At 58.5% G+C, this 100,087-nt stretch carries 84 protein-coding genes and 1 tRNA gene; 45 read left to right on the top strand and 40 right to left on the bottom strand.

The window, feature by feature from the left end; translation table 11 throughout:
- Positions 1-347 (top strand): P1 family peptidase (locus tag ACTJJ6_RS21295; protein ID WP_440827433.1); only part of this gene is annotated, 347 nt, incomplete at its 5' end.
- Positions 348-385: 38 nt separating this feature from the next.
- Here the strand turns inward: ACTJJ6_RS21295 and ACTJJ6_RS21300 are convergent.
- From ACTJJ6_RS21300 to ACTJJ6_RS21320, 5 genes are read right to left on the bottom strand one after another with little or no spacing between them, the layout of a single operon-like run.
- The gene (locus ACTJJ6_RS21300) at positions 386-1,636 is read right to left on the bottom strand and encodes a phospholipase D-like domain-containing protein (protein WP_143779201.1); all 1,251 of its coding nucleotides are present in this window, start codon (positions 1,634-1,636) and stop codon (positions 386-388) included.
- Positions 1,629-2,279, bottom strand: a complete 651-nt coding sequence (locus ACTJJ6_RS21305; protein WP_016929215.1) for a MotA/TolQ/ExbB proton channel family protein — start codon at positions 2,277-2,279, stop codon at positions 1,629-1,631. Before ACTJJ6_RS21305 ends, ACTJJ6_RS21300 begins: the two co-directional genes overlap by 8 nt.
- A gap of 46 nt (positions 2,280-2,325) precedes the next feature.
- Entirely contained in the window at positions 2,326-4,560 is a 2,235-nt protein-coding gene (locus tag ACTJJ6_RS21310) for a TonB-dependent receptor family protein (protein WP_016929216.1), read from the bottom strand.
- 39 nt (positions 4,561-4,599) lie between these two features.
- Positions 4,600-5,340, bottom strand: coding sequence for an energy transducer TonB family protein (locus ACTJJ6_RS21315; protein WP_440802788.1), 741 nt, complete (start codon positions 5,338-5,340; stop codon positions 4,600-4,602).
- A 1-nt stretch (position 5,341) separates the two neighbouring features.
- Positions 5,342-5,749, bottom strand: a complete 408-nt coding sequence (locus ACTJJ6_RS21320; protein WP_004933244.1) for an ExbD/TolR family protein — start codon at positions 5,747-5,749, stop codon at positions 5,342-5,344.
- Between the two features lie 653 nt (positions 5,750-6,402).
- Here ACTJJ6_RS21320 and ACTJJ6_RS21325 point away from each other — a divergent pair.
- On the top strand, positions 6,403-7,422 hold the full coding sequence (locus ACTJJ6_RS21325) for a hypothetical protein (protein WP_337055589.1): 1,020 nt from the start codon (positions 6,403-6,405) through the stop codon (positions 7,420-7,422).
- A gap of 12 nt (positions 7,423-7,434) precedes the next feature.
- The gene (locus tag ACTJJ6_RS21330) at positions 7,435-7,731 is read left to right on the top strand and encodes a hypothetical protein (RefSeq protein ID WP_016929218.1); all 297 of its coding nucleotides are present in this window, start codon (positions 7,435-7,437) and stop codon (positions 7,729-7,731) included.
- Positions 7,732-7,977: 246 nt separating this feature from the next.
- Here the strand turns inward: ACTJJ6_RS21330 and ACTJJ6_RS21335 are convergent, their stop codons facing one another.
- From ACTJJ6_RS21335 to ACTJJ6_RS21345, 3 genes are all read right to left on the bottom strand, one after another.
- The gene (locus ACTJJ6_RS21335; protein WP_033638819.1) at positions 7,978-8,898 is read right to left on the bottom strand and encodes a L,D-transpeptidase family protein; all 921 of its coding nucleotides are present in this window, start codon (positions 8,896-8,898) and stop codon (positions 7,978-7,980) included.
- Positions 8,899-9,127: 229 nt separating this feature from the next.
- Positions 9,128-10,003, bottom strand: coding sequence for a helix-turn-helix domain-containing protein (locus ACTJJ6_RS21340; protein WP_033638820.1), 876 nt, complete (start codon positions 10,001-10,003; stop codon positions 9,128-9,130).
- Between the two features lie 10 nt (positions 10,004-10,013).
- The gene (locus tag ACTJJ6_RS21345) at positions 10,014-10,391 is read right to left on the bottom strand and encodes a hypothetical protein (protein WP_161544375.1); all 378 of its coding nucleotides are present in this window, start codon (positions 10,389-10,391) and stop codon (positions 10,014-10,016) included.
- A 120-nt stretch (positions 10,392-10,511) separates the two neighbouring features.
- Between ACTJJ6_RS21345 and ACTJJ6_RS21350 the strand changes: the two genes are divergently transcribed.
- Positions 10,512-11,333, top strand: a complete 822-nt coding sequence (locus tag ACTJJ6_RS21350; protein WP_004933266.1) for an AraC family transcriptional regulator — start codon at positions 10,512-10,514, stop codon at positions 11,331-11,333.
- Positions 11,334-11,371: 38 nt separating this feature from the next.
- Here ACTJJ6_RS21350 and ACTJJ6_RS21355 read toward each other — a convergent pair whose 3' ends face one another.
- The 7 genes from ACTJJ6_RS21355 to ACTJJ6_RS21385 all read right to left on the bottom strand — a co-directional run bounded on the left by ACTJJ6_RS21355 (position 11,372) and on the right by ACTJJ6_RS21385 (position 18,601).
- Positions 11,372-12,508, bottom strand: a complete 1,137-nt coding sequence (locus ACTJJ6_RS21355) for a porin (protein WP_033638822.1) — start codon at positions 12,506-12,508, stop codon at positions 11,372-11,374.
- A 369-nt stretch (positions 12,509-12,877) separates the two neighbouring features.
- Positions 12,878-13,648 carry a 3-hydroxybutyrate dehydrogenase gene (locus tag ACTJJ6_RS21360; protein WP_033638823.1) on the bottom strand — a complete coding sequence of 257 codons (771 nt, stop codon included), beginning with the start codon at positions 13,646-13,648 and terminating at the stop codon, positions 12,878-12,880.
- A 12-nt stretch (positions 13,649-13,660) separates the two neighbouring features.
- Positions 13,661-15,052 carry a GntP family permease gene (locus tag ACTJJ6_RS21365; RefSeq protein WP_440802794.1) on the bottom strand — a complete coding sequence of 464 codons (1,392 nt, stop codon included), beginning with the start codon at positions 15,050-15,052 and terminating at the stop codon, positions 13,661-13,663.
- 45 nt (positions 15,053-15,097) lie between these two features.
- Positions 15,098-16,021: a 3-hydroxyacyl-CoA dehydrogenase family protein gene (locus ACTJJ6_RS21370; protein WP_280630969.1), complete on the bottom strand. Its 924-nt coding sequence runs from the start codon at positions 16,019-16,021 to the stop codon at positions 15,098-15,100.
- An 18-nt stretch (positions 16,022-16,039) separates the two neighbouring features.
- Positions 16,040-17,224 carry an acetyl-CoA C-acetyltransferase gene (locus ACTJJ6_RS21375; protein WP_016929226.1) on the bottom strand — a complete coding sequence of 395 codons (1,185 nt, stop codon included), beginning with the start codon at positions 17,222-17,224 and terminating at the stop codon, positions 16,040-16,042.
- Between the two features lie 14 nt (positions 17,225-17,238).
- Positions 17,239-17,892 (bottom strand): CoA transferase subunit B, encoded by a 654-nt coding sequence (locus tag ACTJJ6_RS21380; RefSeq protein ID WP_015376496.1) that lies wholly within the window; start codon positions 17,890-17,892, stop codon positions 17,239-17,241.
- Between the two features lie 10 nt (positions 17,893-17,902).
- Complete coding sequence (locus ACTJJ6_RS21385; RefSeq protein WP_004933280.1) at positions 17,903-18,601, bottom strand: CoA transferase subunit A; 699 nt, start codon at positions 18,599-18,601, stop codon at positions 17,903-17,905.
- A gap of 168 nt (positions 18,602-18,769) precedes the next feature.
- Between ACTJJ6_RS21385 and ACTJJ6_RS21390 the strand changes: the two genes are divergently transcribed.
- Positions 18,770-19,687, top strand: a complete 918-nt coding sequence (locus ACTJJ6_RS21390; RefSeq protein WP_197758609.1) for a LysR family transcriptional regulator — start codon at positions 18,770-18,772, stop codon at positions 19,685-19,687.
- On the opposite strand, the gene ACTJJ6_RS21395 is transcribed toward ACTJJ6_RS21390, so the two are convergent.
- Entirely contained in the window at positions 19,677-19,976 is a 300-nt protein-coding gene (locus ACTJJ6_RS21395) for a helix-turn-helix domain-containing protein (protein WP_049300769.1), read from the bottom strand. The two genes, ACTJJ6_RS21390 and ACTJJ6_RS21395, sit on opposite strands and share 11 nt — an antisense overlap.
- A 448-nt stretch (positions 19,977-20,424) precedes the next feature.
- On the opposite strand from ACTJJ6_RS21395, the gene ACTJJ6_RS21400 reads away from it, so the two are divergent.
- Together ACTJJ6_RS21400 and ACTJJ6_RS21405 are read left to right on the top strand one after the other, a co-directional pair.
- Entirely contained in the window at positions 20,425-20,964 is a 540-nt protein-coding gene (locus ACTJJ6_RS21400) for a hypothetical protein (protein ID WP_049300770.1), read from the top strand.
- The gene (locus tag ACTJJ6_RS21405) at positions 20,961-21,362 is read left to right on the top strand and encodes a putative T6SS immunity periplasmic lipoprotein (RefSeq protein WP_143779207.1); all 402 of its coding nucleotides are present in this window, start codon (positions 20,961-20,963) and stop codon (positions 21,360-21,362) included. Before ACTJJ6_RS21400 ends, ACTJJ6_RS21405 begins: the two co-directional genes overlap by 4 nt.
- 15 nt (positions 21,363-21,377) lie before the next feature.
- Here the strand turns inward: ACTJJ6_RS21405 and ACTJJ6_RS21410 are convergent, their stop codons facing one another.
- Positions 21,378-21,677: a hypothetical protein gene (locus ACTJJ6_RS21410; RefSeq protein WP_049300771.1), complete on the bottom strand. Its 300-nt coding sequence runs from the start codon at positions 21,675-21,677 to the stop codon at positions 21,378-21,380.
- Positions 21,678-21,913: 236 nt separating this feature from the next.
- On the opposite strand from ACTJJ6_RS21410, the gene ACTJJ6_RS21415 reads away from it, so the two are divergent.
- From ACTJJ6_RS21415 to ACTJJ6_RS21425, 3 genes are read left to right on the top strand one after another with little or no spacing between them, the layout of a single operon-like run.
- Positions 21,914-23,284, top strand: a complete 1,371-nt coding sequence (locus ACTJJ6_RS21415) for a glutamine synthetase family protein (RefSeq protein WP_440802801.1) — start codon at positions 21,914-21,916, stop codon at positions 23,282-23,284.
- A gap of 32 nt (positions 23,285-23,316) precedes the next feature.
- Positions 23,317-23,727, top strand: a complete 411-nt coding sequence (locus tag ACTJJ6_RS21420; RefSeq protein ID WP_015376489.1) for a GNAT family N-acetyltransferase — start codon at positions 23,317-23,319, stop codon at positions 23,725-23,727.
- Positions 23,728-23,740: 13 nt separating this feature from the next.
- Complete coding sequence (locus ACTJJ6_RS21425; RefSeq protein ID WP_164052210.1) at positions 23,741-24,430, top strand: trehalose-6-phosphate synthase; 690 nt, start codon at positions 23,741-23,743, stop codon at positions 24,428-24,430.
- 2 nt (positions 24,431-24,432) lie between these two features.
- Here the strand turns inward: ACTJJ6_RS21425 and sfnG are convergent, their stop codons facing one another.
- Positions 24,433-25,527 carry a dimethylsulfone monooxygenase SfnG gene (gene sfnG / locus ACTJJ6_RS21430; RefSeq protein ID WP_004933309.1) on the bottom strand — a complete coding sequence of 365 codons (1,095 nt, stop codon included), beginning with the start codon at positions 25,525-25,527 and terminating at the stop codon, positions 24,433-24,435.
- A gap of 436 nt (positions 25,528-25,963) precedes the next feature.
- On the opposite strand from sfnG, the gene ACTJJ6_RS21435 reads away from it, so the two are divergent.
- The 4 genes from ACTJJ6_RS21435 (at position 25,964) to ACTJJ6_RS21450 (ending at position 30,030) form a co-directional block, all read left to right on the top strand.
- Positions 25,964-28,144: a carbon starvation CstA family protein gene (locus tag ACTJJ6_RS21435; RefSeq protein WP_079450037.1), complete on the top strand. Its 2,181-nt coding sequence runs from the start codon at positions 25,964-25,966 to the stop codon at positions 28,142-28,144.
- Positions 28,145-28,362: 218 nt separating this feature from the next.
- On the top strand, positions 28,363-28,566 hold the full coding sequence (locus tag ACTJJ6_RS21440) for a YbdD/YjiX family protein (protein WP_004953088.1): 204 nt from the start codon (positions 28,363-28,365) through the stop codon (positions 28,564-28,566).
- 21 nt (positions 28,567-28,587) lie between these two features.
- Positions 28,588-29,556 (top strand): GTPase, encoded by a 969-nt coding sequence (gene yjiA, locus ACTJJ6_RS21445; RefSeq protein WP_440802805.1) that lies wholly within the window; start codon positions 28,588-28,590, stop codon positions 29,554-29,556.
- Positions 29,557-29,607: 51 nt separating this feature from the next.
- Positions 29,608-30,030 carry a hypothetical protein gene (locus ACTJJ6_RS21450; RefSeq protein ID WP_337055599.1) on the top strand — a complete coding sequence of 141 codons (423 nt, stop codon included), beginning with the start codon at positions 29,608-29,610 and terminating at the stop codon, positions 30,028-30,030.
- Positions 30,031-30,054: 24 nt separating this feature from the next.
- On the opposite strand, the gene ACTJJ6_RS21455 is transcribed toward ACTJJ6_RS21450, so the two are convergent.
- Complete coding sequence (locus ACTJJ6_RS21455; protein WP_282677102.1) at positions 30,055-31,077, bottom strand: LacI family DNA-binding transcriptional regulator; 1,023 nt, start codon at positions 31,075-31,077, stop codon at positions 30,055-30,057.
- Between the two features lie 284 nt (positions 31,078-31,361).
- Here ACTJJ6_RS21455 and ascF point away from each other — a divergent pair, with 284 nt between their 5' ends.
- Together ascF and ACTJJ6_RS21465 are read left to right on the top strand one after the other, a co-directional pair.
- Positions 31,362-32,804, top strand: a complete 1,443-nt coding sequence (gene ascF / locus ACTJJ6_RS21460; RefSeq protein ID WP_440802810.1) for a PTS cellobiose/arbutin/salicin transporter subunit IIBC — start codon at positions 31,362-31,364, stop codon at positions 32,802-32,804.
- Positions 32,805-32,948: 144 nt separating this feature from the next.
- Positions 32,949-34,379, top strand: coding sequence for a 6-phospho-beta-glucosidase (locus ACTJJ6_RS21465; RefSeq protein ID WP_337055601.1), 1,431 nt, complete (start codon positions 32,949-32,951; stop codon positions 34,377-34,379).
- A gap of 27 nt (positions 34,380-34,406) precedes the next feature.
- On the opposite strand, the gene ACTJJ6_RS21470 is transcribed toward ACTJJ6_RS21465, so the two are convergent.
- From ACTJJ6_RS21470 to ACTJJ6_RS21485, 4 genes are all read right to left on the bottom strand, one after another.
- Positions 34,407-34,739, bottom strand: a complete 333-nt coding sequence (locus ACTJJ6_RS21470; protein ID WP_440802812.1) for a contact-dependent growth inhibition system immunity protein — start codon at positions 34,737-34,739, stop codon at positions 34,407-34,409.
- Positions 34,724-35,023, bottom strand: coding sequence for a contact-dependent growth inhibition system immunity protein (locus ACTJJ6_RS21475; RefSeq protein ID WP_440802815.1), 300 nt, complete (start codon positions 35,021-35,023; stop codon positions 34,724-34,726). The genes ACTJJ6_RS21470 and ACTJJ6_RS21475 overlap by 16 nt, the downstream gene beginning before the upstream one ends.
- A 4-nt stretch (positions 35,024-35,027) precedes the next feature.
- Positions 35,028-35,855: an RNase A-like domain-containing protein gene (locus tag ACTJJ6_RS21480; protein ID WP_440802818.1), complete on the bottom strand. Its 828-nt coding sequence runs from the start codon at positions 35,853-35,855 to the stop codon at positions 35,028-35,030.
- A gap of 149 nt (positions 35,856-36,004) precedes the next feature.
- On the bottom strand, positions 36,005-36,517 hold the full coding sequence (locus ACTJJ6_RS21485) for a putative T6SS immunity periplasmic lipoprotein (protein ID WP_016929247.1): 513 nt from the start codon (positions 36,515-36,517) through the stop codon (positions 36,005-36,007).
- A gap of 307 nt (positions 36,518-36,824) precedes the next feature.
- Between ACTJJ6_RS21485 and ACTJJ6_RS21490 the strand changes: the two genes are divergently transcribed.
- Together ACTJJ6_RS21490 and ACTJJ6_RS21495 are read left to right on the top strand one after the other, a co-directional pair.
- Positions 36,825-37,133 carry a hypothetical protein gene (locus ACTJJ6_RS21490; RefSeq protein WP_129993842.1) on the top strand — a complete coding sequence of 103 codons (309 nt, stop codon included), beginning with the start codon at positions 36,825-36,827 and terminating at the stop codon, positions 37,131-37,133.
- 168 nt (positions 37,134-37,301) lie between these two features.
- Complete coding sequence (locus ACTJJ6_RS21495; RefSeq protein WP_440802822.1) at positions 37,302-38,063, top strand: HNH endonuclease; 762 nt, start codon at positions 37,302-37,304, stop codon at positions 38,061-38,063.
- Positions 38,064-38,282: 219 nt separating this feature from the next.
- Here the strand turns inward: ACTJJ6_RS21495 and ACTJJ6_RS21500 are convergent, their stop codons facing one another.
- From ACTJJ6_RS21500 to ACTJJ6_RS21515, 4 genes are read right to left on the bottom strand one after another with little or no spacing between them, the layout of a single operon-like run.
- Positions 38,283-44,126: a DEAD/DEAH box helicase gene (locus tag ACTJJ6_RS21500; RefSeq protein ID WP_440802824.1), complete on the bottom strand. Its 5,844-nt coding sequence runs from the start codon at positions 44,124-44,126 to the stop codon at positions 38,283-38,285.
- A 28-nt stretch (positions 44,127-44,154) separates the two neighbouring features.
- Entirely contained in the window at positions 44,155-46,236 is a 2,082-nt protein-coding gene (locus ACTJJ6_RS21505; protein WP_440802826.1) for a hypothetical protein, read from the bottom strand.
- 15 nt (positions 46,237-46,251) lie between these two features.
- Positions 46,252-48,810: a hypothetical protein gene (locus ACTJJ6_RS21510; protein ID WP_440802829.1), complete on the bottom strand. Its 2,559-nt coding sequence runs from the start codon at positions 48,808-48,810 to the stop codon at positions 46,252-46,254.
- Positions 48,807-50,042 (bottom strand): DNA cytosine methyltransferase, encoded by a 1,236-nt coding sequence (locus ACTJJ6_RS21515; protein WP_198635760.1) that lies wholly within the window; start codon positions 50,040-50,042, stop codon positions 48,807-48,809. The genes ACTJJ6_RS21510 and ACTJJ6_RS21515 overlap by 4 nt, the downstream gene beginning before the upstream one ends.
- A 278-nt stretch (positions 50,043-50,320) precedes the next feature.
- Between ACTJJ6_RS21515 and ACTJJ6_RS21520 the strand changes: the two genes are divergently transcribed.
- Positions 50,321-51,322, top strand: a complete 1,002-nt coding sequence (locus ACTJJ6_RS21520; RefSeq protein ID WP_182265210.1) for a DUF4917 family protein — start codon at positions 50,321-50,323, stop codon at positions 51,320-51,322.
- Between the two features lie 168 nt (positions 51,323-51,490).
- Here the strand turns inward: ACTJJ6_RS21520 and ACTJJ6_RS21525 are convergent, their stop codons facing one another.
- The 5 genes from ACTJJ6_RS21525 to lptF form a co-directional block, all read right to left on the bottom strand.
- On the bottom strand, positions 51,491-51,679 hold the full coding sequence (locus ACTJJ6_RS21525; RefSeq protein WP_440802833.1) for a hypothetical protein: 189 nt from the start codon (positions 51,677-51,679) through the stop codon (positions 51,491-51,493).
- A gap of 214 nt (positions 51,680-51,893) precedes the next feature.
- Positions 51,894-51,978, bottom strand: a tRNA-Leu gene (locus tag ACTJJ6_RS21530).
- Positions 51,979-53,040: 1,062 nt separating this feature from the next.
- Positions 53,041-53,757: a LuxR family transcriptional regulator gene (locus ACTJJ6_RS21535; protein WP_440802835.1), complete on the bottom strand. Its 717-nt coding sequence runs from the start codon at positions 53,755-53,757 to the stop codon at positions 53,041-53,043.
- 135 nt (positions 53,758-53,892) lie between these two features.
- Positions 53,893-54,963 carry an LPS export ABC transporter permease LptG gene (lptG, locus tag ACTJJ6_RS21540; protein ID WP_004933350.1) on the bottom strand — a complete coding sequence of 357 codons (1,071 nt, stop codon included), beginning with the start codon at positions 54,961-54,963 and terminating at the stop codon, positions 53,893-53,895.
- Positions 54,963-56,057 (bottom strand): LPS export ABC transporter permease LptF, encoded by a 1,095-nt coding sequence (gene lptF, locus ACTJJ6_RS21545; RefSeq protein ID WP_016929274.1) that lies wholly within the window; start codon positions 56,055-56,057, stop codon positions 54,963-54,965. Before lptF ends, lptG begins: the two co-directional genes overlap by 1 nt.
- A gap of 282 nt (positions 56,058-56,339) precedes the next feature.
- Here lptF and pepA point away from each other — a divergent pair, with 282 nt between their 5' ends.
- The 5 genes from pepA to ACTJJ6_RS21570 all read left to right on the top strand — a co-directional run bounded on the left by pepA (position 56,340) and on the right by ACTJJ6_RS21570 (position 63,959).
- Positions 56,340-57,851 (top strand): leucyl aminopeptidase, encoded by a 1,512-nt coding sequence (gene pepA / locus ACTJJ6_RS21550; RefSeq protein WP_004933352.1) that lies wholly within the window; start codon positions 56,340-56,342, stop codon positions 57,849-57,851.
- Positions 57,852-58,082: 231 nt separating this feature from the next.
- Positions 58,083-58,532 carry a DNA polymerase III subunit chi gene (locus tag ACTJJ6_RS21555; protein ID WP_016929275.1) on the top strand — a complete coding sequence of 150 codons (450 nt, stop codon included), beginning with the start codon at positions 58,083-58,085 and terminating at the stop codon, positions 58,530-58,532.
- 12 nt (positions 58,533-58,544) lie between these two features.
- Positions 58,545-61,421, top strand: coding sequence for a valine--tRNA ligase (locus tag ACTJJ6_RS21560; protein ID WP_110146647.1), 2,877 nt, complete (start codon positions 58,545-58,547; stop codon positions 61,419-61,421).
- A gap of 199 nt (positions 61,422-61,620) precedes the next feature.
- Complete coding sequence (locus tag ACTJJ6_RS21565; protein ID WP_176063752.1) at positions 61,621-62,124, top strand: GNAT family N-acetyltransferase; 504 nt, start codon at positions 61,621-61,623, stop codon at positions 62,122-62,124.
- Between the two features lie 227 nt (positions 62,125-62,351).
- Positions 62,352-63,959 (top strand): GMC family oxidoreductase, encoded by a 1,608-nt coding sequence (locus tag ACTJJ6_RS21570; protein ID WP_016929278.1) that lies wholly within the window; start codon positions 62,352-62,354, stop codon positions 63,957-63,959.
- Positions 63,960-63,974: 15 nt separating this feature from the next.
- On the opposite strand, the gene miaE is transcribed toward ACTJJ6_RS21570, so the two are convergent.
- Positions 63,975-64,739, bottom strand: coding sequence for a tRNA isopentenyl-2-thiomethyl-A-37 hydroxylase MiaE (gene miaE, locus ACTJJ6_RS21575; RefSeq protein WP_015376459.1), 765 nt, complete (start codon positions 64,737-64,739; stop codon positions 63,975-63,977).
- A gap of 178 nt (positions 64,740-64,917) precedes the next feature.
- On the bottom strand, positions 64,918-65,343 hold the full coding sequence (gene rraB / locus ACTJJ6_RS21580) for a ribonuclease E inhibitor RraB (RefSeq protein ID WP_004933365.1): 426 nt from the start codon (positions 65,341-65,343) through the stop codon (positions 64,918-64,920).
- A 162-nt stretch (positions 65,344-65,505) separates the two neighbouring features.
- Between rraB and argF the strand changes: the two genes are divergently transcribed.
- The 6 genes from argF (at position 65,506) to ACTJJ6_RS21610 (ending at position 73,659) form a co-directional block, all read left to right on the top strand.
- Positions 65,506-66,525 carry an ornithine carbamoyltransferase gene (gene argF, locus ACTJJ6_RS21585; RefSeq protein ID WP_115116296.1) on the top strand — a complete coding sequence of 340 codons (1,020 nt, stop codon included), beginning with the start codon at positions 65,506-65,508 and terminating at the stop codon, positions 66,523-66,525.
- Positions 66,526-66,721: 196 nt separating this feature from the next.
- A complete protein-coding gene (locus ACTJJ6_RS21590; RefSeq protein WP_440802845.1) occupies positions 66,722-68,290 on the top strand; it encodes an ABC transporter substrate-binding protein in 1,569 nt (522 codons plus the stop codon).
- 289 nt (positions 68,291-68,579) lie between these two features.
- A complete protein-coding gene (pyrB, locus tag ACTJJ6_RS21595; RefSeq protein ID WP_004933375.1) occupies positions 68,580-69,515 on the top strand; it encodes an aspartate carbamoyltransferase in 936 nt (311 codons plus the stop codon).
- Positions 69,516-69,527: 12 nt separating this feature from the next.
- Positions 69,528-69,992, top strand: coding sequence for an aspartate carbamoyltransferase regulatory subunit (gene pyrI / locus ACTJJ6_RS21600; RefSeq protein ID WP_004933377.1), 465 nt, complete (start codon positions 69,528-69,530; stop codon positions 69,990-69,992).
- A gap of 98 nt (positions 69,993-70,090) precedes the next feature.
- Entirely contained in the window at positions 70,091-70,477 is a 387-nt protein-coding gene (gene ridA, locus ACTJJ6_RS21605) for a 2-iminobutanoate/2-iminopropanoate deaminase (RefSeq protein ID WP_049300809.1), read from the top strand.
- 203 nt (positions 70,478-70,680) lie between these two features.
- Positions 70,681-73,659, top strand: a complete 2,979-nt coding sequence (locus ACTJJ6_RS21610) for an amino acid adenylation domain-containing protein (protein ID WP_440802850.1) — start codon at positions 70,681-70,683, stop codon at positions 73,657-73,659.
- A gap of 36 nt (positions 73,660-73,695) precedes the next feature.
- Here the strand turns inward: ACTJJ6_RS21610 and ACTJJ6_RS21615 are convergent, their stop codons facing one another.
- Both ACTJJ6_RS21615 and mgtA read right to left on the bottom strand, forming a co-directional pair.
- Complete coding sequence (locus ACTJJ6_RS21615) at positions 73,696-76,086, bottom strand: beta-N-acetylhexosaminidase (RefSeq protein ID WP_440802853.1); 2,391 nt, start codon at positions 76,084-76,086, stop codon at positions 73,696-73,698.
- A 267-nt stretch (positions 76,087-76,353) separates the two neighbouring features.
- Positions 76,354-79,062 carry a magnesium-translocating P-type ATPase gene (mgtA, locus tag ACTJJ6_RS21620; RefSeq protein ID WP_440802856.1) on the bottom strand — a complete coding sequence of 903 codons (2,709 nt, stop codon included), beginning with the start codon at positions 79,060-79,062 and terminating at the stop codon, positions 76,354-76,356.
- 424 nt (positions 79,063-79,486) lie between these two features.
- Between mgtA and treR the strand changes: the two genes are divergently transcribed.
- From treR to treC, 3 genes are all read left to right on the top strand, one after another.
- The gene (gene treR / locus ACTJJ6_RS21625) at positions 79,487-80,434 is read left to right on the top strand and encodes a trehalose operon repressor TreR (protein WP_016929286.1); all 948 of its coding nucleotides are present in this window, start codon (positions 79,487-79,489) and stop codon (positions 80,432-80,434) included.
- Positions 80,435-80,571: 137 nt separating this feature from the next.
- A complete protein-coding gene (gene treB, locus ACTJJ6_RS21630) occupies positions 80,572-81,987 on the top strand; it encodes a PTS trehalose transporter subunit IIBC (protein WP_033638875.1) in 1,416 nt (471 codons plus the stop codon).
- Between the two features lie 67 nt (positions 81,988-82,054).
- Positions 82,055-83,719 (top strand): alpha,alpha-phosphotrehalase, encoded by a 1,665-nt coding sequence (treC, locus tag ACTJJ6_RS21635; protein WP_176063766.1) that lies wholly within the window; start codon positions 82,055-82,057, stop codon positions 83,717-83,719.
- 28 nt (positions 83,720-83,747) lie between these two features.
- Here treC and ACTJJ6_RS21640 read toward each other — a convergent pair whose 3' ends face one another.
- A complete protein-coding gene (locus ACTJJ6_RS21640; RefSeq protein WP_115435457.1) occupies positions 83,748-84,272 on the bottom strand; it encodes an NAD(P)H-dependent oxidoreductase in 525 nt (174 codons plus the stop codon).
- A 105-nt stretch (positions 84,273-84,377) separates the two neighbouring features.
- Between ACTJJ6_RS21640 and ACTJJ6_RS21645 the strand changes: the two genes are divergently transcribed.
- From ACTJJ6_RS21645 to ACTJJ6_RS21660, 4 genes are all read left to right on the top strand, one after another.
- Entirely contained in the window at positions 84,378-85,292 is a 915-nt protein-coding gene (locus tag ACTJJ6_RS21645) for a LysR family transcriptional regulator (RefSeq protein WP_206195119.1), read from the top strand.
- Between the two features lie 244 nt (positions 85,293-85,536).
- A complete protein-coding gene (nrdD, locus tag ACTJJ6_RS21650) occupies positions 85,537-87,675 on the top strand; it encodes an anaerobic ribonucleoside-triphosphate reductase (protein ID WP_102985537.1) in 2,139 nt (712 codons plus the stop codon).
- Positions 87,676-87,843: 168 nt separating this feature from the next.
- Positions 87,844-88,308, top strand: coding sequence for an anaerobic ribonucleoside-triphosphate reductase-activating protein (gene nrdG, locus ACTJJ6_RS21655; RefSeq protein ID WP_164052157.1), 465 nt, complete (start codon positions 87,844-87,846; stop codon positions 88,306-88,308).
- 431 nt (positions 88,309-88,739) lie between these two features.
- Complete coding sequence (locus ACTJJ6_RS21660) at positions 88,740-89,657, top strand: hypothetical protein (RefSeq protein ID WP_440802865.1); 918 nt, start codon at positions 88,740-88,742, stop codon at positions 89,655-89,657.
- A gap of 502 nt (positions 89,658-90,159) precedes the next feature.
- On the opposite strand, the gene ACTJJ6_RS21665 is transcribed toward ACTJJ6_RS21660, so the two are convergent.
- The 3 genes from ACTJJ6_RS21665 to ACTJJ6_RS21675 form a co-directional block, all read right to left on the bottom strand.
- Positions 90,160-92,283 (bottom strand): hypothetical protein, encoded by a 2,124-nt coding sequence (locus ACTJJ6_RS21665; RefSeq protein WP_440802866.1) that lies wholly within the window; start codon positions 92,281-92,283, stop codon positions 90,160-90,162.
- 360 nt (positions 92,284-92,643) lie between these two features.
- On the bottom strand, positions 92,644-92,826 hold the full coding sequence (locus ACTJJ6_RS21670; protein WP_440802868.1) for a hypothetical protein: 183 nt from the start codon (positions 92,824-92,826) through the stop codon (positions 92,644-92,646).
- 40 nt (positions 92,827-92,866) lie between these two features.
- The gene (locus ACTJJ6_RS21675; RefSeq protein WP_123867827.1) at positions 92,867-93,922 is read right to left on the bottom strand and encodes a permease; all 1,056 of its coding nucleotides are present in this window, start codon (positions 93,920-93,922) and stop codon (positions 92,867-92,869) included.
- 227 nt (positions 93,923-94,149) lie between these two features.
- Here ACTJJ6_RS21675 and phnF point away from each other — a divergent pair, with 227 nt between their 5' ends.
- The 8 genes from phnF to phnM form a co-directional block, all read left to right on the top strand.
- A complete protein-coding gene (phnF, locus tag ACTJJ6_RS21680) occupies positions 94,150-94,878 on the top strand; it encodes a phosphonate metabolism transcriptional regulator PhnF (RefSeq protein ID WP_440802871.1) in 729 nt (242 codons plus the stop codon).
- Complete coding sequence (phnG, locus tag ACTJJ6_RS21685) at positions 94,879-95,322, top strand: phosphonate C-P lyase system protein PhnG (RefSeq protein ID WP_016929298.1); 444 nt, start codon at positions 94,879-94,881, stop codon at positions 95,320-95,322.
- A gap of 3 nt (positions 95,323-95,325) precedes the next feature.
- Positions 95,326-95,907, top strand: a complete 582-nt coding sequence (phnH, locus tag ACTJJ6_RS21690) for a phosphonate C-P lyase system protein PhnH (RefSeq protein ID WP_440802873.1) — start codon at positions 95,326-95,328, stop codon at positions 95,905-95,907.
- Positions 95,907-96,992 (top strand): carbon-phosphorus lyase complex subunit PhnI, encoded by a 1,086-nt coding sequence (locus ACTJJ6_RS21695; RefSeq protein ID WP_440802876.1) that lies wholly within the window; start codon positions 95,907-95,909, stop codon positions 96,990-96,992. Before phnH ends, ACTJJ6_RS21695 begins: the two co-directional genes overlap by 1 nt.
- Complete coding sequence (locus tag ACTJJ6_RS21700) at positions 96,985-97,845, top strand: alpha-D-ribose 1-methylphosphonate 5-phosphate C-P-lyase PhnJ (RefSeq protein WP_004933420.1); 861 nt, start codon at positions 96,985-96,987, stop codon at positions 97,843-97,845. Before ACTJJ6_RS21695 ends, ACTJJ6_RS21700 begins: the two co-directional genes overlap by 8 nt.
- Positions 97,845-98,633, top strand: coding sequence for a phosphonate C-P lyase system protein PhnK (gene phnK, locus ACTJJ6_RS21705; protein WP_079450005.1), 789 nt, complete (start codon positions 97,845-97,847; stop codon positions 98,631-98,633). The genes ACTJJ6_RS21700 and phnK overlap by 1 nt, the downstream gene beginning before the upstream one ends.
- Before the next feature lie 16 nt (positions 98,634-98,649).
- Positions 98,650-99,354, top strand: coding sequence for a phosphonate C-P lyase system protein PhnL (gene phnL / locus ACTJJ6_RS21710; protein ID WP_047729228.1), 705 nt, complete (start codon positions 98,650-98,652; stop codon positions 99,352-99,354).
- Positions 99,354-100,087: alpha-D-ribose 1-methylphosphonate 5-triphosphate diphosphatase (gene phnM, locus ACTJJ6_RS21715; RefSeq protein WP_440827435.1), on the top strand; the 734-nt coding region annotated here is incomplete at its 3' end. The genes phnL and phnM, both read left to right, overlap by 1 nt.

The raw sequence follows: 100,087 nt of genomic DNA on the forward strand, positions 1-100,087 counted from the left end.
TGCCGCACCAGTGCGCGCGGCTGGCGCAGCGCGCCAGCATCGGCATCGCCCGCACCGGCGGCGGCACCGAGGATTCGAGCGGCGACATTTTCATCGCCTTCGCCACCGGCAACGACGGCCTGCCGCCCGCCGACTACGCCAATAAAGGCGATTTCACCACGCCGCTGCGCATGGTGAACAACGACTACATTTCGGCGCTGTTCGCCGCGGCGGCGGAAGCGGTGGAAGAAGCGATCGTCAATGCGTTGCTGGCGGCCAATACCGTCAGCGGCAACGGCCATCGGGCGGAAGGGTTGAGCGCCGAACAGCTGGTGACGGCGCTGGAGAAAGCCGGCTGGCGGCGGTAAAAAAACACAGGGCGCGGGGGTTAACCGCGCCCTGATTATCAGGATTCGCCGCCCGGCTTGGGCGTCGGGTAGTCGTAATCCAGCCGCAACGGTTCGGCGTAGACGCTGTTCCACAGCTGTTGGTACAGCTGGTCCAACCGCCCGCTCATCGCCGCGCTGTGCAGCACCAGCTCCAGATTGCGCGAGTTGTCCAGATAGCCGCCGGTCCAGTTGCTGGTGCCCACCCAGGCGATCTCATCATCAATGGTCATCAGCTTGCTGTGGATCACCCGGGCAAACGGGATGAAGCCGCTGCTGGCCGGCGGAATGGTCACCACCTTGATCTGCACGTTCGGCACCAGCGCCAGGCTCTTCAGCCAGGCGATATCCGGCTTTTTGGTGTTCCAGTTTGCCACCATCAGCTCGATCTGCACGCCGCGCGCCGCCGCGCTGCGCAGCGCGTTGTCGATCACCGCATAGAAGGGACGGCTGCGTTCCGGGCCGAACGACAGCGGCGCGTAGTCCATCACCTGCACCCGCACCCGCCGTTTGGCGTCGGCCAGCAGGCGCGGCAGCTCGGCCTGCGAGTCGATCACCCTTGCCGGATTGTAGGCGCGCGGGCTGGCCACCAGATAGTTGCCCTGCGGGGGCGCGGTCGGCGGCGAGTCGGGCAGCGCCGGCACCGGCTTATCCTGCGCCAGCAGCGCCTGCGCCCGCCAGTCCTGTTCGAAGATCGCCTGGATCTGCCCCACCACCCTGGCGTCGCTGATGCGCAGCCCGGTTTCGTGAATGTGTTCCAGCGCGCGCCAGTCGAAGTTCTGGCTGCCGACGAACGCCTGCTCGCCGTCCACCAGCAGATACTTGGCGTGCAGGATGCCGCCGCTCAGCTTCTGGTAAGGAATGATGCGCAGCTCCAGATTGGGGATCGCCTTCAGCTGTTCCAGCGTTTCGGCGGTAGAAATGCGAAGGCCCTTCTCTTCGACCAAAAAGCGGATTTTCACCCCGCGCTCGCCGGCCGCCTTCAGGTGCTGCAGCACGCCGTCCAGCAGCGAACCGTCCTGATTCGCCACGTAGAACTGCCCCAGGTCGATGCGGGTTTTCGCCGCGTCGAACATCTCGCGCCACACCTCGGCGGTGTTGCGCAGGTCGTCGGCCTGCAGCGCGGTTTCCACCGGCGCGGTGTACACCAGCTCGTAACCGGGAATAGCAAAACGCGCCGCAGCGCTCTGGCTCAACATCAACAAACAACCGCTCCACAATGCCGTATAAAGGCGGCCTCTCGGCCGCCGTGCTGGATGGCCATTAGGCATAGCGCGGCGCTCCGCTGTCAACCCATTGTTCGCCGCTGCCGCTCTCCGGACGGCTGGCCGGTTGACCGGCGCGGATCAGCAGCACCTTCAGCAGTTCGTTGATGCGCTCCATGCGGCTCTGCAGAAAATTGTTGGCCACCAGGCACAGCAGCGCGATGGCGATGCCCAGCCCGGTGGCGTACAGCGCGGTGCCCATGCCGGCCGACACCAGACTCGGCTCGGACACCCCCGAGGCGGCCAGCGCCTTGAAGGTTTCGATGATCCCCATCACCGTGCCCAGCAGCCCCAGCAACGGCGCGGCGGTCACCACGGTTTCCAGCAGCCACAGGCCGCGCGCCATCGGCGGCTTGCTCAGCAGGTACTGGGCGTCGATCAGATCGCCGATCGCCTCGCGGTCGCCGGCGCGGTGTTTCTGCGCCAGCACCGGCGCGATCACCGCCATCGGCAGGCTGTTGCGCTGGGTCAGCGCGTCGGGCAAATCGGCGGCGCGGCGCACCTCCGGCGTCAGCGCCTGCTCCAGCCGGCGCGCCTGGCGCTGGGTATAGGCGAAGTACAGCGTGCGTTCGATGATGATCACCAGCGCAATCGCCAGCGCGGCGTACATCACGTAGAAAATAATGTCGTGCAACAGATTGGCGTCCATACAGGTTTCCTCTTCCCCGCCGCACGGCAGGCAGCGGGGTATTCAGTTAAAAGGTGGCTTCCAGCGAGACGCTGAAGGTGCGTTCTTCGCCGACGTTGTAATACGGCGTGCTGGCCTTCACACCGCCGTAGGGCGCCGCGTTGAAGGTGGTGGTGCGCACCGAGGTCAGGTATTCCTTGTCAAACAGGTTGCTGATGCCAAAGCGCAGCGCGGCGCTTTTGACGATTTTCTTGTCCACCGGCAGATGCACCCCCGCCGCCAGATCGAACACCGTGCGGCCGCCGATCTTCTCGTCGTTGGTCAGATCGCCGTAGAACGCGCTGACGTACTTGCCGCTGACGCTGCCGTAATACAGCCCGTCGTCATAACCCAACGTCATGTTCAGCAGGTTTTTCGGCACGTTCGGCACCTCTTTGCCGGAGGTCGGCAGCGGCTGCCCGCCATTGCTGACGATGTCGCTCTTCTGCTTCGATTGGGTATAGGTATAAGAGGTGTAGTAGTTGAAGTTATGCGGCAGTTGGCCGCTCCACTCCAGCTCCAGCCCTTTGTTCTCCACGTTGCCGATGTTCATCATCTCGTAGTCGCCGGCCGCGTTGGTGGTGGAGATTTGGCGATCGCTGTAGCGCATGTAGAACAGCGTGGCGCTCAGCAGCATGTCCTCTTGCTGGAAACGCCAGCCCAGCTCGTGGTTCCAGCTCAGTTCCGGCTTGGTGCTGAGCGAGTCGCCGACGTTGTACAGCACGTAGTTTGGCGGCGTGCGCATGTTGCGCGTCAGGTTGTAGAACACCTGGTTTTCCTGGTTCACCTTATAGCTGGCGCTGAAATTCGGCAGGAATTCGTGATAGGTGGCTTTGCGCTTCTCCGGCACGTTGTACAGGCTGCCGCGGTTGTCCCCTTTGCGCTCCACATACTGATAGGCCAGGCCGCCGACGAAGGTCCAGTCCGGCGTGGCGAACCAGGTGTCCTGCAGCCACACTTTCTGCGCCGGGGTGATGGTGTACTGGTTGCGTCCCTGCACGGTGTTGCCGTTGGCGTCCTTCACCTGATCGGAACCGCCAGGTTTCCCCCAAATCTGTGACGGGTTGCCGTCGCCCTTGATGCTGATGAACGGCTGAGTCTGCAACTGGCGCGCGCGCTCGTACCAATAACCGACGTCCAGGCTGTGCTGCTCGTTGATGTCCCACTTCAGCTTGGTGGTGATGCCCGGCCGCCAGGTTTGGGTCCACGACGGGCGGTAATAGGTGTTGGACTGCAGGTTGCTGAGGTCATACTGCCCGGCTCTGTCCGACGTGCTGGACAATACCGACGCCGTCTGGCCGTTGAAACTGCCGCCGTTGCCCCAGTAGTAATAGGGCTGCAGAGTCAGCGACAGGTTGTCGCGCAGCTGCAGTTTCTGGGTGAACGACAGCGTAAAGTTCTCGAACGGGTTGCGTTCAATCTTGTAATACTTGTTCAACTGCCCTTTGCTGTTGTACTCCGGCGAGGTGACATAATCGGTGTCACGACCGTCGTTTTGGAACTGCGCCTTGCTCAGGGTGTTGTAGTTGGTGTTGTTCTGGCGGTTGTACTTCATCACCAGATTGCTGCTGTTGCCGTTGCCGTCTTCATACAGCGAGTTCATCTCGAACTTGTCGGAGTACAGCCGCCCCTCGCCGCGCCATTTCTTCGCCTCGGTGTGCGAATAGGAGAGCCAGTTGCTGAAGCCGTTGTACTCGCCGGTTTCCAGGCGGGCGAAGGTTTTGCTCAGGCTGTTGCTGCCCAGCGTCTGCTTGACGAAACCGCCGAAGTCTTTCGCCGGGCGGCGCGTCACCAGGCCGATGTTGCCGCCGCTGGAGCCGATGTGCGGGCCGTCCGCTTCGGAAGACCCCTGGGTGACGAACACCTCTTCCAGGTTCTCCGCATCGCCGAGCAGGTTCGGGTAGACCGCGTAGTTGCCGGAGTCATTGATCGGGATGCCGTCCATCGACAGGCCGATCTGATCCGAGTTCATGCCGCGCATGGTGTAGTCCACGCCGCTCAGGCCGCTGGCGTCGTTGCTGTTGACGTTCAAGCCCGGCGTGTATTTCAGTTTATCGATGGCGTTGGCCGCCGACGGCATTTTGTCCATCGCTTCTTTGGTGACGGTGGAGCGCGCCTTGGCGCTGTCATCCTGCACCATCATGCCGCCGCCGAGCGACTGCCCCTTGACGCTGATGGTGCCGACATCGGTGGCGTCGGCCGCCAGCGCGGCGCCCGGCAGCATCACCGCCAGATAGATCCCAGAACGATTAAACGATTTCATTGTGTGCATCCCATAAAAATCAAACGATTAACCCTTGCGCTAAGGCGCCTGATAATTGAACGTCGCGGTAAATCTTTTGGTTGTTTGCCCGGCGAACGCCTCGCTCGGGAACGGCTTCACTGAACTGATGCTTTGCAGGCTGCTCATCGCCGCGCGATTCAGCAGCATGCTGGCGGCTTTGTTGGCGATGCCGGAAGAGAGCACCCGCCCGCTGCGATCGACCTCCAACCACACCTCGACGTTGCCCTGCGGGCGCTCGAGCGAGGCCTGCCGCCCGCTCGGGTAGCGCTTGCGCTGTTCCAACTCACGGCGCAAGGCCAGCAGGTAGCCGTTTTCTATCGCCTGCGCGTTCACCTTCGACGCCGCGGGGGCGGCCGGTGCAGGCTGCGCCGCCGGTTTGCTGGCCAGCGCGCGCGGTACGGCAGGCGCCGGCGTCGGTTTGGGTTTCTCTACCGGTTTGGCTTTCTCTTTCACCGGTTTGGGCTTCGGCTGTGGCTTCGGCACCGGCTTGGCTTCCACGATCGGTTCCGGCGCCGGCACCACAGGTTCGGGGATCGGCTCCGGCTCGGGCGGCGGCGGTTCGGGCTGAGGTTCCGGCGGCGTTTCCGGTTGGGGTTCCGGCGCCGGTTCAGGTTCCACCAGCGCCAGTTCAATGGCGTTTTCGTCGTAGCGCGGCTGGATCTTCAGCGCCGCCTGTTGGCTGGCGAACAGCAGGCAACCGGCGACAATCAGCGCCGGCAACCAGCTGAAAAGATGACGTGAGCGATAGAGCAAATACATGTCACAGCTTCCGTGTCGCGATGGAGACGGAGAAGAAGCCGCCCTGGCGCAGGTTGTCCATGACCGCCACCAGCCGCTCGACCGCCACGCCTTTATCGCTGTTGACGATGATGGTGGTGGTCTGGTTGGCCTGCTGCTGCTGTTTCAGCGTGTTGACCAACGCGTCGAGCGCGATCGGCTGGCCATCCAGCTGCAGCTGTTCGTCGGCCCCCAGCGTGATGATCGCTTTCTTCTGCGGTTTCAGCTGTTGCGCGCTGCCGGCGGACGGCAACTGCGTTTTCAGCCCGAGCGCCGGGATGACGTTCAGGCTGATCAAGACGAAAAACACCAATAAAAACATCATCACGTCGATCATCGGGATCAGTTCGATGTGCGCTTTGTTCTTTTTCGGTTCGTTCCAGTTACGCATGACACTCCCTCCAAAAGCGAAGCAGCCAATATAGGAGGGGTTTGTTTACCTTTTGTTACGCTTGTGTGATCTTATTTTCACAGTACGGATTTTTTGCGAGAATTTTTTCAATGGCAGGCGATAAGGGAGTAGATATAACTTATTAATTAGCGATAGTTTTTATTGGAATAATTGCAGAGTGACGTATAGACAAGGCTACCGGCATGCCGAAAATGTGAGAATAGTGACAATCAGGCCAACACAGCAGAATGCCACCACTTCAGGCAAAGGAGCCGTTACCCAATTATCCCATCAGCTTATCCTGCCAGCATCGCCACATCTGGAATAAAATATCGACAATAAAGATACCAGGACGATGAATGACACAATTTATTAGAACGCGCACAAGTCAGACATAAATCAACTGGAATAATGCAAGATAAGCAGTAGATTTAATAATAACACCATGAAAGCTTATCTTATCACGATAATGATTTGCAGACTATGAAGAAATAAAAATCACAATAACAACCTTGGAATACATCATTCTTATTAGCATTCCTTTGATGCGCGTTCCGTCTTTGAAGGTCAAAATTCCATTGCTATAACACTCGTCCTAAATGCCTTGAAAAATTGTTACTGTTAATAATTTAACGACCACAGCGAGAAAGGCCATGAAAACAAAAAAATCCATTTCCATGCTAGCCATCACATTATTGCTGGTTAGCTGCAGTTCCGGAAAACTCACTATCAACCATACTAAAGAAACAGTCTCTGCCGGGCATGAAGCTATAGGCGAATCAAAAAAATATTTTGACGTATTGTTGGCGCTTCAACAAAAACGGGCCGTTGTTGTCTACGCGACTCAACCTAATTGCAAATTTAATACAGACGGAAAGATAACAGTAAGAATTAACGAGTCATCTGTACCTAATCCAAACTCACCTCTTTGCGCCACGCCTCAGGACTTCAAAAATAATAATGTTATGCTACTTAACCTTATGCCATTGGATCTACAGATGTTCCAGCCGGACCTGGACATTCTCTCTGCTTTCTCCAGCTATCTCTCCGCCCTGACGGTGTACACAGCGGATCCGACATACCCGGTGGGCGATCTTGTGGACAAGGCATTGACCAAAGCCGAATCGGTAAAATCGCTGGCTAACCTCACCGATAACCAAAAAAAGTCCGTCAGTAACCTGGCGGGGTTCTTGCAAAGGCTCGCTGAAGAGGAAAAAAACGGACGCGACATTGCCAAATTGATTAAACAAGAAGGAAAAAACCAGACTGATAATATGGAGTTGGTTAAGCAAGATATCCATCAGCTAAAGACGCAATATGATGACGTAATGAAACAGGACATTTTCAACTTCACCGTCGACAATTTTAACAAAAGAACGCCCAAATCCCCTCAACCCTCTGACATGGAAAAGTCCGCTGTCTATATCGATAACATTATCACGCTCAATAACCTGACGCAAAAAAGTATCAAAAACCCCACCGCGGCCGAACAGGCGATTGAGGCCTTCCAGCGGTACCATGAAGGGTTAATCTCGATTATCGATGACAACATTATCGATAAAAAAATAAAAGAAGAAAAACTAAAAATCCAACAGGAAAATTTAAAGGAGGCCTTAGGATATATAAAAGACTTTGTCAAAGACTTCACACCGCTTCTGGTAGCGGCTCTTTAAGAGGACAATATCATGGCGACTAAAGAACAAAAAGATGAGCTTGTTAATGCTCTGCATATTCTTAAAAAAGAATGCGACAACATGATCACCACGCCCAATGGGAACGTATTTGTCTATATCAGTTTGAAACTGTCTGCTTTCATCGGAAAAGTATACAGTATCGATCCTTCAATATTGAGCCCCCTTGTTATCAGCGATTTACTGTACTGGACAGAAGGTGCAATAGAAGCCCTTCAAAGCAGCAACACCTCTGATGATATTCCCGCATTGAATATTGTCGTTGGAAAGTTGTACTACCAATTTCCCTGACATTAACGAAGCCGCTTGCCAAGCAAGCGGCGAACCAGTACTGGGGGACAGGCGGCATACACTATACAGCGTGTCGTTGTTGACAGTCCTCCAGCCTGGTTTACCTAAAACGCCTCATGCGCACTAGCACTGGATATCCTGCCCCACCGCGCGTCTGCATAAGCCCATGCAACGTTCGCAGGCCAAACACCACAAAAAAAGACGCCCGCAGGCGTCTTCTTGGCATTGTCACTGAGCCCGAGGCGATCAGTTCACTTTCACCGGCATACCGGAACGGGCCTTGATCGCCGCGTCCACTTCGCTCTGGTTGACGCCGGCGTCCATCAGCACTTTGCCGACCGGCGCGGAGATGGTCAACGGCACCGGATCTTTCGATTGCAGCTGCTCTTCGTTGGCCGACAGCGGGTTGTGCACTTCCACGTAGCGCGAGCCGTCCGGTTCGACGGAGGCTTTCATCGGTTCGTTGATGAACTGCACGCGGGTGCCGACCGGCACGTTTTCGAACAGATACTTGATGTCGTCGGCGCGCAGACGCACGCAGCCGTGGCTCACGCGCAGGCCGATGCCGAAGTTGGCGTTGGTGCCGTGGATGGCGTACAGGCGGCCGACATACAGCGCATACAGCCCCATCGGGTTGTCCGGGCCGGCCGGGAACACCGCAGGCAGGATCTCGCCGTCAGCCGCGTATTCGGCGCGCATCTTGGCGGTCGGCGTCCAGGTCGGGCCGTCTTTCTTGCGCTGCACGGTGGTGGTCCAGTTCAGCGGGGTGTCTTTACCCAGCTGGCCGATGCCGATCGGCAGCACCACCACGGTGTTGGAGCCTTTCGGGTAATAGTACAGACGCATTTCGGCGCTGTTGATGATGATGCCTTCACGCGGCGCGTCCGGCAGGATCAGCTGCTGCGGGATAGTCAGGGTGCTGCCGGCCTTCGGCAGGAACGGATCCACGCCCGGGTTGGCCTCCAGCATGTTGCTCAGCCCCATCTGATACTGGGCGGCGAAGCTCTCCAGCGGCAGTTTGCTGTCTTCCGGTACGGTGATTTGGATATTCTCGCCCACCAAACGGCTGTCTTTTGGCGGCAGCGGGTAAACGACGGCGAAGGCAGCCTGGCTGAATGCAACCAGTGCCGTAAACAGGGTTAATAACGCGCGAATGCTCATTTTCATCTTCGTGTTGGTCAAGGCCACTGGCGATTAGGGATATCGGTTTCTACGGCCACTTCGCCCCGATGAGTTTCAGCCGGCAGCCACTCGCTGCGGCCTGAAAAACAGGGGGATTGGACCGGATGCGCATTATATGTGCACATCAATCAAAGTGTGAACCATTACCGATGTAATATCGCAATTTTTTGTAACCTGACGCGCCACGAAGGCGATTTTTTGCGAGAACCGCCGCCTAGCTGGCGGCGGCCAACGCTTCCACCCGCCGTATCGGGATCAGGTATTCACAGCGGATCGCCGCGCCGCCGAGCGGGCAACTGCCCTCCTGCGCCGGGTAGAAACGCTCGATATCCTGCCCCGGCCGGCGGATGGCGTTCATCTGCGGCATGGCGGTGTCATACAGCCGGACAATAAAGTTTTGTAACCCTTCCGCCTGTCCCTGGTAGGTGAAGCGGGCATACTCGCCCTGCTCGATAGTCACCCGCTCTCCCGGCGCCCCTTCGTCCGGCAGAGCGGCGGTGTAGGCCATGCGCGGGCTGCCCCGGCGGCGCCGGTCAACTTCCAGACTGGTAAGGCCGTATACTACCTCCGGCAGCGCCTGCGGCTGCAGCAACTGCCGCCAGGCGTGGCGGCGCAGCTCACACTTGGAGGCCGCCAGTTGTCCCAGGGTAAAACTGCGGCGCTGGGTATGGCCCACCAACTGCATGGCGGGCAGCGTCACGATATCGGCCTGCGGCAATGGCGCTTCGGTCAGGCGCAGCGGCGGCTGCAGGCCATAGCTCGACCAATCCTGGCTGCGACGATAGCTGGCCGGCGGCAGACCGAATTGCTTGCGGAAGCAACGGGTGAAGGTCTGCTGCGAATCGAACTGGTAAGTATCGGCGATGCAGGCCACGCTGGTGCCGGTCAGGCGCAGTTCACGCGCGGCGGCGGTCAGCCTTCTGCGGCGCGCGTAGGTGCCGAGAATATGGCCGGTATGCTGCTTGAACATCCGCTGCAAATGCCATTTGGAGTAGCCGGACTTGGCGGCGATGTCGTCCAGCGTCAGCGGCTGATCCAGGCTCTGCTCGATCCAGGCCAGCAGCTGTTCAATCACCTGTTGCTGGTGCATGGTGTTCCCCTTATTTGATCAATAACGTCTGCGCCAATACCCGGCCTGCGGCTTCATTGGCGGCCACCAGCACCGGATAGCCCCAGAATTTGGCGCCGTATTCGGCGAATTCTTCCGCCGCCGCGCGTTTGGCGTCGTCCGGCTCCAGCATGATCATGCCTTTCACCCACCGCTTCAGCGCCTCGCGGTTATCGCGTTTCCACAGCGCCACCTGGGTGCGAGCATCGCGGTCATGTTCTTCTTCTTCATCGCCGACGCTGCGGTCGGTGATCAGAACAAAAGGTTCGGCGCGCGCCAGCAGCGCGCTGAATTCGGCCAGCTCGACCTGGGTATCGCGCCCGTTTCGGCGCATCCACACCAGCGGAAAATCGGCGGTATCCAATGACATAATCAGTTTCCTCGCGAAAGGGTTTAGGACTGGCGCTTACTTTATCGGCGCCGGCGCTAGACCGCATTGCGCAATCAGGACATAATACTTTTCAATTCCGCCAAATTGAGAACTATTCTCATGAAAGTACAGATCCCCCGCCACTGTCTGGATATCGATCAAGTGCCGCGCCCGCTGTTTGCCCTGCAGGGGTCGACCCTCGAACAGGATTGGGAAGTCGAGCCGCACCGCCACCGGAAGGCGCAACTGATCTACACCGTGCGCGGCATGATCCGCTGCGAAGTGGAAAACGGGCTGTGGCTGGTGCCGCCGCAGTGCGCGCTGTGGATGCCGGGCAACGTATTGCACAACGCCCAGGGCGCCGGCTCCACCGAGGCCTACTGCCTGTTCGTCGATCAACATGCCGCCGCCGGCCTGCCGCAAAGCTGCTGCACGCTGTCGGTCTCGCCGCTGCTGCGCGAGCTGCTGCTGCAGGCCAGCACCTTCGAGCCGCTTTACGACGAACAGGGTGCCGAAGGGCGTCTGACGGCGGTATTGCTGGATCAGCTGGCGGCCGCGCCGATCGAGAATCTGCATCTGCCGGTGTCCGACGACGCGCGCATCCGGCAGTTGACCGAAGGCATGCTGAGCAGCCCGGCGGACAAATCCACCCTCGGACAGTGGGCGCAGCGCATCGGCATGAGCGAACGCTCCCTCAGCCGCACGCTGCAACAGCAGATGGGCATGAGCTTCGGCCACTGGCGGCGCCAGTTGCACGTGATGCTGGCGCTGCAGCGCTTGACGCAGGGCGAGAGCGTACAGACGGTGGCGCTGGATCTGGGCTACGAGAGCGCCAGCGGCTTCGTCACCATGTTCAGAAAGGCGGTGGGCAAACCGCCGGCGCGCTACCTGGCGGAGCGCAACGCCTCTGGAGAGACCCTGGGCGGCGCAATTACCATGTGAAAAAGCCGGCGCAAGCGCCGGCTTGGAGCAGGTGAAAATCAGAAGTCGTAGAACACCGTTATCCAGGTGGAATCCGGCTCGTTGTCGCTGCTGTTGGCCAGCGTGCGCTCCACATACACCGACAGACCGTAACCGATGGTGGTGCCCGCGCCAAGATAGACGTGGTTGGCGTGATACGCCTCGTCTCCCTTCAGCCGCAGCGAGTCCGCCGCCACATAAGGCTGGACGGATTTGAGGAACGGCTTGTCGATATTGAAGGTGTAACCGACGAAGCCTTCCAGCCCGTAGCCGTCACCGGCGAAGAAGTGCGACAGCGTGCGCTGGCGGGTGCTCGGCACATAATCTTTGTAGTAGCTGGCGGTGCCGACGATATACCAGTTGTTCGGCTGCCAGGTTAACGCGGTGCCGGACAGCTGCTGGTGATAATCCTGTTCGTGGTACAGATTGTCTTTGATCTTCGCATCGGTATAACTGTAGGCCGCGCTGAAGGTGAAGTCTTTCGTCACCTTGTAATCAAAGCCCAGCCCGCCACCGCCCTTGCGGCGGTAAATCAGGTTATCCGCGGTGTGCAGATCGTCTTCCGGCAATAAATAGTTGGCGTACAGCGTGACCGGCCCGAAATCATTGGTGTATTTGATGCTGTTTTTCGGTTTATTGCCGCCGTCATAGTCGCCGGAAATGCCGATGCCGGTGCCGCCCGCATGGCCATCGTTATCCCAGACGTCGCTTTTAATGCCGACCACCGAATAATAGATGCCGTATTGATGGCCATAGGTCAGGGTGCCGTAACGATCGTCCTTGAAACCGGCGTACAGTTGGCGCTGATAGTCGCGCTTGCCGTCTTCGTTATAATGCCCGTCCCAGCTGAGCGCGTGCGCCAGATCGACGCCCCACTCGTAATAGCCGATGATCGAAGTGTCCTGCGTCAGCGCATAATCGCCGCTGAAGCGAAAACGCGTGCCGCCGTCGTGGCCGTTTTTGTCATAGCCCGGCTCCGGGCCGTTATTGAAGATCCACTCGGGGCGAATGCTGCCGCCCACCTTTAAACTGAGCGGCGCCAGCAACACATTGCTCTGCGGGTTTTTATCCAGAATGGTGATCTCGGCCTGTGCGCCGGCGGATAACGCCGACAGCAAGACGCCGCCAATGAATATTGGCGTTGTATTTTTTCTCATTATTACCCCTGCCCGAAAAAATTATTGTTATAAACGCGGTGGTCTTAAGCCACGCAGAAATAATTAACCGATGTGAACAGCGCACGCAAGATATAAAAATTCACGTCATAACCTGCCATTATTTCAGGTTGGATTTAATTTCAGCAAAAACATGTTCATCTGTAACACAAAGAAAAACAATGTAATAATCGCAGCACGAAATAAACCAATCCGCACGCTTCACCCAAAATAACCCTTCGTGATTATCTGGAAATAAAGATAGCAAATAACAAATAAATATTATTGCCGCAGGTAAACCGTCACGCAGGGGAATTAATTAAAGGCGGGAAATAACGACGGAGCGCGTTGCGCGCTCCGGGTAAAATCTCACTACTGCGCCAGCCAGCCACCGTCCATGTTCCAGGCGGCGCCGCGCACCTGCGCCGCCGCATCGCTGCACAGGAACAGCGCCAGCTCGCCGAGTTGCTCTGGCGTGACGAACGCTTGCGAAGGCTGCTTCTCCGCCAACAGCTCATCGCGCGCCTGCTGCGGATCGGTCCCGGCGGCAATGCGTTTGTCGATCTGCTGCTGCACCAGCGGCGTCAGCACCCAGCCGGGGCAGATGGCGTTGCAGGTGACGGGCGTGCGCGCGGTCTCCAGCGCCAGCGTCTTGGTCAGCCCCACCACGCCGTGCTTGGCCGCCACATAGGCCGACTTGTCTTTCGACGCCACCAGCCCGTGCACCGACGCCACGTTGATGATGCGCCCCCAGTTGCGCTCGCGCATCCCCGGCAGCGCCAATCGGCAGGTGTGGAATACCGCCGACAGGTTGATGGCGAGGATGGCGTTCCATTTCTCCACCGGGAACTGATCCAGCGGCGCCACATGCTGAATGCCGGCGTTGTTCACCAGAATGTCCACGCCGCCGAACTCACGCTCGGCATACTGCATCATGTCCGCTATCTGGGCCGCATCGCCGAGATCGGCGCCGTGATACCCCGGCGCGGCGCCCAGCCGCGCGACCTGCATTTGCGCCTGCTCCACGTCGCCGAAGCCGTTGAGGATCACGCGCGCGCCGGCGGCGGCCAGCGCGGACGCTATCCCGAGGCCGATGCCGCTGGTCGAGCCGGTCACCAGCGCGGTTTTGCCTTGTACACTCATGGTATCGCTCCTTTAAACAATGCCGGTCAGGTAGAACACGCCGATCACAAACAGCACCGCGGCGCTTTTGATCAGGGTGATGGCGAAGATGCCGCCATAGGCCTGCCGGTGGCTGAGGCCGGTGATCGCCAGCAGGGTGATCACCGCGCCGTTGTGCGGCAAGGTGTCCATGCCGCCGCTGGCCATCGAGGCCACCCGGTGCAGCACCTCCAGCGGAATGTGTGCCGCATGGGCGGCGGCCACGAAGTTATCGGCCATCGCCGCCAGCGCGATGCTCATGCCGCCGGAGGCCGAACCGGTGATGCCGGCCAGCAGGGTGACGCTGATCGCTTCGTTCAGCAGCGGGTTGGGGATCGCCGACAGCGCCTGCGACAGCACCAAAAAGCCCGGCAGCGCGGCGATCACCGCGCCGAAGCCGTATTCGGAGGCGGTGTTCATCGCCGCCAGGATCGCGCCGCCGACCGCCGTCTTGCTGCCTTCCGCCAGCCGGCCGCGAATATTGCGAAAGCCGAACACCACCACCAGCAGAATACCCGACACCAGCGCCGCTTCCACCGCCCAGATGGCGGTGATCTTCGCCACATTGGTGGTGATGGGCTTGGCCAGCCCCGGCAGCGTCAGATCGTGGCTGGCGCCGTACCACTGCGGGATCCAATGGGTGAAGCCAAGGTTGAATACCCCGACCAAAATCAACGGCAAGATGGCGATCAGCGGGTTAGGCAGGTTGATGTCGTCCGGGGTTTCCGGTTCGTTCAGCAGCTCGGTGCCGTAACCCTCCCCCTTCAACTGCGCGTTGCGCCGCTGGCGTTCAAGATACAGCAAACCGACCGCGATGATGAACAGCGAGCCGATCAGCCCCAGCCAGGGCGCGGCCCAGGCGTTGGTGCCGAAGAAGCTGGTCGGGATGATGTTTTGGATCTGCGGCGTGCCGGGCAAGGCGTCCATGGTGAAGGAGAAGGCGCCGAGCGCTACGGTGGCCGGGATCAGCCGCTTGGGGATGCCGCTCTGGCGGAACAGCTCGGCGGCGAACGGATAGACCGCGAACGCCACCACGAACAGCGACACCCCGCCGTAGGTCAGCAGCGCGCATACCAGCACAATCACCGGAATGGCGTGGCGTCGGCCGAGAATGCGGATCGCCGCCGCGACGATCGATCGGGAAAAGCCGGACAGCTCGATCAGTTTGCCGAATACCGCCCCCAGCAGGAACACCGGGAAGTAGAGCTTCACGAAGCCGACCATCTTCTCCATAAACAGCCCGGTGAAGGTCGGCGCCACCGCGCCGGGATCGGTCAACAGCACCGCGCCCAGCGCGGCGATCGGGGCGAACAAAATCACGCTGTAGCCGCGGTAGGCGGCCAGCATCAGTAATCCCAGTGCTGCCAGGGCAATTAAAACGCTCATCGGGCACCTCGCTATCGTTGTTATTGTCAGGTACGGCGTGCGAAATTACGGTTTCAGCGCAAAGCGCAGCTGATGCGCCCGTCGCCGTTGAATGCGTTCCCTGCGCGCTTCATCCCACAGATAAAATCCCCGGCCGCTGCGCTGGCCGCTATCGCCGCGCTGCAGCCGCTGCTCCACCAGCGCCATCATCTCGTCGCCGGTCGCCAGTTCCGGGAACAGGTGGCGGGCGATGTCCGCTACCGTCGCTAGCCCGGTCATGTCGGCGGCCTCCAGCGGGCCGACCATGGCGTAGCGCCGCCCCAGCGAGGCGCGCATCACCTGATCCACCACCTCGGCGCTGGCGATGCCGCTGTGGACGATATGCAGCGCCTCGCGCAGCACCGCAAACTGCAGCCGGTTGCCGACAAACCCCGGCGCGGCGCGCTCCAGCAGCACCGCCTCAAGATCCATCTCGCCGAGCAGCGCCTGCACCGCCGCCAGATGACGCGGTTCGGTGGCGCTGCCGGGCACGATCTCCACCAGCGGGATCAGGTGCGGCGGGTGCCAGAAATGGGCGATCAGCAGGCGCTGCGGATGGGTCATGCGCGCCGCCAGCTCGTCCGGCGGCAGGCCGCTGGTGTTGCTGGCGATCACCGCGTCGTCGGCGATCAGCCCTTCCAACTGCTCATACAGCGCATGCTTCAGCTCGAGCCGTTCCGGGATCGCCTCAATAAGCAGCCGGGCGCGCGCCACCGCGTTCAGATCGCCGGTCACGCGCAGCCGCGCCAGCGCCGCGTCGCGCTCATCGTTATCAAACTGCCCGACGTCGCTCAGCTCGGCCAGAATGCCGCTCGCCACCGCCGGCGCTTCCGCCAGGCGCTGCGGATCCGGGTCATACAGCAGCACCTCATGGCCGTGGCGAATAAAGTGGGTGGCGATGCCCACCCCCATCAGCCCGGCGCCCAGTACCGCATAGTCAGATGACTGCATGGTGCCCTCCTCGGTTGTTTACGGGCGCTCTACCGCCAGCGCCACCCCCTGCCCACCGCCGATGCACAGCATCGCCAGCCCCTTGTTCACCCCGCGGCGCTGCATTTCGAACAGCAGCGACACCAAAATGCGACAGCCGGAGGCGCCGATCGGATGCCCCAGCGCGATCGCTCCGCCGTTGACGTTGACCCGCTCCGCCTCCCAGCCCAGTTCTTTACCCACCGCCAGCGCCTGCGCGGCGAAGGCTTCGTTGGCTTCGATCAGATCGACTTCCTCCAGCCGCCAACCGGCTTTTTCCAGGCAGCGGCGCGCGGCCGGCACCGGGCCGATGCCCATGATCGCCGGATCGACGCCCGACGAGGCGTAACCGGCGATGCGCGCCAGCACCGGCAAGCGCAGCTCAGCGGCTTTTTCCGCGCTCATCAGCAGCACCACGGCGGCGCCGTCGTTGAGCGACGAGGCGTTGCCGGCGGTCACCGAACCCTCCTTGCGAAACGCCGGACGCAGCCGCGCCAGCGCCTCCAGGCTGGTGTCGCGCGGCTGTTGGTCGCGCTCAACTCTCAGCGCCTCCCCCTTCGGCTGCGGCACCGTCACCGGCGTGATCTCCTGCGCGAAACGCCCAGCCTGCTGCGCCGCCTGCGCCTTCTGCTGCGAACGCAGCGCAAAGCTGTCCTGCTCGGCGCGGCTGATGGCGTATTTCTCCGCCAGGTTCTCGGCGGTGATGCCCATGTGGTAGTCGTTGAACGCGTCCCACAGGCCGTCGTGGATCACGCTGTCCACCATCTGCGCGTGACCGAGGCGCAGACCGGCGCGCGCGCCGGCCATCAGGTAAGGCGACTGGCTCATGCTTTCCTGGCCGCCGGCGATCACCGCCTCGGCGTCGCCGCTGCGGATCGCCTGCACCGCCAGATGCACCGCCTTCAAACCGGAGCCGCACACCTTGTTGATGGTCAGCGCCGGCGTCGTAACGGGCAGCCCGGCGTTGAGCGCGGTCTGGCGCGCCGGATTCTGCCCGCAGCCGGCGGTCAGCACCTGGCCGAGGATCACTTCATCGATCTGCTGCGGCGGCACGCCGCTTTGCGCCAGCAGCCCCTGCACCGCCGCCGCGCCCAGTTCCACCGCCGTCAGCGGCGCCAGCGCGCCGTGAAAACTGCCGACCGGCGTGCGCGTCGCCGCCACGATCACCACTTCACGTTGTTGCACATTCACCTCCCGTCTCAGAAACGCATTTCCGGCACTTGCTCCGGCACGATCAGCCGGCCGGCGGTTTTGGCGACAATCTCCGCCACGCTGACGCCCGGCGCGCGTTCGCGCAGCACGAAGGCGCCGTCTTCAATTTCCAGGTAGGCCAGATCGGTCAATACCTTGCGGATGCAGCGGGCGCCGGTCAGCGGCAGCGTGCAGCGCGGCAGCAGCTTGGACTCGCCGCCCTTCGCGGCGTGGGTCATCACCACGATGATGTTCTCCGCCCCCGCCACCAGATCCATCGCGCCGCCCATGCCCTTGACCATCTTGCCGGGGATCATCCACGAGGCGATGTTGCCCTCGACGTCCACTTCAAACGCCCCCAGCACGGTCAGATCGACATGGCCGCCGCGGATCATGGCGAACGACTGCGCCGAATCGAAGATCGACGCGCCGAGGCGCGCGGTGACCGTCTGCTTGCCGGCGTTGATCATGTCGGCGTCCAGCTGCTGCTCGGTCGGGAACTCGCCCATCCCCAGCAGGCCGTTTTCCGACTGCAACATCACATCCATGCCCGCCGGCACGTAGTTGGCCACCAGCGTCGGGATGCCGATGCCCAGGTTGACGTAGTAACCGTCCCTCAACTCTTGCGCCACGCGCTGCGCCATTTGTTCACGGGTAAGCATGAGAATCTCCTTATGCCCGCAGGGTGCGTTGTTCGATACGCTTCTCGAAGGTGCCCTGGATCAGCCGATCGACGTAAATGCCGGGGGTGTGGATCGCCGCCGGATCCAGCTCGCCCGGCGCCACGATCTCTTCCACTTCCACCACCGTGATGCGCCCGGCGGTCGCCATCAGCGGATTGAAGTTCTGCGCGGTGTGGCGGTAGATGACGTTGCCGAAGTGATCGGCCTTCCAGCCTTTCACGATGGCGAAATCGCCGGTGATGGCGGTTTCCATGATGTAGGGGCGGCCGTTGAACTCGCGCACCTCTTTGCCTTCGGCGATCGGCGTGCCGTAACCGGTGGCGGTGAAGAACGCCGGGATGCCGGCGCCGCCGGCGCGGATCTTCTCCGCCAGCGTGCCCTGCGGCGTGAGATCCACCTCCAGCTCGCCGCTGAGCGCCTGCTGTTCGAACAGCGCGTTTTCACCGACGTAAGATCCCACCACCTTGCGGATCTGATGGGTTTCCAGCAGCCGCCCGAGGCCGAACCCGTCGACGCCGCAGTTGTTGGAAACCACCGTCAACCCGCGCACGCCGCGCCGGCGGATCTCTTCGATCAGATTTTCCGGGATGCCGCACAGGCCAAAGCCGCCCGCCAGCACCGTCATGTTGTCCGTCAGGCCTGCCAGCGCTTCCTGGTAGCTGCCGACGCGTTTGTCGAGCCCTGCCATATCGTTGCCCCTGCATGTTGCGGCGCAGGGCGAAATGCCCTGGCTTGCGTGAGGGCATCTTCAGGTCACAAAAATGATTTGTTAATTTTGTTTTTATGCCGCATTCATTTAGAATTTTTATTAATCAGTCGTTAACCGACAATTAACAAAGAGTTAACGCCAACCAAAATGAAAATGAGCATCAAACAGTTACGCGCGTTTTTAGCGGTAGCTCACACTCTGAATTTCGCCCAGGCCAGCGAGCGGCTGAATATTTCTCAGCCGGCGCTCAGCCTGGCGATCCGTGGGTTGGAAGACGCGTTGGGCGGGCCGCTGCTGCTGCGCACCACCCGCCGGGTGACGCTGACGCCGGAAGGAGAAACCTTCTTCCCGATGGCACGCCAGCTGCTGGCGGATTGGGACAACGCGGAAGAGGCGATGCGTCAGCGCTTCACCCTGCAGATGGGCAAGGTGGCGATCGCCGCTATGCCGTCGTTCGCCGGCAACCCGCTGCCGCCTATCCTTAAGGCGTTTCGCGATCGCTATGCCGGCATCAACGTGGCGGTGCACGACGTCATCAACGAACAGGTGTTTGAAATGATCCGCGAAGGCCGGGTGGAGATGGGCATCGCCTTCGAGCCGGAGCCGAGCGACACCCTGCACTTCACCCCGCTGTGCCGCGATCGCTTTCTGGCGGTGGTGCCGAAGGATTCGGCGCTGGCGCGCAAGGCACAGGTGAGCTGGAAGGAACTGCTGGCGCTGGATTTCATCACCCTGCAGCGGCCATCGGCGGTGCGGCTGCTGCTGGAGCAGGAACTGGCCCGCAGCGGGCGAACGCTGGAAGTGGCGTTTGAGAGCCACCAGTTGGTGACGGTCGGGCGCATGGTGGCCAACGGCCTCGGCGCCAGCGCGGTGCCGGCGCTGTGCGAGCAACAAATGGATGAGCTGGGGGCGGTGTGCGTGCCGCTGATCGGCCCGATCATCGAGCGGCGCGTGGGCCTGATCCGCCTGGCGCAGCACCAACTCTCTTCCGCCGCGCAGGCGCTGGCGACGGTGATCGAACGGGAGATGGCGGGGAGTGGCGCAGAACCTGCGCTTAAACCGTAAACCCGACGTGCTTGCCACCCGGCAGTTCAATGTCCAGACGCAGCGTGCCGCCCATCGCTTCCACGTAGCGTTTCAGGGTCGAAATCTTCAGCTCATTGCCGCGCCCTTCGATGGCCGCGACCGAAGGCTGGGAAATGCCCAGCGTTTTCGCCAGTTCCTGTTGGGAAATATTCAGCGCTTCCCGCAGCTGGTGCAGGTGCGCTTCAAACAGCATCTCTTCGGCCATTTCCTCGATGCGCCGGCGGCTCTCCGGGGTGCGGGAGGCCAGCAGTTGCTTTAGGGTGCTCATGGGTTACTCCTTGTAAACTCTTCCTTTGTCATTGCCTTCCACGGGGTATCGCCTGATTATAGATTACAGCCTATAAAAAACGATAGGCCGGAATATATAATTTTATCCAGAACGCCATTGGCGTTTTGCCTGGCAGCTCGAAAAAACAGTGGTGATTGCCTTGCGGCTTGAGCATGGAATGCGACGAGATACGGGAACAGCGGCATCAGTATCGGCCAGAGAAGAAAACATGCGGATTTGGCGAGGTAATAAAGCACGCAACCTGGTTTTTTATTTATGAATGAATATCAAAATAATAGAATCATTCTCCATATCAATCAATTAATTACACCAAATACTCCTTTGCCTTTCCGTCTTGTGAGCGAACGCAAAAGATTGTGACAAAGTGGGTTAATCATGTCTGAACTTTCGTTATGGTATTTTTTTCATGTTTTAACGGATTAAAACCATGGCCACAACTCAAGGAAACGCCAGAAAACTTACGGCCGGTGAAATCACATTGGCCAGACTGCTCTACAAAGATGCTGTCGATTACTCGCGCGTTCGCGTCCATAACGGCAGCTATTTCCCCTTCGGCTTACAGCATGAAGATACGGCCGTAACACCAAATGGCACGCTCTATTTTATGCCCAAACACTTCAAAGAAGACTTTGCCACGGCAAACGCCTACGATCAGCATTGGTTTATCCATGAAATGGCGCATGTCTGGCAATATCAATTAGGCATGAACGTACGCCTGCGCGGGTTGGCTAGTTGGGCGGTTTCCTATCAGTATTCCTTGCCCAATTATCATCTTCTATCCGATTATGGAATGGAGGCACAGGCAAGTATCATTGCAGACTATTTCTATCTCACTAAATTCGGACGCAATGGCTTTCAAGCAATCACCAACTACAGTGGCATTATTGGGCCAGACATCAAAAAACGCTATGAATGGGTATTGCGAGCTTTCCTGAACAATCCAAAGAACCGGAACACCTTGTCATGATAAGACTTTATCTCTCGTTACTGTGCGCACTGCTACTGAACGGCTGTCAATCCACTCAACCCTGGTACCATCCGTTGGATGTCTCGCTAAAAGACAACCAACCTTGCTTTGCAGTGCCTATCAACAGTGTTCGCAGCGGCGACAGCCTGCAAAACCGGGGAGTGATCGTCTCACGACAGGAACAACGGCAATGGCATATCGTCTGGACCTCACCAGCAGTCACTCCGTTGCCTGATCTGAAACCAGGGCAATGCGTCACTTATCCGCAGGTAAACTGGGCTGCGGGAGAATACTCGGTCTTGCTCGGCGTCTCGATGAATAACGATACGGAAAGGCGTAAATACATGAAAGAATTCAACTTAAGAATTAATCCCAAAGGAGAAATACAGCTACAGTAAGGAGACTGGGATTATTTATTCCCCCTCCACCGCCTGCACCGCCGCCTTCTGCGTGGCGCGCTGATATAAGCACAGCTCCCTGCCCGGCTGGTTTTTCATAAACGGCTGCGGGTAGCGCCCGCCGATAAACAGCGCCGAATAGCCGACGTCATCACCGTAGTGAACGATCGCCCCTTCCACCCTGGCGTTTTTTAGTCCGCTGGCTTTCAGGCAGGCGGAGCGCATCGCCCGTTCGCTCTCGGCCCACGCCTGTGGGGAAGACGCGGTGGCGTGGAACGCGGCCAGCGCGGCGATAAGCAACCCTATTCTCTTCATCGTTATCTCTCCTTCCACGGCCCGTCTCGCCAGTATAGACCGTGCCGACCCGGCCAACCCGCCGCGCTCTTTACGGCATTTTTATTCCGCGCCCCGTTAACGTTACGGCGTTTTTACAGACAGTTTTTGCCGCCGCAGATACCCTTTTCACATCGCCGCTATGGCCTCACAAGAGAGTTGTCTCATGCGTTTATCCCTGCCTCTGGCCGTGACCGGTCTTCGTTCTGGAGCGCGCCATGCATTCTAATATCATCGGGTTCAATCCTTTGCTGGCGGAGCTGCCCGCTTCGCCGACACGCGTCTTCCGCAAAGAACTGGAGCACTATCTGCAGCGCTATCCGGATACCGAACAGTTGGATATTTATCTGCACGATCTGAACGGCCAGCTGCGCGGCAAGCGGTTGCCGATCGCCGAAGCCTTTGGCCTGGAAAAAGGCTGCTACTTCCCGCTGTCAATCTACGCCCTGGATCTGCACGGCCGGGTGATTGAAGAGAGCGGGCTGGGGCAGCGGGCGGGCGAGCCGGACCGCTTGTGCCTGCCGGTGCCCGGCACGCTGCGCCCCTGCGCGCGCGATCCCGAACGCCACGCCCAGCTGCTGCTGACGATGCAAAACGCCGAAGGCGACGCCTGCGAGCTGGAGCCGCGCGTGGTGCTGCAACGGGTGCTGAAGCGCCTGCACGAGCGCAACTGCTTCCCGGTGGTGGCGGCCGAACTGGAGTTCTACCTGCAGGATCCGCAGCGCCCCGCCGAGGCGGAAGCCTGCCCGACGCAGAGCTTCGCGGTGGATGCACCCGAGCGCCACCATGCGCTGCTGAGCGACATCGAACGGCACGCGCGGCTGCAAAGCCTGCCGCTGACCGGCGTGGTGGCCGAAGCCGCTTCCGGCCAGTACGAGCTGAACCTGCATCACAGCCGGCGCGTGCTGGAAGCCTGCGACCAGATCATGGCGCTGAAACGCCTGACGCGGCAGATTGCCGAGCAGCATCACCAGCACGCCTGCTTTATGGCCAAACCCTGCGCCCACGCCGCCGGCAGCGGGCTGCACTTTCACATCAGCCTGCAGAACGAGCACGGCGAGAACCTGCTGACCGGCGCGCCGGGCGAACTGAGCGACAACATGCAACAGGCGATGGCGGGCATGCTGGCGCTGATGCCGGCGTCGATGGCGATCCTGGCGCCCAACATCAACGCGTTTCGCCGCTTCCGCCCCGGCATGCACGTGCCGCTGCGCGCCTCCTGGGGCCACAACAATCGCACGGTGGCACTGCGCCTGCCCTGCGCCGACAGCGCCAATCAGCGCATCGAATACCGCCTGGCCGGCGCCGACGCCAACCCCTATCTGGCGCTGGCGGTGATGCTCGGCGGCCTGCTGCACGGGCTGGAACACCCGCTGCCGCTGCCGCCCGCCGCCAACGGCTGCGAAAGCGACAACGCCGCCCCCTTGCCGCTCGGCCAGCAGGAGGCGCTGGCGCTGTTCCGCCACAGCGATCCGCTGCGCGAGCTGCTCGGCCCGGCGTTCTGCACCCTGTGGCACACCTGCAAAAGCGCCGAACTGCGCCGCTTCGAGGAACAGGTCACCGCCGCCGAACTCGGCTGGATGCTGTAACCGTCCACTGATTCGTTAACCTAAGGATAATCATGAACATGCAACCGCAATTGGCCCCCGTACAGCCGCTGCTCTGCTGGCGCAAAGGCGTTTTTCATATCAGCACCGATCGGCAGTTATTGGATATCGAGGCGATCCAGCGTTTCCTCAGCCTGCCGGATCGGGCGGCGGCGGAGCGCCTGGCGCGCCACGGCCTGTGCTTTGGCCTGTACCGCAAACGCCACCAGCTCGGCTTCGCCCGTATGGTGACCGATTACGCCACCTTCGCCTCGGTGAGCGAGCTGTTCGTCAGCGCCGAATACCGCGGCGTCGGGCTGGGAAGCTGGCTGACGCGCTGCTGCCTGGCGCATCCGGCATTGCGCGGCCTGCGCGTCACGCTGCCCGTGCTGCAAGCGCCCTGGCGCGCCGACTGCGCGGCGCACGCCCCGCGCGCCCTGCACTGATAAGGAGAACCCGATGTCTCGTTTGGTGCTGATTTCCAACAAACAGTGCGACGGCAAGGATCTGGCCTGCGCCGGCCGGACGCTGGCGGCCGACGCCGAACCGGGGCTGTGGCTCGGCTGGAACGGCGACGTGCAGAATTTCGCGCAGCGCCCGATCAGTTGCCGCCAACGCGCCGGTTACGATCAGGTGACCTTCCCGCTGTCGATCGAGGAGTTTCGCCGCCACTATCAGGGCTACTACCACGACGGCCTGTGGCCGGTGTTCCACAACCAGCCGGAGAAGGCGCACTTCACGCCGGAAAACTACCGCGCTTACCGGCAGCTGAACTGCCGTTTCGCCGATATCGCCTGCGAGCACCTGTGCCCGGGCGACATCGTCTGTATCGACGACTACCAGTTGCTGCCCTGCGCCCAGGCGTTGAAGGAGCAGGGGCTGCTGAATGCCTGCGCGTTCTTCTTCCACCTGCCGTTCCCGTCGGCGGCGCTGCTGCGGCGCATCCCGGAACATCGCCAGCTGCTCGCTTCGCTGCTGTTCTACGATCTGATCGGCTTTACCACCACGGACGATCGCAACGCCTTTCTCAGCTGCCTGTCAGTCGAGTTCCTGCTGGAGATGCTGCCCGACGACCAGATCCAGGCCAACGGGCATATTTTCGCCACCGGCATTTTCCCCGCCGGCATCAACGCCAGGCAGGTTTACTGAACTCAGGCCGCCGCCCGCTGGCGCTCCAGTTCGCGCACCAGCGGGATCACCTCACGGCCGAAGAACGCCACCTCTTCCTGGAAGTGCAGGAACGCCAACAGCATCAGATCCACCCCGGCGTCTTTCAGCGCGATGATGCGCTCGGCGATCTGCTGCGGCGTGCCGATCAGGTTGGTTTTAAAGCCGTCGTTGTACTGCACCAGATCCTCAAACGAGGATTTGGCCCAGTTGCCCTCACCCTCCGGCGAAGCCGCCCCGGCGTTCTTCACCTCGTGGCCGAATCCTTGCACCGCCTCCGGGTTGGCGTGATCGATAATCTCCTGCAGCACCGCCTGCGCTTCCTGCTCGGTATCGCGGGCAATGACGAAGCCGTTCACTCCCACCTTGACCCGGTGCTGGTTGGCCCTGGCCTTGGTCTGCAGATCGTCCACCTGCTGGCGAATGCCCTCCACGCTATTGCCGTTGGTGAAATACCAGTCCGAAACCCGCGCCGCCATGTCGCGCGCCGCCCGCGAGCTGCCGCCCTGGAAGATCTCCGGCAGCGGATCCAGCGGCTTGGGCTTCAGCGAGTAGTCGCGATAGCGATAAAAATCGCCGGCGAAGCTGAAGCTGGGCTCGGCCCAGATGCCGCGCAGGCAACGGATAAACTCTTCCGAACGCAGGTAGCGCTCTTCGTGGTCCAGCCACGGCTCGCCGATGGCCTTGAACTCGCCGCGGAACCAGCCGCTGACGATATTGACCGCGATGCGCGCGTTGGAAAGATGGCTGATGGTGGCGATCTGCTTGGCCGCCAGCGTGGGGTTCCACGGCCCCGGCAGCAGCGCGGCGATCACCTTCAGCTTCTCGGTGGAATCCAGCAGCGCCTGCGAAAACGACACCGACTCGTGCTGGTTGTCGGCGCCGTAACCGGCGGTGAAACGGATCTGGGTGAGCGCGTAGTCGAAACCGGCGCGCTCGGCAATCTGCGCCAGCTTGCGGTTGTAGCCGATGTCCCAACCGGTGCGCTGCGGGATGTTGCTGATCACCAGACCGCCGGAGACGTTCGGCACCCAGTAGGCGAACTGAATAGGCTGCTGCGAGTGGTTTGCTGCTGACATGCTTCTCTCCCTCTGCTCGTTGGCGCCGCGATGCGGCACGCATATAACCATTATCGATTTACAAATATTGAAAACCTTGTTTTGGTTATAAATCCGATAGCAGAATGCGTGCCAACCGCCGCGTTAAGGCATCCGGCTGAAAAACCGAAGGTTTAAAGCCGGCGGGTTAAAGCGGGTGCTGCATTGGCAACAGCGGCTGGCGGGCGGCTGTTGGTTATGCAACAAACCGCTCACCCCGCCAATCCAACCGTTCACCCGGCGGATCTGACCGCTGAGCGAAATACGCCTGTCTTCCCCCCTTACCCCCGGCGATGATGAGCTGTTCCTAAACCCGCCTTACCTCGGGAAAGACGCTACGGCTCGCCGCGCCACTCTGACATCTCTTACAAGCGGATGAGTTCATTCATATTTTGCAGACTGGAATTAAGGATACCTCATGAAACGAGAGGGGATTTTAAAGCACATTCCGTGGATGCTGCTGGGGATACTCGGCGCAGCCTGCCTCGGCGTGGTGGCGCTGCGCCGCGGCGAACACATCAGCGCGCTGTGGATCGTCGTCGCTTCGGTGGCGGTGTATCTGGTGGCCTACCGCTACTACAGCCTGTACATCGCCACCAGGGTGATGAAGCTGGACGCCGGCCGCGCCACCCCGGCGGTGGTCAACAACGACGGCCTCAACTACGTGCCAACCAACAAGAACGTGCTGTTCGGCCACCACTTCGCCGCCATCGCCGGCGCCGGGCCGCTGGTGGGGCCGGTGCTGGCCGCGCAGGTCGGCTACCTGCCCGGCACGCTGTGGCTGCTGGGCGGCGTGGTGCTGGCGGGGGCGGTGCAGGACTTTATGGTGCTGTTCATCTCCTCGCGCCGCAACGGCGCCTCGCTCGGTGAGATCATCAAAAAAGAGATGGGGCCGATACCGGGCACCATCGCGCTGTTCGGCTGCTTCCTGATCATGATCATCATCCTGGCGGTGCTGGCGCTGATCGTGGTGAAAGCGCTGGCGGAAAGCCCGTGGGGGGTGTTCACCGTCTGCTCCACCGTGCCGATCGCGCTGTTTATGGGCATCTACATGCGCTACCTGCGCCCCGGCCGCGTGGGTGAAGTCTCGATCATCGGCATCGTGCTGCTGGTGGCCGCCATCTGGTTCGGCGGCGTGGTGGCGCACGACCCGTACTGGGGCCCGGCGCTGACCTTTAAAGACACCACCATCACCTTCACGCTGATCGGCTACGCCTTTGTCTCCGCCCTGCTGCCGGTGTGGCTGATCCTGGCGCCGCGCGACTACCTGGCCACCTTCCTGAAAATCGGCGTGATCGTCGGGCTGGCGATCGGCATCGTGATCCTCAACCCTGAGCTGAAAATGCCAGCGGTGACCCAGTTCGTCGACGGCACCGGCCCGGTATGGAAAGGCACCCTGTTCCCGTTCCTGTTCATCACCATCGCCTGTGGTGCGGTCTCCGGCTTCCATGCGCTGATCGCCTCCGGCACCACGCCGAAGCTGTTGGCCAATGAGACCGACGCGCGCTTTATCGGTTACGGCGCGATGCTGATGGAATCCTTCGTCGCCATCATGGCGCTGGTGGCGGCGTCCATCATCGAGCCGGGCCTGTACTTCGCCATGAACACCCCGCCGGCGGCGCTGGGCATCACCATGCCGGATCTGCACCGCCTGGGCACCGAAGACGCGCCGATGATCATGGCTTCGCTGAAGGACGTGACCGTGCACGCGGCAGCGGCGGTCAGCTCCTGGGGCTTCGTCATCAGCCCGGAACAGATCCTGCAGACCGCCACCGACATCGGCGAACCTTCGGTGCTGAACCGCGCCGGCGGCGCGCCAACCCTGGCGGTGGGCATCGCCCACGTGTTCCACCAGATCATTCCGGGCGCCAACATGGGCTTCTGGTACCACTTCGGCATTCTGTTCGAGGCGCTGTTCATCCTGACCGCGCTGGACGCCGGCACCCGTTCCGGCCGCTTTATGCTGCAGGATCTGCTGGGCAACTTCGTGCCGTTCCTGAAGAAAACCGACTCGCTGGTGGCCGGCATCGTCGGCACCGCCGGCTGCGTCGGGCTGTGGGGTTACCTGCTGTATCAGGGCGTGGTGGATCCGCTCGGCGGCGTGAAGAGCCTGTGGCCGCTGTTCGGCATCTCCAACCAGATGCTGGCCGCCGTGGCGCTGGTGCTGGGCACCGTGGTGCTGATTAAGATGAAGCGCGCGCAATACATCTGGGTGACCGTGCTGCCGGCGGTGTGGCTGCTGATCTGCACCACCTACGCGCTGGGCCTGAAGCTGTTCAGCGACAACCCGCAGCTGGAAGGCTTCTTCTTCCTGGCCGGCGAGTACAAACGCAAGATCGCCGAAGGCGGCGCCGAGCTGAGCGCCCAGCAGATCGCCAACATGAACCACATCGTGGTGAACAACTACACCAACGCCGGGCTGAGCATTCTGTTCCTGCTGGTGGTGTACAGCATCATCTTCTACGGGGTGAAAACCGCGCTGGCGGCGCACAAAAACCCGAAACGCACCGACCAGGAAACGCCTTACGTGCCGGTGCCGCAGGCCGCGCCCGCCGACGGCGTAACTGAGGGGGAGGTCAAAGTTTCGACCCAGCATTGATGTGATTTAACGGATACCCTGCATAATAAACGTTAAGTAGTACCCAAAGCCGCACGGCCTGCGTATCGCAAGATGCCAGCCGTGCGGCGCGATGCAATCGAGATACCCGGGGCGACCCGGAGGTGGGGCATCCCTGCGGGAACCCCATCCCCCGGCTTCCCCTAATATCAGGCTAAAGCAAGCGCTGTAGTGATGCAGGGTAAAGTTGGAGAAGGCTTATGTTCGGAAATCTCGGCCAGGCGGGGAAGTACCTCGGGCAGGCGGCGCGCATGTTGGTGGGCGTGCCTGACTACGATACCTACGTCCAGCACATGAAAGACAACCACCCGGACAAGCCGGTGATGACCTATAAAGAATTTTTCCGCGAGCGCCAGCAAGCGCGCTACGGCGGCGACGGCAAAGGCGGCATGCGCTGCTGTTAACCCGCAGTCACAAGGATCCGTATGAAACCCATTGCAGTCACCATCCTGACCGGCTTTTTGGGCGCCGGCAAAACCACCCTGCTGCGCCACATCCTGAACGCCGAACACGGCTATAAAATCGCGGTCATCGAGAATGAGTTCGGCGAAGTGCCGATCGACGACGCGCTGATCGGCGATCGCGCCAGCCGCATCACTACCTTGAGCAACGGCTGCATCTGCTGCAGCAAGTCCAACGAACTGGCGGACGCGCTGCTGGATCTGCTGGACGGCGTCGACAGCGGCCAACTGGCGTTCGAGCGGCTGATCATCGAATGCACCGGCATGGCCGATCCCGGCCCGATTACCCAGACCTTTTTCTCGCACGAGATCCTGTGCGAGCGCTTCCTGCTGGACGGCATCATCACCCTGGTGGACGCGGCGCACGCCGAGCAGCAGCTGAGCCAGTTCAGCATCGCCCAGGCGCAGGTGGGCTACGCCGACCGCCTCCTGCTGACCAAAACCGACGTGGCGCCGGACTGCGAGGCGCTGATCCAGCGGCTGCAGCGGATGAACGCCCGCGCGCCGGTCTACCAGGTGACGCACGGCGACATCGATCTGAGCGTGCTGTTCGACATCGAAGGCTTTACGCTGAACGACAAACTCAACCTGACGCCGCCCGCCCCGCTGTTCCGCCGCATCCCGCAGCCGCAGAGCGACATCCGCTCAATTGTCGTGACGCTGGAGCGCCCGCTGCCGCTGATGCAAATCTCCGAAGTAATGGAAGGCCTGCTGCTGGAATACGCCGACAACCTGCTGCGCTACAAAGGCATTCTGTCCATCGAAGACGAACCGCGCCGCCTGCTGTTCCAGGGCGTGCAGCGGCTGTATAACGCCGACTGGGATCGGGAGTGGCTGCCTGGTGAGGAACGCCGGAGTACCTTGGTGTTTATCGGCGTGGATCTGCCGGAGGAGGAGATTCGGGGAAGGATTGGGGGGGTTGGGGTAAGATAAACCATTCCCCAGGCCAACACGGCCCATATCCAGCAAACTCAAGGATGAACGATGGCAAACAACGTGATGATAGTAGGATTAAAGGCGCTTAACCTGTGCGCGAGCGCCTATATCGTCATCAAACTGAGCACGGTGTTAGCCATCGGCATCATGTTTCTTATTGTCTCTTACGCCGGCGTGGAGGACGTTGAGCTGTCCAATCTCCTCGCCGGGGCGCTCATCATCCTGCCGCTGTTGGTCGTCGTCGGTGGCACGCTTATCGTCTGCGCCGTCGCCGCCTATCTCAACCTAAAGGCGCCCTATCGTAAAAAAGCGCTGTTCTTTAGCCTGCTGTTGGGCAGCATCTCTGCGGTTGGCCTGCTGCTGCCCTACTCACGCGAGTTCGCGCTATCCACGGCAACCGCCAGCGCCCTGGCATTGGGCAGCGCGCTGGGGATTTTTGCTTTGTCGAAGAGGCGGATTCAAGCGTTGTAGCGCCTGAAAAAGGCGGGTACGCGCTTATGCCTTTCCCCAATACGGTCCCGCCGCCACCGATTCGCGCTCGATCAGGCTGGCCGGGAAGCTGGGGCGCTTGCTCAGCTCGCCGCCGTCCAGCATCGACAGCAGGCGGTTGATGGTCTCCTGGATCATCTCGGTGACCGGCATCTTCATGCTCGACAGCGACGGCACGGTATAGGGCGCCAGCGGGATGTCGTCGAAGCCGATGACCGATACCGCCTCCGGCACCGCCACGCCGCGCTCCGTCAGCCGCTTCATCGCGCCGATGGCCATTTCGTCGTTGCCCGCGACGATGGCGCTGAACGGTTGCCCGCCGGCCAGCAGCGCATCGACCGCCGCCACGCCGCTTTGCGCGTGCCATTTCCCCTCGACGATCAACGCCTCGTTAACCGCGATGCCCTGCTGCGCCAGCGCGGATTTGTAGCCGGAAAGCCGCTCCAGCCCGGTGGGGGAATCGAGCGAGCCGGTGATAAAGGCGATGTCGCGATGGCCGCGCGCGATCAGGTGCGCCACCGCCGCCGCGCCGGCGGCGTGCTGATCGCTGAAGATGCAGTAGCTGTCGTTCAGCCGCAGCCGCCGGTTGATCACCAGAATCGGCTGGCGGTGTTGGGAGACGATCTCGTCCATTTCCGCGATCGACAGAAAACGCGGATAGATGATCACCCCGTCGCAGCGCAGATCCAGCAAAAACTGAATGGCGGCCCGCTCCTCTTCGGCAGTGTGCTTGCCGTCCGCCAGGATCAGTTGGCGGCCGTTCGCCTCCATGATACGCGCCGACTGCGCCATCAGTTCGCTGAAATAGTTGCCGCTGTAGAGGGTGTTGGTGACCACCAGGCCGAGGGTTTGGGTGGTGTTGGTCGCCAGGCTGCGCGCCAGCAGGTTGGGCCGATAGCCGGTTTCCGCGATGGCTTTTTCCACCAACGCGCGTTTCTCCTCGCTGACATAGCCGCTGCCGGACAAAACGCGCGACACCGTCGCCTTTGAAACGCCGGCCTTTTTCGCCACCTCGAGTATCGTTGCCATCTGTGCGCCGCCAAAATCCATGGGTTCAGCGCAGTCTACCCAAGACGCCCGGCGTTTGGAACGTTTTCACGCCCCTGCACATCGGTGCGCACTTATCCCTGACGATCCAGATCACGAAAACGCAACGCCAAAAACCATAGTTCTTGCCAACCACAAAACACCAATACATGATTTTGTGAAACCGGTTTCTTATGGGCGTTTCATACGGATGGAACGACGGATCGCCCAGGCAGTAAATATTCGCCTTTAGGCTATCCGAATTGCTATCTGAGAGACGACACGCCATGCCGAAGAACTACGCAGAAATCTCGCACGCCATCGTGGCCGCCCTGGGCGGCGCGGGCAATATCGAGGCCGTGACCCACTGCATGACCCGCCTGAGATTCGTGGTGAAAGACAAAACGCGGATCGACACGCCGGCGCTGAAGGCCATCGACGGCGTGCTGGGCGTGGTGCACAGCGGCGAGCAGTGCCAGGTGATCATCGGCAACGAGGTGGCCAAGGCCTATCAGGCGGTGCTGGCGCTCGGCATGCCGGGCGCGGCGGCCCCCGCCGCCCCGGTGAAACGCCAGCTTACCCTGAAGGGCATCGGCGCCGGCATTCTCGACGCGCTGGTGGGCACCATGTCGCCCCTGATCCCCGCCATCATCGGCGGCTCGATGGTGAAGCTGCTGGCGATGATCCTGGACATGGCCGGGGTATTCGAGAAAGGCTCCTCGACCCTCGTCATCCTCAACGTGATCGGCGACGGCGCGTTCTTCTTCCTGCCGGTGATGGTCGCCGCCTCGGCGGCGCTGAAGTTCAAAACCAACATGTCATTGGCGATCGCTATCGCCGGGGTGCTGGTGCATCCCAACTTTATCGATCTGATGGCCAAGGCGGCGCAGGGCCAGGCGGTGGAATTCGCCTTCATCCCGGTGACGGCGGTGAAATACACCTACACGGTGATCCCGGCGCTGGTGATGACCTGGATCCTGTCGCACATCGAACGCGGGGTGGATCGCATCACCCCGGCGGTGACCAAGAACTTCCTCAAGCCGATGCTGATCGTGCTGATCGCCGCGCCGGTCGCCATTCTGCTTATCGGGCCGCTCGGCATCTGGATCGGCAGCGGCATCTCTGCGCTGGTCTACACCGTGCACGGCTACCTGGGCTGGCTTTCCGTGGCCATTATGGGGGCTATTTGGCCGCTGCTGGTGATCACCGGCATGCACCGGGTGTTTACCCCGACCATCATCCAGACCATCGCCGAGACCGGCAAAGAGGGCATGGTGATGCCTTCGGAGATCGGCGCCAACCTGTCGCTGGGCGGCGCTTCGCTGGCGGTGGCGCTGAAAACCAAGAACCGCGAGCTGCGCCAGACCGCGCTGGCCGCCGCCGCTTCCGCCATCGTGGCGGGGATTTCCGAACCGGCGCTGTACGGCGTGGCGGTACGCCTGAAGCGGCCGCTGATCGCCAGCCTGATCAGCGGCTTCGTCTGTGGCGCGGTCGCCGGCATCGGCGGGTTGGCCAGCCATTCGATGGCCTCGCCCGGGCTGTTCACCAGCGTGCAGTTCTTCGATCCGGCCAACCCGATGAGCATCGTGTGGGTGGTGGCGGTGATGGCGCTCTCGGTGGTGCTGTCGTTCGCGCTCACGCTGATGCTGGGCTTCGAGGATCTGCCGGAAAACGCCGCCGCGCCCGGCCAAACCGCACCGGCGGCGAACGCCGCCGGCGCAACGCATTAACGTATATTTATACCCTAAATAGTTGGAGCGGCATCAAGGCGGCAAGAGAGCGAATCCCGATGAGCTTACACAAGTAAGTGATTCGGGTGAGTGAACACAGCCAACACGGATGCAGCTTCAAGTATGACGGGTATTGAGGATTGCATGTCCGATTCAACATTCCCTAAAGGATTTTTATGGGGCGGTGCTTTAGCCGCCAACCAGGCGGAAGGCGGCTATCGCGAGGGCGGCAAAGGGCTGACCACCGTCGATATGATCCCGCACGGCGCCAACCGCATGGCGGTCAAACTCGGGCTGGAGAAGCGCTTTAGCCTGCGCGACGACGAATTTTATCCCAGCCACGACGCCATCGATTTCTACCACCGCTACCGCGACGACATCGCGCTGATGGCGGAGATGGGCTTTACCGTGTTCCGCACCTCCATCGCCTGGAGCCGCATCTACCCCAACGGCGACGAGCTGACGCCCAACCCCGAGGGCATCGCCTTCTACCGCAGCCTGTTCGAAGAGTGCCGCCAATACGGCATCGAGCCGCTGGTGACCCTGTGCCATTTCGACGTGCCGATGCACCTGGTGACCGAATACGGCTCCTGGCGCAGCCGCAAGATGGTGGAGTTCTTCACCCGCTACGCCCACACCTGCTTCGAGGCCTTCGACGGGCTGGTGAAATACTGGCTGACCTTCAACGAGATCAACATCCTGCTGCACAGCCCGTTCTCCGGCGCGGGGCTGGTGTTTGAAGCGGACGAAAACCCCGAACAGGTGAAATACCAGGCCGCGCACCACGAACTGGTGGCCAGCGCGCTGGCGACGCGCATCGCCCATGAAGTGAACCCCGCCAACCAGGTGGGCTGCATGCTGGCCGGCGGCAACTTCTACCCGTGGTCCAGCAAGCCGGAAGACGTGTGGGCCGCGCTGGAGAAAGACCGTGAGAACCTGTTCTTTATCGACGTGCAGGCGCGCGGCGCTTACCCCTCCTACGCCGCCCGCGTATTCCGTGAGAAAGACGTCAGCATCGTCATGGAACCGGAAGACGCCGACATCCTGAAGCACACAGTCGACTTCGTCTCCTTTAGCTACTACGCCTCGCGCTGCGCCTCCGCCGACATGAACGACAACAACAGCAGCGCCGCCAACGTGGTGAAATCGCTGGCGAACCCGCACCTGCCGCGCAGCGACTGGGGCTGGGGCATCGATCCGCTGGGGCTGCGCATCACCATGAACATGATGTACGACCGCTACCAAAAGCCGCTGTTCCTGGTGGAAAACGGCCTGGGCGCACACGACGAGTTCAATGCAGCAGGCGAGATTGAGGACGACTACCGCATCAGCTACCTGCGCGAACACATCCGCGCCATGGCCGACGCCATCGCCGACGGCGTGCCGGTGCTGGGTTACACCACCTGGGGCTGCATCGACCTGGTGGCCGCCTCGACCGGCGAAATGAGCAAGCGCTACGGCTTTGTCTACGTCGACCGCGACGACCAGGGCAACGGCACCCTCGCCCGCACCCGCAAGAAATCGTTCTGGTGGTATAAGAAAGTGATCGCCAGCAATGGGGGGGATTTGGGGTAGGTTGTAGGGGCCGGGGGGTTGGGGGGCTTAAATTCGTTTAAGCTGCCCCAGCTTTTGCTCTGCTTTTCGTTGCAACATGGCAAAGAACGCTACCGCGGTAGTACCCCAGCTCTCCGGCATAAATTCATCTGAAAAATACTCCGCCATGCCTTCGTTTATACGCCCTGCATAAGTAGCCTGAAACTCTTTAGTCTCCTCGAGGATATCGCGGATGACTTGAGTGCCGTTTTGCTCCAGGAAGCCGTCAATCACCCCCTCGGCCGTGTCGGCATCAGTAAACAGATCATAATCCTGACCGAAGTAAATACTGAATAAGTTACTGAGTTCGCTGAAGTGATTGCGAATCACGATGGTGCCCAAAGCGCTTTCACTGCAGCGCTTCTGGCCTGTTGCAGGAATGCGGAAACCGTGGTTCCCCATAGCTCCGGGCTGAAGGTAAAGCCGAAACGTTGGCTGAATAATGACTCCACATTATCCTGCGCCAGTAGCTCATCTATCTCATTGACCAAAGCCTCGCGCTGCTGATGAGTCGCCAGACGAATGTACTCTGCGATCAGCGCAGTAATATCGCCCTCTGCATTTATCAGGTCATAATCTTGACCAAAATAAACGACGATCAGGTTATCAAGTTCGCTGGTTTTCATCGGCTTATCTCGCAGGGAAAGCGCTAAGGATAAAGTAAGGTTTGCCATTATAGCGGGTAAATTCAATCACAACGCCAACCCGGTGACATTGATAGACGTCAGTACTTCCGCGTAATACGCCGTAACCCACTGACTCTGAAAAATTATGATACACGCTCAAACGGCTGCCGGGAGATGCGTATTTTACCCAATTCATAATATCTGCACGGTTCGCCTTGACCGTGACAGATACATACTTTTCGGCCTCCTTTACCGATCTGAAGGTACTTGCCGCGATCAGTTTCGGGCGCCTGGCTAGCCTGGCAATAAGCGTTTCCGGAGCTATGTTTATATGCCGAGCCAATGTGTGCCCGCCCGGATATTTACCGCTAACGGACTCATGCTCAATCAGCTTAACCCGCCCCATGCGCACGGATGCGGCTCTGGCAGCACCAACCGCTCCGGCAAAGACTAAAGGCACGGCAATATCGACCGTTAAACCGACGTTATAGGCCGTTTCCCTATCGGCACCCAGTATTTGCGCCAATAAAACGGCAGACTGATAAGTATCGGTAGTTGTTGGATGCCCGGTAATCATCTGATTGGAAGCAGCTTTGATGCTGTCCAGGCTATGCGTTCCCACCACCACACACCCAACTTTGGTGATAAAAGTCGGATCCGGCGCATAACACAACACCCCTGCCCCCATCAGCTCAACGACACCACCGGCAAGCCCCAAACCGCCAAGCAGACGGTTACTGAGCGTTTCGCCTTCAGTGACGCTTTCATCAGACAGCACCGCCGCAAGCTGCACCGGCGACAAGGCAATACGCAACTCATCTTCATTCGCCATGCTCGTTCATCCGTGAATTAGCAAAGCCGTATGATTAACATAAGCTCTAGAAAGGATAAATACTGGAACGGTTAACGCCGAATTAACCGGCACCTTATCTGCAAGGCTTGGACAATGCTGAAGCACTGTTATTTCAATAGAGCGCCTCGTTATTGGATGTTTTCGATAGCAAAGTGATTATTGAATCTTTTCACTTTGAAGTGAGCGATAAAGGCCCTGCCGGAGACATCCTGCAGATTTCTGCGCTTCTCAATCGGTACGAAATTTAGCCTCATGCTGTAGATATAATTTTCCTGAAACGGGTAATCTTCTTGGGTAACACAAATGCCCTTTTTCAGATCCCGATTCACCACCTCGATCAATTTCTCATCCAAATCACCACTGATATAGAGCGTATCTGGCCTTTCGTTTTCCTTTGGTGACGGATAGATGCAGATGTCGCCATTCGCTTTAGCATGGGCGGCGATAGGGATGTCCGGCACATAGCGCTGATCGAGACGATCGCCAATGCAGGCGCTCAGTAATGCTGCACCGAAAGCGATAAGTAAGAAATTAGCTTTCATCATATTCGAATATTTATAAATCTTAAGGAAGAAATTTAATCCATGAATGGATGACTGATAGTTCGACGCAAAGATGATATGCCGAATTGCGAGGTACATTCCAATCCTAAAAGTAAATAAACTGTAATTCCATACAGCTTATTTTTTCCTTTTACTGATAACGTTATAGTTTTTCCGCTGCGGCAAAATCCGCAGCCGGAGTTAGCGTTCCGAATCTGACATACTACCGCTGTATTATGTAATAATGCAGCAGCTTTAGTTCACTCCAAATAATGGTGGCTCAGGCGGGGGCTTCGCAAGAAGCGCCGGTTCGTATGTCCCGGTGACGCTAACCCCGTCTGGGCTACCACCCGAGTTTAGCGTCTCTGGTGATAGTCATTAACTAATGACATACGTAGATGCACCCATGACAAAGGTTCCCACTACAGAATCCGTTGCAAGCACCCTTACCCTCTACCGCCAACTGTTTAACCACCTCGATCTTAGCGCTTTCAATCCCTCAGAACTTTTAGACCTGGCCGCCCTCTCTGCCGAACAGGCGGAAGGTTTGTGCCACGGCCTGATGCTATTCGGCCATTTACTGCAAAAGCACCCACAGCTGGACACTGAAGGCTGGGAACAGCTGAATCGCTATCTCAATGCTACAGCGCATCTGGTTCCTGCACTGTGTAACCTTTATGGGCGGGCGTTGCGGGAGATGGAAGCCTGCGGCTAACGTAAATGGCAATTAGGGCGATGCTCATCGCCCTTCCCACCCACGATTTCCAATAGATCTGACTAACGTATCACAACAAAAGCATTCATCAAGGTAGGCATTTCCTCCCCTACCTGGCATAGTTAACGCATTCGGTAAATCGATGAGTTAACTGCTGGGTATTGATGTATGGCTGCTGCAAAACTTTGGACTAGGGAAGAATTACTGATCGCTTTCACGCTGTATAGCCAAATTCCATTTGGCAAACTCCACTCGAAGAATCCCGAGATAATCCATTATGCAAAACTGATTGACCGTACGCCATCGGCGTTAGCCATGAAGCTGGTTAACCTCGCTAGCTTGGATCCATACATTATCGAATCTGGCCGTAGTGGTTTGAAAGGGGCCTCCAATGCCGATCGTGAATTGTGGAAAGAAATGAACCAAGATATGGATTTATTCAATCAGCAATGCCAAACGGCAATGGAACACTTGGATAAACCAGCCGCACCTGATTTTGATAAAGAGCAAAAAGATTTCAGTGGCAGAGATAAGTTCTCTACAATCAAAACACGTGTAGACCAAAACCTGTTTCGCAAAAATGTATTGGAAGCTTACGAATATCGTTGCTGCGTCACTGGTCTAGAAGAACCGTCATTACTCGTTGCTAGCCATATCCTACCTTGGAGCCACTCGATCGAACAACGCCTTAACCCTAGTAACGGATTGTGTCTGTCCAGTTTGCACGACAAAGCTTTTGACCGTGGGCTCATTACGTTTGATGATAAGTTGGAGTTGGTATTATCAACACAGATTAAGAAGTTAAAAAGTAGCATTTATGTGAATAACTTTGAAAATTATGAAGGAAAAAAAATTCGGTTACCGTTATATTATCACCCGGACAACAGACACCTGGCTTATCACAGAGATAATATATTTCTAGGTAACTAAATTTCACTTATTTTACTGCATATATAATCAGGCTAGTCTAACAATTTGCTCAGCATTGAAATCCCTTCATTTAACTCTTGACATAGCCCCGTTTAGCCGGAGTAACTGTATCTATCATAAAACCTTGCGATGTCATGTCATTGCATGAATACGCTTTCGATATGAAAGCGCATTCAGCAAAAACATCAGCCAGTAATTATCAACATTGTTGCTGACATTCTAACTCGGTTTAAGATTCGCCAGCGCACGCAGCGGTCGTCTTTCCAATTCAAACGTATCAATGAATAGTAGTGGCGACTCCCCGCCAGCCAATCCAAAAGAGTCAATCAGGGCATCATGTTCGGCTTCTCTCCATTGCCATAAAGGATGTGTTACGGCCGCTCTCCAAAGTTCTTTCCCATCCTGTATTTCAATAAGAACAGGTAATGAATACTCTTTTAACAATTTGATCGTTGCCGGTCGTAGTGCCTCGACGTCTTCCGCTAACTCAAATGCTCTTTGTCGCCATTCTTTCATTTCTGGCTGACTCCAATCAGCGGCGTTCAGACCACACACGAATTCGGGCATAACCATTGCCCGTAAATAGGCCATACCTAAACGCCAGTCCAGCAAGCCGTGATACCGACGGTTGCCATAGCGCTGTATGCATTTGTAACAGGCCGTTTGACATTGAGCAGGATGATCCTTCTTCAGAAAGTCAACCATTGGCCAGACGCACTTATCTTCCAGAATCTCATGCAATAATGTGACGATCAAAGGTGGACCGCCAGCGATGGCAGGTTCGGCAAGTCGTCTGCATAATCCTGAACCATTGATCAACGCGTCGGCGATTTGCAAGATGGGTTTACCAAGATGCACTCGGGGTTCAAGCATTTCGAATTCATCTGGCGAAACATCCAGATAGAGTGCTGCCTTATGCGTCAATATCTGGGTCGCACTAATAGCAGCAGCACGCGTAGGCAAATTCATGTGCTCGCCGTATCTGGCGACCATGTCCAGATTAAGGCGTGCATCGAATTTAGTTAATTCAATATGAAGCGATTCTGTCTCTTTGCTTGATACAAGTCCAAAACTTTTTTTCTTGCCGCTACATTGCCAGCGCGGGTTATTGTGAGACTCCAACCAACCTGAATCGATAGCCTGTTCACCTTTAACTGACGGACAATAAGTAGAAAAGGGCATTGGTGCTTTTAGATCATTTGCCAAGTCAACAGTAAATCGTTCACCTTCCTTTTCTCCATTAATGGGGCCATCATTGAGGCGAAGAATGGTCACTTCGCCACGTCGTACAGTGAAAGAGTCGCATTTTGTTGGAACCCCCTCATGCAACACTGTCGCCGTGGTTTTTAACGACATACGGATAAAACTATCCATATCGTCTTTGGGTTTGAAATCCGTGCGAAAAGCTGCAGGCGTGATATAAAGCCTGAATTCTTCAGGACTGATCGGTGTTCGGCAATCCTCGCAATTAATGTCGTTGTCAGGTTTATGTAACTCCAGCTTGGCAGAACCGCATGCAGGGCAAATTGCTACATGGCTACACGACTCCTGCCATGAGCCTACCACCGAAAGATCCGATATTCGATTGTTCTGGATCTGTGGTTCCTGGTAATTTCCTGTGAAGCCTATTACCTCATGCTTTTTCTTATCCTTGATCAATACCGAACCAGGAGCATATTCAAAAACTGCTAGATCAAGATCGCGATCCATCGTCGACCATTCGTATTCTTCTTGGGCATTTATACCTTTTGTTTTACGTAATCCTAAATAAAGGTTTCGCACCCGAGTCGGCATGCCATACATCGGCAGTTTACCGTGCTCGGCCAGGAAACGTGCAAGCCCTATATCGTCTTCAGGGACGCAAGCGTTCAGTTTATCGATTTCATCAATTATGCCTTCCGCATTTACTGCAGAATAAAGACGCCGTTTTTGCTCTGGATCGAACGTTGCTGCCTCAATAAAGCGATCATGTATATTCTGAGTTGTTTTCAACGCTCCCAGCAATCGTTCAGCCCAATTCTTTTCATCGCTATGATAGTAATCATGCGTAGAAATATATTCACCGTGAATATCAGGTGGAACGAGTTTATCTCCAGGGAAGGTTATTCCATTTCTATAATCCTCTTCGCGTAAAAGATTAAATGCAGCTCTAAGCCATACTTTCCGCATGAGTCTTAATGGAATGGCGTCGTGATCTACCGCCAGGAAAGGTGGCGGCGGCGAATCGCCGGTGATTGCATGAGGATGAGCAAAATAGTATGCATCATGAGTACGCCCACGACAAAATGTGATAACAAAAGAAAAAGCTTGGCCGCGTCGTCCAGCTCGACCGACGCGTTGCTGGTAGTTAAAACGTTGAGGGGGCATGTTGGCCTGATAAACCGACTGAAGTGAACCGATATCAATTCCGACTTCCATTGTCGTAGTAACGGCTAGCATATCAATTTCTGTGTCTAGCTTTTCAAGTTCACTAACTTTATCGACAAAAATCCCCTTGAACTTACGCAGACGATCGGAGAAATCATCCGTCTGCCCCGTCAATTCTTCGACGTTCAGCCGGAAACGTTTAACTCCGTCTCGCTCTCCACGTACAATGCGTTTACCAAGAAAATTGTCTTCCCATAGATCTTCGACAAACCCGCTGGGTTCAAGAGCGAGTGCATTCACGCAACGGGTACAATATTTAAACCCTAAATGTAAGTGAATTCGCCCACAGTTACCGCATTGCCAGTAATTATCGCCAGGTTTGGCGACCTTAAGAAACAACTTGCCGATACTAATTAACCCCGCCGGATGTTTCAAATCAGCAAACTGCTTTAATACACGTGTCAAACCATCTTGATAGTTGTTATCACCAAACAAAACCCTGGCAATTCGCTTAATCTTTTCTTTTTCAACATCTTTCCCAAAACACCAATCACGAGTGCGACTTTCATCGTAATATTTGTTCTCTTTAACACGATAGGCACCGGAAAACACCCTTAGCCAAGCATCAATTTCAGGCATTTCATCTTTATCTGAGATGCATGGATATGCCAATCCTGTTTCTTCCAGCGCGAAAAATGTATTGGCGAAAATAACATCATCTATCAGTTCAGACTGATCTAAAGATATTTTCGTTTTTATTTTCATTCGTTCATGAGAAGGAAGCCTTTCACTAAATCTAATAGTCGCCCCTTCTTTAATGAAATTAGCATGCCAAACAGTGCTATCATTCTCATCTGAATTAGAACGATATTTATAGGGTGATATTCCCAGCCTGACGAGCTCAGATGTGATTCTTCCTATTGAGTCGCCTTCAGACTCCAGTAATTTGTCGATTTTTACCCGTCTATATTTACAAAGCTCAGTAATTCCGGCTTGGTTTTTTTGAAGATCATGCAGCCTGATATATTCATCATAATCTCCAGATTGTTTAGCCTTGGCTTTCCTGTCTTCAATATCCGCGTCTGAAATGTACCTGCTTTCAGCCTCGTTAATCATCGCTCTGGAAGATGCGACCAATATTTCCCTGCGTAGATCACGCAAGTGCAGCCGTTCGATTTCCAGCGCCATTGATGCCGCATCCTGTCGACTGTCTGAGAAAACAATACTCTTTGCTTCCGCGCCAATCGCATGTAGTAATTCAAATAGCTCCGTTGCTACCAGCTGGGATGATTTCGTCACACCAGTACGAAATGCGCGAATGGGCGTTCTGGAACGATTGCTGGCAGGCCGGTTGGAATAGTCAATGCCGCAGTTAGGGCAGCAGAAAGGCTGCGCAGAAGGGCTCTTCGCAGGCTCGCCTTTTTTAGGCTTAACCGGATTCTGGAAATAGAGATACCCGCGAACCACGCCAGTATTTGTCGGTGATATATCCTGCCCAACAGTCACTATACCAGTAACAGGATTAAGTGCCGCCTTATCCCAGGCATCCCAACCTTTTTCGCAGCCTGCTGGACTTTTATCTGACATATCGACAGGCCAGAAAACCGCAAACTCATCCAACGTCATATCATCGTAGTATTCTGCGCCGGGGCGTTCTGGAAGATTTTCCAGATTGGTTGCCGAAGGTAATAATTCGATGGTTTTACCGTGATTCTGTCCCTTCTGACCGCCGATCAGTAACTCGCCGCACGCTTCACAATACAGCATTTCGAACAAACGGCGACCACGTTTCCCACCTGGAGTTGATGGCGCATGCGACAAGCCTCGTTCCAGACAAAAATCGGAGAATTTCGCCTTTTGCTCTCCCGGCGATACGGAGGCGAAGAAACCCTCAATATTTCTGACGAATGTATGCACGCGAAAAGCTGGAGTGACGTTGGCAGGTTTCTCGAACTCTTTCCCAGATTCCGGCAGCGCGCGTAACAGCATTAACCCGCGCAATGCTAATTCCAATTCATCTTGATTACCCGCGTCTTCCTTAATAAAAATCTTATCAATGATTAACCCCGGCGGCATCGCTCGCGGCGACTCGCTGCCTTCTTTTATGCAAGCATTGGTCAGCAGCGCAGCTGCTTTTTCCGCTGCTTGTTTAATGCCTTGCATGCCATTTTGCGCTTTCAAGCCTAGAGCCAGAAAGACATTAGACAAAGCCTGATTAAGCGCGTCCGTCATGTTCAGATTACGAACGACGTTTTCCTGCCCCTCAAGTGCAACCCGCATCAATGCGGCGAAAGGCCACACAGCGATTTTTCCTTCAGGTTTTGGTGGTATATATGGTTTTCCCTGAATAACGCAATTACGCCAGAAGTCAGGCTTATCGCTACCGGGATCCAGAGAGTCGCGGCAAGTGCCAAAGGGGGCAAAGAGATCCCGAAGGTATTTCCGTGATTGTTCTCCATCCGTGCCATCCATCGGAAGGGATGCAGACGACGCCAGCAAACGCAGTTTGTAACGATGTTTCGGGTCATCAAGCCCTAATCTGATAATCAGCGACTTAATTAACATTGCGGTTTCGGTTCCAGCAGAACCACGCATTAAATGCAGCTCGTCGAATACCAGATAGAAGTACGCGTCGTTGTTATTCATCAGCCATTCACGCGTAGCATCAAAAATACCGTCCTCAACTTCTCGCGAAAGCATAGCCCCCAGCATTGAGGCGTTAGTGACGAGAACGTCAGGCGGGGCTGCCTGCATATCCCAGCGAGAAACCATTTCCCCACCGTCTGTCGAAGGAAATATATATCGGGTCTTTTCCGAAACGTTTTCTTTTTCTTCGTCGAATGCACGCGCAGCCTGCTGATCGCTATCAATTCGCTTCAACGCCTTACGTAATTTTTCAAGATTACGGGCACGACGACTTTTTTCCGATTTGACTCCAGAGATTCGGGGATGACTGGCGTAGCCGGTAACCGGTGTTGCGCTGGTATATTGCCCGAAGAAGATCCGATTTCCTGCGAAGCGATGTTCCATCACCTGCCGTGCGTCATCTGAATCCAACGTTTTACGTAAACGCGCCATTTGATCTTCAACTAGAGCGTTCATTGGGTAAAGCACCAGCGCCCTGACTGCAGCCTGACGTTTTTCTCCTTCACGACGAGAAGCCCAGCTTGTTTTTTCGCCGTTCCACCATCGATTTTGCAGATAACCGTCGTAAGGTGCGGCCCAGCTGACAGCCTCATTCGATAGTGCTGCCAGTATAGGCAACATAAAACTTTCCGTTTTTCCCGAACCTGTTCCCGATGTAACAATACCGGGGCAACCAGGAGAAAGACCTCGCTCCAGCATTTGAATCTGGTGGCTATATGGCGCATGGACTGAACGACGCGGCCAGATCTCATCACCAGGTTTCGCATCGAACAGACCAGATAACGCTAATTCAGCGAACGCCTTACGGCCTTTATGAGACAAACTATTCAGCGGCCCACAGTCCATCTCGGCCAGAACTTCTAGCGTTTTATCAGAAGATTCATACCGTAAAACAGGTTCAATGTATGGTTCTGCGGCAAATTCACCGCTACTGTTCAGCAGATTGCGTCTTGATGCTGCGACGGAAGGATCGGCAATTCGGAAGTTGGTTTCTATATATGAAATGAAGAAGTCCTGAATGCGGCGAAAACCACCAATCGGATCTAACATGATTTCCTTCTCCTATAATTTATTTGGCTTACATCTCGTTATTCTGTAAATCGGCGTATAAATCGATTAAGTACTTCTGATATATGGCTTTGTTTTTATCATCAAGCGGCGCGAATTCATGCGCAGTTTTCATCGCCCGTAGGGTATTTACCAGATCCAGACGCCCGGCCGACATTTCATCCGCGATAGTGAGTTTGTCTTGTAGCGAATCTTCTGATGCCGGACCGGGATCCAGCTCACTATGATTTTCTAAAGAAAGATGTAAAGGAGACAGCGCAATCGCATCCCGAATGATGACGTTTTCCATCCGCAAGCGAAGATGTTTTCCCTTTATTTTCTCCACCTCATCGCAATCTTCATTTTCAATGGTGCCGCAAATCAGAAAGCGTCGGGGTAAATCGCCGCTGTGTAATTGATCTTTCAGCGCCGGTAACCAGAAACGCACACCGGAACATTCGACACACTCAATGACAGCGAGAATCGTTCGCGGACGGGAGGCTCCACTCAGTAATAACCCCTGGTAAAGCGGTGTCGCCAGATGATTCCCCGCGCGAACCCAAAGATCCTCGCAGGAAATCATCGTCGGATCAGCAACCAGTCGGATGGAGCGGCCTGAAGAAATCAGCGATTCGGCAATAGCAAGGAAGTCTTGTGTTTCCGGGCCATATAACAACGGGCACTCGCCGGCCAACATCAACACCAGAAATTGCGTCATGAGTATCTTTCCGTCGGGCGTCAGCAACTTGTTCTCTCTGACGGTCTGACCGAATTCTTCACAGGATACGACTCTCGCTTGCGCCGGGAGGCGTACTTCAGGAATCGCTGAGTAAGCCATACGACGAGCCTTCTCAGTAATAGCAATATCCATTTTTTCAAGTTCAATTTTCGCCTGGGCAGTACGTTCTTCGGTATCTGTTAAAGACGCCAAACATACTTCATGCTCACAGCTCAGAGAAGCCAGTATCTGATGCTGATTTTCGTTCTGAGCATATAAATCAGCGCTGGTGTCTTTCAGACGGCTAATTTCGCTTTCGAGATGCACTTTTTCCTGTTTAAGCGTTCGTTCTATATCCGCTTGTTTTTCTGCGAAATCAATCTGAAATTTTTCTTCTTCGAGCTGCCGTAATTGTACGATCTCTTCTTCGATCTCGCTTTTCCTTGTCTTCTTCAAAACGGCCATTTCCGTTTCAATAGCTTCACGGCGTCGCAGTCGTTCAGCTGAAAACTCTTTATCAAGCGCCTTATACTGTTCGGCGCGCAACGCGACTCGCTCTTCTTCCGCAATGTTTTGTATCTGATGCTCGAGAAGGTAGGCAATCTGCTGGTCCTTCAACACTGATTCGGTAAACTGACGAGCCAGCGAATCCTCTTCCTCCAGTTTCTTAGCCAACTCTCCTGCCCGGAGCGTTTGAGCGGCAGCCAGCAGAGCATCGACGCCGGAAGTTAATTTTCCATTTTGCTCATTTATGTGCACTCGGAGCCATGAAGCGATTTCGGTTGTCAAACCAGCGCAGGAAAGGTGTTGAATAACGTTTTCGATGTACTGCTTATCCGGCGTCCAGTCATGGATCCGAGCAGGTGATGCATCGACATCGGGCATATAAAACGACTTTCCACTTTCAGATATGCCGGATACGGAAATCACACTACCTTCATGGAAATCATATTCATAAACGTTCTGGCTTTTGGACAGAATCAAATATCCTGATTTCGACTCAGCCATATTCGCCAGAATCAGACCATCCGGCCCAAAACGGATAGCCCATAATCCTGGTTCGCCATCTGTCGTTATGCCATTGAAACTCAATTGGCGACGCACTTCCAATAACGACTGGCCGGAAGATAAATCATAATAAGGATAAATACGGCGGGCATGTTTCGCCTGAGCTCTGTTGCGTATGCCGGGTCCAACATGAAAAGCAGCCCATTCGTCCTTCCGAAGTTGCAAAGCGTCAGTCTCGTTAAACTCAACTTCTCCCGTACGAGGGAACAATTTCTTAGGGTTTTCGATCGTGCGCCAACCAACAGGCGTTTCCTGCACGATAACTTTGAGATAAGACTGATAATTTCTGCGATCAAATTGACCAAGATACAAAGGGATTTTGCTCATCTTTAATTTTCCTTATCATCCCAGCGTCAGCGTTAGCCGACCGTTTCGCCAAATCGTACGTATTTTTCCGCCGGAATGACGGCTGGCGGAAACTAAGCGGTTTATATCACCCTCACCATGTGGAAAGAGGGAATTGAAGCATCCCGGAAGCAGCGATTCTAACCAGCGGAATGAGACGTCATCGACAGGATAGGCATAACCGGAGTCCACCGGACCTCCGTTTCTGAGCGTGTGACGCCGTATTCCCGCGGCCAGCGCATCGGGTAGGCCGCAATCATTAATAAGGCATATCAGATGATTTTTGGCGACGCGTTCAAACACGGGTTCCCGGTTTTTCGCGCCAGCGGTGATAATAGCGGCAGTTCGGGAAAGAAAATGCATCGTTTTTCGCCCGGAAATCACCCGATAGATATCATGATCTCGCCCGCCAGGATGAATATGAAGTGACAGAGACACTGATTCTTTCTCTAGGGAGCCATCCTGCTGAAATATTCCCGAACGCCAGTTCCAGACCGCCGCTGGCTCGTGTAGTTCAGCGGTGCGTTCCGTCGTGACAAGTGAAAGCGGTGTTGTATTGGATGACGATGGGGCTTCGATAAGCGGCCATCCCAGACGCTGAGATAACGCAACAGGATTAGCGAGTACGGCTCCAAATACAGGGGGCGACCAGAAGCTTATGCCACGACGACGGAAACTTTCTCCGCCCAGCCCGGCAACCGCTTTTTGAAAATCATCCATCAGACTGGCGCAGACAGCACCTTCCACAACAACCAGAGAATTTTCTCCGTTGCAAATCTGAAGCAACGAGGGTTTAACCAGCGTCCATGCCCGACCTTTCCACTCAGGGCGTAGGCGTGGCTGGATCAGACCCGCATGATGTAAACAACGAATCAAATGCCACACGTTGATGTTGTCGGCCACATGCCTGAGAAGAGCAAATAATTCGGCTTCTTCCCAGCCGCTAGCTCCGCTGGCGTAAATCGCCTCTAGAAGATGATCGCAGCATACTTCGTTATCTTCCCACTGCAACAGTTCTTCGAAATTAAACGTCGGTGCCTGTAGAGCAGACATCGACCAGTCATAAAGCGGTTCAAATCGGTATCTTGCGCTTTCGCCCAAAGTCGGGTGTGGTACGGCGCGAGTGAAAAATCGCGCGCGACGCCTCCACGGCGGCATTTTTTCCCCCACTTCAAGCACCGGCTCGATAAAGAACTCACCACTAAGCGACCCAGTAGAAATCAAACGACCATCTATTACAGAAACATTGGTTCCCGCTCCATCATTTCCAGATGCATATATTTTGTAGCTTCGCGTATCTGACTCAACAGAAGGCAAAAACGCCGGTAATCCCAGCCATCCGCCAGGTACGCGTATTCCACCGTATAGCTGAGGGCGCGTAACGTCATCATCTTGAATACCCAAAGAGGATCTTAGTGAGCGGAATATATCCATCGCTGAAACCTGGTTCAGCGGCTGGGTCGTTAAAACCCACTCATCCTCTGCAATATACCCGTTGAGGCGTTTGCTCATCTGTACAGAATGTTTACTGGATAAGGCGATATGAAACCGTTGCGAATATACGTCAGGAGACGATTTCGCTCTCCAGCGCCCATTTCCGATCTCATAAAAAAATAATAATCCGGCCTGCGTCGCTTTCCCCAGATTTTCGCTGTTCTCAGCGTAGTGGGCGCTAAGGGCTTTGGATAACGTAGGATGAAAAACTCTTTCTCCTCTCTCGTCCGCGCTACTGAAATAACACCGCGAACCGTCGAAGTCGACATACATATCAATGATGGACTGATGCGTCGTTATACAGGACGATATCCCGACCGCCCGTTGACGCAGGCGCCAGAAAGGCATATCAAACAGTGCGCGACGCCCCAACAACCACGCATCTCTGAATTCGGCGAAAGCCTCCTTCAGCGCATGAGAAACGCTTTGTCTCTGAATAACAATCTGAAAGTATTCTATTAACTGGCGTGGGCTAGCGGCGGCTTGCGGATGGCTTTCAAGACATTCACTCATCAGGCGCAGATCGGCTCTATTCGGGAATGCCAACCGCAAGGTGTGACCGATCTGAACCCAGCCATCCCGCGGCGGCAAGACAAGGCGCCTGTAGGGTTCGCCTTCCTGAATACGTTGATTCAGCCATTCGGCTAATGCCTCCCACATCGCGTTGACGCCAGATAAGTTCTGAAAGCTATGCCCGGTTCCCAACCAGTTCTGTAACTTCAGACGAAAATCATTACGTTCTTCCTGTGCGTCGAATTGACTACTAATAAGCAACGTCATGACAAGATACGTAAAATATCCGGGCGATCGACGAGTCGACTTTTCCATCATACCGCCTTCAAGGCGCTGCGGCAGATCTCGTATTTTAGACATACAGGTTCGAAATGCTTCTTCAATTTCATCCGCGGTAATGCCTCTGTCAGCGAACGCTGCCGCAAGCGTCACTGGCGTAACTTCAAACCAGCGAATATCTTGCGCGTCGCCGTCAGCACCGAACCGGAGAAAATAATCGATCAGTTTACTTTCCCAACCATCGGGCGTGACGAGCGACGTCCAGTTCATTCGCGAATATCCTCCATCTGTTGGGTATTAATTCGGACTGCCATCGCGAGTGGCTCTAGAATGCGTTCGGCCAGAAAACTAACAGAAGGAACGGCAAGGCCATCGCCGATCACTTTAAACGCAGAATGATATGCCACTGGGAGAATAAAATCGTCCGGCAACCCCATTAACGCCGCCGCTTCTTTGACCGACAACAAGCGCGTTTTCACCTGCTCGCCTTTGACAACGATAATACGAGGACGAGAAGCTCCGCCTTTTGGCGTTCTAAGACAACCAAGAACGGCTGAGAACGTAATTTCAGTCCGTTGCCTGTTGACGCCTTTTTCTTTGCGCATGCGTAAATAAAGGCTGCCAGTTTTTGTCGTACCGGATGCCTGCGCGCTCGCTAGACGCGCCAAGTTCGCCGGTGCCATCATACTGATAAGCCGTTGTGTTTCATCGACAGAATGCCATTGCGCATTTTCGTCTTCAAAATCGATTAAGTCGTCCAACTCCTTCGTTCTGGCGTCTGGTATATTGCCAGGCGACCACCAGATCCAGTCATTACGAACATCATCCGCCAGTGCATCGCAGGCGCGAAGAAGCGAAGGTGAATGCCATTGCGACAAAGGTTCTTCTGAAACCAAAATTTCGGGAATAGAAACATGGCGACTAATAGCCATAAGAAATACACGGGGCCTGGACTGTGGAAGAAAGTGCTTTGCATCAATGATTACTGCGCCATATCGGTAGCCCGTTTTACTTAACTGATGGCATATCGCAGCGAAATGGCTCCCCTGATCCAGCGTCAACAACCCAAGAACATTTTCAAGAACAAGAATCGGCGGTTTACGGTTTTCCTCGCCGAGCCTGCTTATCAAATCGAGGAACGGCCATACCGCGCCGGACCGCGTGGTTTCATCCCCGCTGGAGTCTCTTTCGCCGATCCCCAGTCCATTACCGGCCAACGATAAATCCTGGCAAGGGAACGAGGCCCAGCTTAAATCAGCATGGTGTGGCAGGTCATCAGGGTCAATTTCGCGTATATCGCGCATATCGAAATGTTCATCTCCCCAGTTGTCGATGTAGGTCGATGCTTTTATCGGGTCCATGTCGTTGGCGAACAGACATTGCCACTGTTTTCCCAGCCCAGCTCTGGCCATACCGCCGCCCGCGAAAAACTCATAGAAACTGAACCCCGCCTCGCAAGGTTCCGTTAAATGATTGTTATCCGTGACAGTTTCAACGCTCATTATTGGACCATAAAATAATATTACTGAATCGGAGCATCACTCTACTTCCTGAAAAGATAATGTTAACTAGATAGTTTATAAAATCATGAAGATAATATCCATATGAATAAATGTACGCGCTTAAGCCGAAAAGTTTATAATCCAATTGAAAACAAAGATATTTTTTCCTTCATCAAATTATGGCTATTGAAACGAGGAAGAAAAAATGCAAATAGTCGGCACCTTCGCTGTAAAATGTCTTTTATTTAAAATACTCACTACTGGAGCTGATACCTAAAATGTCGTTTACCATTTCCCCTTGGTCTGAGCTAGCACAACGATACGATGGAACCATTTTACTGGGCAACGGTGCAAGCATCGCCGTCAGTCCTCGTTTTGCGTATGGATCCCTACTTGAATACGTCACGCAAAGAGAGAGTCTGGAGGAAGATGTACGCAGGCTTTTTGACTTTTTTAAAACGAAAGATTTTGAACTTATTCTGCGTATCGTTTGGCAGGCATCTAACGTCAATAAATCTTTAGAAATTGAGGATGCCCGTACCCATGATGCCTATCTCCGAATCCGCGAATGCCTTATTCAGGCTGTACGAGATGTGCATCCTGAGCATGATGAAGTTAATGAACAACTGCCATATATTTACGAATTTCTGAAAAGATTCAATACTGTTATTTCACTTAACTATGACCTGATCGTTTACTGGACAATGACATATGGCCTGGATATCAATGATCAACACCGATTTAAGGATTGCTTTCTTAAAAGAGGTCTTTTTGAACAGGATTGGCAACGGTTAAGAGGGATGCTTATAAATGAAAAATCTAATACGCTTGTTTTTTATCCGCATGGCAGCCTTATATTGTGTCGAAATCGTATCGAACAGGAGAGTAAAATTCATATTCAGAACACGGGGTTGCTTGAATCTATTTTGGAACGTTGGCAAAGCGAGGAAGTCGTTCCGCTGTTTGTGAGCGAAGGAACGTATGAACAGAAAGTTAATTCGATTCATAGCAGTTTTTATCTTTCAACGATTTACCGTGAAGTTCTCGCTGAACAGCGTGAAAATCTTGTGATTCTAGGTTGGGGAATGGGCGAGCATGATATACATCTACTAAAACGAATGGCTAGGGCGGGCATAAAGCGAGTCGCGGTATCTGTTTTTAGAGGAGATCAGGCATATTGCAATAGAGCAAACCAATTGATCAAAGACAATCTTGGGAAAAATATTATGATAGAGTTTTTCGACAGTGAAAGTCCGGGCTGTTGGAATCAGCGGCCATAAAATTTGACACAGGGGTTCTAACTGGTAACAGTGTAAGGACGTAACTAAGGCGGTACATTACCAGTCTGCGTTCCTTTATAGATTTAAGTAGAATAAAATTTTAATTTTTCCATTGGATAGTTCATTAATTCGTTGGGCTGTCGCCACAACCGTAGACATTATCTGTCCTCACAACGAGGCCTGTTCGAAGGCCTCATGGCTCATCGCCGTGTACTGATTCTGCAGCCCAAACGGCAGGTAGCTGTCGCAGTGAACCAATACGTTCTGATAGAAAATGGTGCTGCCAAACACCGAACGCGCCAGATTGACTTCGCCCGGTGTTAACGCCCGCGAGATCCCTTCCTGTTGTGGCTCCATCCTGGAACGCCTTGATCCGAAAGGCTTCAATGAAACGCCACTTTAGCCTCTAAGGTCAATCAGATAGGCCTTAGAAAAGCATCAGGAAGATCCAGTTTTTACGGGGATGAGAAATGGGTCAATACAGAGTAAAAATAGAAAGGTAGTGGCGGCGGGCAGATTACAGGCACAAAAAAACCACCTTTCGGTGGCTTCTTGTTCGCGCGGTACTTAATGGTGCCGAAGGCCGGACTCGAACCGGCACGTATCTCTACGGTTGATTTTGAATCAACTGCGTCTACCGATTTCGCCACTTCGGCACTGAAGTAGTATGCGGAAAACGGGTGAATTATACCTTCCCGCGACCAGCACGCAACACTTATCCGTTGTTCAATGAGTTAAGTGTCGAAAAAACCGCCGCAACGCGCGTTTGTCCGCCCCGCCTTCCTGCTGCGCGCCCTTCACAACTGCGCTGGTGATGAGCATCAAGCTATTGCAAAGAGCATCGGGGCTCAGTCACCACCGCACTCACGCGATATCGTCCGATGCCAGATTCCAGCATCGTTGCGCAGAACAATGATGGCTCCTCTGCCGAACGTCACTCGCTCCCACTAGCCAGAACCGCTCGCCCAACTAGCGAAACAGGTTCAGGAACCCGCCACGCGCCAGCCTCCCTCCTCATAGCCACCAGCCCCTATCAAAAACAAAATAATCCCCAGCCGCAATGACAACGCTGCAAATAATTGCATAACAATGTGTCAGCCAATAAAGAATGAGGTTGCGCAACATTCCAGGAACAATATTTTTTCATTGCTGAATATCAGACAGGAAATAAAAAATCGAAACGGGGGCTATAAAAAGACAGAGGTTATTCACGCTGGATGGGTTTTATCTGAAATCACCAGAAAATAGCGTACATACATAACAAAATGGCTAGTTTATGCCTAAAAACCAGCTGAGATCGCTTGCCTCTGCGGAGTTAATAGCTTTAAGATGGTGCAAGAAAATTTTCCCTGGTGTTGGCCAATATTGGCAACCTGGCCCTACGCGGTCAGGTTTTTTTTTGTATTTTTTATCAAAACATTACCGGGAAAGTGTATCGCCTTAAGGGGTGGGAAACTAGTTAGACTAAAGTACAGTCCCTTACTAGACCTTTATAAGTTCATGCAGGTTATTATTTCACATCGCAGAGATCGGAGCCGATACGCTATTGCAGCCTTCACGTTAATCGCCACGCGGCCAACTCAATACCGATTTAACGCCCGTCATTTCCCGAATCGAAAGACGCTGTTCGCCAGCCGATATTTTCTCCATTTAGACGTATCCCGGCTGATGAGTTCTGCGCAGTCGTTGCCTCAGTATTCCACAGGCTAGCTAGCCCATCACTCCACCGGTTTAATCAGCCGCAGCTCCATCCCCAGGCGCACGGCATGTCGGGCATTCGTGACCCCCAGCTTTTTGACGACGTTGGACATATGAAACTTGATGGTGCCGGTCTTGATGCCCAGGATCATCGCCGTTTCCTGGTAGGTTTTACCCACGCTGGCCCAATAGAGGATCTCGTTTTCCCTGTCGGTAAAGCGGGCGTTTCTCTCCAGGGCTGCGGCGTTTTTTGCTGACAGTGGTGACAGCGCCAGATAGGACTCATGGATTGAGGCCAGCAATACCGAAATATCACCTTTACGATCGGTGAGCGCCTGAATGGCTTCCGTTTTCTGTTCCGCATTGAAGGCAAAGGAAAGCGTGACGAGATTGTCGTTGTAATCGTGCAGCACGAAGGTATAGCCGTGCGTCACACCGAACTCGCGGGCCTGTTCAAACAGTTCGGGAAAATGCAGCCCTCCGTCCGCCATGATTTGCTCGTCCCAGGCGAAGGGGGTCAGGCGGTTGCGGGCGGTAAGCACCACCGGATCAATGTACTGCAACCCCTGCTCTTGATACTTTTTTACCCATTCACTCGGGTAGTTGGTGACGCCAAAGATGCAGGCAATGTCTTTTTTGGATAACACCACATACGCCCACAGAAGATCGCCCAACTCTCCTAGTGCCGCTTCCAGGCGCTTGCCGATAATGTTGCTGAGATTATATTCATCTTCCATTGGCTGTCTGCCCCCTCTCCCTGCATTGCCGCTGAGGTGACTATAGCACGACAAAAACCGCAGGCGGGGGGATGTCGCACCCACAAAAAAGGCGCGGCCCCGCGGCCACGCCTTTCTTCACTACCGCTTGCTCCGCTACTTGCGTTTGAGCAGCATATACACGCTGATCAGCAGGAACAGCATGCTCGGCAACAACGCGCCCAGCACCGGCGGCATGCTGTACACCAGGCTCAGCGGGCCGAAGATCTGATCCAGCACGTAGAACAGGAAGCCGAAGCTGATGCCGGTCACCACGCGGATGCCCATCGGCACGCTGCGCAGTGGGCCGAAGATGAACGACAGCGCCATCAGCATCATCACCGCCACCGACAGCGGCGAGAAGATTTTGCTCCACATGTTGAGCTGGTAACGGCTGGCTTCCTGGCCGCTCTGCTTCAGGTACTTCACGTAGTTGTGCAGCCCGCTGATGGAGAGCGAATCCGGATCCAGCGCCACCACGCCCAGCTTGTCCGGGGTCAGGTTGGTTTTCCATTCGCCGGTCAGCGTCTGGGTGCCGGTCACCTGTTTCGGGTTGGTCAGATCCGAGGTGTCCACCTGCGAAAGCTGCCACAGGCCGTTCTCGAAGCTGGCGGTGGCGGCATAGCGCACCGTCTCGAGGCGACGCTGATCGTTGAAGTGGTAGATGTTCACGCCGGAGAGTTCTTTATCGCCGGAGACGCGCTCGATGTAGATGAAGTCGTTGCCGTCCTTCGCCCACAGCCCGCTCTTGGTGGAGAGCAGCGAGCCGCCGTACATCTGCTGGGCGCGGTAGTTGCGCGCCATCTGCTCGCCCTGCGGCGCCACCCACTCGCCGATCGCCATGGTCAGCAGCACCAGCGGAATGGCGGTTTTCATCACCGAGCCGGCGATCTGCAGGCGGGTGAAGCCGGAAGCCTGCATCACCACCAGTTCGCTGCGCGTCGCCAGCTGGCCCAGGCCGAGCAGCGCGCCGAGCAGCGCCGCCATCGGGAAGAAGATCTCGATGTCTTTCGGCACGCTCAGCAGGGTGTACATGCCGGCGCTCAGCGCGGTGTATTCGCCCTGGCCGACCTTGCGCAGCTGATCGACGAACTTGATGATGCCGGACAGCGACACCAGCATGAACAGCGTCATGATGATGGTGTTGAAAATCGTTTTACCGATATACCGGTCTAATACGCCAAACATCAGGCCGCTCCTCTCAGGCGTGCGCGCAGCTTGCGCATCGGCACGGTATCCCACAGGTTCAGCGCCAGCGCGATCGCGAAGTAAACGCCGTTAACCAGCCACAGCCACAGCATCGGATCCAGCTTGCCCTTGCCGGCGTTGGAGCGCAGCGAGGTCTGCAGCAGGAAGAAGATCAGATACAGCAGGATGGCCGGCAGCATGCTCAGCACGCGGCCCTGGCGCGGGTTCACCACGCTGAGCGGCACCACCAGCAGCGCCATCAGCGCCACCGACACTACCAGCGTCAGGCGCCAGTGCAGCTCGGCGCGCGCATCCGGATCGTCGGATTCCCACAGCGTCTGCATCGACATCTGTTCGGATTCGGTGTTGTCCGCCGCCACGGTGCGGTGGCCAATCACCGCCTTGTAGTCGGTGAAGTCGGTAATGCGGAAATCGCGCAGCAGCGCGGTGCCTTCAAAACGGGTGCCCTTGTCGAGCGTCACCACCTGCGAGCCGTCTTTCTGCTGCACGATGTTGCCGTGCTCGGCCACCACCACCGACGGGCGTTGGTTGCCGTTCGGCCGCAGCTGCGCCAGGAACACGTCGTTGAAGGTGCTGCCCTTCACGTTGCCGATAAACAGCACCGCGTTGCCGTCTTGCGAGGGTTTGAACTGCCCTTCTGCCAGCCCGGCGATGCTCGGGTTGGCCTTGGCTTCGTTCACCACCACGTCCTGATAGCGCGAGGCCCAGGGGCCGGCCCAGAACACGTTCACCGCCGCGACCGCAGAGGTGAACAGCGCCAGGATCATGGCGGCGATAATCAGGGTGCGTTTGCCCAGCCCGCAGGCGTGCATGACGGTGATTTCGCTCTCGGTATACAACCGCCCAAGCGTCATCAGCAAGCCGAGAAACAGGCTCAAAGGCAGGATGAGCTGCGCCATCTTCGGCACGCCCAGAGCGAGCAGAGAGAGTACTAAGTTTGTCGGGATATTGCCGTCCACCGCGTCGCCCAACACCCTGACCAGGTTCTGACAAAAGAAGATCAGAAGCAGGATGAACAGGATGGCGATTTGGCTCTTGAGCGTTTCCCGTACCAGATATCTTATGATGATCACGCTTATTACGCCTGTGAAAACTTGTCTTTTTGCAGGAAAATCGATAATTTCATCGCTAATCCGCCATTTATTCTCATCATATGGCAACCTTCACAGCTAAAATAGTATTACAACATCAAGCCGTTTGGGTGTCCTATAGGAACTTGCTTATAGTCGCCAAAACAGAGCAATTTACGCCGTTCAGGTTAACATAATCCGTTAACTCAAATGGCGGGAGATCGTTACGGAGTCGGTTATTCTAGCCGTAGCGTCCGCCTTTGTCTTTAAGATTCAGGAGAGTGCATGGAGTTCAGTGTAAAAAGCGGTAGCCCGGAAAAACAGCGCAGTGCCTGTATTGTAGTCGGCGTTTTCGAACCGCGCCGCCTGTCCCCTATCGCAGAACAACTCGACAAAATCAGTGATGGTTATATCAGCGCATTGCTGCGCCGCGGCGAACTGGAAGGCAAGGTCGGGCAGACGCTGCTACTGCACCATGTGCCCAACATTCTCTCCGAGCGCATCCTGTTGATCGGCTGCGGCAAAGAGCGCGAGCTCGATGAGCGCCAATACAAGCAGGTGATCCAGAAAACCATCAATACCCTCAACGACACCGGCTCGATGGAAGCGGTCTGTTTCCTGACCGAGCTGCACGTGAAAGGCCGCAACACCTACTGGAAAGTGCGTCAGGCGGTGGAAACCGCCAAAGAGACGCTCTACACCTTCGATCAGCTGAAAAGCAACAAGGTGGAGCCGCGTCGTCCGCTGCGCAAAATGGTGTTCAACGTGCCGACCCGCCGTGAGCTCACCAGCGGCGAGCGCGCCATCCAGCACGGCCTGGCGGTGGCTTCCGGCATCAAGGCGGCCAAAGATCTCGGCAACATGCCGCCGAACATCTGTAACGCCGGCTACCTGGCCTCGCAGGCCCGTCAGCTGGCGGACGCCTTCAGCACCAACATCACCACCCGCGTCATCGGCGAACAGCAGATGAAAGAGCTGGGCATGAACGCCTATCTGGCGGTCGGCGCCGGTTCGCAGAACGAATCATTGATGTCGGTGATGGAATATAAGGGCAACCCAAATCCGGACGCTAAGCCGATCGTGCTGGTAGGCAAAGGGCTGACCTTCGACTCCGGCGGCATCTCGATCAAACCGGCCGACGGCATGGACGAGATGAAATACGACATGTGCGGCGCGGCGACCGTGTACGGCGTGATGCGCGTGGTGGCGGAGCTGAACCTGCCGCTGAACGTGATCGGCGTGCTGGCCGGCTGTGAAAACATGCCGGGCGGCCGGGCGTATCGTCCGGGCGACGTGCTGACCACCATGTCCGGCCAGACCGTCGAGGTGCTCAACACCGACGCCGAAGGCCGCCTGGTGCTGTGCGACACCCTGACCTACGTCGAGCGCTTTGAGCCGGAGCTGGTGATCGACATCGCCACCCTGACCGGCGCCTGCGTGATCGCCTTGGGCCACCACATCACCGGCCTGATGTCGAACCACAACCCGCTGGCGCACGAGCTGCTGGGCGCTTCCGAGCAGGCCGGCGACCGCGCCTGGCGCCTGCCGATGGCCGACGAGTACTACGAGCAGTTGGACTCCAACTTCGCCGACATGGCGAACATCGGTGGCCGCCCTGGCGGCGCCATCACCGCCGCCTGCTTCCTGTCGCGCTTCACCCGCAAGTACACCTGGGCGCACCTGGATATCGCCGGCACCGCCTGGCGCTCCGGTAAAGCCAAGGGCGCGACCGGCCGCCCGGTGGCGCTGCTGTCGCAGTTCTTGCTCAACCGTGCAGGCCTGAACGGCGACGATTAAATACCCTTCATCTTTCAAGCCGCAGCGTTGTTGGCCGCATTCGTTCACCCCAGTCACTGACTTGATGTCAGCTCCTGGGGATGAACGAACTTGCCGCCTAGCTGCAACTTGAAATCTATTGGGTATATAATCCTCTCAGCAGCGAAGGGGTAGAGTTATCTGCTCCGTTCCCAAAAAGGGCGCAACCTACATGTTGTGCCCTGTTTTTTTATCGGCAGCGGTGGATCCTTAATGAAACAGGCGACGTTTTATTTGCTCGACAACGCGGAACCGTCAGGCGCGCTCAGCGCCCATGAGGCCGTGGCCTGCGCCGTTGCCGCCGAACGCTGGCGTTCCGGCAAGCGGGTGCTGATCGCCTGCGAGAGCCAGGAGCAGGCCCAGCGGCTGGACGAAGCGCTGTGGCAGCGCGAGCCGCATGAATTCGTGCCGCACAACCTGGCCGGCGAAGGGCCGCACTACGGCGCGCCGGTGGAACTGTGCTGGCCCGGCAAGCGCGGCAACGCCCCGCGCGATCTGCTGATCGCCCTGCTGCCGCAGTTTGCCGACTTTGCTACCGCTTTCCATGAAGTGGTAGACTTCGTTCCTTACGAAGACACTCTGAAACAGTTGGCGCGCGACCGTTACAAGGCCTATCGCAGCGTCGGCTTCCATTTGACCACGGCTACGCCGCCAACTCACTGAATACGATAAAGAATGGAAAAGACAAACAGTCAGCTCGACACCGCATACGACCCAAAACAGATCGAACAGAAGCTGTACGATCACTGGGAGAGTCAGGGTTACTTCAAGCCGAACGGCGACACCAGCCAGGAAAGCTTCTGCATCATGATCCCGCCGCCGAACGTCACCGGCAGCCTGCACATGGGCCACGCGTTCCAGCAGACCATCATGGACACCATGATTCGCTATCAACGCATGCAGGGTAAAAACACCCTGTGGCAGGCGGGCACCGACCACGCCGGCATCGCCACCCAGATGGTGGTGGAGCGCAAGATCGCCGCAGAAGAAGGCAAAACCCGCCACGACTACGGCCGTGACGCGTTCATCGACAAGATCTGGCAGTGGAAGGCGGAATCCGGCGGCACCATCACCCGCCAGATGCGCCGTCTGGGCAACTCCGTGGACTGGGAGCGCGAGCGCTTCACCATGGACGAAGGTCTGTCGAACGCGGTGCGCGAAGTGTTTGTCCGTCTGCACAAAGAAGATCTGATCTACCGCGGCAAGCGCCTGGTGAACTGGGATCCGAAGCTGCGCACCGCCATCTCCGATCTGGAAGTGGAAAACCGCGAATCCAAAGGCTCGATGTGGCACCTGCGCTATCCGCTGGCCGACGGCGCGAAAACCGCCGAGGGCAAAGACTACCTGGTGGTCGCCACCACCCGTCCGGAAACCGTGCTGGGCGATACCGGCGTGGCGGTCAACCCGGAAGATCCGCGCTATAAAGACCTGATCGGCAAAGAGATCATTCTGCCGCTGGTCGGCCGCCGCATCCGCATCGTCGGCGACGAACACGCCGATATGGAAAAAGGCACCGGCTGCGTGAAGATCACCCCGGCGCACGATTTCAACGACTACGAAGTCGGCAAACGCCACGGCCTGCCGATGATCAACATTCTGACCTTCGACGGTGACATCCGTCAGGAAGCGGAAGTGTTCAACACCCTGGGCGAAGTCTGCACCGACTACTGCAGCGAGATCCCGGCCGAGTTCCGCGGCCTGGAGCGCTTCGCGGCGCGTAAAGCGGTGGTCGCCGCCTTCGAAAATCTGGGCCTGCTGGACGAGATCAAACCGCACGACCTGACGGTGCCTTACGGCGACCGCGGCGGCGTGGTGATCGAGCCGATGCTGACCGACCAATGGTACGTGCGCACCGCGCCGCTGGCCAAAGTGGCGGTGGAAGCGGTCGAACAGGGCCAAATCGAGTTCGTGCCGAAGCAGTACGAAAACATGTACTTCAGCTGGATGCGCGACATTCAGGACTGGTGCATCTCGCGTCAGCTGTGGTGGGGCCACCGCATCCCGGCCTGGTACGACGTGAACGGCAAAGTCTATGTGGGCCGCAGCGAAGAAGAAGTGCGCAGCGAGAACAACCTGGGCGCCGACGTGGCGCTGACCCAGGACGAAGACGTGCTGGACACCTGGTTCTCGTCCGGCCTGTGGACCTTCTCCACCCTGGGTTGGCCGGAGCAGACCGAGGCGCTGAAAACCTTCCACCCGACCAGCGTGATGGTCAGCGGCTTCGACATCATCTTCTTCTGGATCGCGCGCATGATCATGCTGACCATGCACTTCATCAAGGATGAAAACGGCAAGCCGCAGGTGCCGTTCAAGACCGTCTACATGACCGGTCTTATCCGCGACGACGAAGGCCAGAAGATGTCCAAGTCGAAAGGCAACGTGATCGACCCGCTGGACATGGTCGACGGCATCTCGCTGGAAGACCTGCTGGAAAAACGCACCGGCAATATGATGCAGCCGCAGCTGGCGGAGAAAATCCGCAAGCGCACCGAGAAGCAGTTCCCGAACGGCATCGAGCCGCACGGCACCGACGCCCTGCGCTTCACCCTGGCGGCGCTGGCCTCGACCGGCCGCGACATCAACTGGGACATGAAGCGCCTGGAAGGCTACCGCAACTTCTGTAACAAGCTGTGGAACGCCAGCCGCTTCGTGCTGATGAACACCGAAGCGCACGACTGCGGCTTCAACGGCGGCGAGAAAGTGCTGTCGCTGGCGGATCGCTGGATCCTGGCCGAATTCAACCGCACGGTGAAAGCCTACCGTGAAGCGCTGGATACCTACCGCTTCGATCTGGCGGCCAACATCCTGTACGAATTCACCTGGAACCAGTTCTGCGACTGGTATCTGGAGCTGACCAAGCCTGTGGTGAGCAACGGCAGCGAAGCGGAACAGCGCGGCACCCGCCACACGCTGATCACCGTGCTGGAAGCGCTGCTGCGCCTGGCGCACCCGATCATTCCGTTCATCACCGAAACCATCTGGCAGCGCGTGAAGCCGCTGACCGGCACGGCCGCTGACACCATCATGCTGCAGCCGTTCCCGGCCTACGACGCCGCGCTGGAAGACGAGCAGGCGCTGAACGATCTGGAGTGGATCAAGCAAACCATCATCGCCGTGCGCAACATCCGCGCCGAGATGAACATCGCGCCAAGCAAAGCGCTCGACGTGCTGCTGCGCAACTGCAGCGCCGATGCCCAGCGCCGCGTGCAGGAGAACCAAAGCTTTATCGCCCGCCTGGCGCGCCTGGGATCCATCGCGCTGCTGCCGGCCGGTGAGAAAGGCCCGGTCTCCGTCACCAAGCTGGTGGACGGCGCCGAGCTGCTGATCCCGATGGCCGGTTTCATCGACAAGGACGCCGAGATCGCGCGTCTGGCCAAAGAGATGGGCAAACTGGATGCGGAAATCGCTTCGATCGAAGGCAAGCTGGCGAACGAAGGCTTCGTGGCGCGCGCGCCGGAAGCGGTGGTCGCCAAAGAACGCGATCGCCTGGCGGCCTGCAAAGAAGGCAAAGTGAAGCTGCAGGAACAGCAGGCGACCATCGCCGCGCTGTAATCCACCGGCTCACGCCAACGCCTGAAAACAGCGGGGTCTTCCCCGCTGTTTTTTTATCGCCGTTGCATCCGGGCCGGGTTAGATGTTATTACAAGATATTACTGCTGCAGGGACGCCGCCGGGAAATAACCCCCGGCGCGTTTCGCGCTGCGATAAAAACGAAAAACGAACGTGGTCTCTTTCAATGGCGAGTGTAAACATGACAACAGCAACCCCGGCGCGCCTGCTGGTGCGCCCCATCACGGCGGAAGACAATGCCGCCATTGCTCACGTCATTCGCGAAGTCTCCGCCGAGCACGGCCTGACGGCGGATAAAGGCTATACCGTCTCCGATCCCAACCTGGATGCCCTGTATCAGCTCTATAGCCTGCCGCGCAGCGCTTACTGGGTGATCGAGGTGGACGGCCAAGTCGCCGGCGGCGGCGGCGTCGCGCCGCTGCAGGGCGGCGCAGACGATATTTGCGAATTGCAGAAGATGTATTTCCTGCCGGTGTTGCGCGGCAAGGGATTGGCGAAACGCCTGGCGCTGCAGGCGCTGGATTTCGCCCGCCAGCACGGCTTCCGCTGTTGTTATCTCGAAACCACCGCCAGCCTGACGCAGGCCGTCGCGCTGTACGAACACCTGGGCTTTGAACACATCGACCACGCGATGGGCGCCACCGGCCATGTCGATTGCGAAGTCACCATGCTGAAAACGCTGTAATCCTCCCCTGCCTCTTCATCAGGGCGCAGCTTGCTGCGCCTTTTTTATTAATATCGCAATCAATCAGTAAAACTCGCTATAACGCCGTTTTTCAAGCAGATAAACTGACGTTTAAAACCACGATGTAAATTTAATGTGAAGTTCGTTAATAAATTAACGATCGCAAATTGACCGCTTTTTCCCCCGCGTTACTCTGCCAGTATCCCAATCGCGCACGGAGAGCTGTCATGTCGGAAAATACCTTTGATTACATTATCGTCGGCGCCGGTTCCGCCGGCTGCGTGCTGGCGGCGCAGCTGATCCGCCGCACCCAGGCGCGGGTGCTGCTGCTGGAAGCCGGCGGCGACGACAATAACCTGTTTATCAAGATGCCGGCCGGGGTGGCCAAAATCATCGCCAAAAAGAGCTGGCCTTATGAGACGGAACCGGAACCGCACGCCAATAACCGCCGCATGCAGATCGCGCAGGGCAAGGTGCTGGGCGGCAGCAGTTCGGTCAACGGCATGATCTACCTGCGCGGCCAGCCGCAGGACTACGACGACTGGGCCGAACGCTACGGCTGCGCCGGCTGGAGCTACCGCGAGGTGCTGCCCTACTTCAAGCGCGCCGAGGCCAACGAAAGCCTGTCGGACGACTACCACGGCGCCGACGGGCTGCTGCCGGTCAGCGAAAACCGCTATCGCCACCCGCTCAGCATGGCGTTTATCCGCGCCGGCCAGGAGCTGAACCTGCCCTATCGCAACGACTTCAACGGCGACAGCCAGCACGGCGTCGGTTTCTACCAAACCACCACCCACAACGGCGAACGCGCCAGCACCGCCCGCACCTACCTGAAGGCGGTGCGCGACGAACGGCGGCTGGTGGTGAAACTGAACGCCCTGGCGCATCGGCTGACCTTCGAGGGCAACGTCGCCACCGGCGTGGTCTACAGCCAGAACGGCGGCGCCGAAGTGACCGCGCGCGCCACCAAAGAGGTGATCGTCAGCGCCGGCGCGGTCGGTTCGCCGAAGCTGCTGATGCTGTCCGGCATCGGCCCGCGCGACCACCTGCAGCAGCTGGGCATCGAGGTGCGGGCGGATCTGCCGGTGGGCAAAAACTTCCACGACCATCTGCATATGTCGATCAACGTCAGCACCCGCGAGCCGATCAGCCTGTTCGGCGCCGATCGCGGCCTGCAGGCGCTGAGCCACGGCGCGCAGTGGCTGGCGTTTCGCAGTGGGGTGCTCTCATCCAACGTGCTGGAAGGCGCCGCCTTCACCGACAGCCAGGGCGACGGCCGGCCGGACGTGCAGATCCACTTTCTGCCGCTGCTGGACAGCTGGGACGACGTGCCCGGCGAGCCGCTGCCGAACATTCACGGCTTCACGCTCAAGGTCGGCTACCTGCAGCCGAAGGCGCGCGGCGAAGTGCAGCTGCGCAGCAGCAACCCGCGCGACCCGGTCAAGCTGCACGCCAACTACCTCGGCCACCCGGACGATCTGGCCGGCAGCGTGCGCGCGGTGAAGTTCGGCCTGGATTTCCTGCAAACCGCGGCGCTGAAGCCGCTGATCAAAGATCTGCTGATGCCGCAGCCGGAGTGGACGCGCGATGAAGCGCAGCTGGAAGAATTCGTGCGCAACTTCTGCAAGACGGTGTATCACCCGGTGGGCAGTTGCCGCATGGGGCCGTCGCCACAGGACGCGGTGACCGATCCGCAGCTGCGGGTGCACGGTTTTGAACGGCTGCGGGTGATCGACTGCTCGGTGATGCCGCAGCTCACCAGCGGCAACACCAATGCGCCGACCATCATGCTGGCGGAAAAGGCGGTAGATTTGTTGCTGGGCGCGCCGCAGTAAGGGCGCGCCTCAACGTCAGGCGGCGGCGGGCACGCCGCTGTGGAAGCGCAGCTCGCTGTCCGGCGACAGGATCAGCTCAGCTTCGAGGCGGCCGAAATGCGCCACCCGTTCGCTGATGTCGCCGCCGGCGATCTGCTCGGCCAATGTCAGGTAGTCCTGGTAATGCCGCGCTTCGGATCGCAGCAGCGAAACGTAAAAGCGGTTCAACTCGTCGTCCAGGTGCGGCGCCAGCTTGGCGAAGCGTTCGCAGGATCGCGCTTCGATGTAGGCGCCGCAGATCAGTTTATCGATCAGCGTCGCCGGATCGTGGGTGCGGATCTCGCGGATCATGCCCTTGGCGTAGCGGCTGGCGGTGATCTTGCGATACGGGATCCCGCGCGCCTGCATGATCTCCAGCACCTGCGAGAAGTGATGCAGCTCTTCCTTGATCAACAGCACCATGCGATCCGCCAGATCCTGGCCGTAGGCCGAGCCGTTTTTCGGCAGGATCTTGCGGGTGAACTGGCCCTGGCGGAACAGCGTGTCCGGCGCGCCCTGCGCCTCGTGCAGAAACGCCTCGTAGGGCCGCAGCAGCGCCAACAGCGCGTCGCCGCTCTCTTTGTCCGCCACATAGCGGCGGATCAGCCACATGCCGGTCTGCGCGGCCTTCAGCTCGCACACCAGGTGGTCGGTCAGCAACAGCTGCAGGTTTTCCGGACGGCGCGCGGCGTCGATCCAGGCGTCGGGAGTTTCACAGTGCAGGAAGCTTAAAATCGGGGCTAACAGGGATTGGTATGTCATCGGCTTCATTGCCCTATGTATTTCAAGTTGCAGCTAGGCGGCCAGCTCACTCATCCCCAGGAGCTTACTCAGGTAAGTGACTGGGGTGAGAGAGTGCAGCCAACAACGCTGCAGCTTGAAAGACGACGGGGATATCAGGGGCCGACGAGAGCCGGCCCATGTGAATAAGCGGGGTTAATTAGTGGCGTTTGCCGTCGTCGTCTTCGTCGATGTAGTCGCCGTCTTCGTCATCCTCACCGTCTTCACCGTTCGGATCTTCGAAGTAGGTGCCCCAGCCGTCGTAGTTGACGCCGCAGCGTTCCGCCAGCGCCACCAGCTGCTCGACCTGGGCGTCGATCAGTTCGGCGTTCAGGCCGACTTCGCTGATCACGTCGCAGCACATCACCAGCGAACCGTCTTCCACTTCCAGCTCTTCGGCGTCGGTCACTTCGTAGCCCAACTTGAAGGCTTCAACGGCGGCCTGCTCCAGAACCTCAAATTTCTCGGCGGACAGATGGTGCTCGATGGTGTAGAGCGCGTCCGGATCGCTGCCGTCTTCCAGCAGTTCTTCGATGATCAGGCGGGTCTCTTCACGTTGTTCTTCCAGCAATTCGCGGTTTGCCATGCCTATATCCTCAAGTCAAATGGCCTTCATTCCTTCTATTTTCACACACCGCCGACATTGCTTCCACGATAAACGTGAAAGATTTCCTCGCCGGGGTTGAAATTGAATATTCATACATATAAAGTGAATTTTAATTCAATTAAACAATCAGGGAATCGGACTATGAGCACCGGCAATGCGTTCTACCAACGTCACTTTCTGAGGTTAATGGATTTCACCCCCGCCGAACTGCAGGCGCTACTGAAGCTGGCGGCCGATCTGAAGCAGGCCAAAAAGCAGGGGCGGGAACAGCGCCGGCTGCAGGGCAAAAACATTGCGCTCATCTTCGAAAAAGACTCGACCCGCACGCGATGCTCTTTCGAAGTTGCCGCATTCGATCAGGGCGCGCAGGTGACCTATCTCGGCCCAAGCGGCAGCCAGATCGGCCATAAAGAGTCGATGAAAGACACCGCCCGGGTGCTGGGCCGCCTGTACGACGGCATTCAGTATCGCGGCTACGGCCAGGCGCTGGTGGAAACCCTGGCGGAACACGCCGGCGTGCCGGTGTGGAACGGCCTGACCGACGAGTTCCACCCTACCCAATTGCTGGCGGATCTGCTCACCGTGCAGGAACACCTGCCGGGCAAGGCGCTGAGTGAAGTGAAGCTGGCGTACGTCGGCGACGCGCGTAACAACATGGGCAACACGCTGCTGGAAGCCGCCGCGCTGGCGGGCATGGATCTGCGGCTGGTGGCGCCGAAGGCCTGCTGGCCGCAGCCGGAGCTGGTGGCCGAATGCCAGGCGCTGGCGCAGCAAACCGGCGCGAAACTCACCCTGACCGAAGACATCGCCGAAGGGGTGCAAGACGCCGACTTCCTCTACACCGACGTGTGGGTGTCGATGGGCGAACCGAAAGAAACCTGGCAAGAGCGTATCGCGCTGCTGCGGCCGTATCAGGTCAACATGGCGATGCTGAAACTGACCGGCAACCCGAACGTGAAGTTCCTGCACTGCCTGCCGGCGTTCCACGACGACCAAACCACGCTCGGTAAGCAGATGGCGCAACAGTACGATCTGCACGGCGGCATGGAAGTGACCGACGAGGTGTTCGAGTCGGCGCACAGCGTGGTGTTCGATCAGGCGGAAAACCGGCTGCATACCATCAAGGCGGTGCTGGTCGCCACGCTGAGCGAAACCCTCTGACAATCCTCCTCCTCCGCCCTGGCGCCCCCGGCCAGGGCGGCTAATATATTCCAGGAATATCAAATAGCGCATTGACCTTTGCCCGCCGCCGGCAAAGGTTCTACCGTGACAGGCCGACGGCGCCCGCGCCGTAAAAACCAACGATAACAAACCGTTCGCAGCGCCGCCCAGCGGCGCCTTCAGGGGATACACACCGATGAAAGCCAAACTCTTGCCGCTGTTCCTGCTCGCCGCCCTGCCCGCCGCCGCGTTGGCCGCCACGCCGCCGAATACGCTGGTGGTGGTGCAATCGCTGGATGACATCGTCAGCCTCGATCCGGCGGAAGCCAACGAACTCTCCAGCATCCAGACGGTGCCCAGCCTGTATCAGCGGCTGGTGCAGGCGGATCGCGACGATCCGGCCAAGGTGGCGCCGGTGCTGGCGGAAAGCTGGCGGGGCGATGCGGCGGCCAAAACGCTGACGGTGAAGCTGCGGCCGCAGGCGGCGTTCGCCTCCGGCAACCCGCTGACCTCCGACGACGTGATCTTCTCCTACAGCCGCGCGGTGAAAATGAACAAGTCGCCGGCGTTCATCCTCAACGTGCTCGGCTGGCAGCCGGACAACATCGACGCGCAGCTCAAGAAGATCGACGAACATACCGTGCAGCTGCGCTGGACGGCGGACGTCAGCCCGGCGGTGGCGCTGAATATCCTCTCGACGCCGATCGCCTCGATCGTCGACAGCAAAGCGGCGCTGGCCAACGTCAAAGACGGCGACTTCGGCAACGCCTGGCTGAAGATGCACTCTGCCGGCAGCGGTCCGTTCAAGATGCGCGTCTATCAGCCGCACCAGGCGATCGTGCTGGACGCCAACCCCACCACGCCGGGCGACAAGCCGCAGCTGAAAAACATCATCATTAAAAACGTGCCGGATCCGGCCACCCGCCGCCTGCTGCTCCAGCAGGGCGACGCCGATATCGCCCGCGAACTGGGCGCCGACCAGACCGACACGCTGAAGAACCAGCCGGGCGTCAAGGTGCTGGAGATCCCGTCCGCCGAGCAAAACTATCTGGTGTTCAACACCGGCAACGGCGCCAACCCGCTGCTGAACAACCCGGCCTTCTGGGAAGCGGCGCGCTACCTGGTGGATTATCAGGGCATCACGAAGGATCTGCTGAAGGGCCAATACTTCGTGCACCAGAGCTTCCTGCCGGTCGGGCTGCCGGGCGCGCTGGAGACCAACCCGTTCAGCTACGATCCGGCCAAGGCGAAAGCCATCCTGGCCAAGGCGGGCATCACCCACGCCGCCTTTACGCTGGACGTGGAGAACAAACCGCCGTTCATCACCATCGCGCAGGCGCTGCAGGGCAGCTTCGCCGCCGCCGGCGTGAAGATCGAGCTGCTGCCGGCCGCGGGCAGCCAGGTTTACTCGCGCGTGCGCGCCAGGCAGCATCAGGCGGCGATCCGGCTGTGGATCCCGGATTACTTCGACGCCCACTCCAACGCCAGCGCCTTCGCTTACAACGACGGCAAGAGCAGCACGGTGGCCGGGCTGAACGGCTGGCAGATCCCGCAGTTGAATAAGCAGACGCTGGCGGCGCTGGCCGAAGCCGATCCGGCCAAGCGCCGCGCGCTGTACACCGCCATGCAGCAGGAGCTGCAGCGCAGTTCGCCGTACGTGTTTATCGATCAGGCTAAAACCGAAGTGGTGCTGCGCGACAACGTCAAAGGCTATCAACAAGGGTTGAACGCCGACATGGTCTACTACGATCGCGTCAGCAAATAGCCGGCGAGCGGCCATCGCCGGCCAATCGATTGCGGGGCGGCAAAAAACGGCGTTTTAGCGCTTGCAGTGGCGAAAAGCGCGAGTATAATGCGCCACAATTTGCCAGGAGAAAGCATGAAAAACGACGTTTGTTTTGTTAGCCGCAATCGACAAAACCGACTGCCTATCGGCGGCCAGCTGCCGTTGTTTCTCCTGTTGCTAAGCCGATCTTTTCAAGCCCCTCATTGAGGGGCTTTTTTTTGCCTTAAAAAGTCCCGCGCCACGGGCACGCGTCGAGGAGGAGTGAAAAATGGCCAACCCGCTGTATCACAAACACATCATCTCTATTAACGATCTCAGCCGCGAGGATCTGGAGCTGGTGCTGCGCACCGCCGCCGGTCTGAAAGCCAACCCGCAGCCGGAGCTGTTGAAACACAAGGTGATCGCCAGCTGCTTCTTCGAAGCCTCGACCCGTACCCGCCTGTCGTTCGAAACCTCGATGCACCGCCTCGGCGCCTCGGTGGTCGGTTTCGCCGACGGCAGCAACACCTCGCTCGGCAAGAAAGGCGAAACCCTGGCCGACACCATCTCGGTGATCAGCACCTACGTGGACGCCATCGTGATGCGCCATCCGCAGGAAGGCGCGGCGCGCATGGCCTCGGAGTTCTCCGGCAACGTGCCGGTGCTCAACGCCGGCGACGGCGCCAACCAGCACCCGACCCAGACCCTGCTGGATCTGTTCACCATCCAGGAAACCCAGGGCCGCCTGAGCAACCTCAGTATCGCCATGGTCGGCGACCTGAAGTACGGCCGCACCGTGCACTCGCTCACCCAGGCGCTGGCCAAGTTCGAAGGCAACCGCTTCTACTTCATCGCCCCGGACGCGCTGGCGATGCCGGCCTACATCCTGAAAATGCTGGAAGAGAAAGGCATCGAGTACAGCCTGCACGGCAGCATTGAAGAAGTGGTGCCGGAGCTGGATATTCTCTACATGACCCGGGTGCAGAAAGAGCGCCTCGATCCGTCCGAGTACGCCAACGTGAAGGCGCAGTTCGTGCTGCGCGCCGCGGATCTGGCCGGCGCGCGCGCCAACCTCAAGGTGCTGCACCCGCTGCCGCGCATCGACGAGATCGCCACCGACGTGGATAAAACGCCGCACGCTTACTACTTCCAGCAGGCGGGCAACGGCATCTTCGCCCGCCAGGCGCTGCTGGCGCTGGTGCTCAACGCAGATTTGGCTCTTTAAGGGGGAACCGCCATGACTCATGACAACAAACTGCAGGTCGAAGCGATCAAATGCGGCACGGTAATCGACCACATTCCGGCGCAGATCGGTTTCAAACTGCTGACGCTGTTCAAGCTGACCGCCACCGACCAGCGCATCACCATCGGCCTGAACCTGCCCTCCAACGAGCTGGGCCGCAAGGATCTGATCAAGATCGAGAACACCTTCCTGACCGAGCAGCAGGCCAACCAACTGGCGATGTACGCGCCGAAGGCCACGGTAAACCGCATCGACAACTATGAAGTGGTGCGCAAGCTGACCCTCAGCCTGCCGGACCACATCGACGGCGTGCTGACCTGCCCGAACGGCAACTGCATCAGCCGCAGCGAGCCGGTGGCGTCGAGCTTCAGCGTCAAATCGCGCGGCGGCGAAGTGCACCTGAAATGCCGCTACTGCGAAAAAGAGTTCGAGCATCAGGTGGTGTTGCAGGCCGACTAAGCCCGGCATGGGCGCCGGGAGATGGCGCTGTCATTCTCCCGGTGACGCCCTATAATGGGATTTCTGGATAGAACAATCCTCGTTTATCAGGAGAAAACATGTCACGTAACATCAGCACTGAACTCGCCCCGGCAGCCATTGGTCCTTACGTGCAGGGCGTTGATCTGGGCAGCATGATCATCACTTCCGGCCAGATCCCGGTCGATCCGAAAACCGGCGCCGTCGCCGACGACGTCGCCGCACAGGCGCGCCAGTCGCTGGAAAACGTCAAGGCGATCGTCGAAGCCGCCGGCCTGCTCGTTGCCGACATCGTGAAAACCACCGTGTTCGTGAAAGACCTGAACGACTTCGCCACCGTCAACGCCGCGTACGAAGCCTTCTTCACCGAGCACAGCGCGCCGTTCCCGGCCCGCTCCTGCGTAGAAGTGGCGCGTCTGCCGAAAGACGTGAAGATCGAAATCGAAGCCATCGCCGTGCGTCGTTAATCGACGCGCACGCGAATCACGGTCAGCTTCGGCTGGCCGTTTTTATTGATAATAATTTTTTAACCCAATTAATTTATAGCGATAGCGTAATATCGTTCACATTTACAATTCCCTAATAAAAATACGCCTATAATTGTTTTTCACCCGGCCGGGTCATTGCTGTTTCATTTCGTTCACTTCGTGAATAATGACAGGAGATAACCATGGCACCTAGCGTATTGGATTATTTTATCCAACAAGCTTCCCGTTATCCGGAAAAACTTGCCGTCGTCGGCGATAATAAGCGCCTGACCTACCGTCAATTGGATGAAGCCAGCAGCGCACTGTGCGCGCTGTTGCTACGGCGGGGCGTGGCGCCCGGCAGCTATGTGCCGCTCGTCACGCTGCGCACGCCGGAAATGCTGATCGGTATGTTGGCGATCGTCAAAGCCGGCGCAGGCTATATTCCCATCGACGCCCGTTACCCGGAAAAAAGAATACAGGATATCGTTACGCAAAGCGGTTCCCCTTTAATACTCGCCAGCAACGCGACGATAGCGCTTTCGGAAAATAACTTCAGCGAGGATATTATTTATATTGATAATATATCAATTTCTCCGCAGGAGAATATAACGTTAATTTCTCCGTCTCCCGATGCCATCGTTTATCTCATTTTCACTTCAGGCACCACCGGCAAACCGAAAGGTGTGCTGATAGAACATCAGTCGCTGCTGAATTTAATTCTCTGGCATAACAAGCAATTCGCTATGGATGCCGAAAGTCGTTCTACGCTGATCGCCGGCTTGAGTTTCGACGTCGCGCAATGGGAGATCTGGTCGCCTCTGACCAGCGGCGGCACATTGTATCTGCCCCCGGAAGACGCTCGCCTGCAGCCGGAAGTCCTGCTGGCCTACTTTGCCGAACAGGGCATTACCCACGCCAGCCTGCCCGCCGTACTGGTCGCCGAAGTGGTCGGCGCGCCGCAACCGGCCAATCTGGCGCTGCGGTATCTGTTCAGCTCAGGGGAGAAACTTCATCCGGTCGATCTGCGCGGCATCGATTATTCATTGATCGATTACTACGGCCCGACGGAAGCCACCATCTTCGCCACCTGCAACCGGGTGGCTTGCGCCACGCAAAACCCGCCCGCCAGCATTGGGCGGCCCATCGGCGATACCGAAATCTTCATCCTCGATGACCGACTGCAGCCCGTGATCGGCGATCGCCCCGGCGAGCTGTATATCAGCGGCCGCTGTCTGGCCCGCGGCTACCTGAACATTCCGGCGTTGACCGCCGAGCGCTTCATCACCCCGCCTCACTTCGCCGGATTGCGCCTGTACCGCAGCGGCGATCGGGCTCGTTGGCTGGCGGATGGCCGCATTCAATATCTGGGCCGTATCGACGATCAGGTCAAAATCCGCGGCAATCGCATTGAACTGGGCGAAATCGAAAACGCCATGCTGCAGGTTGCGGGCATCCGTAAAGCGGTGGCCGCCGTGGCGACGGCAGATGATCCGCTGGGCAAGAAAATCGTGGCGTTTCTGGTCGCGGAGTGTGACGGCGAAAACGTGATCGCACGCGTCCGACAGAAACTGAAAGAAACGCTGCCCACCGCATTTCTGCCCGCCGATTATCGTTTACTGCAACACATGCCGCTGAACAACAACGGCAAAATCGACAAAGCGGCTCTGTTGGCGCATTACCAACCGGTCAGCGCCGGCGTTGCGCAGCCGCTGACCGCCGATCAGCGCATCGTCGCCGATCTCTGGCGTTCGTTGCTGAAAGTGGAACAGCCCGCAACCAACGATGATTTTTTCTCGCTGGGCGGCCATTCGCTGTTGGCGGCCAAGCTGATGACGGCGCTGGCCGAGGCATTTGCCGTCGAGACTTCGGTGCACGACATCTATGAATATCCCACTCTGGGCGCCCTGGCGCAGGCACTGGCACAACGCAGAGACCGGCAACCGACACAGCGGCAAGGCGAAGCGCGTGCCTTACAGGATGATGTGTATTTGCCGTCGGATCTCGTCATCGATCCGACGTTCGATCCGCGGCAAATCAGCGCGCCGCGCGCCATTTTGCTGACCGGCGCCACCGGCTTCGTCGGCGCGCATCTGTTGGCCGATCTGCTGCGCACCACCGACGCCGAGCTGTACTGTCTGGTGCGCGACGGCGCCAAACTGCCGCCGAGACAGCGGCTGGAGGCGGTGCTGCAGCGCTACCGGATCGCGCTGAACGCCAGCCAGCACGCGCGCATTCATATCGTGCCTGGCAACGTAGCGGAACACGACTTTTCGCTGACGCCGGCGGCCTACAGGGCGTTAAGCCGAGATATCGATCTGATTTACCATTCGGCCAGCGCGGTGAATTTTATCCAGCCTTACGCCTACATGAAGCGCGACAACGTGCAGGGCCTGCGGGAAATCATTCGCTTCGCGGCGCATAGCCGCACCAAGCCGCTGATGCTGCTGTCGACCATCTCCGTATACAGCTGGGGGCATCTGCACACCGGCAAGCGGGTGATGCGGGAAAGCGACGATATCGACCAAAACCTGCCGGCGGTCAGCCGCGATATCGGCTACGTGCGCAGCAAATGGGTGATGGAGAAAATCGCCGATTTGGCGGCGGCGCAAGGCCTGCCGCTGATGACCTTCCGCCTGGGCTACGCCACCTGCCACAGCCGTACCGGCGTCAACGCCGATTATCAATGGTGGGGACGGCTGGTGAAAACCTGCATCAGCAGCGGCACGGTACCGGATTTACGGGATATGCGCGAAGGGTTGACCACGGTGGATTACATGACCCGGGCCATCGCCCACGTCTCTCGCAACCCGCAGGCGCTGGGGCAGAAATTCAACCTGATCCATCAAGGTGACAATAATCTGACGCTGCGTGAGTTTTTCAGCCTGCTGGAGCGCGAGTTCGGTTATCGTTTTCGTCCCTTGCCCTTCGCACAGTGGCGGGCCCAATGGGAAAACGACAGCGACGCGCCGCTCTACCCGCTGCTCAGCCTGTTCAAGGATCCTATGGTGGACGAGCTATCGACGGTGGAGCTCTATCAAGACACCTATCGGTGGGACTGCAGCAACCTGCAACGCTTCCTGCAGGGCAGCGGTATCGATGAGCCGCGCTTCACCCGCCAGCTGCTGCTGAATTACCTGCAGCACGCCATCGGGTATGCGCCGCTGTCGCTACAGGCGTAACAAAACCGGGGCTCAACTGGCCGAGCCCCGTCACCCTCACTCCGTTTTAAGCCCCCGCAGCAGCGCCTCCAGCGGGTACACCGCGGCAATCACCACTTCGTCGCGCGTCTGCGCCGCCGCATCCAGCCGGCGCTGCGCTTGTTCGGCCTCGGCCCGGCTCAGCGGTTTGTCCTGCTGATGGCGATCCAGCAGCGTTAACCCCAATGCGGCCAGGGCATCCACGTCCTGCGCCACCGGCGCCAACTCCCGCAGCGTGCGGTTGCCCGCGATCGCCGTTTGCAATGCCGCGCCGTTCGCCTGCCAGCGCTGCAGCCGTTCGCGCAGCGCCTGCGCCGCCGCCTTATCGCGCTTATCCTTCAGCAGAGCCGCGACCTGGGCATGCATGGCGCGCACCGCCTCGCTCTCCGGCGGCAGCGCATCGGCAAAGCGGTTCAGCGGTTCGAACTGATGATAGTTGCCGGCCTGGAACTTCAGGTGCTGGCGGGTGTAATACTGCGCCGGTTCCACCGCCTCGGCCAGGATCTGCAGCGGCACGATCTGCACGCTGTTGCTCAGCCGGGTGAATTCGCGCGCCGTTTCCGCGTGCTGCTGCAGGCCGACCGACACCACCGACCAGGCGTCGATCGCCGCCAGCCGCCGGTACATGTTGCTTTCGTCGGTGACGTCCTGCGCCGACCACAGCCGCTCCGCCACCGCAAAGGCGCGCGGCCACAGCTTAAGATCGATCAGCGGCGCGCGCACGTTTTCCGCCCACAGCGCCGCTTCCCCGCCGAGAATGTTGGCCTGCCCCTTCTCATCCGGCACCACCGGCATCTTGCCCGCTGGCGCCGCCGCCAGTTTCTCGCCCTGGGTGGGGTAACGCACGTTGCCGACCAACGTATAGCCGCTGAGCTTGTCCTGTTGCAGCGTAAACACCGGCCGTGTGTCGCCCATCCAGGTATCGACGCGGAACGTCACCAGCTGCGGCGTGCGCCAGACGATATCGTGCACCGCGCGGCGCGATTTGCCGTTGAAATCGATAAAGCCGCGCCAGCCCTGCTTGCCCTCGATCAGCGTGAAGCTGCCCTCCACCGCGCTGCCCTTCAGGCGCGGCATGCTGAAACGCCAGCTTTGTGCCTGCTCGCCGGGTTGTACCGCCGTCTCAACCCCCAGCGGCTGCGGCAGAATTTCATTGCGGTAGTGATAGGCGGTGCTTTGCGGCTGATCGAGGTAGAAACCGGTGGAGAGGATGCCCTGATAGCCATCCTGCGCGCTGGCGCCCAGCGAGTCTTGCCCTTGCCAGGACTGAATGACGATCGAACGCGGCAGCGACGGATGGTAGATCTCGTCCCAGCCGACCATCTGCCGCTGGTGCTTCTCGAGGATCTTTTCCAGCTTCTGGTTGAAGTAGGCCTGCAGCGCATGGGTATCCGCCAGCCCGTTCTGCTGCATAAACGCCTGAATCGACGGCGACGCCCGCCACTGGCTGGCGTCCACTTCGTCGCCGCCGATGTGCAGATAAGGATCGGGGAAGATCGCCGCCAGCTCGCCGACGATCGTATCGACAAACTGATAAACCTCGTCGCGGGTTGGATCGAGCGTCGGCTTATGCACGCCCCACTCGCGCTCCATGCGATACGGCCCCGGCGCGCTCATCAGGTCGGGATAGGCCACCGCGATGCTGGAGGCGTGCCCCGGCATGTCGATCTCCGGCACCACGCGAATGCCGCGCGCCGTGGCGTAAGCCACCACCTGCTGCATTTGCTCACGGGTGTAGAACTGGCCGTCGCTGGCCTGCTGCTGCAATTTAGGGTAATGCTCGGAGGCGAAGCGCCAGCCCTGATCGTCGGTCAGGTGCCAGTGGAATACGTTGAGCTTGGCCGCCGCCATGCCGTCGAGCTGGCGCAAAATGTCCGGCAGCGGCAGGAAATGGCGCGCCGAATCCAGCAGCACGCCGCGCCACGGAAAACGCGGCACGTCGCGAATATCCACCAATGGCAGGAAAGTGTTTTGCCCGTCGGTCTGCAGCAGTTGCAGCAGGGTCTCCATGCCGCGCAGCGCGCCGAAGCGGGTGTTGGCGGTCAGCGTGGTGCCCTGCGGTGTGACCGCCAGCCGGTAACTCTCATCGCTGCCCGGCAGCGGCTGCGCCGCCACCCGATCCTTGATCACCACCTTGATCGCCGCGCCGTTTGCTTCTTCCCTCGGCGCCAGCGTCCAGCCGGTCTGCAGTTCGATGCGCTGGCGCCAGCGCGGCAGCGCGTCACCCAAGTCGTCACCCTGCAGCGTCAGGGACAAACGGTGATCCAAAACCAGCTTGCCCGCCGGTTGCGTCACTTCCACCTGCTGCGGCCAGGGCATCAGCGGCAAATCACCCGCCGGCTGCGCCAGCGCGCCGCAAGAAAACCATAACGATGAAGCCAGTAGCGTATAACGGAAAGGTCTGTGCATCGGAAATTCCTCAGAGGAAAAAAACAAAATATCCCCAATGAATTTCAAACCACCGCTAGGCGGCAAGCGCCCGCATCCCCAGGCGCTTAGGTCTGCTAAGTAACTGGGGGGCGGGCGTACAGCCAACAACGCGGTGGCTTGAAAGGCGCAGGGGAAAACAGCCAACGCTGTAGATAAAGACTCAGCACAGAACAGATGTCCAACCGTTGCGGTGAAAAAGCGGACGGGATCACAGTTGCCCCCTCCCGGCCGGAGGGGGAGAACGGGTTATTGCCAGCCGTAGCGGCGCACGAACCAGCCTTTCACGCACTGGGTCAGCACCATGTAACCGGCGAGGATCAGCACCAGCCACGGGAAGTAGCCGAGCGGCAGCGCCTGCAGCTGCAGGAAGCCGGCCAGCGGTGAGAACACCAGGCCGATGCCGGTGGCGATCACCGCCAGCGTCATGATGCACAGCGGCCAGGACGGGCGGCTCTGGATAAACGGAATTTTGCGCGTGCGGATCATGTGCACGATCAGCGTCTGCGACAGCAGCCCTTCCACGAACCAGCCGGACTGGAACAGCGTCTGCATGTCCGGCGTATTGGCCTTGAATACCCACCACATCAGGCTGAAGGTCAGCACGTCGAAAATTGAACTGATCGGCCCAAAGAACACCATAAACCGCCCCAGATCGGCGGAGTTCCAGCGCTGCGGCTGGGTGATCTGATCGTCGTCGACGTTATCGAACGGGATGGCGATCTGCGAGATGTCGTACATCAGGTTCTGAATCAACAGGTGCAGCGGCAGCATCGGCAGAAACGGCAGGAAGGCGCTGGCGATCAGCACGCTGAACACGTTGCCGAAGTTGGAGCTGGCGGTCATCTTGATGTATTTCAGCATGTTGGCGAAGGTGCGGCGCCCTTCGATCACCCCCTGCTCCAGCACCATCAGGCTTTTTTCCAGCAGGATGATGTCCGCCGCTTCCTTGGCGATGTCCACCGCCGAATCGACGGAGATGCCGATATCGGCCGCGCGCAGCGCCGGCGCGTCATTGATGCCGTCGCCCATAAAGCCCACCACGTGCCCCTGGCGGCGCAGCAGTTTGACGATGCGCTCCTTGTGCAGCGGCGTCAGCTTGGCGAACACCGTGGTGCGCGCCGCCGCCTGCGCCAGCTGCTCGTCGTCCATCTGCTCGATCTCGCTGCCGCGCAGCAGATGATCGGCCTCGAGCCCGACGTCACGGCACACTTTGGCGGCCACCAGCTCGTTGTCGCCGGTGAGGATCTTCACCGTGACGCCGTTCTGTTTCAGCGCCGCCAGCGCCGGTGCGGTGCTTTCCTTCGGCGGATCGAGGAAGGCGACGTAGCCTTCGAGGATCAGATCCGACTCGTCCGCCACGCCGTATTCATGGGTTTGCGCCGGCAGGATCTTGTTGGCCACTGCTACCACCCGCAGCCCCTGCTGGTTGAGATCGTCGGTGATGCGGCGGATCCTCGCCAGCAGCGCCTCGCTCAGCGGGATCACCTCGTCTTCGTGGCGCACGTGGCTGCAAATCGCCAGCATCTCTTCCAGCGCGCCCTTGCACACCAGCTCGTGATACTCGTTGTCTTTGGCCACCACCACCGACATGCGGCGGCGCACGAAGTCGAACGGGATCTCATCCACCTTACGGTAGTTTTGCAGCGCCTCCGGCTGCCGGTTCTGCTCCGCGCAGCTCAGCACCGCCACGTCGAGCAGGTTTTTCAGCCCGGTCTGGTAGAAGCTGTTCAGCCAGGCGTAGCGCAGCACCCGCTCGCTGCCGGCGCCGAACGCATCGGTATGGCGCTCCAGCACGATCTTGTCCTGGGTCAGGGTGCCGGTCTTGTCGGTGCACAGAATATCCATGGCGCCGAAGTTCTGGATGGCGTCCAGCCGTTTGACGATCACCTTCTGGCGCGACAGCTTCACCGCCCCTTTGGCCAGCGTCGAGGTGACGATCATCGGCAGCATCTCCGGCGTCAGCCCGACCGCCACCGACAGCGCGAACAGCGCCGCCTCCCACCAGTCGCCCTTGGTGTAGCCGTTGATCAGCAGCACGATCGGCGTCATCACCAGCATAAAGCGGATCAGCAGCCAACTGACCTTGCTGATGCCGCTCTGGAAGGCGTTCGGCTGCTCATCCTGGCTGGTGACGCGCTGCGCCAGCTGGCCGAAATAGGTGCCGCCGCCGGTACCAATCACCATCGCCAGCGCGGTGCCGCTGACCACGTTGGTGCCCATGAAGCACAGGTTCTGGCAGTCGAGCGGATCGGCCGCCAACAATTGCGGCGCGGCGGATTTCTCCACCGGCAGCGATTCGCCGGTCAGCGCCGCCTGGCTGATGAACAGATCCTTGGCCGACAGCACGCGCAGATCCGCCGGGATCATGTCGCCGGCCGCCAGCTTGATGATGTCGCCCGGCACCAGCTGTGCGATCGGCAGCTCCACGTGTTCGCTCTTGCCGGTGTGCGCGTCGCTGCGGATCACCGTGGCGGTGTTGCTCACCATGGCCTTCAGCGCATCGGCCGCCCGGTTGGAGCGCGCCTCCTGGATGAAGTTCAGCAACGTGGAGATCAGCACCATCAGCGCGATCACCAAGGCGCCGGTGAGATCCTCGGTAGCGTAAGAGATCATGCCGAGCGCGGTCAGCAGCAGGTTGAACGGGTTGCGGTAGCAGTGCCACAGGTGCTGCCACCAGGCCTCTTTCTGCTGATCGTCGATGACGTTCTCGCCGCAGCGCCGGCGAACCTGTTCCGCCTCATGGGCGGTGATGCCTTCCGGGTGGCTGTGAAAACGCTCAAACAGCTGCATCGTCTCTGCGGCGGCGCATGCCAGCCGCTGCTGCGCCAGGCCGGCAGGCATATCGCGCGCAGCGCCGCTGACGCCGTCCAGCAAGCTGTCGCGGCGCACCAAACGGCGCGGGAGGCTGCGGGCGAACAGGCCCAGCAGCTGACGGGGGAGTTTTTTCAGTTTCATGGTTCGCACCTCGTCGCCCGGTGCCTCACGGCAGCGGGTAAACGGGGATCGTCATCGGCCGGGCGGATGGCGGGTGCGCCAAAAAGCCTCTGCCAACGCAGATCCTTATTATTTTTTTCAGCAGCAGGAGCGAACGACGAAGCGCGCGCTACCGGTTACCGTGATGTACTTCACCGGTAAAACAGCAGCGCCAGGCGGAGAGGTTTTACCGGAGAACCGAGTGAGTGTCTAAAGCAGTCGGGTCGGGGTCCATATGGGGTATAACCTCCGGTAAAGGGAAAAACAGAGCGGCAGGAGCGGCCGTTCAGCGCAGTGCAACAATCCCGTTTTGCATCAAGATCCCCGTAGGAAAATGAGCTATGCTGACGGGCATTGTTTTACAGGCCGTTATGTTACGCCTGTCCACTTCAACGAAAAGTAAACCATGCAAAACCGGCTGACCATCAAGGACATCGCACGCCTGAGCGGCGTAGGCAAATCCACCGTCTCACGCGTGTTGAACAATGAAGGCAGCGTGAGCCCGCAAACCCGTGAACGGGTGGAAGCGGTGATCCGTCAGCAAGGGTTTACCCCCTCCAAGTCGGCGCGCGCCATGCGCGGCCAGAGCGACAAAGTGGTGGGCATCATCGTTTCTCGTCTCGATTCGCCGTCGGAGAACCAGGCGGTGCGCACCATGCTGCCGCTGCTGTACCAGCAGGGCTTCGATCCGATCGTGATGGAGAGCCAGTTCGAAACTCGTCTGGTGCAGGAGCATCTGCACGTACTGCATCAGCGCAACGTCGACGGCGTGATCCTGTTCGGCTTCACCGGCCTGACCGCGGCGATGCTCAAGCCGTGGCAGGAAAAAATGGTGGTGATGGTGCGCGAATATGACGGCTTCTCGTCCGTCTGCTATGACGACGCCGGCGCGGTGAACCTGTTGATGGATCGCCTGTATCAACAAGGGCATCGGCATATTGGCTATCTGGGGGTGCAGCTCAGCGACGCCACCACCGGCCAGCGCCGCTATCAGGCCTATCTCGACGCCTGTGAACGCCTCACGCTCACGCCGCGCGCCACGCTGGGCGAGCTGAGCTACCAGAGCGGTTTCCAGCACGCCGCCGAAGTGATCGATGCGCACACCAGCGCGCTGATTTGCGCCTCCGACAGCATCGCCCTGGGGGCGATCAAATACCTGCAACAACAGCCGGCGCGCGCCATCCAGGTATGCGCCATCGGCAACACCCCGCTGCTCAGCTTCCTGTTCCCCGACACCCTGTCGGTGGAGTTCGGCTACGGCAGCGCCGGCCTGTTGGCGGCGCAGCAGCTGCTGGCGCAGCTCAGCGGCGAACAGGGGATCCGCCGCCTGGTGGTGCCCAGCAAACTTTCCTGACGACCTGCTTAGAAGTTGACCATTTTTTGTCATTTTGTGATCCTCGCCCCAAACCGGGAACGTTCCCATTTCATTCAAAAAGCCGAGTGGCTAAGCTTTGATCATTACTCAGTCAACACCTCTGCAGGTATCCCATAATGAGCAAAGTAAAACAGCAGGATATTGATCGCCTGATTGTTTTGGTCGGCGGCCGCGAGAACATCGCCACCGTCAGCCATTGCATTACCCGGCTGCGTTTCGTCCTCAACGATCCCAATAAGGCGAAACCGAAAGAGATCGAAGCGCTGCCGATGGTCAAAGGGTGCTTCACCAACGCCGGGCAGTTCCAGGTGGTGATCGGCACCGACGTCGGCGACTACTATCAGGCCCTGATCGCCAGCACCGGCGTCAACGAGGCCGACAAGGAACAGGCCAAGGTGGCCGCGCGCCAGAACATGACCTGGTCTGAGCGCACCATCTCCCACTTCGCCGAAATCTTCTTCCCGCTGCTGCCGGCGCTGATCAGCGGCGGTCTGATCCTCGGCTTCCGCAACGTGATCGGCGACATCCCGATGTCCGGCGGCCAAACGCTGGCGCAGATGCATCCGGCGTGGAAAACCGTTTACGACTTCCTGTGGCTGCTCGGTGAAGCGATCTTCATGTTCCTGCCGGTGGCCATCTGCTGGTCGACGGTGAAAAAGATGGGCGGCACGCCGGTGCTCGGCATCGTGCTGGGCGTCACCCTGGTGTCGCCGCAGCTGATGAACTCCTACCTGCTCGGCCAGCAAACGCCGGAAGTGTGGAACTTCGGCTGGTTCGTGATCCAGAAAGTGGGTTATCAGGCGCAGGTGATCCCGTCGATCCTGGCGGGCATGGCGCTGGGCTGGATCGAAACCCGGCTGAAAAAGATCGTCCCCGACTATCTCTATCTGGTGGTGGTGCCGGTAGTTTCGCTGCTGCTGGCGGTGTTCCTGGCGCACGCGCTGATCGGGCCGTTCGGCCGCATGATCGGCGATGGCGTCGCCTGGGCGGTGAAAGCGGTGATGACCGGCAGCTTCGCGCCGGTGGGCGCCGCGCTGTTCGGCTTCCTGTATGCGCCGCTGGTGATCACCGGCGTGCACCAGACCACGCTGGCTATCGACATGCAGATGATCCAGAGCATGGGCGGCACCCCGGTGTGGCCGCTGATTGCGCTGTCCAACATCGCGCAGGCCTCGGCAGTGCTCGGCATCATCATCATCAGCCGCAAGGCCAACGAGCGTGAAATCTCGGTGCCGGCGGCGATCTCCGCCTACCTCGGCGTGACCGAACCGGCGATGTACGGCATCAACCTCAAATACCGCTTCCCGATGCTGTGCGCGATGATCGGCTCCGCGATCGCGGGCCTGATCTGCGGCCTGGACGGCGTAATGGCCAACGGCATCGGCGTCGGTGGCCTGCCGGGCATTCTGTCTATCAAGCCGCAGTTCTGGCTGATTTACTCGCTGGCGATTCTGGTGGCGATCGTCATCCCGCTGGTGCTGACCATCATGGTCTACAAACGCAAGGCCGCCCGCGGCGAGCTGCCGGTTTGATTCACGCAATATGAATGTAGGAGCCTGCTCGCGCAGGCTCGTTGTCACGATTCAAAGGTATTGATCTATGAGCAACCCAACCCCTTGGTGGCAGAACGGCGTCATCTACCAAATTTATCCGAAGAGTTTTCAGGACAGCACCGGCAACGGCTACGGCGATTTGGCCGGCGTGACCCGGCGGCTGGACTATCTGCAGGAGCTGGGCGTAGACGCCATCTGGCTGACGCCGGTCTACGTATCGCCGCAGGTGGACAACGGCTATGACGTGGCGGACTACTGCGCCATCGATCCGGCTTACGGCACGATGGCGGACTTCGAGCAGCTGGTCGCCGCCGCCCACCAGCGCGGCATCCGCATCGTGATGGACATGGTATTCAACCACACCTCGACCGAGCACCCGTGGTTCAAGGCCGCGCAGGATCGCCACAGCCCGTATCGTCAGTTCTACGTCTGGCGCGACGGCGAAGGTGAAACGCCGCCGAACAACTGGCGCTCCAAGTTCGGCGGCAACGCCTGGCAATGGCACGCCGACAGCGGCCAGTACTACCTGCACCTGTTCGCCACCGAGCAGGCGGATCTCAACTGGGAACACCCGCCGGTGCGCGAAGAGCTGAAGAAAGTGTGTCAGTTCTGGGCGGACAAAGGCGTCGACGGTCTGCGCCTCGACGTGATCAACCTGGTGTCCAAACAGCAGGACTTCCCGTCCGACAGCCAGGGCGACGGCCGCCGCTTCTATACCGACGGCCCGCGCATCCACGAGTTCCTGCAGGAGATGAGCCGCGAGGTGTTTCAGCCGCGCGGCCTGATGACGGTGGGCGAGATGTCTTCCACCACGCTTGAGCATTGCCAGCAGTACGCGGCGCAGAGCGGCGAAGAGCTGTCGATGACCTTCAACTTCCACCACCTGAAGGTGGACTACGCCGGCGGCGAAAAATGGACGCGGGCGGCGCCGGATTACGTGGAACTGAAGCAGATCTTCCGCCACTGGCAGCAAGGGATGCATAACCGCGCCTGGAACGCGCTGTTCTGGTGCAACCACGATCAGCCGCGCATCGTGTCGCGCTTCGGCGATGAAGGCGCACTGCGGGCGCCGGCCGCCAAAATGCTGGCGATGGTGCTGCACGGCATGCAGGGCACGCCTTATATCTACCAGGGTGAAGAGATCGGCATGACCAACCCCGGCTTCCGCGCCATCGAGCAGTATCGCGACGTGGAAAGCCTGAACATGTACGCTGAACTGCGCGCTCAGGGCCGCGGCGACGCCGAACTGCTGGCGATCCTGGCCGACAAATCGCGCGACAACGGCCGCACGCCGATGCAGTGGAGCGCCGCGCCGCACGCCGGTTTCACCACCGGCACGCCGTGGATCGGCTGCGCCGAGAACTACCCGCAGATCAACGCCGAAGCGGCGCTGGCCGACCTCGACTCGGTGTTTTACGCCTACCGCCAGCTGATCACCCTGCGCAAGCAGTATCCGCTGCTGACCTACGGCGACTATCAGGATCTGGCGCCGGAACACCCGGCGCTGTGGTGCTATCAGCGCAGCTGGAACGGCCAGCGCCTGCTGGTGGCGGCCAACCTGAGCCGCGAGCCGCAGGCCTGGGCGGCGGAAGGCGTGGAAGCCTCCGCGCAGTGGCGCCCGCTGATGAGCAACTACAGCGACTCAGCGGATCAGCCGCAGGCGCTGACGCTGCGGCCGTTCGAAGCGGTGTGGTGGCTGCTCGAAGACTGACCCCACAGGGCGCGGCGAGCGCTGCGCCCTACCATTTCCCCAGCAGCGCCGCCACCCCGGCGGCCTCTTGCGCCAACTGCTCATCGCTCATGTCGCTCACGCCCTGCACCAGATGCGGCGGCAGATAATCCATGCCGGTCAGGTTGGCCATGGCGTGGAACGGCAGCAGCAGATCCTGCACCGGATAACGGTTATACCCTTGCGCCGTATAAGCCTGCGCGTTGCCGCCGGTGCTCACCACCAGCTGCAGCGGCTTGCCGTGCAGCTGGGTGCCTGCGCTGCCGTAGGCGAAACCGTAGGTTAATACCGCATCCTGCCATTCGCTGAGGATCGCCGGCGAGCTGTACCAATAAAACGGGAACAGCATCACTACCGCATCATGGCTCTGCAGCAGTTCCTGCTCGCGCGCCACGTCGATGCGGTAATCCGGGTACGCGCGGATCAGTTCGTGAACGGTCACGTTGGGCAGCGGGCGTACGGCCTCGATCAACGCCTTATTAATGCGTGACTCGTCGGGGGTGCGGTGGGCGGTTAACACTAAAATGCGTGACATAACGATTCCTCGGTCATAAGAAGATGAGGGCATTTTTCCATTTCCGCCGCTTCGGGTGTAGGCTGTTAAAGGTCACTTCAATTTCAACCGAAAGTATCAACCACTATGTCGCTGCCCTTTGACGTGCACCGCCTGCTGCCGGCCTTCCTCGCCGCCGCACAGGCGCAAAATTTCTCCGCTGCCGCTCGCCAGCTGGGCGTGACGCCGGCGGCGGTCAGCAAAAACATCCGCGCGCTGGAAGAGAAGCTGGCGCTGCGGCTGTTTCAGCGCAACACCCACAACGTGCTGCTGACCGACGAGGGCAAAGCGCTGCTGGCGCAGGTGGCGCCGCTGTGGCAGGCATTGGCGGCGACGCTGGAAAGCGCCGGCGGCGAACGGCAGGCGCCTGCCGGGGTGGTGCGCATCACGATGATCCCCGGCTTCGGCCGCCAGATGCTGATGCCGTTGATCCCGCAATTTCTGGCGCGCTACCCGCAGATCGATCTCGATCTGTCGCTGGATGCGCGGGTGGTGAATCTGGTGGGCGAAGGTTTTGACGTCGGCATCGGCAGCCGGGTCGATCCCGACAGCCGGCTGGTGGCCCGCCCGCTCTACCCGATGCATATGGTGCTAGCGGCGTCACCCGACTATCTGGCGCGGCGCGGTGAACCGCAAACGCCGCACGATCTGCTGCGGCACGACTGCCTGCTGCACCGTAACCCGGCCAACGGCCGCCACGTCAAATGGCAGCTGCGCCATCAGGGCGAAACGCTGGCGCTGGATCTGAACGGCCGCCTGGTGGTCAGCCGCCCGGAGATGTTGCTGGATGCAGCGCTGGCCGGGCTGGGCATCGTCAACCTGGCGCACTGGTACGTCGAGAAACACTTCGAGCAGGGCACGCTGCGGCCGGTGCTGGCGGAATGCTGGCCGCGCCCGGTGCAGCTGTGGCTCTATTACGCTTCGGCGGATCTGCCGCCGCGGGTGCGCGTCTGGGTCGATTTTCTGCTGGAACATTTTCGCGATCGGCCGGCGGGCGATTGACGTCTGTTCAGCTTGCGCACGCTCTTCCGTTTTCCTTGTTCTACATCAAAAGAATCGCGCCAATATCTATATATAGTGCATTAAGAATTGCGAACACCTATATATAGTAGTTATCCACAAAATCATCCACACGCCGCCACAGCCCTTGCGCGCTGCGGCTTTGCCCTGTGGATAAGCGAAATTTGACGGTTGCTCGCCGCGTCAGGCGGGTATGAACGCTCCCTCGGGGAACAAGGAGTACAACGTGAAACCAGTAGTGATTAAGCGGGACGGTTGCCAGGTACCTTTTGACGAAGCGCGCATTGCGCAGGCCATCGAGCGCGCCGCGCTGGCGGTGGGCGTGGTCGACGCCGACTACTGCGCCACCGTCGCCCGCGTGGTCGCTCAGCGCATGGAGCAACAGCCGCGCGTCGATATCCACGAGATCCAGCAGGCGGTGGAAAACCAGCTGATGGCCGGCGAGTACAAACAGCTGGCGCGCGCCTATATCGAATACCGCCACGATCGCGACGTGGCGCGCGAGCTGCGCGGCCGCCTGAACCAGGAAATTCGCGGCCTGGTCGAGCAGAGCAACCGCGCGCTGCTGAACGAAAACGCCAACAAGGACAGCAAGGTGATCCCCACCCAGCGCGACCTGCTGGCGGGCATCGTCGCCAAACACTACGCCAAGCAGCACATCCTGCCGCGCGACGTGGTGCTGGCCCATGAACGCGGCGAAATTCACTACCACGATCTCGACTACTCGCCGTTCTTCCCGATGTTCAACTGCATGCTGATCGATCTGAAAGGCATGCTGACCAACGGCTTCAAGATGGGCAACGCCGAGATTGAGCCGCCGAAGTCGATCTCCACCGCCACCGCCGTGACCGCGCAGATCATCGCCCAGGTCGCCAGCCATATTTATGGCGGCACCACCATCAACCGCATCGATGAAATTCTGGCGCCGTTCGTCGACGAGAGCTTCCGCAAACACCTGCAGGTGGCGGAAGAGTGGCAGATCCCGGACGCCAAAGGCTATGCCATGGCGCGCACCGAGAAAGAGTGTTACGACGCCTTCCAGTCGCTGGAGTACGAGGTTAACACCCTGCACACCGCCAACGGCCAGACGCCGTTCGTCACCTTCGGCTTCGGCCTCGGCACCAGCTGGGAGTCGCGCCTGATCCAGCGCTCGATATTGAAAAACCGCATCGCCGGGCTGGGTAAAAACCGCAAGACCGCCGTGTTCCCCAAACTGGTGTTCGCCATCCGCGACGGCCTCAACCACCAGTACGGCGACCCGAACTACGACATCAAGCAGCTGGCGCTGGAGTGCGCCAGCAAGCGCATGTACCCGGACATCCTCAACTACGATCAGGTGGTGAAGGTCACCGGCTCGTTCAAAACGCCGATGGGCTGCCGCAGCTTCCTCGGCACCTACGAGCAGGACGGCGAGCTGGTGCACGACGGCCGCAACAACATCGGCGTCATCAGCCTCAACCTGCCGCGCATCGCGCTGGAGGCGATGGGCGATGAGTCGCGCTTCTGGACGCTGCTGGATCAGCGCCTGCAGCTGGCGAAAAAGGCGCTGATGACGCGCATCGCCCGGCTGGAAGGCATCAAGGCGCGGGTGGCGCCAATCTTGTACATGGAAGGCGCCTGCGGCGTGCGGCTCAAGGCCGACGACAACATCGCCGATATCTTCAAGCACGGCCGCGCCTCAATTTCGCTGGGCTATATCGGCCTGCACGAGACCATCAATGCGCTGTTCGGCGGCGAAAACCACGTGTATGACGACGAGGCGCTGCGCGCCAAAGCGGTGGCGATCGTCGCACGGCTGCGCGCCGCCGTCGACGCCTGGAAAGACGAGACCGGCTACGGCTTCAGCCTCTACAGCACGCCGAGCGAAAACCTGTGCGATCGCTTCTGCCGGCTGGACACCGCCGATTTCGGCGTGGTGCCGGGCGTCACCGACAAGGGCTATTACACCAACAGCTTCCACCTCGACGTGGAGAAGAAGGTCAATCCGTACGACAAGCTGGACTTCGAAGCGCCCTACCCACCGTTGGCCAGCGGCGGCTTCATCTGCTACGGCGAATACCCGAACCTGCAGCACAACCTGAAGGCGCTGGAAGACGTGTGGGACTACAGCTACAGCCGGGTGCCTTACTACGGCACCAACACGCCGATCGACGAGTGCTACGAATGCGGCTTCACCGGTGAATTCTCCTGCACCAGCAAAGGCTTCACCTGCCCGAAATGCGGCAACCACGATTCGGCCAAGGTCTCGGTCACCCGCCGGGTGTGCGGCTATCTCGGCAGCCCCGATGCCCGGCCGTTCAACGCCGGCAAGCAGGAAGAGGTGAAACGCCGGGTGAAACATCTCGGCAATGGGCAGCTCGGCTGAAAAGCGCCGTGCAGCCTATGCAGAAGCCTGTTCAACAGGCGTGATTGTCGCAGCCAGTTTGCCTTCGGCCAGCGCGCACCAACCGCAGCGTACACGCAGTACGTGAGGATTGGCAGCACTGCCCGGAGGCAAAATGGCCAGTAAAATAGCCTGATGGGCAGGCCTCACATGAATTATCACCAGTACTATCCAATCGACGTGGTCAACGGCCCCGGCACCCGCTGCACGCTGTTTGTCGCCGGCTGCGTGCACCAGTGCCCCGGCTGCTACAACAAAAGCACCTGGCGGCTCAACTCCGGCCTGCCGTTTACCCCGGCGCTGGAAGACCGCATCATCGCCGATCTGAACGATACGCGCGTGCCGCGCCAGGGGCTGTCGCTCTCCGGCGGCGATCCGCTGCACCCGGCCAACGTGCCGAGCATCTTAACGCTGGTGAAACGGGTGCGCGCCGAGTGCCCTGGCAAGGATATCTGGCTGTGGACCGGCTACCGGCTGGCGGAGCTGGACGCACAGCAAATGCAGGTGGTGGACAGGATCAACGTGCTGATCGACGGCAAGTTCGTGCAGGATTTGCAAGACCCGGCGCTGATTTGGCGCGGCAGCAGCAACCAGGTGGTGCATAGGTTGCGATGAGCTGATAGTACTCGCCACAACATGTGTTGGCTCAAGTACAACCAGATACGGCTGCGGCACAGAACAAAACCTGATCTGACAGGCGGCTTTGTGCCAGAAGCGGAAGTTACTAGGTTCGTACTACATGAATCATTGAGGAAAAGATCATACCGCTTGAAAGCATCGTACTAGGGACACAATTATCTTCATCGACGGTAAACGAACCTAAGCCATGTTGAAGAGAGTATCTTGGACTGACTGCCGAAATGTGATCAGCTTTAACTATCGTAATAAACAACCTGTAGGGGCATTTTTGTGCTATAAATCAAAAAAAATAAGATAACACAGCCACTTGAAATTATCTTTTCATTCTATAGTGATTTACAATGGCACTGAATAACGTGAATTACACATCTTTTGTCAAATAAATATATATGTGTGTGGGGGGGGATATGTTTGATGATTTTGATTTTAACCTACTAAGCTCTGATGAATTTAAAGAGGATTCAGTTAGAGAAGAGTTGATTTTACCAATTATTAAAGCTCTTGGTTATAAATCATCAGGAGATAGCCGTGTAATCAGGAGCAAAACGCTTACACATCCATTTGTCTCAATAGGTTCACAGCCAAGAAAGATTTCAATAGTACCGGATTATGTTTTCCTTTCTAACGACCGACCATATTGGATTCTTGATGCAAAGGCTCCTAATGAGAAAATAACCAAAAGCATGCACGTTGAGCAAGCCTATAGCTATGCTATACATCCAGAAATAAGGGCAGAAATGTATGCTTTGTGCAATGGAAATGAATTTGTTCTATATAGCATCCGGGAACTCCATCCAATACTCAGATTTTATTTAAAAGACATTAATAATCATTGGGAAAAATTATTTAGGATATTAAATCCAGATATTAAAGCTAATCCAGATATTTTGAATTATGCGCCTGATTTTGGAATTCACATTCGAAAAATGGGTTTGGTTAAAGATGGTTATTTTAGCGCCCCAGCTATAAACACTAAATTCATTAGTCGATTGAGCGAACGTTCATACACTTGCATATCTACAATACCCGGAGATATTGATATGGCCATTTCTCTGGACTTTAACAAAAAAACATTTAAACAACTACTTAAAGTACTTCCATCAGAACAAGCAAGTAAAATTAAACAGGCTTTAGGCCAACAGCCTTTTTATATAAGCTTCTCTGAAAACGACCCTGACGTAAAATTCGGAATCACAAGTAATATCAGTAATGAAATACATCACAATGCTGAAGAAAGCTACATTCCTTTCATAGTTAAAGAGGTATTTCCTTATAACAACTCCATCGACGAATGGGAAGAGTTAGCCAAAAGAGAAAGAGAGTGAATTGGTATTTCATATTTTGCATAAAATTTTTGGCAAATGATTATCACGTGTGAGTTCAAACCGGTGTAAGCCGGTTTTTTACAGTAATATGCTCCCAAATATGAACTACAGCATCCATTCATAATACATTGCTCAGCTCCCATTAAATTAGCTAACACTTTGCATTATAAGTAAAGCCACTTATCAGTGGTGAGGATAATTGCGAACTTCCACTTTTCGCTCAAAGCAGACCTTCAGCTCAGTTAGCCTGCCCACTCCGTGCCAACAGCGGACGTTAATGAGAACAATCTGTGGCAATCAACGGGGTGGGGTCAGTTCATAAATGACTCTGAGGTTTCTGTTAAACCTGTGGCGATTCAACTGACCTTTGATATTGCGGTTTCAAATCTACGTTATAAAGCTTCGCTCTTTGAGCCGATGCAGCCCAAACGAGGATACAGATTTGGCTGACTATAAACTTCTGCTTTTGAGCGAGTTGGAGCATGAATTTCTCCCCGAAGCATTAATCAGATTGGCGGCGAACCTCGATTTCAACAATGTGGCGAGGTGTTCGCCCAAGCCGAGGATCGCCGTTGGCGACGGCGATGATGTCCTCATGCTCGTCGCCAGCCCACAGGCCAACAAGCTCGTGCAGAAAAAAATCCGCGTAGGAGCAGCTAGCGTCGCGCACCTGCATCGCCAAAACCGTGGATTTGCTCGTGTGCAATTGGGTCAAATTTCTGACGAGCCGCGCTGGGGCAACCCAGAGAACCGGGCGAGGCGAGGCAGGAGTCGTGAATAGATAGTAGGCGTGTTCTGACTGCTTGAGTATGTCCTCGCACTGCTTCAGGTCGATGCCTACCGTCGAACTGAAGGCCCGTCCCGAATTAGTGCCTTTGCGCTTTTTCACCTGCATAAGGGTCGCACGCTGGACCACTGTTTCCCCCTTGTCCACGATACGGCTCAGGAACAGCACGTCTGCCCCCAGCGGAGCCCCGGCTGGTGTGTTTGCCCCTTCCTCTCGCTTGCTGGGTTGACGCACCTTCACTGTCAGGCTCGGATACGTCGCCCGCGTCGTAACCGAGAGTTGGCGCAACTGGCTGCTCGCGTTGCCAATCGCCTCCTTTGTCAGAGCCAGGAGGCGCGCCGTATGGGCCTCCTCGTCATCTCCCCAGGTCTCCGAATATTCGCGACAAAATTTTTCCTCCATCTGGCTAAGCGCCCTATGGATGAGGCGCTCCACGGAGGGGTCGCTCAGCCAAGTTTGGGCTCCTACGCTAGGCAACGCAGTAGCACCCTCGCCCCGGCCTACGGGCCCCTCCAGGTCCAGTGCCCCCTGCTTGGATCGCACTAGTCCCTTGCTCCTCAGTTGCAGTTGCCTTGCAGGAGTACCGACAAGCCGATTCGCAAATGCCAGATGCTCCTCGTCATCCATCAATCGCAAAAGCACTGGCTCAACTTCGGCAAATGCCGTCTGCTCGAGCCAAAGGCAGGCAAAATTGAGGAGCCCCTGGGCTAATTCAGGTTCATCATTAACCTGATCGAACAGATCCTGCCGCCAGGCCTCGCGGGCGGCCGGGCCTAGTTGGGTCCACAGCGTTTCTCGACCCCGCGGCTGGGATGGCAATTCTCTGAGGCTGGCAATGACGCTTTGCTGACTAGACCGCGCTGGGTCTCCAAACTCGTGCCAAGCCGCCGCAAGTGCGAGGTCCGAGGGTATAGTGTCCCCGGACAATTCAGCAAGCTTCGAGAAGGCTTTGGCAACGCACTCCTTGATATTGTTTTCCTTCTCTTTCTGCAAACGGACATTCCAGCGCAGGAACAAATTACGTACATCTTCCGGCAATATCTTGCAGCAATGTTGGATAAGCTTAGGAAAGACTGACGGATCTGCTCGTTCAAAAACCTGTTCGCAAGCCCACCGGGATGTCTGCACTGTCGGCGAATGCGCAAATAGAGAGGAGACGAACTCAAGCATTTCGCGGTTTGAATAGTCCGACGTCATGTCGATATTTTTTTCCAAGTAGTCGCGTACACGATGCCAATACTGCTGGACCAGTTGTTCGAAAGCCCAAGCATTCGCCCCCTGATGAGGGTCGACTAGTTGAAGAACATAGATGCAATCTTCCTCGGACGTATTGACCACCAACGCCTTCATGATCTGCTGATCGTCCAAATATTTATTCCGAGAATATGAACGGTTAGCGAGCAACCATTTAACCCAAAGCGCACGTGGCTCGATTTCCGCCACAATGATTTCACGTAAGCCCGGGGGCTCGCCATTAAGTATGCCATCCCAGAAGATATCCTGAGCGCGCCGGTAAGAATTTGGGTCCAAGATAGAGGACGACTTCTCGATCCCCGTGGATCCGTGTCCGAGAATTTTTAAGGTCAGCGCTATCTGCCCCTGCTGTGCCGCAGCCACGAATTCGGCCGTAAAGTGCTCACGCTCAGTTTGCGAATTATATAGCCAACTCGTATCCGTAAACCTGAGGTTCTCAGTTGATAGGTGGGAGTAGTCCAGACGAAGCATGTCTTTGTGGATGGTAAAATACCGTGCGAGGAATTCGACAAGCGGCTGTGCCCAACCTTCCAACAAAATACTGGCAGCTTCCAGTTTATCGTCGAAGTCAATATTTACGAACAAGATGATCTCCCTTTCCCGTAGCTGGCGCCGACGACCTTCGCCATGGTGATCTGCAAAATCTCAATAAGTCCACTATAGCCAAATCGCAGGCGGTTCAAGGAACCGCTTTTAGACAACAACAGACATTATAGAATTCCGTTGAACTTTTTATTACTTCTACCTAAACAAATTTGCATATTACCGATCCACTTTAGCCAGATCATGATTGACCTGTTTCCAGTTGACCGACACACGCCATTGTTAGCAAGATTCATAGTGACTCAACTATGAACTTCTGCTCTTCGCTCAAAACTGACGGACAGTCACCTACTTCCCCGTAGGCACTGCTAGCCCAGCTCTAAACTAATTCCCTCAACACCTTCATCGGTAACTGCCCCATATTTTCGCTTTAAATATAGCCATTCGTTTTTCTACCTCCGAATGGCTTATATAAACCGCGGTGCCGTTTCTTAAACGTTCAAGGGCGGCATCCCCCCTTTCACGCAACGCTTGCTCCTGCAACATCACCTCTAAGTCCATTTCAGGTTTATTCCGCTGTTCCATTGCCATCTCCTCCTTGAGACAGCATCGGGTCACGAATCCGTTACACCAATCCCATCCCCACCACGCCGGTCAGCACGCCGCACAGCGCCACCAGCGCCGCCGTCAGGCACAGCGCCCGGGCGGAGAAGGCCTTGTTGAGCATCAACAGCGAAGGCAGGCTGACCGCCGGCAGGGTCATCAGCAGCGCCAGCGCCGGGCCGGCGCCCATGCCCGCCAGCATCATGGTTTGTACGATCGGGATTTCCGCCGCGGTGGGGATAACGAACAGGCAGCCGACGATCGCCAGGCCGATGATCCACAGCAGGCTATTGTCGACGGCGCCGTCGGCGTGCGGGAACAGCCAGACCCGCGCCGCGCCCAGCGCCAGCACCGCCAGCACGTAGATCGGAATGGTCGACCAAAACAGCGCCCACAGCGCTTTGCCCCAGCGGGCGAGGAACGGCTGCTCGTCGCTCTGCGCCATCATCACCGGCGGCTGCGGCGCGGTGGGCTGCGGATCGTTGGCGGTCACGCGCTGCACCAGCCAGGCGATGCCCAGCACCATCACCACGCCCGCCACCAGGCGGATGGCGGCGAACGGCCAACCGAGCACAAATCCCATGAACACCAGCGTCGCCGGGTTCAATACCGGGTTGGCGAGCCAAAAGGCCAGCGCGGCGCCGCTGGATACCGACTGGCGGCGCATGCCGGCGGCAACCGGTGCGGCGCAGCAGGTGCACATCATGCCCGGCAGTGCGATCAGCGCCCCCAGCACGGTGCCGGAAAAACGCCGGTGGCCGAGCGTGCGCGCCAGCCAGTCGCGCGGGATCAGCACCTGCACCAGCGAACCTAACAGCACCCCGAGCAGCGCCGCCTTCCATACCGCGGTGAAGTAGACCAGCGCGTACTGCCAGGCCGCCAGCCAGGGGCTCGCGGCGCCGTCGGCCAGGATAGATTTGCCGATCGAGTGGCTGTCCGCCGCCACGAAGGCCTTGCCGTAGTAAGGCTGCCATTTGACGTAGTAGAGGCCAACGGCCACCACCAGCAGAAACAGGATCGGTTTCCACAGCGGCCAGGCGCGTGGGGCGTGTTCAGGGGCGTTCAGAGGTTGCGGCATGGTAGCGGCCAGAGTCAGTCAACAGTGGCGCCAGCATAGCGCGCCGCCGCCGCCCGTGCACGCCCGGGCTGTCCTAAATAGTTCATCTGTTCGCCACCGACGCGTAACGCGATTGTCATCTGCGCCCGTCACCATGATGCCGACGAGAAAACCACAGGGTAGACGCCCGATGAAACGCACCGCTTCCGCCTTCATCGCACCGCCATCGGCATGACGAGGTTTTTATTATGATGGAGTTATCTAGACATCCGACCACTTACCCCACCCGCTATCAGCAGATCGCCGCGCAGCTGGAACAGGAGCTGCGCACGCAGTACCGCTGCGGCGACTACCTGCCTTCGGAACAGCAGCTGGCCGAGCGCTATCAGGTCAATCGCCACACCCTGCGCCGCGCGGTGGATCAGCTGGTAGAACGCGGCTGGCTGCAGCGCCGCCACGGCGTCGGCATTCTGGTGCTGATGCGGCCTTACGACTACCCGCTGCACGCCAATACCCGCTTCAGCCAGAACCTGTTCGAGCAGGGCAGCCACCCCACCAGTGAGCGCTTACTCGCTGTCTTGCGCCCGTGCAATGGGCATGTCGCCAGCGCACTCTCACGTGAAGAAGGCGAAATGGTGATCCACCTGCGCACCCTGCGCCGGGTCAACGGCGTGCCGATGAGCGTGATCGACCATTATCTGCCCGATCTGGACTGGTGGCCGGCGCTGCAGCAGTTCCACAGCGGTTCGCTGCACCAGTTTATCGAACAGCACCTCCAGCAGCCGCTGAGCCGCCGCCAGACGCGCATCAGCGCGCGCCGCGCGCAGGCCAAAGAGAGCCGGCTGCTGGAGATCGCCACCCACGCGCCGCTGCTGTGCGTGCGCACCCTTAACGTCCGCAGCGGCGGCGAAGAGGTGGCGGAATACTCCGTCAGCCTGGCCCGCGCCGACATGATTGAACTGACGATGGAGCACTGAATGCACGCCTTAGAGTCGAGACAACGCTGGATGTCGGTGCTGGCGCACAGCCGGCCCGAGCAGCTGCGCAGCCACTGGCAGGCGCTGAACCTCAGCCCGGGTTACCGCAGCATCCGCGCGCCGGAGATCGGCCTGGCCCAGCTGCAGGGGCGCATGGGCGCCACCGGCCGCCGCTTCGTGCTGGGGGACATGACGGTCACCCGCGCGGTGGTGCAGCTGGACAACGGCGGCTACGGCTACAGCTACATCGCCGGGCGCGACAAGGCGCACGCCGAGCTGTGCGCGCTGGCCGATGCGCTGCTGCAACAGCCGGAACACGGCGAACGCCTGCAACAACAGCTGATCGCGCCGCTGGCCGCGCTGCAGCACGAACAGCGCCAGCTGCGCGCCCGGGCGATCGCCGCCAGCCGGGTGGACTTCTTTACGCTGGTGCGAGGGGATTAAGCCATGAGTTTATTGACCGGTTTTGAACAACCGATAGACCAATCGCAGCACACTTTCCGTTTGATTCTTAAAGCCTTGAGCGAACCGGGCCACCGGGTGACGCTGCCGGGCGGCTCGGCCTGGGCGCCGCTGAACGCCGCCAGCACCGCCGCGCTGCTGACGCTGGCCGATCAGGAAACGCCGCTGCTGCTGTGCCCAGCACTAAATAGTAAGCAAGTGCTAACCAACATTCGTTTTCACAGCGGCGCGCCGCTGGCCGCCACGGAGCAGGAGGTCTGTTTTGCCCTGTTCGATGAGCACGTGCAGGCCGCCGATCTGCAGGCGTTGCCGCACGGCACTGAAATTTCGCCGGAGTTCAGCGCCACGGTCATCGTGCAGCTCGCCGAGCTGGAGAACGGCGCAGCGCTGCGCCTGACCGGCCCCGGCATCGAGAAGCAACGCCTGATAGCGCCGCGCCTGCCGCCGGCGCTGCTGGATTATCTCGTCAACCGTCCGCAGCGCTTCCCGCTGGGGCTGGATATCTTGCTGACCTGCGGCGATCGCCTGCTGGCGATCCCGCGGACCACCCGCGTGGAGGTGTGCTGATGTACGTAGCGGTAAAAGGGGGCGAAAAAGCCATTGAGGCCGCCCATCAGCTGCAGGAACAGCTGCGGCGCGGCGACGAGGCGCTACCGGCGATCGGCGCGGAACAAATCGAACAGCAGCTGGGGCTGGCGGTGGATCGGGTGATGACCGAAGGCGGCATCTACGATCGCGAGCTGGCGGCGCTGGCCATCAAACAGGCCAGCGGCGATCTGGTGGAGGCGATCTTCCTGCTGCGCGCCTATCGCACCACCCTGCCGCGCCTGGCGGTCAGCGAGCCGCTGGCCAGCGAAAACATGCGGCTGGAGCGGCGCATCTCGGCGGTTTACAAGGACTTGCCCGGCGGGCAGGTGCTGGGGCCGACCTACGACTACACTCACCGGCTGCTGGACTTCGCGCTGCTGGCGGAAGGCGAGGCGCCGCGCGCGCCGCAGGCCGACGAACCGCTGCCGGACAACTGCAGCCACGTGTTCGATCTGTTGTGTCGCCAGCAGCTGGCGCGGGAGGAACAGGACGACGGCAGCGCGCCGGACGACATCACCCGCACCCCACCGGTCTACCCCTGCTCGCGCTCGGCGCGCCTGCAGCAGCTGGTGCGCGGCGACGAAGGCTTCCTGCTGGCGCTCGGCTACGCCACCCAGCGCGGCTACGGCCGCAACCACCCGTTCGCCGGCGAGATCCGCACCGGCCACGTTTCGGTGGAGATCGTGCCTGAAGAGCTCGGCTTCGCCATCGATGTCGGCGAAATCCTGCTGACCGAGTGCGAAATGGTCAACGGCTTCGTCGATCCCAAGGACCATCCGCCGCACTTCACCCGCGGTTACGGGCTGGTGTTCGGCCGCGCCGAACGCAAGGCGATGGCGATGGCGTTGGTGGATCGCGCATTGCAGAGCCCCGACTACGGCGAAGGCGTCGCCGGCCCGGCGCAGGACGAAGAGTTCGTGCTGGCCCACGCCGACAACGTCGAGGCCGCCGGCTTCGTCTCCCATCTCAAGCTACCGCACTACGTCGACTTCCAGGCTGAACTGGAACTGCTCAAGCGGCTGCGGCAGGAATACAGCGAGCGTCAGGAGGCCCGCGATGAGTGAAGTATTGACCGGCTATAACCTCGGCTATCTGGACGAGCAGACCAAGCGCATGATCCGCCGCGCCATCCTCAAGGCGGTGGCGATCCCCGGCTATCAGGTGCCGTTCGGCGGCCGCGAGATGCCGATGCCCTATGGCTGGGGCACCGGCGGCATTCAGCTCACCGCCAGCGTCATCGGCCGCGCCGACGTGCTGAAGGTGATCGACCAGGGCGCCGACGACACCACCAACGCGGTGTCGATCCGCCGCTTCTTCCAGCGCGTCGCCGGGGTGGAAACCACCGAACGCACGCCGGAGGCCACCCTAATCCAGACCCGTCACCGCATTCCGGAAACGGCGTTGCGCGAAGACCAGATCCTGATCTATCAGGTGCCAATCCCGGAGCCGCTGCGCTTTATCGAACCGCGCGAAACCGAGACCCGCAAGATGCACGCGCTGGAGGAGTACGGGGTGATGCAGGTGAAGCTGTATGAAGACATCGCGCGCTACGGCCATATCGCCACCACCTACGCCTACCCGGTGAAGGTCAACGATCGCTACGTGATGGATCCGTCGCCAATCCCGAAATTCGACAACCCGAAAATGCACATGATGCCGGCGCTGCAGCTGTTCGGCGCCGGGCGCGAGAAACGCATCTACGCCCTGCCGCCGTTCACCAAGGTGGAGAGCCTGGACTTCGACGACCATCCGTTCAGCGTGCAGCAGTGGGACGAACCCTGCGCGCTGTGCGGCTCGCGCCACAGCTACCTGGACGAGGTGGTGCTCGACGATCGGGGCAACCGCATGTTCGTCTGTTCGGACACCGACTACTGCCGGCAGCAGCTGGCGCAATCTTCGCAAGAGGCGCAGCACTGATGACTTCCACCCCATTGAGCACCACCCCGCTGCTGTCGGTGAAGCGGCTCACCCACCTGTACGCCCCCGGCAAGGGCTTCAGCGACGTGTCGTTCGACATCTACCCCGGTGAAGTGCTGGGCATCGTCGGCGAATCCGGCTCCGGCAAAACCACGCTGCTAAAGTCGATCTCGGCGCGGTTGGCGCCGCAGCGCGGGCAGATCCTTTACCGCCCGCAGGCGGACCAGGAACACGATCTGTACGCCATGGCGGAGAGCGATCGCCGCCGCCTGCTGCGCACCGACTGGGGCGTGGTGCACCAGCACCCGCTCGACGGGCTGCGGCCGCAGGTCTCCGCCGGCGGCAACATCGGCGAACGGCTGATGGCCATCGGCCAGCGCCACTATGGCGACATTCGCCGCCAGGCCGGCCAGTGGCTGGAAGACGTCGAAATCCCGCTGTCGCGCCTCGACGATCTGCCGACCACCTTCTCCGGCGGTATGCAGCAGCGGCTGCAGATCGCCCGCAATCTGGTCACCCACCCCAAGCTGGTGTTTATGGACGAGCCGACCGGCGGGCTGGACGTGTCGGTGCAGGCGCGCCTGCTCGATCTGCTGCGCAACCTGGTGGTGGAGATGCAGCTGGCGGCGGTGATCGTCACCCACGATCTCGGCGTGGCGCGGCTGCTGGCCCACCGCCTGCTGGTGATGAAACAGGGCGAAGTGGTGGAGAGCGGCCTGACCGATCGGGTGCTCGACGATCCGCACCATCCTTACACCCAGCTGCTGGTTTCTTCGGTGCTGTCGTAACCCAAGGCGATAACAGATGACTATGCAAATCCGAGTTGAACATCTCAGTAAAACCTTTGTGCTGCATCAGCAGTACGGCACCCGCCTGCCGGTGCTGCACGACGCCAACCTAACGGTCCACGGCGGCGAATGCGTGGTGCTGCACGGCCACTCCGGCAGCGGCAAATCCACCCTGCTGCGCTCGCTGTACGCCAACTACCTGCCGGACAGCGGCCATATCTGGATCAACCACCAGGGCGACTGGCTGGACATGGTCAGCGCCGACGCGCGCCAAATTCTGGCGGTGCGCCGCCATACGCTGGGCTGGGTCAGCCAGTTCCTGCGGGTGATCCCGCGCATCAGCGCGCTGGAGGTGGTGATGCAGCCGCTGCTGGAACAGGGCGTCGAGCGCGCCGAGTGCCGCGAACGCGCCGAAGCGCTGCTCGCCGCGCTCAACGTGCCGCAGCGTCTGTGGCCGCTGGCGCCGTCCACCTTCTCCGGCGGCGAGCAGCAGCGGGTGAACATCGCGCGCGGCTTTATCGTCGATTACCCGATCCTGTTGCTGGACGAACCGACCGCCTCGCTCGACAGCCGCAACAGCGCGGCGGTGGTGCAGCTTATCGAACGCGCCAAGGCGCGCGGCGCGGCGATCGTCGGCATTTTCCATGATGAAGGCGTCCGCCAACAGGTCGCCGACCGGCTTTATGACATGCAGGCGCCACAGGCGCTGGAGGCCCTCTGATGATCGTCAATAACGTTAAGCTGGTGCTGGATGACCAGGTGGTGCAAGGCTCGCTGGAGATGCAGGACGGCGTGATCCGCAGCTTCGCCGACGGCCCGAGCCGGCTGCCGCAGGCGCTGGACGGCGACGGCGGCTGGCTGCTGCCGGGGCTGATCGAGCTGCACACCGACAACCTGGACAAGTTCTTTACCCCGCGCCCGAACGTCGACTGGCCGGCCCATTCGGCGATGAGCAGCCACGATGCGCTGATGGTGGCCAACGGCATCACCACGGTGCTGGACGCGGTGGCGATAGGCGACGTGCGCGACGGCGGCCACCGGCTGGAAAACCTGCAAAAGATGATCGACGCGGTGATCCACAGCCAACGCGCCGGGGTGAACCGCGCCGAGCACCGGCTGCACCTGCGCTGCGAGCTGCCGCACGAGAGCACCCTGCCGCTGTTCGAACAGCTGATGGACAAGCCGGGCGTGTCGCTGGTGTCGCTGATGGACCACTCGCCGGGCCAGCGCCAGTTCGCCTCGCGCGAAAAGTATCGCGAATATTATCAGGGCAAATACCACCTCAACGACCAGCAGATGAGCGAGTACGAGGCGCAGCAGGTCGCCCTGTCCGCCCGCTGGGCCGCGCCGAACCGCGAGGCGATCGCCGCCCACTGCTATTTTTCGCAGCGGCGATTATACCGGTTAAACCAACTTTTTCATCAATTGTTCGCTGTGCCTGATACGGTCGCGGG

Source organism: Serratia sp. 22278, from assembly GCF_052045405.1.
GTDB classification, from domain to species: domain Bacteria; phylum Pseudomonadota; class Gammaproteobacteria; order Enterobacterales; family Enterobacteriaceae; genus Serratia; species Serratia marcescens.

What these genes read in the sequence shown, in the direction of transcription:
- ACTJJ6_RS21300 (WP_143779201.1), bottom strand. Translation starts at nt 1,636, where the DNA reads ATGCCTAATGGCCATCCAGCACGGCGGCCGAGAGGCCGCCTTTATACG.
- ACTJJ6_RS21305 (WP_016929215.1), bottom strand. Translation starts at nt 2,279, where the DNA reads ATGGACGCCAATCTGTTGCACGACATTATTTTCTACGTGATGTACGCC.
- ACTJJ6_RS21310 (WP_016929216.1), bottom strand. Translation starts at nt 4,560, where the DNA reads ATGAAATCGTTTAATCGTTCTGGGATCTATCTGGCGGTGATGCTGCCG.
- ACTJJ6_RS21315 (WP_440802788.1), bottom strand. Translation starts at nt 5,340, where the DNA reads ATGTATTTGCTCTATCGCTCACGTCATCTTTTCAGCTGGTTGCCGGCG.
- ACTJJ6_RS21320 (WP_004933244.1), bottom strand. Translation starts at nt 5,749, where the DNA reads ATGCGTAACTGGAACGAACCGAAAAAGAACAAAGCGCACATCGAACTG.
- ACTJJ6_RS21325 (WP_337055589.1), top strand. Translation starts at nt 6,403, where the DNA reads ATGAAAACAAAAAAATCCATTTCCATGCTAGCCATCACATTATTGCTG.
- ACTJJ6_RS21330 (WP_016929218.1), top strand. Translation starts at nt 7,435, where the DNA reads ATGGCGACTAAAGAACAAAAAGATGAGCTTGTTAATGCTCTGCATATT.
- ACTJJ6_RS21335 (WP_033638819.1), bottom strand. Translation starts at nt 8,898, where the DNA reads ATGAAAATGAGCATTCGCGCGTTATTAACCCTGTTTACGGCACTGGTT.
- ACTJJ6_RS21340 (WP_033638820.1), bottom strand. Translation starts at nt 10,003, where the DNA reads ATGCACCAGCAACAGGTGATTGAACAGCTGCTGGCCTGGATCGAGCAG.
- ACTJJ6_RS21345 (WP_161544375.1), bottom strand. Translation starts at nt 10,391, where the DNA reads ATGTCATTGGATACCGCCGATTTTCCGCTGGTGTGGATGCGCCGAAAC.
- ACTJJ6_RS21350 (WP_004933266.1), top strand. Translation starts at nt 10,512, where the DNA reads ATGAAAGTACAGATCCCCCGCCACTGTCTGGATATCGATCAAGTGCCG.
- ACTJJ6_RS21355 (WP_033638822.1), bottom strand. Translation starts at nt 12,508, where the DNA reads ATGAGAAAAAATACAACGCCAATATTCATTGGCGGCGTCTTGCTGTCG.
- ACTJJ6_RS21360 (WP_033638823.1), bottom strand. Translation starts at nt 13,648, where the DNA reads ATGAGTGTACAAGGCAAAACCGCGCTGGTGACCGGCTCGACCAGCGGC.
- ACTJJ6_RS21365 (WP_440802794.1), bottom strand. Translation starts at nt 15,052, where the DNA reads ATGAGCGTTTTAATTGCCCTGGCAGCACTGGGATTACTGATGCTGGCC.
- ACTJJ6_RS21370 (WP_280630969.1), bottom strand. Translation starts at nt 16,021, where the DNA reads ATGCAGTCATCTGACTATGCGGTACTGGGCGCCGGGCTGATGGGGGTG.
- ACTJJ6_RS21380 (WP_015376496.1), bottom strand. Translation starts at nt 17,892, where the DNA reads ATGCTTACCCGTGAACAAATGGCGCAGCGCGTGGCGCAAGAGTTGAGG.
- ACTJJ6_RS21385 (WP_004933280.1), bottom strand. Translation starts at nt 18,601, where the DNA reads ATGGCAGGGCTCGACAAACGCGTCGGCAGCTACCAGGAAGCGCTGGCA.
- ACTJJ6_RS21390 (WP_197758609.1), top strand. Translation starts at nt 18,770, where the DNA reads ATGAAAATGAGCATCAAACAGTTACGCGCGTTTTTAGCGGTAGCTCAC.
- ACTJJ6_RS21395 (WP_049300769.1), bottom strand. Translation starts at nt 19,976, where the DNA reads ATGAGCACCCTAAAGCAACTGCTGGCCTCCCGCACCCCGGAGAGCCGC.
- ACTJJ6_RS21400 (WP_049300770.1), top strand. Translation starts at nt 20,425, where the DNA reads ATGGCCACAACTCAAGGAAACGCCAGAAAACTTACGGCCGGTGAAATC.
- ACTJJ6_RS21405 (WP_143779207.1), top strand. Translation starts at nt 20,961, where the DNA reads ATGATAAGACTTTATCTCTCGTTACTGTGCGCACTGCTACTGAACGGC.
- ACTJJ6_RS21410 (WP_049300771.1), bottom strand. Translation starts at nt 21,677, where the DNA reads ATGAAGAGAATAGGGTTGCTTATCGCCGCGCTGGCCGCGTTCCACGCC.
- ACTJJ6_RS21415 (WP_440802801.1), top strand. Translation starts at nt 21,914, where the DNA reads ATGCATTCTAATATCATCGGGTTCAATCCTTTGCTGGCGGAGCTGCCC.
- ACTJJ6_RS21420 (WP_015376489.1), top strand. Translation starts at nt 23,317, where the DNA reads ATGAACATGCAACCGCAATTGGCCCCCGTACAGCCGCTGCTCTGCTGG.
- ACTJJ6_RS21425 (WP_164052210.1), top strand. Translation starts at nt 23,741, where the DNA reads ATGTCTCGTTTGGTGCTGATTTCCAACAAACAGTGCGACGGCAAGGAT.
- sfnG (WP_004933309.1), bottom strand. Translation starts at nt 25,527, where the DNA reads ATGTCAGCAGCAAACCACTCGCAGCAGCCTATTCAGTTCGCCTACTGG.
- ACTJJ6_RS21435 (WP_079450037.1), top strand. Translation starts at nt 25,964, where the DNA reads ATGAAACGAGAGGGGATTTTAAAGCACATTCCGTGGATGCTGCTGGGG.
- ACTJJ6_RS21440 (WP_004953088.1), top strand. Translation starts at nt 28,363, where the DNA reads ATGTTCGGAAATCTCGGCCAGGCGGGGAAGTACCTCGGGCAGGCGGCG.
- yjiA (WP_440802805.1), top strand. Translation starts at nt 28,588, where the DNA reads ATGAAACCCATTGCAGTCACCATCCTGACCGGCTTTTTGGGCGCCGGC.
- ACTJJ6_RS21450 (WP_337055599.1), top strand. Translation starts at nt 29,608, where the DNA reads ATGGCAAACAACGTGATGATAGTAGGATTAAAGGCGCTTAACCTGTGC.
- ACTJJ6_RS21455 (WP_282677102.1), bottom strand. Translation starts at nt 31,077, where the DNA reads ATGGCAACGATACTCGAGGTGGCGAAAAAGGCCGGCGTTTCAAAGGCG.
- ascF (WP_440802810.1), top strand. Translation starts at nt 31,362, where the DNA reads ATGCCGAAGAACTACGCAGAAATCTCGCACGCCATCGTGGCCGCCCTG.
- ACTJJ6_RS21465 (WP_337055601.1), top strand. Translation starts at nt 32,949, where the DNA reads ATGTCCGATTCAACATTCCCTAAAGGATTTTTATGGGGCGGTGCTTTA.
- ACTJJ6_RS21475 (WP_440802815.1), bottom strand. Translation starts at nt 35,023, where the DNA reads ATGAAAACCAGCGAACTTGATAACCTGATCGTCGTTTATTTTGGTCAA.
- ACTJJ6_RS21480 (WP_440802818.1), bottom strand. Translation starts at nt 35,855, where the DNA reads ATGGCGAATGAAGATGAGTTGCGTATTGCCTTGTCGCCGGTGCAGCTT.
- ACTJJ6_RS21485 (WP_016929247.1), bottom strand. Translation starts at nt 36,517, where the DNA reads ATGTACCTCGCAATTCGGCATATCATCTTTGCGTCGAACTATCAGTCA.
- ACTJJ6_RS21490 (WP_129993842.1), top strand. Translation starts at nt 36,825, where the DNA reads ATGACAAAGGTTCCCACTACAGAATCCGTTGCAAGCACCCTTACCCTC.
- ACTJJ6_RS21495 (WP_440802822.1), top strand. Translation starts at nt 37,302, where the DNA reads ATGGCTGCTGCAAAACTTTGGACTAGGGAAGAATTACTGATCGCTTTC.
- ACTJJ6_RS21500 (WP_440802824.1), bottom strand. Translation starts at nt 44,126, where the DNA reads ATGTTAGATCCGATTGGTGGTTTTCGCCGCATTCAGGACTTCTTCATT.
- ACTJJ6_RS21505 (WP_440802826.1), bottom strand. Translation starts at nt 46,236, where the DNA reads ATGAGCAAAATCCCTTTGTATCTTGGTCAATTTGATCGCAGAAATTAT.
- ACTJJ6_RS21510 (WP_440802829.1), bottom strand. Translation starts at nt 48,810, where the DNA reads ATGAACTGGACGTCGCTCGTCACGCCCGATGGTTGGGAAAGTAAACTG.
- ACTJJ6_RS21515 (WP_198635760.1), bottom strand. Translation starts at nt 50,042, where the DNA reads ATGAGCGTTGAAACTGTCACGGATAACAATCATTTAACGGAACCTTGC.
- ACTJJ6_RS21520 (WP_182265210.1), top strand. Translation starts at nt 50,321, where the DNA reads ATGTCGTTTACCATTTCCCCTTGGTCTGAGCTAGCACAACGATACGAT.
- ACTJJ6_RS21525 (WP_440802833.1), bottom strand. Translation starts at nt 51,679, where the DNA reads ATGGAGCCACAACAGGAAGGGATCTCGCGGGCGTTAACACCGGGCGAA.
- ACTJJ6_RS21535 (WP_440802835.1), bottom strand. Translation starts at nt 53,757, where the DNA reads ATGGAAGATGAATATAATCTCAGCAACATTATCGGCAAGCGCCTGGAA.
- lptG (WP_004933350.1), bottom strand. Translation starts at nt 54,963, where the DNA reads ATGTTTGGCGTATTAGACCGGTATATCGGTAAAACGATTTTCAACACC.
- pepA (WP_004933352.1), top strand. Translation starts at nt 56,340, where the DNA reads ATGGAGTTCAGTGTAAAAAGCGGTAGCCCGGAAAAACAGCGCAGTGCC.
- ACTJJ6_RS21555 (WP_016929275.1), top strand. Translation starts at nt 58,083, where the DNA reads ATGAAACAGGCGACGTTTTATTTGCTCGACAACGCGGAACCGTCAGGC.
- ACTJJ6_RS21560 (WP_110146647.1), top strand. Translation starts at nt 58,545, where the DNA reads ATGGAAAAGACAAACAGTCAGCTCGACACCGCATACGACCCAAAACAG.
- ACTJJ6_RS21565 (WP_176063752.1), top strand. Translation starts at nt 61,621, where the DNA reads ATGACAACAGCAACCCCGGCGCGCCTGCTGGTGCGCCCCATCACGGCG.
- ACTJJ6_RS21570 (WP_016929278.1), top strand. Translation starts at nt 62,352, where the DNA reads ATGTCGGAAAATACCTTTGATTACATTATCGTCGGCGCCGGTTCCGCC.
- miaE (WP_015376459.1), bottom strand. Translation starts at nt 64,739, where the DNA reads ATGACATACCAATCCCTGTTAGCCCCGATTTTAAGCTTCCTGCACTGT.
- rraB (WP_004933365.1), bottom strand. Translation starts at nt 65,343, where the DNA reads ATGGCAAACCGCGAATTGCTGGAAGAACAACGTGAAGAGACCCGCCTG.
- argF (WP_115116296.1), top strand. Translation starts at nt 65,506, where the DNA reads ATGAGCACCGGCAATGCGTTCTACCAACGTCACTTTCTGAGGTTAATG.
- ACTJJ6_RS21590 (WP_440802845.1), top strand. Translation starts at nt 66,722, where the DNA reads ATGAAAGCCAAACTCTTGCCGCTGTTCCTGCTCGCCGCCCTGCCCGCC.
- pyrB (WP_004933375.1), top strand. Translation starts at nt 68,580, where the DNA reads ATGGCCAACCCGCTGTATCACAAACACATCATCTCTATTAACGATCTC.
- pyrI (WP_004933377.1), top strand. Translation starts at nt 69,528, where the DNA reads ATGACTCATGACAACAAACTGCAGGTCGAAGCGATCAAATGCGGCACG.
- ridA (WP_049300809.1), top strand. Translation starts at nt 70,091, where the DNA reads ATGTCACGTAACATCAGCACTGAACTCGCCCCGGCAGCCATTGGTCCT.
- ACTJJ6_RS21610 (WP_440802850.1), top strand. Translation starts at nt 70,681, where the DNA reads ATGGCACCTAGCGTATTGGATTATTTTATCCAACAAGCTTCCCGTTAT.
- ACTJJ6_RS21615 (WP_440802853.1), bottom strand. Translation starts at nt 76,086, where the DNA reads ATGCACAGACCTTTCCGTTATACGCTACTGGCTTCATCGTTATGGTTT.
- mgtA (WP_440802856.1), bottom strand. Translation starts at nt 79,062, where the DNA reads ATGAAACTGAAAAAACTCCCCCGTCAGCTGCTGGGCCTGTTCGCCCGC.
- treR (WP_016929286.1), top strand. Translation starts at nt 79,487, where the DNA reads ATGCAAAACCGGCTGACCATCAAGGACATCGCACGCCTGAGCGGCGTA.
- treB (WP_033638875.1), top strand. Translation starts at nt 80,572, where the DNA reads ATGAGCAAAGTAAAACAGCAGGATATTGATCGCCTGATTGTTTTGGTC.
- treC (WP_176063766.1), top strand. Translation starts at nt 82,055, where the DNA reads ATGAGCAACCCAACCCCTTGGTGGCAGAACGGCGTCATCTACCAAATT.
- ACTJJ6_RS21640 (WP_115435457.1), bottom strand. Translation starts at nt 84,272, where the DNA reads ATGTCACGCATTTTAGTGTTAACCGCCCACCGCACCCCCGACGAGTCA.
- ACTJJ6_RS21645 (WP_206195119.1), top strand. Translation starts at nt 84,378, where the DNA reads ATGTCGCTGCCCTTTGACGTGCACCGCCTGCTGCCGGCCTTCCTCGCC.
- nrdG (WP_164052157.1), top strand. Translation starts at nt 87,844, where the DNA reads ATGAATTATCACCAGTACTATCCAATCGACGTGGTCAACGGCCCCGGC.
- ACTJJ6_RS21660 (WP_440802865.1), top strand. Translation starts at nt 88,740, where the DNA reads ATGTTTGATGATTTTGATTTTAACCTACTAAGCTCTGATGAATTTAAA.
- ACTJJ6_RS21670 (WP_440802868.1), bottom strand. Translation starts at nt 92,826, where the DNA reads ATGGAACAGCGGAATAAACCTGAAATGGACTTAGAGGTGATGTTGCAG.
- ACTJJ6_RS21675 (WP_123867827.1), bottom strand. Translation starts at nt 93,922, where the DNA reads ATGCCGCAACCTCTGAACGCCCCTGAACACGCCCCACGCGCCTGGCCG.
- phnF (WP_440802871.1), top strand. Translation starts at nt 94,150, where the DNA reads ATGATGGAGTTATCTAGACATCCGACCACTTACCCCACCCGCTATCAG.
- phnG (WP_016929298.1), top strand. Translation starts at nt 94,879, where the DNA reads ATGCACGCCTTAGAGTCGAGACAACGCTGGATGTCGGTGCTGGCGCAC.
- phnH (WP_440802873.1), top strand. Translation starts at nt 95,326, where the DNA reads ATGAGTTTATTGACCGGTTTTGAACAACCGATAGACCAATCGCAGCAC.
- ACTJJ6_RS21695 (WP_440802876.1), top strand. Translation starts at nt 95,907, where the DNA reads ATGTACGTAGCGGTAAAAGGGGGCGAAAAAGCCATTGAGGCCGCCCAT.
- ACTJJ6_RS21700 (WP_004933420.1), top strand. Translation starts at nt 96,985, where the DNA reads ATGAGTGAAGTATTGACCGGCTATAACCTCGGCTATCTGGACGAGCAG.
- phnK (WP_079450005.1), top strand. Translation starts at nt 97,845, where the DNA reads ATGACTTCCACCCCATTGAGCACCACCCCGCTGCTGTCGGTGAAGCGG.
- phnL (WP_047729228.1), top strand. Translation starts at nt 98,650, where the DNA reads ATGACTATGCAAATCCGAGTTGAACATCTCAGTAAAACCTTTGTGCTG.